We start from the raw sequence: 115,343 nt of genomic DNA on the forward strand, positions 1-115,343 counted from the left end.
CTCAATTTTCAGTAAAAGCCCAACGCTCCTGGTAGTAGCGGAAACCCCAAAAGGAGTTTTTCTAGTGTTGTACTGCTAGAGCGTTGCAACGGATAGCAGTTTTAGGCAACCTAATCCTTAGAAATTATAATTGAATCCTACGCCTAATACTTCTCTTACCTGGAAGCCTCTTACAGCATTATCGTCATAAATAGCCTGAAAGGTAAAATTAGCTGAAATGTATTCGTTTACACTCATCACTAAGTTAAGTGTGTAATCGATATCGACATTTTGTGGGTCTTCCAGATAATTGGAATAAAGTCCTAATACGTTTCCAACAGTAATGTTCTCCATTAATTTAAATTTGACAAAAGCATTGATAGATGCACCAAACTCAGTCCGTATAGTTTCCCCTTCATCTAGACCAAAGAAATCGCCATCTACGTATCCAGGAGTGGTCGTAAATTTCGAATTGGCAGTAATGATTCGACCTGTAACTGGAGAAATATTGACTCGTATATCATCACTTTGTTTCCATAAGGCACCAACACCCAGTTGTGTAAAGGCAGGTGACATGAATTGAGTCCTTAGGTCTCTGATTTGATTACCTTCTGCATCTTCACTAAAATCGTAACCTTTGTCAAACTGTGTCCTGAAATTCACAAAGCCTGAAGTGTACCATTTTGATTTATCAATTTGCCTACCTACCGTAGAATTAATTTCTAATCGATCACTGGTTTTCCTGTAGAATTTCTGGTCTTTGGTTTTGTTGATACCATAGTCCCCTAAAATTTTGGTGTCCCACGTCCACTTTTCTTTGTTGTAGTTGATGTCATAATTGATTACAACATTGGCAGAATAATTACTTGTCCCACCACCTTGCCAGTCATTATTGAAAGCCGCCTGGTTTATTAAGAATTGAAAGCTACCTTCTGTAGTCCAGGTAGAATCCTTTGGAGTTGAAGTATCGTCATCGGATTGAGCTTGGGTGAAATAGCTCACAAAACAGGTCATAACTAAACTTAAGAAATATTTCATTTTTAGCTTTTTGTAAGCTACAAATGTAAATAATTTAATAAGAAAACTTTCCTCAGATTTCTGGTGAAGTAAAACGCTATTTTTTGGGTTTCTTGTAAAGTGGAACTGCAGAGCAGGCTTCCCCATACATAATAGATTTGGCTACTGGCTGAAGTTTTTGCAAGGCCAGCAAATAAGCATTTTCTGGCACGGGCTTGTTTGAACAACCTTTGATGATCACAGGTTTATCTTCATATTGTGAAAAATCAACATTTTGAAGGGCTTCCTGATAAAGTAAAGAATTAAGAAATTCTAAATTTCCAAAAACTACTTTTTTAGAAAACTCATTCAAATAGGACGTAATAAGTAAATAAGCCCAGCCGGGAATTATTGCATCGCTAGAGCAATGTAAAGCCACATAAGCATCTTGGTATTGAGACCAGTCTTGATTTTTTAAAATTGTTCTGAAGTCTTTTTCTTTAAGGATTATGCCTTCGAACAACCAGTCTTTGATATCAATTTGCTTGCGTTCACCAGCAGGATAGTAATCTTCTAGGTTGAAAGTTTTAAGCGAACTTAAAGCTACTTTGTTGACGATTTCAGTCATAAACTACAACATTCCCAATTCCAACTTAGCTTCTTCGCTCATCAATTCTTGTGACCAGGCGGGGTCAAAGGTCAGTTCTACTTCACATTCATTCACCCAATCCAAAGACGCTGATTTTTCCTTAACCTCTTGTGGCAAAGATTCTGCTACTGGGCAATTTGGCGAGGTTAAGGTCATAAGTATTTTAACATCGTTGTCCTCGTTAACAAAGACGTCGTAGATAAGACCTAATTCGTAAATATCAACAGGTATTTCCGGATCGTAAATCGTTTTTAAAACTCTTACGATGTCTTCCCCTAATTCTTCTGTGTTTCTTTCTTCAGCCATTTGTTTAAGCTTTATTTTGTTGTTGGCTATTGTAAGCAATAGCGTACATTTTCATCTGTTTGATCATACTCACCAATCCATTTGCTCTGGTCGGTGATAAATGTTCTTTAAGTCCAATTTCATCGATAAAGCTGGTATCCGCATTCATCACATCTTCGGGTTTTTGACCTGAAAATACTCTTATAAGAATAGCAATAATTCCTTTGGTAATGATAGCGTCACTATCGGCAGTATAATTTACCTGATCGTCATCCATTTCAGCATAGACCCAAACTTTACTTTGGCAACCCTTGATAATGTTTTCTTCGATCTTATGCTTTTCATCGATAAGCGGTAGAGACTTACCAAGCTCTATCATGTATTCATATCTTTGCATCCAGTCTTCGAACATACTGAATTCTTCAATAATCTCTTCTTGTCTTTCCTGTATACTACTCACGTTAATCTTTCTTTTTTGCCTTGATGACGATTTCGCCATCTTTATTTTTAAAATTTAGTACCTGCTTTGAGTTTTCAAATTGGGTTACTGATGCTGCTTTTTGAAAAAATAAATTTTCAAACTCCATAGCATCCTCGCAGTACATCTTGGTAGCTGAAGCATAGCCTAAGTCAAGCTTTTCACCATCTAATTTGTAACTGAAATTATAATTATTACAACCAGAATATCCTGATATAGTTGAATTTTCTGGATTCACTTTTAAAGTAAGCTCTGCATCTGAAACCTCTTTATCTCCAAGTTGGGTAATTACATAACTTTGAGCTAGCAATTCATCTGATGTCATTTTACCTTGCGTTAATGCTTTACAGGAACCCAATAAAAAAACAGTTGATAATAAAATTATACTCACTTGGGACTTTAAAGTTTGTTTCATAATAACATTGATTTTGCTTTCTTTAAAGCAGTTATAAAAGAGTCTATTTCTTCTTTGCTGTTGTAAAATGAAAAAGAAGCACGAACAGTACCAGGAATTTTATAAAATTCCATAATAGGTTGAGCACAATGGTGACCTGTTCTTACAGCAATTCCCATTTTATCTAAAAGAGTTCCTATATCATAAGGGTGAAGTCCTTCAATATTAAAGGATAATACGGCTGTTTTGCGATCTGGAGTTGTTCCATAAATTTCTACACCTTCAATTTTTTCAATTTCTGAAGTTGCATATTTCAAGAGTTCCATTTCGTAAGCTGCAATCGCATCAAAACCAATTGCATTCATGTAATCTAAAGCAGCTCCAAAAGCAATACCCCCAGAAATGTTCGGAGTTCCAGCTTCAAATTTATGAGGTAAGCCTGCATAAGTAGTCTTATCGAAAGTGACTTCAGAAATCATTTCTCCACCACCTTGGTAAGGCGGTAACATGTTCAGAAGGTCTTCTTTACCATATAGCATCCCTACTCCTGTAGGACCACAAATCTTATGAGCAGAAACCGTATAGTAATCAACGTCCAGAGCTTGAACATCTGCTTTGATGTGAGGTGCAGATTGCGCTCCGTCAATTAATACTCTTGCATCGACTCCATGTGCCAAATCAATAATTTCCTTCACAGGGTTGATAGTTCCCAGAGCGTTAGACACATGATTGACAAAAACCAGCTTCGTATTTTCATTCAAAAGTTCCTTATAAGTGTCCATTTCCAATTCTCCTTTATGAGACATTGGAATGACTTTTAACTTTGAGCCAGTCTTTTGACATAACATTTGCCAAGGCACAATGTTGGAATGGTGCTCCATCGCAGAAACCAGAATTTCGTCTTCTGGCTTTAAAATTGAAGCATATCCATTGGCCACCAAATTGATGCTGTGTGTTGTTCCTGCCGTTAAGATAATTTCGTGAGCAAATTCAGCATTGAAATGCGCTCTCACTTTTTCTCTTGCACCTTCATAAGCATCCGTTGCGATTTGAGACAAGGAATGTACACCTCTATGGATGTTTGCATTTTTATTTTCGTAGTAATCAACAATACAATCGATTACTTGGGTGGGCGTTTGTGAAGTCGCCGCATTATCAAAATACACGAGAGGTTTTCCATTAATTTCTCTACTTAGAATAGGAAAATCTTTACGTATTTTTTTTATATCTAAAATTTGTTCAGAAGTATTCGTCATTTTCTTTTCGTTTATATCACTTCTAAACAAGTTGACTGAATTGAAATCTTAAAGATTGAACCCAAGTTCAACGCCTAGCTTCAATGCAATTTGTTTAGTTATTCTTTTTTTGATTTCTGGAATTTTTACGCTATCCAACACGTTGTTAGCAAAGGCGAACATCAATAATGCTCTGGCTTCCTTTTTAGGAATACCACGAGATCTCATATAGTACAAAGCTTCATTATCTAATTGTCCAATCGTACAACCATGACTACATTTCACATCGTCTGCAAAAATTTCAAGCTGTGGTTTTGAGTTACATGTCGCAGTATCATCAATGATGATATTGTTGTTACTTTGGAAAGCGTTGGTTTTTTGAGCTATTCTATCTACCAAGACATTCCCGTTGAAAACGCCTACAGATTTTTCAGAAAAAATTCCTTTATAATCTTGGTGACTTTCGCAATTGGGTTGTGTATGATGAACTAAAGTATTGTGATCCACATGCTGCTTACCTTCCAAAATGGTCACACCTTTTAAAATAGAATTACAATTCTCACCGTGCTGATAAAACTTTAGATTATTTCTTGTGATTTTACCACCTAAAGAAAATGTATGCATGGAGCAAACACTATCTCTTTCCTGTTTGATGAAAGTATTATCAATCAAGGAAGATGATGTTTTATCATTCTGAATTTTATAATAATCCACCTCAGCATTTTTACCCACATAGACCTCTGTTACAGAGTTAGTCAGCACAGGATTTTCAGTAAGGCTTTGATGTCTTTCTATAATTTGCACATGTGCACCTTCTTCAGCAATGATTAAATTTCTTGGCTGAATCATTAAAGCAGCTTCATTACTGGTGAAGAAATTCATCACCTGAATAGGTTTTTCAGCTACAACATTTTTGGGTATTCTGATGTAAGCCCCTTCTTTCGCAAAAGCGGTATTTAAAGAAGACATGCTTTCTTCGGGCACTATCTTATTAAAATACTTATCTATAACTGGCTTATACTTTTCTTTATCTAAAGCAGAAGACATCAGACAAGCATCAAGCTTATCGTGAGTCGTTCTCGACAAATGCGAAGAATAAATACCATCTACAAACACAATAGTGTAAGTGTCTATATCGTGAATCAGGTATTTTTTTATGTCTTTGTAATCTATGGCATCTTCCTTTTTAGGGAAAATGCTATAATCTTCTTTCAATATAGAATTGAGCGATGTATACTTCCATGCTTCTAGCTTTTTGGTAGGAAAACCAGTTTGCTCAAAGAATTTTATCGCTTTATTTCGTACTTGATGAATGTCGTTCTCCAGATCCACATGCTCTTCAAAAGCAAGATAGGAGGACATTAATTTTTCTTTAAGTTCCATAATTTAAAATCGTTTTGGTTCTTATGAAGTGTTATGAGGTCATTTCTGCACGTTCCTCTTTCAGCCAATCGTAACCTCTTTCTTCAAGCTCTTTGGCTAACTCTTTACCTCCAGATTTTACTATTTTACCATCCATCAATACATGTACAACATCAGGAACTACGTAATCCAGCAAACGCTGATAGTGAGTAATTACTAGTGTAGCGTTATCTTTAGTCTTAAGTCTGTTTACACCATCAGAAACAATACGTAAGGCATCAATATCAAGTCCAGAATCCGTCTCATCAAGAATTGCCAATTTTGGTTCTAACATGGCCATTTGGAAAATCTCATTTCTTTTCTTTTCACCACCAGAAAACCCTTCATTAAGAGATCTGGAAAGAAATTTTCTATCCATCTCCAGTAAAGCAGATTTTTCTCTGATTTTTTTCAGCATCTCATTTGCTGGCATGTCCTTTTGACCTCTGGATTTTCTAACTTGATTGATAGAAGTCTTAATGAAGTTTGTTACCGAAACCCCTGGAATTTCAACCGGATATTGAAAAGATAAAAAGATACCTTTATGTGCTCTTTCTTCTGGAGATAATTCGGAAATATTAGCTTTTTCAAAAAGAATATCCCCTTCTGTAACTTCAAAATCTTCATTTCCTGCGATAACAGAAGCTAATGTACTTTTACCAGATCCGTTTGGACCCATAATAGCATGCACCTCTCCAGGATTAATTTCAAGGTTGATTCCCTTAAGTATTTTTTCACCTTCTACGCTGGCGTGTAAATTTTTTATCTTTAACATATCTTATTCTTATTTATCTAATCTTAAACCATCATCATTCTGCGATGGCTTCACATTTATTATATTTTGAATATCTATAACTTGTGGCCAAGCATCTTTTACTGGATTTTCTCTGACATCAACTTTTAGTGTAACATCAAAAGAAGCAAATGGATCTGAATTGATTTCTTTTACCTGAGCAATTAAATCTTTGGCTCTCGAATTCATGACCACACCATAAATAATCTCTTTCTTTTTAAACACTGCCACAGAATCACTGTAAATAAATTCTCCTAAAACAGTATTCAATTCTGAAATAGATTTAGCTTCAACAAATTTTTGGTCTGAATCTGATGTTTTAGTATCAGATTTACAGGATCCTAAAATCAAAGAAAAAATTGAAATTATAAAAAGATACTTTTTCATAATCCTTTATCCAACTGAGCCTTCCAAGGAAATTTCAAGTAATTTTTGAGCTTCTACAGCAAACTCCATCGGTAACTTATTCAACACTTCTTTGCTAAATCCATTGACAATCAAAGCAATTGCTTTTTCAGTATCAATCCCTCGTTGGTTACAATAGAAAATCTGGTCTTCACCAATTTTACTTGTCGTTGCTTCGTGCTCAACTTGGGCGGTTTTATTTTTGGCTTCAATGTATGGGAATGTATGTGCACCACATTTATTACCCATTAACAATGAATCACACTGAGAGAAATTTCTTGCATTCTCAGCACGCTTGTTAATTTGCACTAAACCTCTGTAACTGTTTTGAGATTTTCCTGCAGAAATACCTTTTGATATAATTGTACTTTTGGTGTTTTTACCAAGGTGAATCATTTTAGTACCTGTATCTGCTTGCTGGAAATTGTTAGTAACTGCGATTGAGTAAAACTCTCCGGTTGAATTATCTCCTTTTAAAACACAGCTAGGATATTTCCAAGTTACTGCAGATCCAGTTTCAACTTGTGTCCAGCTTATCTTCGCATTTTTCTCACAAAGACCTCGCTTAGTTACAAAATTGTAGACTCCACCTTTACCTTCTTTATTTCCAGGATACCAGTTTTGAACTGTAGAATATTTAATTTCTGCGTTGTCTAAAGCGACAAGCTCTACAACAGCTGCATGTAATTGATTTTCATCACGAGATGGTGCTGTACAACCTTCAAGGTAACTCACATAACTTGAATCTTCTGCAATTACGAGCGTTCTTTCAAACTGACCTGTTCCTGCCTGATTAATTCTAAAGTATGTGGACAATTCCATAGGGCATCTTACACCTTTTGGAATGTAACAAAATGAACCATCACTAAATACTGCAGAATTCAACGCAGCAAAGTAATTGTCGGTATGTGGAATTATACTTCCGATGTATTTTTTTACTAATTCAGGATGCTCTTTAATTGCTTCAGAAATGGAACAAAAAATAATTCCCTTTTCTGCTAAGGTCTTTTTGAAAGTAGTAGTTACAGATACTGAATCCATAACGACATCCATAGCAACACCAGCTAATTTCTTTTGCTCGTCAATGGAAATTCCCAACTTTTTAAAAGTCTCTAGCATTTCCGGATCAACTTCATCTAAGCTATCATACTTAGGTTTTGAACTTGGAGCTGAATAGTAAGAAAGAGCTTGATAATCTGGTTTTTCATAACCGATATTTGCCCAATTTGGTTCTTTCATAGTCAACCAGTGTCTGTAAGCTTCCAGCCTCCATTGTGTCATCCAATCTGGCTCTCCTTTCTTTTTGGAAATACCAATAACCACGTCTTCATTCAGTCCTGGAGGAAACGTATCCGATTCCATTTCCGTATAAAAACCGTACTCGTATTCTTTATTTTGTAATTCCTTTTCTAATTCTTGTTCTGTATACGCCATAATCTTTTGTTTTAATCCCTCACCGAGGGTTTCATTCTTTCAACCTCATAGATTGAAATTCTAAACCTTTTCATGCTCATAAGCTTTAAGCTTGCTCAAGACAATCGATTTATAGTGAAAAACTTTCACCGCATCCACATGTTCTTTGTGCATTAGGATTATTAAATACAAATCCTTTCCCATTCAATCCTCCAGAGTATTCCAGAGTCGTACCTATTAAATATAAAAAACTACTTTTATTAATCACTATTTTAATGTCATTATCTTCAAATAGCTTGTCTTCCTCAAGCTGAGTCTGATCGAAATTTAATTCGTAAGACAAACCCGAACAACCACCACTTTTCACGCCAACTCTCACGAAGTGATCACTTGCATTAAAGCCGTCTTCACTCATCAGGTTAACGATCTTTCGTTTAGCTGTTTCACTTACTTTGATCATATTATATGAATTTAATCTAAATTACAAACAAATATAAGATTAATGAATTATTTTAGCCTCTCACTTAACATAATTATTTAGAATATTGACCATAAGTATATCTTATTCTAAGCGGGTTCTTCAACTTTTCATAAAATAAAAAAAGCCAGCAAGTGCCAGCTTTTTATATAAGAAAATCAAATCACTATTCAGACAAAAGTAATTGGGCATTCTCTATTGCAGTTGTGATAGCTTCTTGCATTTCTTCGGCAGAATTATACTGTGCTGATAACATTTCCTGCTTCGCTTTTATGCTGTCCTTATTTTTTGTGGCGAGTCCGCTATTGATTTCAGTTCTTGAAAATGAATTACTAAAGTTTTTCATCCAGGACATCATCAAATCATGTGCTTCTTTTAAGTCATTGATTGCTATTTCGTATTTTTCAACTTCTTCAGCCTCAAAATTATCTGAGGCTTCAATTTCCTCTTTTTCCTTTTCCAGTTTGGAAATCAAACTGTTGAGCTCCGTCATTTTCGGCATGACGTCATCATGAATCTGAACGGTCTCTTTCATCTGAGCATCAAAGGCTTTAGAATCTTCTGACTGTTCTTCTTTACATGAGAAAGAAAAGATCACTAGAGTAAGGAAAAGTACTTTAATTATTGTTTTCATCGGTATTGTTTTAGGTTTAAATTATTTCAAATTGTTTGCCTGGAAGTGGCCTTACGTGCCCTGATAATTCCAAATTCATCAGGATGGAAGCCAATTTATAGGTTGGTAATTTTGTTTCCAAAGATAAGGCATCAATTTCTGCTTTTCCAATTTCCTTAAGTTTTTCAAAAACTAGTTTTTCTTCACCCTCAAGGTTTATAAAAAGTTGTGTTTGCTTATTTTCTTTTTTGGCTTCTATATTCCAATTGAGAAAGTAAACTAGATCTGCTGCACTTGTAATCATTTGGGCTTTTTGCTGTTTGATGAGCATATTGCAGCCTTTACTGAATTTATCCTGCGGTCGGCCTGGAATTGCAAACACCTCTCTATCATAAGAATGAGCAATGTCTGCTGTTACAAGAGAACCCCCTTTCTCTGCGCTTTCAATAACTATGGTAGCTTCGCTAAGACCTGCAACAATTCTATTCCTGCTTAAAAAATTCTTCCTGTCAAATATAGCGGTGCTAAAAAAATCTGTAAAAAAACCACCGTTGTTTTCTATAGCTGCAGCATATTTCTGATGCACTTTGGGATAGATCTGATTTAACCCATGAGCAAGACAAGCTACAGTTTGCAAATTATGGTCAATTGCTGCTTTATGAGCGACTATATCTGCTCCATAAGCAAGGCCTGAGACGATTACTGGTTTAAGAGGTGCCAAATCACTTACAAGCTGCTCACAAAAAGCTACGCCGTGGCTTGTGATTTGGCGTGTACCTACAATGCTTAAAATCGGCTTATTTTTGAGGTTGATATTACCTCTCGAGAAAAGTAATATTGGACTATCTATACATTGCTTAAGACGCGAAGGATAATCTTCATCCTCATAGTAAAGGACATCAATTTTGTTGTCTATAATGAACTTCAACTCTTCTTCAGCTTCTTTAAGATTTGCAGAATCTTTAAGTGTTTGCAAACGCTTTTTACCAATTCCATCTATTTCTGACAATTGTTTTAAATCGGCCTGGAATAAATTGGTAGCGCTTCCAAAATATTGCAATAGTTTTTTGGCATTGATTTGACCAATACCTGAAAGATTCTGTAACATCAAAAGATTAAGAAGTTCCTGCTCTTTCATTCAAAATGGATTAGGACTCTCCAGTCTTTTTTGTTTTATCCTCTGTTTTGCTTTGAGCTTCACTCCTCCGTTTCTTTTCTTTTTCTGTCATCTTATCTTCTTCCTTGATGGAGGATTCTTCTACAACTTTTTCTGAAGGTTCTTTTTCAAAAGACTTACCTAGATAAACCAATTTAAATCCTTCCTCAACAGTAACGGATTTTGTATTATTTGGGAGGATTTCAAGTTTTCCTTCATTAGTTTTCGTGAATAGAGGAATAATCTCTGATTCTATCTTGCTTATTTCAATTAAACCTTCGAAGTGTTCTTTGGAGTTTAGCGATATTTCATGAATTTCAGGATACTTTCTCGTAAGATTTACAAGCTTAATGTAGTCGTCGGTTTGAGAAAATAAACCATCGTCCGGATTGTTCTCTGGATCTTCCATTTCTTCAGAAGAGATAACCCGATAAGTACCTTGCTCTCCAAATTGCTTTGCGAAATTCTCGATTGCTTTTTTATTTACGGCTGTATTTCCGGTTAAAGCCATCAGGTAACCAACATCACTTAATTCTACATTATCTATTAAGTTATCGGAATAGATATTCGCATTGATCGCATCCAATCCCATTTCTTTGGCCTTATCTATATTGCTTTTGTTATTATCAACAATTACCACATGCCTTTCGTTATCCATCAAATATTTAGCTATGAGTCTTGAAAAAGAGGATGAACCTACAATAAGGATTCCTTGAGAATCTCTCAAAAATACACCTACTAGTTTTGCGAAGGGTCTCGCAGTTGTTGCATTAAGTAAAACGGTTCCCAAAACAATGATAAAAACCAATGGTGTTATCAATTCAGCATTGGGAACTTCCTGCTCTACCAGTTTGAGTCCAAAAAGTGAAGCCACACCCGCAGCAACAATACCACGAGGTCCTACCCAACTTATAAACAGTTTTTCATTGGTCGTTAAAGTCGAATTATAACTGCTCAAAAATACACCGAGCGGCCTAACAACAAAAACTACAACAGCAAACAGAGTTAAAGTTTCCCAGTTGATCACCAACAACAAATTATCCAAATTGATATTGGCTGACAGCAAAATGAAAAGTATGGAAATAAGTAAAACACTTAAAGACTCTTTGAAATAAAGTAAATCCTTGAGGTTTGGTAAATTGGTATTTCCCATGATAATACCCATAATTACCACAGCAAGAAGTCCGCTTTCATGCGCAAAATGATCTGCTAAAACAAAAACGCCCAAAACTGCAGCTAGAGTGACTACGTTAAGTAAATAATGAGGAATAATTTTGGATTTGATTGAAAACGCCAAGGCTTTAGCAAATGTAAAACCAAACGTAAAACCGAATAGTACTATCTTACCAAACTCGATCAAAACAGTAGATGTAACAGCTTCTCCGCCGCCGGCAGAAATAAATTCAAACACCAATACCGCAACCAAAGCTCCGATAGGATCAATCAAAATTCCTTCCCATTTTAAAATCGTGGAAACATCTTTTTTAAGAGGAATATTTCTTAGAATCGGAGTAATAACTGTGGGTCCGGTAACTATAATCAAGCCAGAAAATAAAAGAGAAATTTGCCAGCTAAGCCCAAGAATCCAATGAGCAGCCATTCCAGCTCCTATGAAAGTAATAACTACAGCAACTGTGATCAATTTTACAATGACAGGGCCTACATGAAGGATTTCTCCACGCCTTAAAGTAAGACCACCTTCAAATAGGATAATGCCTATGGCGAGAGATACAAAGTAAAACAAACTCTCGCCCGGAAACAAACCAGATTCCCCATTCCAAATGGGTTCTATAAGTTTGGAACCATCTTCAGTATATAAGGAAGCTATAGGGCCGACTAATAAACCAATAAGAATAAGAGGTAAAATTGCTGGAATTTTAAATCTCCATGCAAACCACTGAGCCAAAATCCCAAGTATTATTATTCCTGCTAGTTCTATCATAAAAGCGTTAAATTTGAGTCGTTAAAAATAGTATAATCTAGAAGACTCGAAATTCAAAGTTAAGACTCTTTTAGTATTTTGCTTCAAAATATAACTTTTATGACTTTATACCCTATTGAAACTGGCCATTTCAAACTCGATGGTGGTGCTATGTTTGGTGTTGTTCCAAAAACACTTTGGCAACGCTCCAATCCTGCAGACCAAAATAATATGATAGACATTGCAGCCACAAGTTTATTGATAGAAAATGGAAAACAACTTATCCTTATAGATACAGGCTTAGGGAACAAACAAAGTGAGAAATTTTTCAGCCATTACCATAGGTGGGGAGACCATTCCATCGACAGTTCTCTCAAAAAATATGGCTTCCATAGAGACGATATTACAGATGTATTTATGACTCATCTTCATTTTGATCATTGCGGTGGAAGCATACAATGGAATAAAGATAAAACAGGATACGAACCCGCATTCAAAAATGCTAAGTTCTGGACCAATCAAGAACACTGGGACTGGGCAACAAATCCCAACGATAGAGAAAAGGCTTCCTTCTTAAAAGAAAATTTGATTCCCATGCAGGAATCAGGACAACTCAACTTTTTGGAAAGATCAAAAAACAGACACTTTTACAAGAATATGGGGTTTGAAGTTCTTTTTGTAGATGGACATACGGACAAACAAATGATTCCAATTATTGATTACAAAGGCAAAAAACTCGTTTTTGCTGCGGACTTACTCCCAACAGCTGGCCACATTCCGCTGCCTTATGTTATGGGTTTTGACACAAGACCTTTAAAAACTTTAGATGAGAAAAAACTTTTTCTTGATGAGGCCGTTGCAAACGACTACTATCTTTTCCTTGAGCATGATGCTCATAATGAAGTAATCAATTTGCAACATACTGAAAAAGGAGCTAGATTAAATTCAACATTTAAGTTTTCAGAACTGTTTACCAACTAAATTAAATACAACCATGAATAATAAATTTTTAAAAATTGGAGTCTTATGCTTTTTCGTATCTAGCTTTTTGCTCAGCTGTGCGAGTGGACCAAAAATAAATTCACAGCCTATTCCCAATTTACAAAACGTAAGTGAAAAGACTGAAGCCTTGACAGATGATGAACTTCAATATTGGGGAAGTCAAGACTTATTATATGACACCATACCAGGAATGAGCGTAGATAGGGCGTATAAAGAACTTATCAAAGATTACAACGGAAAAACTATTATCGTAGCTGTTCTAGATAGCGGAGTCGATATAGAGCATGAAGACCTGGAGGGAGTGGTGTGGACCAATATTGATGAAATCCCAGATAATGGAATTGATGATGACGACAATGGATTTGTAGATGACATCCATGGCTGGAATTTTCTTGGCGATGTTACAAATGAAAATTTAGAATACACGAGAATAGTAAGGGATTACAAAGGTCAATTTGAAGATAAACTTGCAAGTGATATAGATCCAGAAGATCTAGAAAAATTCAAAATGTATAGAGCTGCAAAAGCAAAATATGATGAAGAGCTGGCAAATACTGATAAGAGCATCAATAGATATGTAATGATGAATAATCAATTACAAGAAGCTGAAGAAAGCCTGAAAATTGAACTTGAAGTGGATAAACTCACCATTGAAAATGTAACGGCTTTCAAACCACAGGATGATACATCTTTAAATCAAAAAATGCTGTTGCTGAATGTAATGAATAACATTGATGAGGATATTCAGAATATTCAGGATCAACTCGCTGAAGCCATGGAGTATTTTGGAGATAAAACGAAATACCACCTAAATCTGGACCTGAATGCAAGGGCAAAAAATCTAGGTGATGATGCTGATGATTTTTCGACCAAAATTTATGGAAATAATAAAGTAAGCGGACCAAATGAAGACAAAAAGGAAGCAAAGCATGGAACACATGTCGCTGGAATCATAGCCGCCAGTAGAAAAAACGATAAAGGGATAAAAGGTGTTGCAGATAATGTTTTAATTATGCCTATCAGAGCGGTTCCTGACGGAGATGAGTACGACAAAGACATCGCACTTGGAATTCGCTATGCTGTTGACAATGGAGCAAGTATCATCAATACATCCTTCGGAAAATACTTTTCAACTCATCCTGAATGGGTGATGGATGCCATCAAATACGCTGAAAAAAATGATGTTCTCATTGTAAATGCTGCTGGAAACGAAGGAATTGATCTGGATGAAAAGCGCGTTTATCCTAATGATGAAACGCCTGAAAATCCAGCAAATTTTGTTGACAACTTCATAAATGTTGGTTCAATAACCTCTCAATACGGAGGGAACTTAGTCTCTGGATTTTCTAATTATGGCATAAACAGTGTAGATATATTTGCGCCTGGGTCGTCCATATATGCGACAACCCCTTTAAATACTTATGAATTTTTACAAGGAACTTCGATGGCAGCCCCAAATGTTGCTGGAGTAGCAGCCGTAATAAGATCTTTGTTCCCAAAACTTAGCGCTCCACAAGTCAAACAAATCTTGATGGAATCCGGATTGAGTACGAACCAGAAAGTGATTCTCGGCGGAGACCCTCAAAACACAGAAGTCTTCAGTAAAATTTCAGTTTCTGGAAACATGGTAAATATGTATAACGCTATTATATTAGCTTCTAAAACCAAATAAACATGATTAAAAACACTTTTACATTTATGATGTTGATTTCAATATCAACACTCTTTGCACAAAACAATACCGGCTATTGGCAACAACACGTTGACTATGAAATGCAGGTAGATTTTGATGATAAGAATTATCAATATGAAGGCGAGCAAAAACTGGTCTATACCAATAATTCACCGGACACCCTCAATAGAGTTTTTTATCACATGTATTTCAACGCATTCCAGCCAGGGAGCGAAATGGATGTAAGATCCAGAACTATACAAGATCCAGATGGTAGAGTAAGAGATCGTATTTCTAAACTAAGTGATGAAGAAATAGGGTTTATGAGAGCAAAATCTTTGAAGCAAGATGGAAAAGACTTAAACTACGAACTCGTAGGGACAGTTTTGGAAGTTGAACTCGCTGATCCTATTCTACCTGGAGATTCAACGACTTTTGAAATGGAATTTTTGGGCCAGGTTCCTGTGCAGATAAGAAGATCTGGAAGAAACAATGCTGAAGGTGTTGAATTGTCAATGACACAATGGTACCCTAAAATGGCTGAATATGACTTTGAAGGCTGGCATGCAGATCCTTACATAGCAAGAGAATTTCATGGAGTTTGGGGTGATTTTGATGTAAAAATCACCATAGACAAAGATTTTATTTTAGGTGGCTCTGGTTACATTCAAAATCCAAACGAAGTTGGCTATGGTTATGAAGATGAAGGTGTAAAAGTAAGACGCAGAGGAAAAAAATTAACCTGGCACTTCGTTGCTCCAAATGTTCATGATTTTACCTGGGCAGCAGACAAAAATTATATTCATGACCAAATCATTGGGAATGATGGCACAACTCTTCATTTCTTATATAAAGACAATGAAGACATCAAAGAGAACTGGAAGAATTTACAATCTAAAACAGCTGAACTTTTAGATTATTTCAATGAGCACATTGGTCAGTATCCATACGATCAATATTCTGTGATTCAAGGTGGCGACGGAGGTATGGAATACGCCATGTGTACGCTTATTACCGGTGAAAGAGAATTTGGAAGCCTTGTTGGCGTTACAGCTCACGAGATGGCGCATGCCTGGTTTCAGCATGTTTTAGCAACAGACGAAGCTCAGCACGAATGGATGGATGAAGGATTCACCTCATACATTTCTGGCCTAGCAATGAATGAAGTGATGGATCGGAATAGAGAAAATCCTACTGCTGGCAGTTACAGGGGTTATGTAAGTTTGGCAAATTCTGGATATGAGCAAGCTCAGACTACCCATGCAGACCGTTATGAATATAACCAAGCTTATGGAACTTCAGCTTATTCTAAAGGTGCTGTATTCTTAGGTCAACTTGGTTATTTGATTGGTAAAGAAAATTTACAGAAAGTCTTAAACAGATATTTTGATGAGTGGAAATTTAAGCATCCTACACCAAATGATTTTATTCGTGTAGCTGAAAAAGTGAGCGGTGCAGAGCTTAGCTGGTATCTCAATGACTGGACTAGAACTACCAACACCATTGATTATGGTATTAAAGATGTGAGTGTAGATGAACAAAACACAATTGTAACTTTAGAACGCATAGGGCTCACGCCAATGCCGTTGGAAGTAAAAGTAGATTACAAGGGAGGAAATTCCGAAACCTACTATATTCCTCTACGCATCATGAGATGGGAAAAACCTAATGCAGGTGAAATTGTGGACGACTGGGCCTGGGCTTATCCAACTTATGACCTAGAAATACCTACTAATCAGTATGGAATTGAAAAAATTGAAATTGATCCCTCACAATATATGGCAGATGTCAATCGCGATAATAACGTCGAGGTTCTGGAGGAAGAATAAAAGGTGAGTCCAAATTTCAAAAGCGCATTCAACTCCTTGAATGCGCTTTTTTATTTTAGTTTTCTTTGATCAATTTAAAACTTTGCTCCTCATGATCAGAAGATAATTTCACAATATAAACTCCGTCTTCAACATTAAAATCTTCAACGCTGAATGTCGACGCAGCACCTATTTTTTTAGAATAGATTTGTTGCCCAATCATGTTAAAAATAGTGATTTCAGCATTGGTGATATTACTTAATCCATTTATACTAAAAGATCCTTTAGTCGGGTTTGGATATATTTTGACTTCAGAAAAAAGCGATTCTGAAGTTGATAAGCTGACCGGCTTAAGCTTTAGAGAGAATCGATTTTCATCTACAGAACCTGCAACTGAAGAATTGACATCAAATGAGTACGTCGAATTTGATTTGGACAAAAGTGTTTCGGTTTCCAAATAAAGATCTATTATATAGACATCAGCATAAAACGAATCTGAAAACTCAAAGTTAAAAGTATAATTTTCCCTTCTGTATTGATTGATATAAAGCGGTAAAACCTCTTCAGCATTCGGCATATTTCTTCTTTCCAAAGCTACCAGATTTTGGTTTATAACTCTGGTAAGGTTTTCGTCCACATTTTTAAGCTTTGCGATATCATCATCAGCAGAATTCGAATATCTACTCCCAAAATTAATTCTAAGAGCATCTGAAGGAGTACTACCCGCATTATAAGAAACTTCATTGAAAAGCTGAATATTTAGAAATTGCTCATTAGAATCAGAAAGAATTTCTGGCTGAGGGTTTAAATTTACTGCTTTATCGCTCTCCGAAAAGTTGACTTGAGTGACGGAATTATTATATATGGTTTGAACAAATACAGCCTGCATGGGTTGGAGGTATTGATTCGCTTCAGAATTGGAAGAATTGTTGCCTGAGGGTAATTCCACTACTACAAAGGCGCCTCTACCTCCAGGCTGTTCCAAGTCTTGAATACCGCCCAATTTTGGATCCCAAACATAGTATACGTCTTTTCTGATATTTTTAGACTTTGCTAAGACAGAATTCATATCTACCTGAGCGTGGTAAGGATTTCCAATTAAACTAAATCCATCTTTAGTTTGAGATAAATCAGTGGTTGTATAATTCCCTGTCACTAGCTCACCTTTTGCTCTAAGTCGAGTTGCTGTCGGCTCTGCCGAATTTGAATAAATATTGATAGTTCTATCACCTCTTACAAGAATCATGTAAGGATTGCCTGCCATTAGTTGATTTACGTTAGTGTTATTTATGGGATTGAAATCACTCTGTTGATGATCATAGGTAAACAGGGATGCATTGCCGGAAGGGTTGAAGTCGAATCCATTTTCGCCATCCTGCTCCAGATAAGCTGGTCCATTTCCTGGGTTAAGTCCTGTAATATGTGTTCCATATTCTTCATCTACATCCTCATCAAAATAACTGTCTGCATCTTCCTGCCAGTTCTTATGAATGGAAGTTGATGTATTCACAGATGGACTTATAAGGCGATTCGCCCTCCTTGCAGGATAACACTGTTCAGTTTGAACTTTTCCTGAAATTTCTCCACGAACCTCTCCTATCTGAGCTGTTTTATTGGTCTCGAAATCACACCTTAGATATAGATTCCCTTTAGTTTTAAGCTCACCTGCGTCTACATATAAATTGCCGGAAACTTCTATCCCATCTTCTATGTGGACTGTTGAAGCATTCAAAATCCTCAAATTGCTGTAAACCCCTTTCTCTTTGATAAACTGAGCGGAATTTCCATTCAAAACTAAATCTCCTGCGCCAAAAATTCGGCCGCTATTTTCAATGTTTCTTGTGACAAACAACTGAAAAGACGGATTTATTGTAAGTGAAATATTTTCATCAATTTCAAGTGACTTTACCTGAACGGAAGCCTCCAAAACTGCATGGGCTTCAATAATTACTTTAGAAGTAGATGTTGGTAACTTATGATTTTTCCAGTTTTGCGAATTGCTCCAGCTCCCACTGGAAACAAAAACAGCCTGCTCTTCACTTTTAGATTCATTTAGACCTGACTGTGAGAGGCAAGGCAAGTTTACATTTGCTAGAATTGCAAAAAGAAGTATGGAAATTATTTTACTCAAAAAGCTTAGAATTTGAACAAAAGTATAGGCTAAGCTTGACGATTTATGTAGAATAAGTTCGAAATCAATGAGATAGAAATCTTTTTAAAACCATTGATAATTCTTACTATTTTAATTTTTGAAATTCAGTTTTTTAAAAAAACCCACTTGGTTGACCAAGTGGGTTTGTGATTATTTGAAATGAAAACAAATTAATTTACTTCCTTACTTTCTTTATTCCTAAATATCCACCAACAGCCAATCCTAAAGCGATAAGACCGTTGATTGGTGCTACTGGCTCATCCCTTACATCATCTTCAAAAATAGGAAGTTGAGCGTAACTCTGAGACGATATCAATAATAAAGCGATAATAATAACTAATGTTATATAATGTGAATTTTGAAGTTTCATAAGCTTATTGTTTTATCAATTTGAAAGTTCTTTCGCCTTGATTGGTTTTTAATTTAACTAGATACACGCCAGCGCTTCCGTTGAAATCTGTGATCTCAGTTGTAAGCTGGTTTTCAAGGTTTGTTTTATAAATCTGCTGACCTATCATGTTATAAATCTCAACTTCTGTTTCTTCTCCTAAATTCTCTCCACTTATGCTAAAGCTTCCTTTTGTCGGGTTTGGATATAAGCTGGCCTTCACCAGAGTCTCTTCCATTGTTGATAAACTGACTGGCTCAAACACTAATCTAAATCTATCTGAAGCTTTAGATTCTGGAATTGACTCATCTACAGTGAAAGAATAAGTGTCTTCCGTTTGTGTAACCTCTGTTACTTGATTTAAATACTTGTCTTCGATAAAAACTTGAGTATTTAAGTTATCGGTCAGGTCAAATTTCATCACATAAGCCTCTCTTCTGTATTGGTTGATGAACAATTCTAAACGCTCTTCAGTTTCAGGGAATGGTCGTCTTTCAATAGCTGAGTACTTATTACCTTCTATTCTTGCCAGGTTCTCATCCAGATTACCAAGTTTTGGTGAATCATCTTCAGAAGTAATACTGTATGATTTATCAAATTTGATTCGTAACCCATCTGATGGGGTATTCCCTTCAGCATAAGAAGTAGCGTTAAATAACTGAATGTTGATATATTCTGATTCTGATAAAGACTTAACATCAGTTTGCACTTGTTCTACAGCCTTCATTGATTCTTCAAAAGTTACAGAGGCCGGTCCGTCAGCTAGTGTCTCAACAAATGCTGCTTGCATCGGTTGCAAGAACTCATTAGCCGAAGAGCCAACTGAATTTGAACCAGGTGTATTTGTTAAATCTACAGTCACATAAGCTCCTCTCCCCCCTTCTTGGCCCACTGTTGGAGCTCCACCTAATGTAGGATCCCAAACATAATATTCCGTTGTAGATACATTTGTAGCACTTGCAAGCAGAGTACTAACATCCACTTGGGCATGGTATGGATTAGCTATAAAACTGAATTCATTGGCAATAGGTGATAAGCTTGAATTAGAAATATCTCCAATGGATAAAGCTCCCGTCGCTCTTAAGCGAGTGTCTGATATAGAGGCATTATTAATTGTTACATTTATATCTCTACCACCTCTAATAAATAAGCGATATGCCTGATTGACATCGAGTGTATTTACATCTGTATTAGCTACAGGACTCCATAGCTGGGTTGAATTATTAAAGGTGAATAAAGAAGGGTTTCCACTACCAGTCGCATCAAAACCATCATCCCCTATTGTTGAACCTGTGATATGTGTACCATAACCTGGGTTAGGGTTTTCGTTATCTGTTGAGAAATTAAGCCCCATATTATTGACTCCTTCCTGCCAGTTAGCATTGATAGAGCTAGAGGTGGTTACGGATGGAGAAACAAACCTAAACGCTCTTCTGCCTGGATAGCACTGTTCTACCGTGACATTGCCATTGATGCTTGATCCAGAAGCAACCTGACCTACCTGTGCAGTTTTTGGAGGGATTCCAAAAGCACAACGTAAGCTTAGATTTCCGTTTGTATTTAGAGTTCCCTGGTCTACATATAAGACACCAGATAAATCGGATGGATCATTCAGGTCTACTGAAGTCGCATTGTCAAGTCTTAAATTTTCAAAAGAACCACCACCTGATATAGTCTGTGCGGAAGTGCCGTTAAGAACTACTTCGCCTTCGCCGGTCAAGCTACCTGCATGATTTAAATCACCATTTACGCTTAAAGCGATACCATCTAAAATATCTATATCAACATATGATAATGATTCTAAATTACCAACACTTTTATTTGTAGAAATATTCGGATTTGCTATTATTATTACATCATCTCCGGCAGAAGGTGTATTACTATTTAACCAGTTGGCAGCAGTATCCCAATCCCCATTGCTATTAAAAACAAAATCAGTTGACTCAAAATTTCTATACCTTATCAAAACAATACCTGAGCCACCAGCAGCTCCTGCGTGTACAGAACTACCACCACCACCTCCTCCACCGGTGTTTGGCATACCAGAAGTAGGTGCTATTAAATCTCTTGCACTTGAACCATTTCCACCACCACCAGGACCTCCAAGACCTAAAGCACCATCTCTTCCACCGCCGCCGCCGCCACCAGCAAAGAAACCATTATCACCAACAGAAGTACCGAAAAAAGGACTATAATCTAATCCGTCTCCACCATTTCCACCATCTTGCCCTGTTATGTTAGCAGGTTGTGAACCAGCGCCGCCGCCGCCGCCGCCGCCATTATCTGTACTATTTCTTGCACCATCATTACCAAATCCTCCGTCAGCACTATCTGGTTGTAATCCAAGTCCTGCTGGATTTTGCCTTCCTCCACCACCAGAACCACCATTAGCAGCTGGTGAGTCAGTAGTTTCACCTCCTGGTGTAATATTACCACCTCCACCACCTAAGGCTACTAATCCGTCAAATACTGAATTTTCTCCATTATCTGCTGGCGTATTAACTCCATCTCGTCCATTACCTCCATTACCAACAGAAAGAGGTATTGCAGATCCAGATGTTACAGCAACCCCTTCTCGAAATATAAGTCCTCCGGCGCCACCAGCCCCGCCACCAGCATTATTATAAGAAGTATTACCTGCACCTCCACCTCCACCTCCAACAATCAAGATATCAACTCTTGTAACTCCAGATGGAGGAGTAAATTCTGCAGGACCTGTTGTCGTGTATTTATGTATGGTATACTCTATACCATCAATGACTTCAATTGAAGTTTGATCTCCATTTTGTGATTGAACTGCCCCAAATAGGAAAATGAAGCACGAAAATAAAAGGAAAGTAATTTTATTCATAACAAATTGTTTTGAACAAAATTGGCTTTGTTATTCTTAATTTTTTGTAGAATTAGTTCGAAATTTCTTTACAACGCACTTTATTTAAGCAACTTAAGATAACTAAGGAAAATATTAGTGAAGTGAGTGTTTAACGCTTTGAGAAGAAATATAGGAGGCCAAAAAACCTAAGCCTGAAATCGTTATGAAAACAATCAAAATATTAACGAATTCAAGTTTTACCGGATAGGCTAAACTTGGGGTAATCATAATCCATTCAAAATAGAGTTGAGAAATCACCATTATTATTCCAAGGACAAGTCCCATGATGCCTCCTGCAACACTCATCAGTCCACCTTGAAAGAAAAATATACGCTGGATTTCAGTTTTAGTCAGCCCCAAATTCAGAAGTGTTTTTGAATTTTGTTGCTTTTCCAATACAGCCATAATAATAGAACCTATCACATTGAACAAAGCAATAATAATCACCAAAGTAAAAATCAAATACACCGCAAGATTTTCAGTATTTAGCATTTTATAGAGACTGTTGTTAAGCTGGATTCTGTCTTTTACTTCAACTTGCTGATGAAATATATCTTTTAAGTCTTTTCGAACTATATTTAGATCTGCAGAAGAAGTCACTTTTACTTCCAGAGCAGAAACCTCATCTTCGTTGAGTTGCAACAAGCTTCTTGCAAAGCCAATATCTGTAAACGCAAACTTTTTATCCAATTCCTCATTGATGGAATAAATACCTACTACCGTGGCACTCCCAGTTCTAAAGGCATCTTTAACATCTAAAATCTGTCCTTTACCAGGCTTTGGAACATACAAACTCAGCAATCCCGAATAATCTCTAACTCCTGAAGAAAGTTTTCTGGAAAGATCATTACCAAGCACGACCTGACTTGCATTTTCTTCAAGCCATTGTCCAAGGAAGACCGCATTCTTAATATCACTTATAGCCTGAAAACTAGTATCTACGCCTTTAATAAAAGCCGGTGTATTTTTGGATTTAAAGCTTAACAACACCCGCTCTTCAATCACTTCAGAATAGGCTACAATGTCTTTGTGATTTTGAATTTGGGAATTTTGAAGAGAGTCCACTTCAAAAAACTTTCCTGTGGAAGGCAACACCTTAAGATCCGGGTCAAATTTATTGGTAAAGGAAAGGCTGAATTCTTTGAGTCCGGCAAATGCCGATAAAACCACAAAAAGGGATAAAGCGCCGGCTATTATGCCAATAGAAGCAATCCAGGTGATAATGTTGATCGCCGTATTGGAACTTTTGGAAAAGAAATAACGCCTGGCGATGTAAAAGGATACATTCAATTTTTCTTACGCTTGTCTAATAGGTCAGGGTTTTTGATTGGGTCATTTTTACCTTTGAAGGCTTGCTCCAAATCATTGATGTACTCAATAGAATCATCGTTAAAAAAAGCCAGCTCCGGCATGCGTCGCAATTGGTTTTTGGTGCGTTGCGCGACTTCATGTTTTATTTTTGACTTCTTCGTTCTTATTTCTTCTACGATTTCCTCAGATTTCTCTGAAGGAAAAATGCTTAAATGTGCCTTGGCCTGTAGCAGGTCTGGCGTCACTTTCACTTTGGTGACCGATATGATTAAGTTTTGAGTTCCTGCAGCTTTCAATTCCAGCTGAATGACTTCAGCTAAATCTTTCTGAAGGATTCCAGCAATTTTCTTTTGTCTATTTGATTCCATTTTGCAAAGTTAGGATAAATATATAAATGCTAGTTTTGTTATATAACTTTCTGAAAATATCTTATGATAAAAAAAATTGAACATTTAGGCATTGCGGTGAGTAATATAGAAGAGGCTACTAAAACTTATGAAGCTTTACTAAACACGCCTCCCTACAAAACTGAAATTGTTGAACGGGAAGGCGTGAAAACTGTTTTTTTTGAATGTGGCGAAAGTAAAATTGAATTGCTTGGTGCCACGCGTGAGGATAGTCCCGTTGGAAAATATTTGAGCAAACAAAAAGAAGGCATTCATCATATCGCTTTTTTTGTAGATGATCTCAAATCTGAAATGAAAAGACTACAAAGCGAAGGCTTCCAATTACTTAGCGAAGAACCTAAAGCAGGGGCCGATGGAAAATCCATAGTCTTTTTGCATCCTAAAAGCAATCACGGTGTGCTCGTAGAATTGTGTGAAGACCAAAGTTGATTTTAAATTAAAAAATGTTTTGGCTGATAATAAACTTATACTTATTTTTGCCGTCCTTAATAATCAGTATCGGTCCCATAGCTCAGCTGGTTAGAGCACCTGACTCATAATCAGGTGGCCCTTGGTTCGAGTCCAAGTGGGACCACTAGTAAAATCAAAGCCTTACAGAAATGTAGGGCTTTTTTATTTTTGTATTTATACGATTTCAGTTCAGTAGGTTTGTTTTAAAAAAAAGACTGCCTTATAAAGACAGTCTTTAAAAATTGAGATTAAAAATAATTACTTATTATTTAGAGGATACTTTTGAAATATATCTCTGATCGACTCTTGAACTGCTTCCGTTTCAGATTGATCCATTATTGGCTCTGAAGTAATTCCTTTCCAAACTGATTGTTTAGTCTCTCTATCAACCAAATCAACTACCACTGTACCTTTTTTATATGAATAGGTATCTGTTGTATAACCAATGACTCCACCTGGATAGTACCAGTCGTACCATCCTCTGTAATAAAAAGGCTGATAAAATGGACTTACTGGCATACCTGCAACAGAGTTATTATATGGGTAGCTAGCATACACAGGCTCTTCTTGTCGTTTAGTTTTTAAGTCTGTTGTAATACTTATAAGCACTAAAAGATCTGGATTATCTCTATCTAATGTATAACCTGTCGCTTTCATTTGTTCATTGATTGTTTCAATAATAAATGAATTTAAAAAATCGGTCTGAACTGCTGAATTTCGAATCTCTATAGATGCATTGGGCAAGTAAGCGAATGTCTCATATTTGCTTAAATCTGCTTTGTTAGGTCTAACTGTTTGAACGTCGGATGCCCCACACCCAAAAAGTAAGAAACCTAGTATAATTGGTAAAGTATTTTTTAAAAGCTTCATTATGTCTAGTTTTAAAGATTAATATTAATTAAATCATAATGGATTTTACGGCAATGAAATCCGATATTGTGATTTTAAAACTTATTTAACAGCAAAAATTATTTCTATCTACTGAAAACAGAGAACTATTTCAAATTAAATCATTTGTGAGAAAATACTACCTTTTATTTATATATAGCTTATTTATTTTTTCTGGAAACATCAGCATTTGTCAAGTCAAACTGAGTTCCTGGAATATCAGACACCTTGGAAATTCAAAATCCAATCAAGCCATAACTTTTATGGCGCGAACTTTACGAGACTACGATATCGTAGCCATTCAAGAGGTTGTTGCTGGCAATGGAGGGGCGCAATCTGTTGCAAAACTAGCCGATGAGTTAAATCGAACCGGAACAAAATGGAATTATACCGTAAGTAACCCAACTCAGGGTGGCAGATATAGTTCAGAACGATATGCTTACCTCTGGAAGCCTAACCATGTAGAACTGATCAAAAAAGCCTGGCTAGATGTAGATTTTGTTGAAGATATTGAACGCGAGCCCTATTTTATAAAGTTCAAGTATAAAAATGAATACTTTACCTTAGTTAATATTCATGCAGTGCCAAAGACAAAACAACCAGAGCGAGAACTCAAACATCTAAAATTTTATCAGGATCTATATCCTGAGGAAAATTTAATTTTCCTGGGAGATTTCAATTTACCCCAATCACACACCGTATTCAATCCCTTGAAAACAAGAGGCTATGTTTCAGCATTAGTAAGTCAAAAGACAAGCCTTAAAATGCAATGTATTTCGAATGAGTGTCTGGCTTCAGAATATGATAATATATTTCTGAACAGCAAACATTTCTCGATACTCAAAAGTGGAGTGAACTCATTCTATAAGTCATTTCCCGATTTAAAATCGGCAAGAACGATTTCTGACCACATTCCTATTTGGGTTGAATTTGACTTCAGGTAAAATTAATAATCCGTCACCGTACCCCAATTTTCTCCGCTTTTTATACGATAAAGTTGCATCTCAGAAATACCAAATTGCTTAGCAATCATTTTCATGCGCGTGCGTCGATTGGGATCGTGAATTTTTCGCTTTATCAGCCTGACTTTAGCTTCGGTCAATTTGGAATACGTCCGCTTTTTAGGCCTGTTGATATACTCAGGATTGCTAAATTGATGTGTTTCCTTTTCTTTTTTGGTAGCCCATTTCAAGTTTTCAACCTTGTTATTCAGTTTGTCATAGTTGAGATGGATCACATAGATTCCATCACCGCGTTCCAGAAAGTGTTCTGCAACTAACTTGTGAACATACCTACTTGTAGATTTTTTGTTGATTTCTTGCTTGAGAGGAAGGGTTTGATAGCCATTTATAAAGGATTCTTTCACCAAAACTTCTTTTGGGCCTTTACAGTTAATCATTCTGCCATAATTTGAAATTTTATATTTTTCAAATTTTGCAATTTTATCGTCAAAGACGACATCTTTCCACTCTTCGTTGTAATAATTACGAATCATCTGTTTTTGATTTTGAGACTTAGTTCAGTAGGATGAAGGTGTTCCGAATCAAAATAAATTGGTAATTAATAAACGCAATATAATTGATTTATTTAATTCTGAAAAGAATAAAAAATTGTCCTAAACTCAACAAGTATCATTCATTTGTTAAAAATATAAAATATATTCTAATTAATTAACAATTTGTTGACATTAATGTATAGATTCGTTAATCTATCTATAAAATTTAAATCATGAACAAAGCCAAAATCAGGCTTCTCAACCTTTTAATGTTGATGAGTTTATTAACTGGAGCACTACAGGCGCAGGAAACAATAACTGGTAAAACTGTAGAAAAATCAACTGGTAATATTATACCGTTCGTCAATGTCATTCAGAAGGGAACCTCCAATGGAACCACAAGTAATATGGATGGCCAATTTTCATTGACGGTTGAAAAACTACCAACGACATTATCCTTCTCGTATCTCGGGTATGAATCGCAGGAAATACGAGTGACAAATTTATCTCCACTTACAATTTCTTTTATAGAATCTGCAGCTGCATTGGAAGAAGTAGTCATCACAGGTCTAGCAACTTCTGTAAAACGATCTAATGCTGCAAACGCTGTTTCATCAATTACTTCTCAGGAACTCGTTGGTCGAGCTTCACAGCCTACATTGGACGGTGCTCTTGCAGGAAAATTTGCTGGAGCGTTAGTCACTCGTAATTCAGGAGCACCAGGTGGTGGAGTTTCTGTAAAGTTAAGAGGTACAACGTCTGTATTTGGAAATGCGCAACCACTCTATATTGTAGATGGGGTTTATGTAGATAATAGCAGTATATCTGGTGCCGGATTAAATTTTGTTTCACGAGCCGCTGCCGGAGGCAATACTTCAACTCAGGATAACCCTTCAAATAGAATTGCAGATTTAGAGGCAAATGACATAGAGCGTGTTGAAGTCTTGAAGGGAGCATCTGCAGGTGCTATTTATGGCGCTAGAGCTGCAGCTGGTGTTATAATTATTACAACTAAACGTGGTAGAAGTGGTGAAACTAAGGTATCGGTTCAACAAGAAGTAGGATTTAATGAAATTATTAATTTCAGAGGACAAAGAACATTTACCAGCGCTATAGCTGAGAACACATTTGGTGAAGGACAAGGTGCTTTATTCACTCAAGCCCAGCAAAATGGTAGATTGGTTGACTATGAGAGAGAGGTTTTTGGAGAAGAAGGTTTTATCAGTAATACGTATGCAAGTATTTCTGGTGGATCAGACAATACCACTTTTTACGGTTCCTTTTCAAATAGAGAGGAGGATGGAATAGTAAAAAATACGGGATACGCTAAAAAATCAGCAAGATTAAACCTTACTCACGATTTCTTCGACGACAAGATGAAATTGACAGTCAGTACTAATTACATAGATTCAGAATCTGACAGAGGTTTCTTTAATAATGATAATTCTGGAAGTACAATAGGTGTAACTCTAACATCACTTCCACCATGGGCACAATTATTCCCTAATGAAAATGGTGTTTATCCAGACAACCCTTATGGTGGTTCCAACCCACTACAAACCATACAATTGATCACCAATAAGGAGGAAGTCAATAGGTTTGTGTTAGGATCAACCTTAGATTATAATATTTTTGAAAGTGAAAGAGCTTCTTTGAAAGCACAATTTAGATTTGGTTTGGATTACTACCAATTACAAACACGTGCCTTTTTTCCAAAAGAACTTCAATTTATGGATCCAGATAATGGTGGTGTCAATGGTGTAAGTGCTCTGGGTACCACCAAAAATAGAAACAATAATTACTCCGCCTTTTTAGTACATACTTATTTTACAGAAAACAATACAATTTTTACTACCCAGGGAGGTGTTACGAGAGAAAGTTTTTTACAGAATACGGTCAACAATGTGGCTTCAGATCTTATTGGATCCGAAACTAACTTAGACCAGGCTGGTAATATAAATGTGAGTCAATTCCAGAGAGAACAGAATGATTCTGGATTCTTTGTTCAGGAAGAAGTGAACTTTCAGGATAAAATGATTGGAACGGTAGGATTGAGAGCAGATAAATCTTCAAATTTTGGAGATGCCAATGAACTGTTTTATTTCCCTAAAGCATCATTAGCAATCAATCTCCATAATTTTGATTTTTGGAAAGATGGTGTTGTTTCCGAATTAAAACCAAGAGTTGCTTACGGTGAATCTGGTAACTTCGCTCCTTTTGGCGCGCTATTCACAACACTTATAGGAAACTCCATAGGAGGCTTCCCAGGGATAGGAGTTCCAGCTACTTTGGGAGACTCAAACATAGATCCAGAACGCCAAAAAGAACTTGAATTTGGTTTTGATGCTTCATTTTTCAAGAAAAGAGTCAACCTTCAGGCGTCTTATTATATAAAAGATGTTGATGATTTGATCTTACAAGCTCAAAATGAACCCTCTTCTGGTTTTGCACAACGTTTTTCTAATGCTGGGAATTTAAGAAACCAAGGAATAGAGCTTACACTGGATGCAGATGTGGTAAGAAATGATGATTTTACCTGGAGTACAAACGTTATTTTCTTTAGAAACAGGTCTGAGATCACCCAACTAGATGTAGAACCATTTAACCTTGGTGGATTTGGAACAGGCTTAGGAACCTTCAGGATTGAAGAAGGACAAAGCGTAACTCAAATAGCAGGTAACGATGGCAATGGAAATATTGTTAAGCTAGGGGATGCAGAACCAGATTTCCAGATGACATTTACAAATAATTTTACTTATAAGAATTTTGACCTTTCCTTTTTATGGCATTGGAAAGAAGGTGGTGACAATATCAACCTAACTACGCTTCTAACAGACCTGGGTGGTGTCTCTCCCGATTATGATGCTTTTACTTTGGATCCATCAGGTCAGGTGAGAAATGGAGACTTTAGGATAAATGCTCTGCAGAACGGTCTACCAGAGCCTTTTATTGAAGATGCATCTTACTTAAGATTAAGAGAAATTGCATTGAAATATTCTGTACCAGAAAATGTAATTCAAAACCTGTTTAAAGGTTATGTTTCCAACATTGAATTGGGAATTACAGGATTGAACTTGATCAATATATTTGATTACAATAGTTATGATCCAGAGGTGTCAAATTTTGGCGGTAATGGTTTATCTACGGGAGTTGAAGTCACACCATTCCCTACTTCAAAACAATATCTCTTTAGAGTAAAAATGGACTTTTAAAAAATACAATATGAAAACTATATATAAACTTTTAATGTTACCACTCTTAGGCTTACTGGTCCTATCCTGTGACCTGGAAGATGGTGAAAATTTGAACGGACCAACCGCTGAATCTATTCAAAACGGTATTACCAGAGGCGAATTACAACAAACAGTAAACGGAGCACTGTCAGACATGCGCTTGAGACTAGATACACAGATAGATGGTCAAGCTTTACCTGGAAGGGAATACTATAGATTCCAAAGTTCGGATCCTAGATGGGCCTCAGACGTCATGACAGGTAATCTGGATGATAACACTTTTTACACTACAGGACCTTATGGTGCTAGATACACTGTAATTAAAAATGTGAATTTGATACTGGACGGAATACGCAACAGTTTAGGTGTTTTTGAACCCAATGAAGTAGAAGTTGCAGAAGGCTTTTTAAAAACCATTCAAGCGCATGAATTGCTCATGGTAGCTAACCAGCAATATGAAAATGGAATGCGTGTAGATGTATCCGATCCGGATAACTTAGGTCCATTTGTAAGTTATGATGAAGCATTGACTTTCATATCAAATTTACTAACTGAAGCATCTACTCAATTGAGTAACGGCAGTTCAGATTTTCCTTTCAACCTTCCTGAAGGTTTCGATATTGCAAGTACTCCTGCAGAATTTCAAAAATTCAATAAAGCTTTACATGCAAGAGTTGAAGTTTATAGAAGTAATTACGGTCCTGCTGCAACACTTCTGGAGGATTCCTTTATGGATTTGAGTGGTGATCTGCAAAATAGTGTGTATTTCACTTTCTCTCAATCTGGCCTTGATTTTCCTAATCCTTTATTTTTTAGCGTAAATCAAACAGTCGCTAATGCAAGGATTGCGCATCCTTCATTCATTGAGGATACATTGACTGGAGATAATAGAATAAATAAAGTGGTACGAAGAGAAGAGGCTCTTACTCAATCTGATTTGACGGGAATTTATAATGTATTTGTTTATGATAACATTACTGCGGATGTAGATATTATCAGAAATGAAGAATTGGTATTACTTTATGCTGAAGCGCTACACCTATCTAATCCTTCAGAAGCAGTGAATGCAATTAATGTTGTAAGAAATGCTGCCGGAGTTGGAGATTATACCGGAGGTAACTCTCCAAGCGAATTAGTAGACGAAATTTTATTACAAAAAAGATATTCTCTTTTTGCTGAAGGTGGACACAGATGGATTGACATGAGACGTTTTAACAGGTTGGATGAACTTCCAAATGATAGAGCTCAAGATAATGTCTTCCAACAATTCCCGACTCCTGCAGCTGAAAATAGATAATAAGTTTTAGCCACAATCATCTTTAAAAGCGCCTATACTTAAAAAAAATATAGGTGCTTTTTATTTTGAAATTGAATTCAATAGCTTAAAACCTAATTCATCTATCGTAGACGCTTTAGCATGGAAGGCAGATACATTGGTAAGAATAATAACTGCTTTTTGCGTCGCAGGTACCATGAATACGGATGACGAATAGCCGCCTGTACCACCATTGTGCCAGTACAAGTCGTTACCAATTTCATCTTGAAGGATATGCCAACCCAGACCCAAACGTAAATTTTGATTAACCATAAACGTCGGCATCAGGGTTAATGAAAATGCATTGTCTTCTTCCTTAAAATGAGCTTTTACAAAATTGGATAGATCTTTTGTAGAGGATAAGATGGCTCCAGCTCCTTCAAATACGCCCATTTCCCAAATCGGTGTGGGATTTCCATTTTGATCTATTCCCTGGACCATATTGTTTTTCACTTCCCCTTCATTTAAAGTTGACTGATTCATTTCTAATGGTGAAAAAATTTTTTCTGAAAGTAATTCAGCATATTTTTCTCCACTGACATTTTCTAATGCTTTAGCTAAAATTGAAGCGCCAATATTTGAATATTGATAAGCTTTCTCTTTAGGAACCTCCATTTCTGTTGTCAAATAATATTCAAAATCTGCTTCTGCATAAGATTTGTAGGGATTTTTGAGATCAAGAGCAGCCAGATTCAAATTGGTGGGTAATCTTGGTAATCCAGAAGTATGATTTGAAAGTTGTTCCAGAGAAAAGCCTTTTTCATTCAACGGAAAACTAAAGTATTGCTGAATTGAATCTGTGAGCTTCACCTCTTTTTCAATCACAAGCTGTGCTAATAATGTGGAAGTAAAGACTTTGGTGACTGAACCTATTTGAAATACAGAACTGCTATTATCAAACTCATTAATAGTATCTGAAAACTTAACCTGACCATAAAATTGAGTCTGGTCACCGTCAATAACTGCTACTGAAAACTGAGTTTGATTCGGGAATTCATTCACATAATTCTTTAAAGTTTGAGTGGTGTTTTCATCAAAGCCTTGAGCTTGTGTCGTTGAACCAAGCATCATCGTTAATACGACTAAAACATAAAATTTCATCCTTTATAAATTAAGTGAAAGGTATTAAATTCAAAAGAAAAAGAAAGCATCAATCTACTGCGCAAACTGATGATCTGCGAATTTCTCCTCCACTTCATCGAAGGTAGCAAATACATCTTCAGCATGATCTGAGGTAACCATTTTCATCCTATAGTCCTTGAAATGCGGAATACCTTTGAAGTAGTTGGTGTAATGTCTGCGGGTTTCAAAAACACCAAGCTTTTCGCCTTTCCAGTCAATCGACATTTGAAGGTGACGTCTGGCAATATCTACACGTTCAACTAGAGACGGTGACTCACAATGAGTACCTGTCTCGAAGTAATGTTTCACGGCTTTGAAAAACCAAGGTGAACCAATACTAGCCCTTCCTATCATAGCTCCATCCAGTCCATATTCATCTCTCATCAACACTGCTTTTTCTGGCGTATCAACATCACCATTACCAAATACAGGAATGTGCATTCTTGGATTGTTTTTTACCTCGGCTATTGGCTTCCAATCGGCTACACCCTTGTACATTTGAGCTCGTGTACGTCCATGGATAGAAATTGCTTTACAACCCACGTCTTGTAAACGTTCGGCAACCTCGTAAATTTTGATTGAATCATGATCCCAGCCCAATCGGGTCTTTACTGTTACGGGTAGGTTGGTATGCTTCACCATGGCCTCTGTCAATTTCACCATAAGATCAACATCCTTCAATATCCCAGCACCAGCACCTTTGGAAACTACTTTTTTAACAGGACAACCAAAATTAATGTCAATAACGTCAGGTTTGGTTTTCTCAACAATTTCCACAGACCTTAACATCGATTCCAAATTGGCTCCAAAAATCTGAATACCTACTGGACGTTCTTTCTCGTAAATGTCCAGCTTCATCATACTCTTGGCTGCATCACGAATAAGTCCCTCAGAAGAGATGAATTCTGTATACACCATATCGGCTCCGTATTCTTTACACAATGCCCTAAAAGGAGGATCACTTACATCTTCCATGGGAGCAAGTAAAAGAGGAAAGTCACCTAAATCTATGTTACCTATCTTAGCCACAACTTTTTATTGCGAAATTACAGAATTATAAACAATTCACATAAAGCTTTTAACAGTGCTTGAAATACATCTTTTAAGCCAAACAAATCCTGTATATTTGCTTCATTAAAATCTGGAGTGCTTTAGACTTCAAATTAGGAAAAACGGACTATGAAGAACATTCGAAATTTTTGCATAATTGCACATATTGATCACGGTAAAAGCACCCTTGCTGACCGTTTATTGGATTATACTAAATCTGTAACCGAACGCGAGCGCAAAGAACAGCTTTTGGATAATATGGATTTGGAACGCGAACGCGGCATCACCATAAAAAGCCACGCTATACAAATGGTCTATAACTATAAAGGTGAAGACTTTGTTTTTAATCTAATCGATACACCTGGTCACGTCGATTTTTCCTACGAAGTTTCAAGATCTATTGCTGCCTGTGAAGGCGCCCTTTTAATAGTAGATGCTGCTCAAAGCATACAAGCTCAAACTATTTCGAATTTATATCTGGCTCTGGAAAATGATTTAGAAATCATTCCTGTATTGAATAAAGTCGATCTTCTAAGTGCCAACCCAGACGAAGTTACCGATGATATTGTAGACCTTATTGGTTGCAAACGTGAGGATGTTATCCGTGCAAGTGCAAAAGAAGGTATTGGAATTGAAGAAATTTTGAATGCCATAGTAGAACGTGTTCCAGCACCAAAAGGAGATCCTGAAGCTCCACTAAGAGCATTGGTGTTTGATTCGGTTTATAATCCATTTCGTGGCATTGAAACTTACTTTAGAGTATTTGATGGCAGTATCAAAAAGGGTCAGAACATAAAATTTGTCGCCACAGATAAGAATTATTCCGCAGATGAGGTAGGAACTTTGAAGTTGGTGCAATTTCCTAAAAAAGAAATTCAAGCCGGTGATGTGGGCTACCTCATCACGGGTATTAAAAACGCAAAAGAAGTAAAGGTCGGAGACACCATTACAGATGCAAACAACCCGACTAAAAATGCTGTGGCTGGTTTTGAAGACGTAAAACCGATGGTTTTTGCGGGAATTTATCCAGTAGAAACCGATGAGTATGAAGAATTGAGAACGGCGATGGAAAAGCTTCAGCTCAATGATGCTTCGCTGGTGTTTTTACCAGAAAGTTCTGCAGCACTTGGATTCGGTTTTAGATGTGGATTCTTAGGCATGCTTCACCTTGAAATCATTCAAGAACGTCTGGAGCGTGAATTTGACATGACTGTGATTACTACGGTCCCTAACGTGTCCTACAACGCTTATACTTTGAAAGAAAAAGATAAGCCAATCATCGTCAGCAATCCTTCAGATTTACCTGAGCCTACTTATTTGGATCGTGTAGAAGAGCCTTTTATAAAAGCCAGTATAATTACTAAATCTGAATTTGTAGGTCCTGTCATGTCGCTTTGTATCGAAAAGCGAGGTCAAATCACCAATCAAACGTATTTGACACAAGATCGTGTTGAACTTAGTTTTGATATGCCTTTGGCTGAAATTGTTTTCGATTTCTACGACAGGTTAAAGACTGTTTCAAAAGGTTATGCTTCCTTTGATTACTCACCAATTGGTATGAGAAAATCAAAATTGGTGAAAGTTGATGTACTCTTAAACGGGAACACGGTAGATGCGCTTTCAGCTTTGCTACACGTTGATAATGCTTACGATATTGGTAAGAGAATCTGCGAAAAACTGAAGGAATTGATCCCAAGACAACAGTTTGATATTCCTATACAAGCTGCCATTGGAGCTAAAATTATTGCCCGTGAAACTGTAAAAGCTTTGAGAAAGGATGTAACAGCAAAATGTTACGGTGGTGATATTTCCAGAAAACGTAAACTTCTTGAAAAGCAGAAGAAAGGTAAAAAACGTATGCGTCAGGTTGGAAATGTAGAAATTCCACAGGAAGCTTTCATGGCTGTACTAAAGCTTAATGACTAAACCTTACTTCTTTACGTAGGTGTTTAAAGGTGGATTTATGTTCGGTAGCTTTAACGCTTTAAGATACATTTCTTAAAGCTACAAGTTATCATAAATACTCATTTTGATTTAGAACCTCAACTGAAATTGAGGAACCAAATTAATTGGGATAAATTCAATAATTAATGAACTTTATATTAGACCTCACAGGTTTCAAAAACCTGTGAGGTCTGTTCAAATAGAACTTGCATTTAAAAGGAGCTGACTTTTCTTTCAGGCTTATAATAAATATTAGCTTTTTACATCTAGTGCATCACGTAAAGCGTTTCCAATAAGCATAAATGCCATTACTAAACTCATGATTCCTAGTCCTGGGATGATGGCCAAATAAGCCTTTCCTAAAATGATATAACTGTAATGGTCTTTGATCATCGCCCCCCAACTTGGAGTTGGTGGCTGTGCTCCTATTCCCAGAAAACTAAGTCCGCTTTCAATGAGTATAGCTGCAGCAAAATTGGCTGCTGAAATAACGATTACTGGCGCAAGCACATTTGGTAAAATATGTTTAATGATAATCCTTTGGTTTTTAAAACCCAAAGCTCTGGCAGCTGTGACAAATTGAGAAGATTTCAAGCTCATAACTTGACCTCTCACCACTCTTGCTACTTCAACCCACATCGTAAGACCAACAGCAATAAAAACCTGCCAGAAACCTTTGCCAAGTGCTAAAGTAATTGCAATCACTAAAAGTAACGTTGGGATTGACCAAGTTACATTGATCAGCCACATCACAGCTGCATCGATCTTGCCTCCATAATACCCTGAAATAGACCCAAAAAAAATACCTAAAAGCAGCGAAATGAAAACTGAAATAAATCCTACTGAAAAGGATATCCGCAAGCCTATCAACATCCTGCTCAGTAAGTCCCGGCCATACTTGTCGGTCCCAAGCCAGAAGGTTTTTGTGTAAATATTTTTTGATATAAAATCGGGATTGTACTTATTTAAGTTTAACTCGTTTTCTAAAGATGGATCTTCCACTCCATAATCCTGATAAAAAAGTTTAGCACCTTCTACTCTGTAAGATGTAATAGGAATAATTTCATTCGGGTATTCATTGCCCAAAAAAGACCTTGATAACCATGACTGCTCTCCTTTATTCAGGTTTGGAAGTTCGATTACCTGTACAGAGAATCCTGGCGATTTCGAATGAATGCTCAGGGCCATAGAATTTGCATTTTCAGAAGCATCTGGAGCGAAAAAATAAGCGAATATTCCTACAAATAAGCAAAGTACGATAAACCAGAAACTTAAAACGCCCCAAAGGTTTTTTTTAAACTTTTGGAGCGCTAAGCTTTGTAAAGAAGAATTTTCTTTCAAGGGTGATGTATTGCTTATGTTTTAGTTCTTTCTAGCAGCAAGTTTGATAGAATTTTTATCTACTTGTAAATCCTGAAGCACCTGAATTGCTTCTTCCACATAAACATCTTTAGATAAACTCTCATGCCATCTTTTTCTCTTCTGAGTCAGAGATGAGTCCTTTGACATCAAAGCTGCTTCGTAAGGGAGAGATTCGTAGGTTAAATTTGTACTGTAATTATCTATTTTTTCAAACTTTTTAGACATCTCCTCTACTTTTGCTAAATCTTCACTGTAGTTTTTATAATTCAAACTAAAATTATTTTGATTTCTTTGAGACTGGATCCACTTAGCATTTTCATCTATCATTTGTATTTGTGAATTAGATGATAAACGCTTTTTACTTGTTTTAATCACTTCATTCAAATTAGAATATCCATTCCATGTGTTATAATTTGCCGGAGCAATTTTGTCCCATGGCATTGGATTCTCATAATCTCTTTCACCTATATCAATATAAGAGTAACGGTCTGGAACAGCAACATCACTTTCTACACCTTTAAGCTGTGTAGAACCTCCATTAATTCTATAGAATTTCTGAGTGGTAATTTTTAAAGCTCCCATATCTCCGAAGGAACTATTTCTCATCCATCTATTTAAATCAACAACATTTTGAACTGTTCCTTTACCGTAAGTTTGTTTACTACCTATCACAACAGCTCTCTCATAATCCTGCATTGCAGCAGCCAAAATTTCTGAAGCTGAAGCTGAAAGCTCATTGACAAGTATAACAAGTGGCTTGTCCCATATGACATTGGAATCTGTATCTTTTAAAACTTCAGTATTATTTTTTGCATCTCTTACTTGTACTACAGGCCCCTTTTCAATGAAGAAACCAGCAATATCAACAACCGTTGACAAAGAACCTCCTCCATTATTTCTTAGGTCAATCACAAGACCTTTCGCATCAATTTCATTTAATCTTTCAAGTTCTTTTTTAATATCGGAAGCTGCATTTCTTTCGTCATAGTTTTGCATATCGAAGTAGAATTTCGGAAGATTTATTATTCCGAAAAGCTCTCCATTTCTTTCTACAGTAGATGATTTAGCATAAGTTTCTTCAATCTCAACTACATCTCTTACAATATTTATAGACTGAGTACTTCCATCTACCTTCTTTACTGTAAGTACAACTCTAGTTCCTTTTGGACCTTTAATAAGATCAACTGCATCATCTAATCTCATACCCCGAATATCTACAGCCTCTTCTTCGTCTTCCTGCTTTACTTTCTGGATAAGATCTCCAACTTCCAATTCTCCATTAGTCCATGCCGGACCTCCGGAAATAACTTCAACAATTTTTACATTATCTCTTTGTTTTTGAAGTCTAGCACCAATTCCTTCTAGTTTACCGGACATTGAGATATCAAACCTATCTTTATCTTGAGGTGCGAGATAATTTGTATGTGGATCAAACTGACTAACGAAAGAATTGACATATAAACTAAACCAATCTTTACGCTCCAGATCTGACATGGTATCGAAATAATTTTCGATTGATTCTCTCGTGATTTCGCGAGCCTCCTCTTCTAAATCGGCATCAGATTTTAATTCAACATCTTCACCATTTTCAATTTTTTGATTTTGTTCTTGCTTTAAATCATGAAAGGTGGATAGAGTAGAGAATTTAAATTGTTGTCTCCATCTCTCTTTTAATTCTTTCATATTTTCAGCATAATCCGCATTTTCATAGTCAGTATTGATAGTTTCCTTATCTTCAAAACTGAAGGGATTCTTTAACAATTCTGAATAAAAGTCCTTTGTCTCTTCCATTCGCTTTTTATAGCGATTTACCGTTAAGTCAAAGAAAACCAGGTTTTTATTTTTGATTTGATCATCAATTTGGGTTTCAAAAGCCTTGAAATCTTCAAAATCACTTTTCAGAAAATGTCTTTTTATAGGGTCTAATCCTTTGATGTAATCCTTAAAGACCGCTTGAGAAAAGTCATCATCAAGTTCTTTCATATCAAAGTGCCCCTGCTCAATTACGTGAGTAATGAGTTCAATTAGGATTTGATCTTTATCTGAGTCTTCATCATAATTTTTGGCAGTAAAGCTACAGGAGGTTACGGCCAGCAGAGTCACCAAGAATAGAATAACCAGATTGTTTTTTAATTTGTATCGTTTCATTGTATCAAAGTTCATTAAATTAAAACTAATGTAATATTTTTCAATTTACAGTAAAAACTATACCACTTATTTTAAAGCTAGCTAATAATTTGTTAAACGTGTTTCAAGGCTATTTTGCTTGATGAAATGTTTATTTTAGCTATCAGAAAAATTGAACCATGCAAACAGAAAAAAAACCTTTAATTCTCGTCACCAATGACGACGGAATAACAGCTCCCGGCATAAGACATCTCATCAAAATAATGAAAACAATAGGAGAAGTTGTCGTTGTTGCTCCCGACAGACCTCAAAGCGGAATGGGACATGCCATTACAATAAGTGATAATTTATATTGTGATCCTGTCACTATCGATAAATATTCTCAAATCAAAGAATTTTCTTGCTCCGGAACTCCGGCAGATTGTGTAAAAATTGGTACTCAGGAAATCCTTAAACGCAAACCAGATTTATGCGTCAGTGGAATTAACCATGGGTCCAATTCATCTATCAATGTGATTTATTCTGGAACCATGAGTGCAGCGGTGGAAGCAGGCGTAGAAGGAATACCAGCTATTGGATTTTCACTATTGGATTATTCAATGGATGCAAATTTTGATCATACGACTAAATACGTAAAACGTATTACCCAAAGTGTAATCAAAAACGGCTTACCTAAGGGCACGGTTTTAAATGTAAACATCCCGAAGGCAAGTGAGGAAAAAATTAAAGGAATTCAAATTTGCAGACAAGCCAATGCGCGTTGGGAGGAAAAGTTTGATAAACGCCAGAATCCACAAGGACGAGATTACTACTGGCTATCTGGAGAATTCGTCAATCAAGACAAAGGAAATAATACAGACGTAGAAGCCCTCGATGCTAATTATGTTTCAGTAGTTCCCGTTAAATTTGATTTGACAGCGCATGATTTTATAAATGAGCTTAATTCTTGGGACATCAATGATTAAAAAAGAAATTGCTGTAGGTTTTTTAGTAGGAATTGTAGCAAACCTTGCAGGAATGTTCCTATATATAAGTCTTGTCATGCAAAAAGAGTTTGAAATAGTGATGAGTAAAGCTTCAGATGAAGGTGTTTTGGGGAGCATAATTGCTCTTGGCGCCATTTTAAATTTCCTACCCTTTTTTGTTTTTATCAAAAAAAAACAGGATTACAGAGCAAGAGGAGTACTCATAGCAACAATCTTGAGTGCAACAATTATTTTAATATCAAAATTTATATAAATACATGTATACAAAATCATTTGAAATACGCTGGAGCGACCTTGATGCCAACAGGCATCTCGCTAATTCATCGTATCAAAATTTTATGAGTCATACCAGAATGGCATTCCTAGTTGAAAAGGGGTTTTCACAACAAGAACTTGTGAAACACAACTTAGGACCCGTTGTTTTTTATGAGCACATTTTTTATTTCAAAGAGCTAAAACCCGAAGACCAAGTCAAAGTGAGCCTAGAATTGAAAGGATTGAGTAAGGATGGTATGTTTTTTCAGTTTGAACATAATATCTACAATCAAAGAGGCCAAAATAGTGCTCGCTGTGAAATGATGGGATCCTGGTTGGATTTGACCTCAAGACAACTTACGTCTCTGCCAAAACATTTACTGGAACCTTTGGAACATCTTACTAAAACTGAAGACTACAAAACTCTCACTAAAGAAGACACTAGAAAATTTGGGGTAAAACCAAAACATTTATAAATCATAGGTTATAAAATTGATCGTAAAATAATAAAGAATCAATATTTTAAGTTGAACCTTTATTACTCAAAATTTTTATGTGAAGCCCTTAAGAAACTAATATATCAGCATGTACTGGCTAAATATCAGTTCATACCGATTTTACTTTAGACTCTATATCGCCTCAAATTATTACATTTATATAATAAGAAACCACCCCTAGAAGAGGTGGTTTTAATTCTTAACATCAGCCATTGCTAAGTATTATTGTACAATAATGTCTCCGTTCATTGAGCCGTGAACAGTACAAATATAGTCAGCGATTTCGTCTGCTAACTCTTGAGTAAGAGTGAAGCTAAATTCTGCACCAGATGTCTGGAGGTCTACTCCAGCATCTCCTTCAAAAGACCCTTCAGCACTCATACTTAAAAGAGGATTTCCAGCATCGTCTCTGATCTCGAATGGATGTGGACCAAAACCTGTTACTGATAATTCATAACGAGTACCAACTGTCAAAGTCCATGTACTATTATTTTCATTTAAATTAGTCACATTAGCGCCTTCAGTAATAGCACTTACAAAATAAGCACTAGCACCGTCATTATCAACTGTCATTACGACAACATTAGAAGCTTCTGTTAATTCTGGAATAAGCACACCATCTATAACATGTACTACTCCGTTTTCAATTTCTACATCAGCTGTAATAACATTTCTTACAGTTCCTTCTGAATCTGTCACTGTTACTTCGCTACCAGATCTTGTCACTGTAATTTCTTGATCTCCTGCTAGAGTTGGAAAAGTTTGCTCACCTTCGGCTAAATCTTCAGCAAAAGCTACTGCAGGAACAACGTGAAACCCTAAAACAGTTTGAAGATTTTCAACACCTCCAATAGCAGCTATTAATTCTTCTAAGGTTTGAGCCTCAAATCTTTCCAAAGCAGCTCCGAAAGCTTCATCCGTTGGAGCAAATACAGTAATTGCATCTGCACCTAAAAGAGTTGCTCCAAGACCGTCGACAGCATTTACTGCATCTAGCAAAAGATTAAGATCTGCAGCTTCTGCAGCTTCAACTAAATTTGGTAAGTTTTCAGGTAATTCTGGAATAAGTACACCATCTATGACATGTACTACCCCATTTTCAATTTCTACATCAGCTGTAATAACATTTCTTACAGTTCCTTCTGAATCTGTCAATGTCACTTCGCTGCCAGATCTTGTCACTGTAATTTCTTGATCTCCTGCTAGAGTTGGAAAAGTTTGCTCACCTTCTGCTAGATCTCCAGCAAAAGCTACTGCAGGAACAACGTGAAACCCTAATACAGTTTGAAGATTTTCAACACCTCCAATAGCAGCTATTAATTCTTCTAAGGTTTGAGCCTCAAATCTTTCCAAAGCAGCTCCGAAAGCTTCATCCGTTGGAGCGAATACAGTAATTGCATCTGCACCTAAAAGAGTTTCTCCAAGCCCATCAACAGCACCTACTGCATCTAATAAAAGATTAAGGTCTGCAACTTCTGCAGCTTCAACTAAATTTGGCACGTCTCCTTGTGGTAGGACAACTGTAGCATCATCGTCACTTGAACAAGATACTGAAGCAGTTACTAAAACAGCTAAAAGCATAAATTTTGATAGTAATTTCATAGTTTTTTATTTTGATTACGTACATAAGACAAGTTGAAAACAGAAGTTACTACCACAGAATTTGAGTTTAGCATATCATTAACAATGGAGGCGTGTTTATACAATTAAGATTTATTCCCTCTTATAAAAGCTAATTAACTTTCAAATAAGGTTTTAAGTAAATCAATAGCCTGGACAACACCAACAAAAAGAGTCCAGCTTTTGCTGGACTCTTAAAATCTATTTGATTTTCAATAATTTCTACTCTTCTGGAAGCATTACAGTATCAATGGCATGTATCACACCATTAGTAGCTTGCACATCAACAGCGATAACACCGATTTCTGTATTTCCAGCACCATCTGTCAGATCGGCAATATTCTCACCAGTTCCAGGCAATGTTACAGTAATGTTAGAACCTTCTAATGACGGTACTGAAGCACCATCTGTCAAATCTCCAGATCTTATATTTGATTCTGCAATGACATGATGACTAAGCACAGCACTCAAGGTTGGTTCATCAGGAACTGTAATCGCATCAAAAGCTGAGTTGACTGGAGCGAAAACTGTGAATGGTGAATTTGCAGTTCCTGAAAGTACATTTACAAAATCTGTATCAGCAGCTTGAAGTGCTCCTGCCAGTGCTGAAAAATTTGGATCTGCTGTAGCGAAAGTTACTACGGTAGGTAATTCAATAACTTCGTCTACGATATGAACAACACCATTGGCTGCTTCATTGTTTGCACCAGTTACTTCTGAAATACCATTAAGAACGACCCCATTTTCTACATTGATGTAGAAGCTTAAATTATTTTCTGTATCTCCATAAGTCGCAAGGGAATTGGTGTAGCTTGTACTCAAATCAGTAGAAAGTGCTGTTCCTGATAAAACATGATTTAATAAAACTTGAGTAACAACTTCAACAGGAAGATCCTCAAGAGCATTATTACCTAGAAAAGTTGCAAACGCAGCGTTCGTCGGTGCAAATACTGTGTAATCGGCAGCTCTATCTGCCAAAACATCGTCTAAACCAGTATACTGCAAAGCAGCAACTAGACTAGAAAGGTCATCATTCATCATCGCAAGACCAGTAATAGTTGGATCAATCACATCAAGGATTTCATTTGGCAATAAAACTTTATCAACGGCATGAACCACACCATTGTTAGTCTGAACGTCTACAACATCAATATTTGCATTAATCGTTGAAGCATCGCTAATTTGTGGATTGTCAGATAAGTCAAATACTAAATCTTCCCCCTGTAATGTTGTTGCAGATAATCCAGTAGTGAGATCTCCTGATCTCACATTACTCCCGGCAATCACATGATACTCTAATACAGTGGCTAAAGTTTCAGGGGCAATATCATTAAGACTCTGTACACCAAGTGCTGCTAGTAAATCTTCAAAAGCGGAATTGGTTGGCGCAAATACTGTAAAAGGTGAACTTTCAGAACCTGAAAGTATGTCTACGTAATTTGTAGTTTCTGTACTTGCACGCTGTAAAGCAGCTACAAGCGTAGAAAATTCTGGGTTTGCAAGAGCCTGTGTAACAACACTCGGTAAACCAATAACTGCATCCACTTCGTGCACAACGCCATTGGTCGCCACAATATCTGGAGTAGTGACACTAGAAACACCATTAACTGTTACTCCGTTTTCTGTGTTAATAAATAAACTAAGATTAGCTTCAGAAGCACTACCTATCCCCAGAGAGTTCACATAACCTGTAGACAAATCTGCCGCCAAAACTCTTCCTGTAACAACATGGTTTAAAAGAACTTCTCTTAAAAGATCTTCTGGCACTTCATCAAGACTTGAAAATCCATTGTCTTGCAAAAAGGCACTAAATGCATCATTTGTAGGTGCAAATACGGTAAGATTTCCACTTCCTCCAACAAATGGTGTTACGAGGTCTGTGCGCTCAAGAGCCGCTAGTAATGAAGAAAATTGGTCATTTTCTGTTACCAAATCAGCAATTGTCGGATCTCCAGAAGGAGGAGTTACTGGAGCATCATCGTCGTCTGAACATGATACTGAAGCGGTTGCAATAATTGCTAGAAGCAATAATTTTGATAAAAATTTCATAGTATTTTAAGTTTAATTGTTCATAAATAAGACAATACAAAACAAAAAAGTACTACCTGAAAAATTTCATTTAGTATCAATTTAACAAAACAAGGGGAGCGTCTTAATAAGAATAGTATCTAGTTACAAGTTCTAACAACAGATTGGAAAGTCTCGATAAATTCTGAATTGGAGTTTACAGTTATGTTTTCAGAATTATTATCCTGGAGCGATAGAGGATATTGAATTTCATAAACATCATTATCATGAAGCTCCTCAAAATAAATGTAGGCGTCCTTATTATTTGTAAGGTTAATAGTTTTAAAAACGCCGTGGAGTTCATTAAATTGTTTTACAGTAAGTGAATAAACCAAATCAACACAAGAATTTGGCTCAATATCAAGACTGCTTTCACATGACAATTTATGAGAGTTTAATTCTGAAAACGAATTCACTTCAAAAATTTGATAGTTTTTTAGCGCAATCGAAACAGGATATAGAATTTCAATTTCATCAGAAACATTTAAGTAAGAAAGTTCTTCGGCAGACGTAAATGTTTTAATGTTTGAATTGACTTTTAATTGATAAGGGAATACCAGACTAAAACATGAGGTATTATCCACATGATCATCAAAGGAGGCGTCATGTGAAGTAATTGACTTTAAAATAGAAGTCAATTCAGAAGAGTTTTGGGATGTATCAAAGACTTCAACGATTTGATTATCGTCATTGTAACATCCTGAAAAAATAATTATTAAAAATAATAATATATACTTATAGAATCTGATCATCGTTCATTAATTCGTTTATTAGACAACTTAAATACTAAAAACCCTACTCAAAGAGTTTTTTTATATTTTTGGATCATATGAAAGAGTCTCACTCACTTGTCGAAAATTGCTGTGAAAAATCAGTATTTTCAAAACTTCATCAAAGATACGCCAAAGATTTACACGATTTTATTTATTACAAATTTGGCGAGGAGCATAATCCAAAAGATAAGGTCCAGGAAGCTTTTTTAAAATTGTGGGAAAATTGCAAAAAAATCGTTCCAGAGAAAGCTAAGAGTTATTTGTTTTCTGTAGCCAATAATACCACATTAAATGTAATCAAACACAAAAAAGTTGTTTTGAATTATGAATTGAATTATAAACAAAACAACTCTAACAATCAGGATCCGCAATTTGTTCTGGAAGAAAAAGAATATTTAGACAAATACCAAAAAGCTATATCCAATCTCACTGAAGAAAAAAGAGCTGCCTTTCTTTTGAATAGAGTTGAAGGCAAAAAGCACAGGGAAATAGCAGAAATTCTTGGTATATCAAAAAAAGCTGTAGAAAAGAGAATATATACAGCCCTTGAGCAATTACGTAAAGAAATTGAGGGAATTTAACAGACGATAGGTAGGAGAATTAATGGTTTAGTTGTCAAATTAATATGAATACAAGAAAAGGAGACTTAATTAATAAGTGGCTCAAAAATGAGTTATCGGAGGAAGAATTAAAGGCGTTTAAAAAGTTAGACGACTATGATTCTTACATGATGATATCAGAAAAAGCGAAATATTTTAAATCCCCTGATTTTAATACTGATGATTCTCTCAAAAACATCGAGTCAAAAATTAAAGACAAAAAATCGTCGTCATATAAAATCAGATATCAATACTTAGCAGCAGTTGCAGCGATTTTAATTGTGGCTTTTTCTATTTTCAAAATATTCAACATCAATTCTGACGTTAAAATCTTCAAGACAGAAATTGCCAAGACTCAAACTATTAATCTACCAGATAATTCGACCGTTAATCTAAGTGCTAATTCACTAATTTCTTTTGATAATTCTGCTTGGGATACAAAAAGAAATTTGACTTTGGAAGGTGAAGCTTTTTTTGATGTTGAAAAAGGAAAAAAATTCACTGTAGAAACATCCTATGGGAAAATTCAGGTTTTAGGCACTCAATTTAATGTAAAAGCAAGAAAGTATGGCTTTGAAGTTGTCTGCTACGAAGGCTCTGTACAAATAACCGTTGAAGATAGAATTTACGTCCTTGAAGAAAGAGATCATTTTACTTTGAGAAACAAAAAAATCTCAAAAAGTAAAACCGTTTTCACATCTCCAGATTGGAAAAGGAACTCTACAATTTTAAAAAGTGCGGCTTTGGATCTGGTTCTCAAAGAGTTTAAGAATTATTATGACGTCGATTTTGAAACTTCAAACGTGGATACCTCAAGACAGTACACAGGAAGTTTTGTTCATAATGACTTAGAAAATGCATTAAAATCTATTACTTTGCCATTAGACTTGACCTATGAAATAAATAAGCAGAAGGTCGTTTTAAAAGCTAAGTGAAATTTGTAAACCGATTTTTATTCTTTCTTTTTGCATTTGGTTTGTCTTTCATTTCAAATGCTCAAAAGATTGAAAAAGTAAATGAATTATCATATTTCATCAATACATTAGAAAAGGAACACAATGTCCTTTTTTCATATGCAGACGATGAAATAGAAAATATTATTGTGCCTGGTCAAAAGAAGTTTTCAACCTTAGAAGAAAATCTTCGGTTTTTGAGAGAGGTTACTCCTTTCGATTATTCATACCATTCGGAATCGAATATTTTAATCATTCCCAAATCTGGGTTTAAACTATTTTGTATTGCTGCAAATGATAGGCTTACAAAAAAAGGAATAGCTGATTCTTATCTTCAAGTAAACAAATATATATTCCATTCTGATAGCAATGGCCAATTCAAAATCCCCATAAATGCCTCTGTGGTCAATGCTTTCATAAGCGCAGAGGGCTATATTTCCGAACAAGTACAAATAGATACCAGAAAAAAGGAGGATTGTCCTGTTTTTGAACTTTCCCCATTTTATGAAGTTTTAGATGAAGTTCTCCTTAAAAATTTTTTAACCAATGGAATTAGTAAGTTCACATCTGGAATTTTAGAGATCAATTATGAAGATTTTGGACTTTTACCGGGTTTGGTGGAGCCTGATGTTTTGCTGAGTCTAAAATCTTTACCTGGAATAACAAGCCGAAATGAAAGCGTCTCTTATTTAAATGTGAGAGGTGGAACTCATGACCAAAATTTGATTCTATGGGATGGCATTAAAATGTATCATACTTCTCATTTTTTTGGTATGATTTCAGCCTTCAATCCTTATATGACTAAAAAGGTAAAGCTTATTAAAAATGGCACTTCATCAAAATTTGGGGACGGAGTATCGAGTCTTATAGATATGCAAACCAACGATTCTATTGTCAATGATTTTAAAGCAGAGGTTGGCTTGAATCTTATCAATACCGATGCTATCATTGAGTCGCCCCTAAGTCCAAACTCTTCTGTTGAATTTTCATTTAGGAAGTCCATCAATTCCCTTTGGGAAAGCCCTACTTATGACCGTTATTTTGATAAAACGTTTCAAAATACAGAAGTTACAAATCAGGACTCACGGGTCTCTCGACAAAACAATGAATTTTCATTTTATGATTCTAGTCTGAGTTATAAAAACAAACTTTCTAGTAAGGATTATTTAAAAGCTAATTTGTTTTTTAGCCATGATGAATTTTCATTAAATAGATTTGATATTGAAAGAAATAGTGTAAACATAAGATCTAGTGATCTAAACCAAACGAATGTTGCTGGAGGAATTTATTACAAAAGGAACTGGACAAAAACAACAAAAACTGAAATACAGCTTTATGGGTCCAAATACAACCAAAACTCGGTAAATGCTGACTTTTTGGATCAGCAAAGACTTGAGCAAATTAACGAAGTTCAAGAAATAGGATTAAGAGTAAATCTAAAGACAAACCTTTATAAAAACATTGCTTTTGAAGCAGGCTACCAATTGAATGAAACTGGAATTTTAAATTCTGAAGAAATTGATAATCCAAGCTTCTTTAGGAGAACTCAAAATTCAATTCTTACGAATAGTATTTACTCACAGATCAATTACCAATCTGAGGATTCCAGACTTAATCTGCAACTTGGAGGACGCTTGAATCACTTTTCAAAATTTAAAAAAGTAGTTTTAGAACCAAGATTTAATCTGAGTTATAAACTCTTTGATGATTTATTTCTTGAACTTCTTGCCGAAGAAAAAAGCCAGGTTACTTCCCAGGTTATTGATTTACAAACAGACTTCCTCGGAGTAGAAAATCGAAGATGGGTATTATCCAATCTGGAGAATCGCCCAATAATTCAAAGTCAACAGATTTCAACTGGATTCAATTATATCAAACCAAGCTGGTTTTTTAATGTAGATGTATTTTATAAAAAGGTAGAAGGGATCACGACACAAGGCCAGGGATTTCAGAATCAGTTTAGATTCGCACAGGATCACGGAAGCTACGAAGTAAAAGGAATTGACTTATTAATCAATAAAAATTTGAACCGTATATCCACCTGGGTAAGTTACAGTTTATCTGAAAACAATTATAATTTTGAATCGCTTCAACCTTCAAGATTTCACAGTAATCTGGACATAAGGCATATCATCTCAACCGGCTTAACTTATGAGCAAAGTGGATTAAAATTATCAGCTGGTTTCAACTGGCATTCTGGAGTTACAGTTACTTTTCCTTCGGATGATCAACCACTAAATCCAGAGGAAATTCTGTTTGAAGCTCCCAACTCTGGAAGACTTTCAGACTATTTCAGGCTAGACTTCTCCTCTACCTATACCTTCCCTGTTTTTAACAAAGTCCAGGCTTTAGCTGGATTTTCTATGTGGAATGTCTTAGGCAATTCCAATGTTTATAATCAATTTTATAGGCTGGATGAAGCTCAAAACATCCAAAGCTTCAAACAAAATGGATTAGACTTTACTCCTAATTTTGTTTTTAGATTAAGATTCTAAGTTTCGTTTTAAGAGGTAGATTCAACTTTCTTTCTTATTTTGTGTCCAACTTATAAGTTTACTATTAACTACTGAAAATATTACTCTATGAAATCTATTCTTTTTGCACTTACTCTTATTGTTTGCATGAGTTCCCAGGCTCAAAATGTAACATTAGATTATTATTTGCCTACAGATGTCACTTACAATCAGGATATTCCTAAACCAAGCGAAATTCTTGGATATGTTCCTGGAGAATGGCATGTAAGCCATGACAAACTAGTTCATTATATGACTACTATTGCAGAATCTTCAGATAGAATCAGCATAGAAAACAGAGGCTACACTTACGAACATAGACCTTTACTCTTGCTTACGGTCACCTCTCCAGAAAATCATAAAAACCTTTCTGAAATTAAAGAAAAGCATCTTCAAATCGTTTCCGGAGAAGTTTCTAAATCTGACTTAGGCTCTATGCCTATTGTGGTAAACCAGGGATTTTCCATTCATGGAAATGAACCTAGTGGTTCAAATGCTGCATTGGTTTTAGCCTATTATTTAGCTGCAGCTGAAGGACCGGCCATTGATCAAATGCTTCAAAATACAGTAATTCTCCTTGATCCAAGTTTTAATCCAGATGGCTTGCAACGTTTTGCTTACTGGACCAATACCAATAGAAGTACACATTTGAATCCTGATCCTCAGGATCGTGAATTTTCTGAGATTTTTCCAGGGGGAAGAACCAATCATTACTGGTTCGACATGAATAGAGACTGGCTTCCCGTACAACTTTTGGAAAGCCAGGCCAGAATAAAAACCTTTTACGATTGGAGACCCAATGTCCTAACAGACCATCACGAAATGGGATCTAATTCCTCTTTTTTCTTTCAGCCTGGAATTCCTGAAAGGACTAATCCATTGACTCCACAGCTTAATCAAGATTTAACTGAAAAGATAGGTAACTATCACGCCAGCGCTTTGGATAGTATTGGGTCGCTTTATTATTCTAAAGAGAGTTTTGACGATTTCTATTACGGAAAAGGCTCCACCTTCCCAGATATCAATGGCTCTATAGGTATTCTTTTTGAACAAGGAAGCTCCAGGGGTTCTGGACAAATGACAGATAATGGATTATTGAGCTTTAATTTCACCATAAGAAATCAGTTCACTGCTGCTCTTTCAACACTTAAAGGCTCTTTAGAATTGAAAGATGAAATTTTAGGCTTACAACATCAATTTTATAGAAATGCAGAAAAAAGTGCTGGGAAAGGCGCTTATATTTTTGGCAGAAAAGGTGACCCAGTATTAACTAATGAATTGGCTAAAATTTTAAAACAACATCAGGTTGAGCTTTACAAGTTAACTAAAGATGAAACTATAAATGGAAAAGAATTTGAAGCTAATTCTTCTTACATCATTCCAAAAAATCAATTGCAAAACAGATTGGTTGAAGCAATGTTTGAAGAACGAACAACCTTCCAGGACAGTATTTTCTACGATGTTTCAGCATGGAGCTTCAAACATGCTTTTGATGTTGATTTTACAGAAGTAAAGTCTGTAAACAGAGGAGAAAAAGTAGACTCACCAGAACTGAAAACTCCATCTGATATTAACAAATCAGATTATGCATATGCTATGAGGTGGAGCGATTTCAATTCAGCAAAAGTTCTTCATAAAATCATGGAGGCAGGCATTAGAGTGAAAGTGGCTCAAAAGCCTTTTCAATCTGCTACTGAAAAGTTTGATTATGGTACAATCATGATTCCAGTTCAGAATCAAAATAAAACTGGTAATGAAATCTATGCATTGCTAAATTCTCTTCAGAAGAAAAATCACATTAAAATTTCAGCGCTTGAGACCGGATTAACAAAAGGAATCAATCTTGGAAGTCCAAACATGAGTCATCTAGAAATGCCTAAAATCGCCATGTTGGTAGGTGATGGTGTAAGATCATACGATGCCGGTGAAATGTGGCATATGCTGGATTACAGGTTCGAGATTCCTGTCACTAAACTTGACACTAAAGACTTCGATAGAACAAGTCTCGATAAGTATACTCACTTCATCATCCCAAGTTCAAATTCTAGTAGCTTAAGCGATTCTGGTAAAGCTAAACTAAAAGACTGGGTAAGGGATGGTGGAACTATCATTGCTTACAAAAGCACAGCAAATTGGTTGAAAGCAGAGAAAATGATAGATTTCAAAACTAAAAATGATTCGGTTGTTGCAAAAAATATCAGTTTTGATGAGCGAAGCGAATTTTACGGAGCCAAACGCATTGGTGGAACCATTTTTAATACTAAAGTGGATTTATCTCATCCTTTACTTTACGGATACAATGACGATAAACTGGCCATTTTTAGAAATTCTAACCTCATGCTGGAAGCTGATGACCTGAGTTTCAACAATCCAATTCAGTATACAGAATCACCACTTTTAAGCGGTTATATCAACAAGGAAAATCTAGAATTAATCAAAGGAACTGTTCCTTTCAAACACAATAGATACGGTAGAGGTCATGTTATTATTTTTACAGATAACACCAACTTTAGAGCATTTTGGCTAGGAACTTTCAAGTTGTTTTTAAACTCGATTTTCTTTAGTGATCAAATGTAAATCGATTTTGATTTTGATTTTAAAAAGCCTGTTTCTAAAATGAAACGGGCTTTTTTGTTCATTAATTTATTGTAATTTAATTTCAAAATCAAGCATGAGGGCTTTAGTCATTTCCGGAGGAGGAAGCAAAGGTGCTTTTGCAGGAGGCATTGCAGAATATCTCATTGCTGAATGTGATAACCACTACGATTTATTTTTAGGAACTTCTACGGGAAGTTTACTCGTGCCCTTGTTATCTATTGGTGAAATTTCAAAGTTGAAAGAAATTTATACTTCCGTTAATCAAAAATCCATTTTCAGTCGCAACCCTTTTATTATCAAAAAGAAGGATGAGGAGTTTGAGATTAAAATCAATCATTTCAATATTCTTCTGGGATTTCTAAAAGGATCGAAAACCTTCGGCGAAAGCAAAGCCTTGCGAGAACTCATTCTGAATGCTATAACTCCAGAATTTTTTGAAAAAATGAAACTTCAATCGGTTGAAGTTGTTGTCACGGTTTCCAACATCACCCTGGGCAGTGTTGAGTATAAATCTTTAAAAGATTTTACTCGGCAAGAGTTTTGCGACTGGATTTGGGCTTCTGCCAATGTGATTCCTTTTATGAGTTTGGTCACCAAAAATTCTTATGACTACGGGGATGGCGGACTAGGAAATATTGTGCCGATATCTGAGGCTATCAATCGGGGAGCATCTGATGTAGATGTGATTGTTCTTAAAACCGAAAAACAATATCAAAAAAAGCCAGTAGCAAATGCACTTGATTTGACGACAAGGGTATTTGATTTTCTATTGGATCAAATCATCAGGAACGATCTCACTTATGGTAAATTAAGAAGTCAGCATGAACACATCAACCTGAATTTTTACCATCCGCCGGAAATGCTGACCAAAAACTCATTGATTTTTAATCCTGAACAAATGAAAAAATGGTGGGATTTGGGATTTGAATATGCCAAGGAAAACACACCTTATTGCCGCCGCATTGAAACGAGAATGTTTTAATGAAAAAACTCAGGTTTATTTCAAATTCAAAAATTGATATTCTTATTTGAAATTTACTTTAGCTCACATGAGATTTAATGCGGGTTATCTATAAAAGTATCGGGCTTTTAAAGAATTAAGAATTCTACCCTCGAGAGTTTGGAGACTTTTCATCAATCTCTTAAATCTTGACCAACATTTTACCTTTATTTTTACCTTCAAAAAGATCTAAAAAAGCCTGCGGGATGTTATCAAATCCTTCTACTATAGTTTCTTCATACTGAAGTTTCCCTTGCTGAAGCCATTCTGCCAATTGTTTTATGCCTTCCGGATGTCTGTCTTTATAATCGAAAATGACAAAGCCTTGCATCATGGAACTTTTCTTGATCAAAAAGGGTTGAACGCTGGTGCTTTTTGGTAATTCGGTTTTGTTATAAACCGAGATTGCGCCACAAACTACAGTTCTAGAGAATTTATTGATGTTGTAAAGCACTGCTTCAGAAATCTCGCCTCCAACATTATCATAATAAACATCAACACCATTGTGACAAGCTTCGGCGATGGCCTGAGTCATGTTTTCTGTAGTTTTATAATTGATGCCTTCATCATATCCATAATCAGATGTGATCATTTCTATTTTTTCATCAGAACCTGCGATACCCACCACCCGCATTCCAAGTAGTTTTCCTATTTGCCCAACAACACTACCGACGGCTCCTGCTGCTCCAGAGACCAAAAGGGTTTCGCCTTTTTTAGGTTTTCCTATATCGGTGAGTCCAAAATAAGCCGTAAGACCGGTCATACCTAAAATTCCGAGATATGTTGAAAGTGGTGCTTGATTAGGATTCACTTTTTTCAAATTTTCAGCATTGGAAACTTGTTTCTCCTTCCACTCCATCATTCCTGTCACAAAATCACCGGCGCTAAAGTCAGATGACTTAGACTCTATCACTTCTGCAACACAACCTGAAACGATAGGTTTATTAAGCTCAAAGGGCTCGATATACGATTCAGCATCCATCATTCTGCCTCTCAGATACGGGTCCACAGAAACGTAGGTCGTTTTGAGTAAAACTTCTCCCTCTTTAAGATCTTGAAGTTCTGTAGTTATGAACTCAAAGTCTGATAATTTTGGAGTTCCTACGGGCCTATTTTTTAAATTGATGGTTGTTGTAGTTGACATACTGTTGAATTTTTATTTAGGTAATGATTTGAATTCATCCAAACTTAAGCGATCGGCTTTGATTACATATTAAAATTAAACTAAAGTTAGTAACTCACTATCATTTCAAGATTTAGAAGTATTGAATCTTTGTGCCTTAAAGCATTACTCGAGTCAAGATTTAATTCAATGTTTTTAGTTCATACTATAAACATTTAGCTTATTAAAGTTAACATAAACTATAAGATAATTTTAAAACTATTTGTTATTTTAGTTATACTAATCCTACTCTATCCATTATGAAAAAGCTTTTATTTTTTATTGTTTCAATCTTATTTTTTATCGGTTCGAACGCACAGGTGGACCAGTCTACTTTAATGGAAAAAATTAAAGAGCATGACGAAATCCCCCGTGAGATGGCCTACCTGCATCTGAATAAATCCACTTATTTGGAAGGTGAACAAATAGCATTTACTGCCTATGTTTTAAATAAGCAAATTTTAAAACCATCCGAAGCAACTAACCTTTATATTTTAATCAAAGACGAAAACAATAAAGTGATTAAAGAAAAACTCGTCCTGGTTGAAGATGGTACTTCTTCGAACACCATCCGAGTAGATTCATTATTTACCGCAGGAAATTATAACATCAGTGCGTTCACCAATTGGATGAGAAACTTCAAAGAACAAAATTACTTTGTGGAAAACATTAAAATTATTGAAGCAGAAAGTAGTGATGAGAATACTGCCAGTGCAACTACTGAAAATATAGATCTTCAGTTTCTGCCAGAAAGCGGTCACTTATTGAATGGGGTTATAAATACAGTTGGTGTCATCGCTAAAAAGCACGATGGCAAAGGTATAGCTAATGCAGAAATTCGGATAACAAATGATAAGAATCAACAACTAGCTCAATGCAAGCTTAACCGGTTTGGTATAGGGAAATTTTCTTTTATCCCCGAGACAGGAACCGCTTACAAAGCAGAAATTTCCTACCCCGGGGTTCAGTCTATAATATATGAGCTAAATGTACCTGTAGAAAGGAATGGAATTATTCTATCGGCAATCACAACTCAGGAAGAACTCAGGCTGTTGGTGAAAACCAATCCAGAAAGTTCTAGATCATTGAAAAATGAAAACTATTCCCTGTTGCTTCATAATTTGACGGAAAGTAAGATGTATGATATAGATTTTAAGGATAAATTTTCTATTCCTTTTTTGTTTAATCTTAAGGATCTCCCTCCAGGCATCAATACGGTCACCTTATTTAATTCTAAGAATAATATAATTGCAGAACGTATATTCTTTAATTACAACAACCTTCCCAAAACAACATTCAAAAGGCCTAATATCAAAGCTTCTTCAGATTCTATAAAGATTCAATTGAAAACAAAGCAAGCTTTGGATAGTATGAAAGTGAGTGTTTCGGTCTTACCGAAATTTTCATTGTCCGATCAAAACAATCACTCTATTACTTCCTATCTTTTATTACAACCATATATTAAAGGTGCTGTCCAACAAGCGGATTGGTACTTCAATGAAATTGATAAGCGTAAAGTAAGAGAGCTTGACAATCTCCTTATCACTCAAGGATGGAGTACATACGACTGGAATTTTGTCTTTAATAAAGATTTGAAAATAGCTTACCAGTATGAAGATTTGTTAAAGATTGAAGGTGTTTTAAACAAACCTGATAAAAAAAATCAGGAGTTTTTGATTCATGCTACCAGCACAAGAGCACCTCAGAGGATCAGCTTGCCTGGTAATACAAAATCGTTTATTGTCAATGATTTCTTTCACACAACTGAGAGTGAACTTGAAATATCCAGAGTTGATGGCAATAGATTGTTACCTGCCAATTTGTTTGTCAGATTTTCACCAAGTGCTTTTCCAGATCTATACACAAATCCGCCTTACGTCCATCTAGATCTAAAGAAAAACGCTCCCAATATTAAGCTGGAGCAACCAGTTATTTTTTTTGATGAAAATAGAGAGACACTAGATGAGGTGGTGATAGAAAAGAGAATCGACAAGGTGAAACAACGTGAGAGAAAGCTAAACAATAAAGAAATTTATGGTAATGTAAAAGTAGTAGACTTGGATGATATAATGCTTTACAGAACCTTAAGCACTTATCTAAGCACTCAGCCTGGTCTTAATGTAAATGAGCCTCCAGGAAGCCTAATAGTTACTGCCGGCCCGGGAAATTCTTTTGGAACTCCTAGTGGACTAGAAGGAAGAAGTGAGGGGGGAAGTAGAACTGATAGTAGCATGCGGTTTTATCTTGATGATGTTCCTATGGAAAATGAATTTTTCTATCAATATCCATTGGAACTGGTTGACTATGTTAAAATAAACAGAAGAGGGCTCGGTGGCGGCTTTATGGAAGCTAATGGTAGTATAAGAGTATATTCAAGACCCGGTTCGATCTATGAAGATTCTAGAACTATTAAACCTCAGAAGTTTCAATTACCGGTAGCTTTTAGCCAACAGAAAAAATATTACATTCCTAAATTCAGTAATGAATACGGTGCTTTCTTTCAAAGTTACGGCGTCATAGATTGGAAACCTTTATTAAAATCAGATTCCAAAGGAGAAATCTCATTCAAAATCAAAAAACCTCAAGTCGACTATCAACTCATCATCCAAGGTATTTCTGATGATGGCGTATTGATACAAGATGTGCAACATATCAAATTAAATGATGCTGACTTGAATTAAAACTATTTGCATTCTATAGTAAGAAGAAGTCTGGATTCATTTCAGAAATCTAGAGTTTGCTCTAATTTGTAAGGATATGATCTGATCAAAAATTCGGAATGAGCTGAACATTGTTTATTAAAATAATATTTAAAATCCATAAAAACTGGCCCGTATGGCACCATTGGAACATTAAGTTCTGTCATAGACCAATCGAAAACATTTCTGTAGGTTTTATCTTTAAAATCCATTGATTTAAATGCATTCTTTTCAATTTCCAGGCAACTTGAATGTACATATAAATAATCTGAATCACCACTGTATAAACTAAAAGACAAAAGTGGAGAATGTTTACCAAAAAAACTTGAAATCGGTAGTATTACTAAAACAAGTATAAGAACTACTCCTGTTAAATTTTTAAAGTAGTTAAGACGGAAAGTCAATGACTCGTCTTTTAGATATAAAATAGCGAATACAATCATAAGTACATTCCAGGGCCAGATGATCGAGTTAAAATTGGTTCCCAGCGGGCCTAAAGTCAACAAAAGTAACAGATGCATGACTATCAAAAGTAACCAGCCGATTTTCCTATATCTGGTCCACAGAAACAGACCAGCTATAATTTCAATCAAAGGCAAAGCTAATCCTATTGCTTTTACTCCACGATGAAAAGCAATCTCAGGAGCAATTCCAAGGAAGTCGATAAGGATAAACTTGCCCCACAAAAAGTTGACAAATCCTAAATTCAATTTATGCAATCTACTAAAAATGTAAGTGACCGATAACAAGAATAAAAGGTAAAACTTGAAGTGTTTTGGCTGTGAAAAACCAATGGCTATAGTCGCCATAAATTGAAAAATGGTGGGCTGCCAGCGCATTTGGTCCAAACTCATCAGGAAAATCTCAAGTCCAAATATCAGAATGAGAATGATCCGTTTAGGATTGATGAGTGCTACTATTAATAAGGAGAGGCTCAAGATTGCCAGACCGTCTGAAGCCCTTGAAGGAATATTGCTTAAATATTCCTTCAAGGGCAACTCTGGAAAAGTTCGCTGCCAGGACCACCATAAATTGATGGACATCAGTTTGAAGGTGATCCAGAATAAAACCGTTAATCTAAGAACACTATTCCTAAAATTATGAGAGATGATTTGATTCACTTTACTTGGTAATACAGACTAAAGTTAAAAAACAGAATAAAGCTATAAAGCTTTTATTCCCACTCTGATAAAAATTCAGATACAAGAAAAGTGTTGATTGTACTGCCTTTAAATTTATGTTCATTGATAAGAAGACAATAAAGTAAAACATCTTGCCCAGGCTCTAGCTCGTTTTCAAAATGATTAATCAACTGATTCTGAACAGGCATCCAAACTTTAGATTTTCCAATATCAAATTCAAATTCACGAGACACCAAATCATTTAAAACTTCTGTACTACCCATTTTCATTTTAAAAACATTTCTCATCGAATTCAAAACTTTATCTTCAATTTCCCTCTCGTTCCCAGTATATTTTACCACGAATCTAAATCTCTGCATAGAAACATAATACTGAGCTTCAGCAGTATCTTTTTCTACTTTTCGAGCATAGTCCATTTCAGCTTTAATAACACTTTCAGCATCAGTCAGTCTGTAATTTTCATCCCAACCATTTATACCACCTTGAGCATAATTATAGCTCGAGATGAATACAAAAACTAATAAAATAATTTTATTCATAATTAGTATTTAAAATCCTTCCAAAACAATCTTGCCTTTAGACTTACCAGACTCCAGTAGTTGGTGCGCTCTTTTCAAATTCTCTGCATTTATACTTCCAAAATGTTCTCCCTTAGTTGTTTTGAGAGTTCCATCATCGATTAACTCTGAGACTTTATTGAGTATATGATGCTGTTCTAACATATCTGGTGTCTGGAACAACGATCTAGTAAACATCAACTCATAATGAATGGAAACTGACTTAGGTTTAAAAGAAGTTGCATTAACCACTTCCGGATCATCTATAAACCCAAATTTACCTTGTGGGTTGATGATCTTAACAATTTCATCAAAATGTTGTCCGGTAGCATTTATGCCGATGACATAATCGGCATCAGAAAGGCTTTCTTTTTTAAATTCATCACTTAATTTTTGGCTGTGATCGATTACCACATCAGCGCCCAAGTCTTTCAGCCAATTTCTCGTTTCGTCTCTGGAAGCAGTCCCCATGACTTTCAGTTGGGTGAGTTGTTTAGCTAGTTGCACCATGATGGAACCTACACCACCAGCAGCACCAACAATTAAAATGCTTTTGTCGGGATCGTCTTTATCCACCTGAACGCGGTCAAAAAGCATTTCCCAGGCGGTCAATGATGTTAATGGCATCGCGGCCGCCTCTGCAAAAGATAGACTGGACGGTTTTTTACCTACGATTCGTTCGTCGACCAATTGAAATTCGGCATTACTCCCCTGGCGTTTCAGTTCTCCAGCATACCAAACCTCATCCCCTACTTTGAAAAGAGAGACGTCTTTACCTACTTCTTTGACAATTCCTGCGGCATCCCAACCTATAATTTCATACTCACCCGCTTTTGGTTTTCTGCTTTTTCTGATTTTAAAATCAACAGGGTTAACGGATATGGCTTTGACCTCCACTAAAATATCTCGCCCATTTGCTTTAGGTGTTGATACTTCAATATCTTGAAGTGATTCTTTGTTTTTTATGTCTAAATTTTCTTTAAATCCTATGGCTTTCATGTGACTAATTTTATGTACCAAACTAAGATTATAAAACCAGAAAGCCTGTTAGAGGATGCATAAAAGTTATGATTTTCGGTCCTGAAGGAATCTTTTTTATTTCGGATATTTTTACTAAAATCCTTTAATTAGTATTATTTATTGGAGTTTGAAATGATTTCCACGTAATCGCCAAAATTGATATCGATAATTATGATTTTATCCCAATATGCTGATTTTAATTTCTCAGTATCCTTAATGTGTCTTATCGGTACATCACCTGAACTTGATAATCCAGTTGAAATTACAAGCCATTTTTGATCAAATGTTTCATTCCATATTTTTATTTTTTCTGTCTTAACTTTTATTATAGGTATAAACCATTCAACTTTAGGAGGAGTGTAATCTGAAGTTATAAAAGATGATATTTTAGTATTAAAATCTCCAATTTTTTTAATAAATATTCGTCTAATATTTACAGAAGGTTCGTCTATTTGTTCAGACTCAATATGTTCACTTAAATTTAAACTAACTGTATTCACTTCTGAATCAATTGAAGTTCTTTTGGAAACTATAGAATTATAATTAATTGTAAAGTCATAACCATAAGGTAATAGCTCAACTAATTTCACTCTTATTTTTTGATGTAATTCATTTAAAAAACTCTCCCGTTGTTTTAAACTTGATCCTTTTGAGGCGTAATCAGGATAGAATTTAGTTACTTCACATCCGATTTTATTCCCTTTTCCTTTTAAAATAAAATCAGGAGATTCAAATTCTTCAATTTCAAAGGATTGATTGGATGCATTTAGATATTTTTCAACTGCTAATTTTTCTAAATCTTTTGGACTACGCATAGTTCATTTTCTGCTTACATCGTTAAAAGTATAGTTTTTAAAATTAAAACTAAACCTAGATATGTATTCTCTTTTTCAGCTTAATCTTCAGGCTTAAAACATTCTCTTCAACTTCATTAGTACATATTCCTCACCAAGCTGGATAATGAAAGCTAATGAAAGGCCTTAAGCAATGTATCGCGAGGTATAAAAGTTAACGTGAGCAAAATCAAAAAAAAAGAAAAAGGAAAATCCTGAAAATTAAAAAGCCTCCCGAAAGGAAGGCTTTGTACCTAGGGCGGGAATCGAACCCGCACATCGTAAGATACTGGGTTTTGAATCCAGCGCGTCTACCAATTCCGCCACCTAGGTATTTTAGAATGGCAAAAATATAAAATTATTTGTTTCCTTGTAGAAAATAGTGAGCTTATTTACATCCAACTTCAATTATTTATCTAAATTTGCAATCCATAAATTTAATATCCCTCAAAAGGTCAAACAGTTATGGCAGACGTAGAAAAGGTCGCAAAAATTTTTGCTTGTTCACAAAGCACCGTATTAGCTCAATCTATCGCAGAATCTTACGGGATTCCGCTTGGAAATGTTAATACAATGCATTTTAGCGATGGCGAATTTCAACCTTCTTTCGAAGAAAGTGTTCGCGGGTCAAGAGTGTTTATTATTGGTTCTACGTTTCCTAATGCAGACAATTTGATGGAAATGCTATTGATGCTCGATGCTGCCAAGCGTTCATCGGCCAGACACATAACGGCAGTAATGCCTTATTTTGGCTGGGCCAGGCAGGACAGAAAAGATAAACCTAGAGTTCCTATCGCTGCTAAAATGGTAGCCAAAATGCTGGAAACGGCTGGTGCTACAAGAATCATCACTATGGATCTGCACGCAGACCAAATCCAGGGCTTTTTTGAAAAACCTGTGGACCATTTGTATGCGTCTACGGTGTTTTTACCATATTTAAGAAGCCTCAAGCTAGACGATCTTACGGTTGCTTCTCCAGATATGGGTGGCTCCAAGAGAGCTTATGCCTACTCTAAATTTCTGGAAAGCGATGTGGTGATTTGCTACAAGCAAAGAGCTAAAGCCAATAAAATTTCTCATATGGAATTGATTGGGGATGTAACTGGCAAAAATGTGGTTTTAGCAGATGATATGGTAGATACGGCTGGAACCTTGACGCACGCCGCCAACCTGATGATGGAAAGAGGCGCCAAAAGTGTGAGAGCGATTTGTTCGCACCCCGTTTTATCTGGTAATGCTTACGAAAAGCTAGAGGATTCCAAACTTGAAGAATTGATTGTCACGGATAGTATCCCGTTGAAAAAAGACAGTCCAAAAATAAAAGTACTAAGCTGTGCAGATTTGTTTGCAGATGTGATGAAAGCCGTCCATTACAACAAGTCTATAAGCAGTAAGTTTTTAATGTAGTTTAATTTAATTTAATTTTTTTTATGAAATCGATTACGATCAAAGGATCTAAAAGAGAAAGCGTAGGCAAGAAAGCTACGAAAGCCTTACGTAATGCTGGAGAGGTCCCTTGCGTTATTTACGGGGGGGATATTATCGTGCATTTTTCTGCGCCAGAAGTGTCTTTCAACAAGTTGATTTACACTCCCGATGTACACACGGTAATTGTTGACCTTGACGGCAACAAGACCAACGCTGTACTTCAAGACATCCAATTCCACCCTGTGACAGATGAAATTCTGCATATTGATTTCTACGAGTACCACGAAGGTCAAGAAATTACGATGGAAATTCCTGTTCACTCCGAAGGTGTACCTAAAGGTGTTAAAAACGGTGGTGTTTTGAGATTTAACTTAAGACGTATGACTGTGAGAGGTCTTGCAAAGAATCTCCCAGATTATATTGTTGCTAACGTAACTCCTTTGAAAATTGGACAAAAGTTATACGTTACAGCTGTAGCTAGTGAAGATTACAAAATCATGCACCCAGACAATACAGTGATTTGTCAAGTCAGAACGTCCAGAAACGTTTCACTCATCGGAGTTGATGAAGACGAAGAAGATGAAGACGAAGAAGGAACTGAAGAAGGAGCAGAAGGAGAAGAAACTGCTGCTGAAGGTGGAGATAACGCTGAAGAAAGCAAAGAATAAATCCACGATTTATAATTTACTTAAAGCATCCTGTTTTTCAGGATGCTTTTTTATTTTTACAAAAAATGTAGATGAGAGCTTTTTTTGCCAGACTTTTATCCAAAGAAAAAAAAGAAGAGATAGATCCTATGAAGAAATTTTTGATAGTTGGCTTAGGAAATCCAGGACCAAAATACGAGGATACAAGACACAATATTGGATTTAAAATCTTGGATAAGTTGGCAGAAAAAAAAGAACTCACTTTTGAAGCCGACCGCTACGGAGATAAAGCTGAATTTAACTTTAAAGGCAGAAAGTTTATTCTGATCAAGCCCAGCACATTCATGAACCTCAGCGGTAAAGCTGTACGCTATTGGTTGGATAAAGAGAAAATTTCTATCCAAAATCTAATGGTCATTACAGATGATTTGAATTTGTCTTTTGGGACTTTAAGATTAAAAGCTAAAGGGAGTCATGGCGGGCATAATGGTCTCAAACACATTCAGGAATTACTACAAACCACAGCATACCCTAGGTTTAGATTCGGAATAAGCGACGAGTTTTCCAAAGGCAATCAGATCGATTATGTCTTAAGCGAATGGACCTCAGAAGAACAGGACAAACTTAAAGAACGTCTTGATACGTCTTCAGAATTAATACTTTCATTTGGTACTGCTGGCATAAATAATACAATGAACAGCTTTAACGGAAAATAGAAACACGTGAAGATTTACAATAAGGTTTCAGAATTCGATTCTTCAATTCCAACAGTAGTCACTATTGGTACTTTTGACGGTATACATCTTGGACATAGAAAAATTATCCAGCGGTTGGTAGATACTGCCAAAAAAGAGAATTTACAAACCGCGCTGCTTACCTTCTACCCTCACCCAAGAATGGTGTTACAGCAAAGTTCGGATTTAAAACTGATAAACACCATAGACGAACGCAAACTGATTCTTGAAGAAACCGGTCTTGAGCACCTTATCGTTCATCCGTTTACTCTAGAATTTTCCAGGCTTACAGCTAGAGAATACGTTGAGGACATTTTGGTAAAAGGATTGAATGCCAAAAAAATTGTAATTGGTTACGATCATCATTTCGGAAGAAACAGAACTGCAGACATTGAGGATCTGAAAGCCTTCGGCAAAGAATTTGGTTTTGAAGTCGATGAAATTTCAAAACAGGATATCGAAGATGTCGCGGTGAGTTCCACTAAAATAAGAAGGTCTCTAGAAGAAGGGGATCTCGAAAAGGCAAACGAATATCTCACGCAGCCATTTTTCCTTTCTGGAGAAGTAATTCGAGGAAAGGGCTTAGGTCGAAATATGGGGTATCCTACGGCCAATCTTAAAGTTCCTGAATCTTACAAGCTCATCCCGAAAGAAGGCGTCTATGTGGTTGCCTCTTTGATCGACGGAGACAAACGTTTTGGCATGATGAATATTGGCACCAATCCAACTGTAGGCGGGCAAAAACAGAGTATTGAAACCTATTTCTTTGATCTGGACAAGGACTTGTATGGCAAACATCTTCACATACAACTTCTGAAACGTATAAGAAGCGAAGTTAAATTTGATGGCTTGGAAGCTCTTATCAAAGCCATGAAAGCCGACGAGATTTTTGCCAGGAACTACATCAAAATTATCAATAATGAATGAGCTTCTCTTTAAGCGAGTAGATAATTCTCCTCTTGTCGTCTTTAGGGTTTTATTCGGTTTGCTTATCGCTTTGGAAGCTTGGGGTGCTATTCTTACAGGTTGGGTCAGACGAACGCTTATAGAACCTCAGTTTACCTTCAATTTTATTGGATTTGACTTCCTTCAACCGCTACCTGGAAATGGAATGTACTTCTATTTTGGACTCATGGGTTTGTTTGGAATCTTTGTGATGCTGGGCTTCAAATACAGATTTAGTATCATCGCTTACACACTACTTTGGACAAGCGTTTACCTAATGCAAAAAACCTCTTACAACAACCACTATTACCTGCTCATCCTTCTACTCATATTTATGTGCATAGTGCCTGCACATCGCTATTTTTCTGTAGATGCCAAAAGAAGTCCAGGCCTGAAATCCATAAGCATGCCCAACTGGGTTGTACTTTTTCTGATCGCACAAATCTGGATTGTATACACGTATGCAAGTCTTGCAAAATTTTATCCAGACTGGATGGACGGGACTTTTCCAGAGCTTTTGATGAAAGGTAAAGCTCACTATTGGCTTATCGGTGACTTACTCCAGGAACCCTGGATACATATGAGTATCGCATATTTTGGGATTTTATTTGACTTACTTGTCGTTCCCCTACTTTTGTGGAAACGCACCAGAGTTGTCATATTTTGGATAAGCGTTTTTTTTCATTTATTCAACAGCATTGTATTCCAAATTGGAATATTCCCTTACATGTCATTAGCGTTTACAGTCTTTTTCTTTTCCAAGGAATACATCAATAGAACGTTTTTGAAATTCAAGCCTTTTTATAACAATGCTGAAACTAAAATTCCAAAGTTAGGACCGTACTTTAAAGTTTTTTTAGTATTGTGGTTTGCGATACAACTTTTGCTTCCTGTCAGACATCATTTTATCCAAAGCAATGTCTTCTGGACTGAAGAAGGTCATCGAATGAGCTGGAGAATGATGCTAAGATCTAAAAGTGGTTCTGCTAGTTTTAGAATCAAGAATCTGAACACTGGAAAAACTGAATATGTTAAACTGGATAACTATTTAACCACTAAGCAAAAAAGAAATCTCTTGAAGCCTGACGGAATCTATCAATTTACCCAAAAATTGAAAAAAGAGTATGCCGATAAAGATATTCCAATTGAGATTTATGCGCGAGTAAAAGTTAGTCTTAACGGAAGAAAACCTGAACTTTTCATAGATCCACAACTTGATCTGGCCACCATCGAGTGGAATTATTTCACTCACAATGACTGGATTCTACCTCAACCTGAGAGTATTTCCTGGGGTCGGTAGTTGAAGTCGTGAGTCGTGAGTCGTGAGTCGTGAGTCGTGAGTCGTGAGTCGTGAGTCGTGAGTCGTGAGTCGAAAATAAAATATTAATTTATTCTAAAGCCTTTTCTCCAGTTTTACCCCGAGTATTCTAGTAGTCCACGCCATACTTATCTCTTTACCTTCTGAAGTTGTTTCGTGATCAAATTCAGGAATTGGAAGGCTGAGTTCTTTTGCTTTTTTAGAATAGTAGTCTTCTTTAGAAAGTTTAATGTCTTCAACACCATGAAAAATCTCACCAAACTTATTCTGCTGAATGATCTCTGAAATCAGTAAAATGCAATTATCCAAATGAATTAAATTGACGGGAGCTTTAGGATTTTTTATCCCTGTTTTGCCTGCCAGGTATTTAACAGGATGTCGGTCATTACCAATCAAACCTCCAAAACGTATGACACTTGTCTGTATCTTTTTCAAATTCAGAAGTAGCTGTTCTGCCTGGACCAATTGACTATTCTCAACCTCTCTCTGTGTAAAATTATAATGTTCAGTAAACGAAGGATTGGATTCGTGGTCATCGAAAACTCCTGTAGAGCTCACATAGAGAATTTTGTTGATTTTTGATTCTGAAATGGCCTCCGTGAGCTTTTTGAGTTTGGCAATAAAATCAGAATTCGGGTCGCGTCTCAATCCAGGTGGAATGTCGATAATAAGAAGTTCAGAATTTTCGAGAAAGCTGCGAATATATCCAGCAACTTTGTCTTCTAAAAGCTCGATTATGAAAGAATTAATTCCCTCCGCTTCTAAAACTTGGATTTTATCTGAAGATGTTGTAGAGCCTTTTACTTTCCATCCGTTTTTTAATAAATGCCTTGCAAGAGGTAATCCTAACCAGCCACAACCTAAAATTGATACTTGTTTCTTCATTATAATTCTAGTGTCTGCTTAGTGATAATGGCATCGTTGACGATGAAAGGCTTTGGTATTTTATCTTTTGGTCGCTTTTTAACAGAGAACATAGGACGCGAAAATAAATCAAAGCTGATTTCATTAATAACAAACTCAACATCCTGATCTTTTTCGACTTCAAATTCAAAATATAAAGGCTCCTGATTCACTACATAGTAATCGATAAGATTATTCTTAAAACGGTTCTTATGTACGTGATAAGCCCCTGAATCCTGTCCGTAAGCATCAGCTGTTTTTCCATTGACTTGAAACGAGCTGAAGTTGATCTGGGAAGATTCTGAAACAATTATCCTATTAAGATTTCTATTATAGTTCAATTGAACTCTAAATTTTTTCAGGTAAGCTTTGGAGGCTACTAAAGTATCCACTTGAATACCTGAACTTTGAACTGGAATCAAGTTTGCTTTTGAAGTTTTTGTATAGGCTGTATTGTATTTACTTTGATAGTCGGCTGCTGTGGTTGAATCCTCTAGAGCTTCAAAATAGGGCGATGTCCAGGAATCCAGATTCTCATCATAGGTATTCCAGGTCGCAAAATTGGAATCAGTATCCAGAGTGTAAACCAAACTATTAGGTCTAGGAGCATTTTCTGTAAAACCTGAATGTAAATGAGCTTTGATGAAAAAGCCTATAGCTACAAGTAATGCCATCGTTGCTACTCCTTTTTTTACGGAAAAGTAACCAAAAACAGGCAGTAAATTTCCGAAGAGTAAAACCGTAAAAATAGCACTTACCACACTCATATTAAGACCAAGTCCTACAGGAAAAAACTGAATAAATGGAGCAATAATGCTTAAAGATGGTAGTATCAAAATCAGAAGAAAAAGATAGGATGGCACTTGAAACCTGATCATTAAAAAGAAAGCAAGTAAAGTAAATAAGAGAGGGATGATGAAGAAGGCCGCTCCTTTTAAAAAAATATTCAGTAGAAAAATGACAATGAACCAAGTCAATAGTGGAGCTACCATTGCATTTTTTGGGTTTAGTTTTTCATCAAATAATTGATAAATTGAAAATAAAATAAATAGAGTTAGCGCCACAAAAACTACAATATAGTCATGTCCATTGTAGGTAAATCCTTGCAGGATAGCTGAATAATCCGGATAAAGCTTTAGAATTAATGGCCAACCAAAATAGGTAACTAAACCAGCGATAATCAAACTTGAAAACCAGGGAATAAAGCCTTTAAAAACTTCTCTCCTAGACAGCGAATTGCTTTTGAAACCATAAAACAATAAAGACAAAAATACTAAAAACCCAATTCCATAAATCACCCATACCCAGGAAAATGGATAGTGAAAAAGACCGAGGCCAGTTACTGTAAAATATATATCGTCTTGTTCTGATTTTAAATCTGTTAAATCTAGATTTGAAAATTCTTCCATCGCATGAATTAAGTAATCTCCTTGATGGGCCAATGACCTCTTGTCAAGACGCTCAGGAACATCCAGAGCTGTATGATAATCGTAATGATCATCTATAAATGCGAAGAAAAAACTTGGAATATCCGCCAGTTCTCTGAATACTGTAGAATCTGTATCATTCGGTAATAATTTATAGACACTATACATCAGAGAATTTGCCAGTGGATGCTCTCCCTGTGCCTTTCCAAAAAGCTCAATTAGATTTGAATTCCCATGATTTGTTTCTACAATCATATTACTGGGACCGCCGCTGCCACGAGATTCAAAATTAAGTACCAATCCCACCTCATCTTTCCAGGGATGCTCCTTTACAAATAATTTTGCCCCCGTAAGTCCAACCTCTTCTCCATCTGAAAAAACAATAATGATGTCGTTTTGAAACGTTGGGTTTGAAGTCTTGAAGGCTCTAAGAGCTTCCAGGATTGTGGCTACTCCAGATGCTGCATCTGCAGCTCCAGAAGACGAGTGTACAGCAGAATCGTAATGCGTTAAGAGTAAGAGCGCTTTAGAATTTTCTTGAGAATCATTAGCCTCCAACTTTGTTATGATATTCTGCGGAGCAGTAAGAACGCCACTTTTAGATAAAACAAATCCTTGTTGAGTCTGAACCTGTAGATCTAGCTTTTCCAGTTCATTAACAATATAGTTTCGTTTATTATTGTGCGCTCTCGAACCAATGTAATGCGGCTCATCACCAATTTTTTTGACATGCTCGAATGCTCTAAGGGTAGAAAACTCTGTTGGCTGAGTTGATAAATCCGTGATTTCAGCAGGGTATAGATCGTAAAAAACATACCAAATGGAAGCTGCTATCACCAGCAGACTAATAATCGCTTTGTAGGAACTCTTTCTCATTAATCGCGTTTTACCAATGCATAGTAATCATCCTCCAAGGGTAAGTAACCTTGATCATAGACAAAATAATAAACGTTTCCGCTTTTAGTGGTGTAGAGGCTTGTAAAGTAGTTGAAGTTGAAACCCTTTTCCAGCAATTTATCACGAGTGGTTTTTGTTTTTTGGTCTTTGTTGATGCTTCTTAAAATTCTGTAATTTTTTTTCAACCTGTTATTGATGTTTCTCACAATCTTTGTTGCATCGCTGTTAAGCCGATTATTGTAAGTACTTCTACAGTAATCAGAACAAAACTTTTTATCGATTCGCCCGGTAATAGGTTCATCACAAGAAAGGCATTTTGTTTTTTCCATAACAGCTTATTTACAGCTTAGTAAATATAAAAAAATCCCTCAACTAAAGCGTTGAAGGATTTATGGGTTTAAATTTTGAAAAATCTAGTCGACAATTTCAAACTCAGATCTTCTATTTTCTTCATGTTCTTCTTCACTGCAGCCAGAATCACAGGAATTAACAGGCTCTAATTTTCCTTTTCCTTCTGAAGTTAATCGGGTTGAATCAATGCCATTTTCAACTAAATAATTGACAGTATTCTCAGCTCTTCGTTGGGAAAGCTCCATATTGTAAGCCTTTGATCCTCTTTCATCGGTATGGCTTATGACTTTAATATTCAACTCAGGATTTTCTTTCAGAATTGAAATCAGTTTGTCAAGTTCCAATGCAGCTTCAGGTCTTATACTTGCATCGTCATATTCAAAGAAAATGCGCTCCTGAAGAATCAACAGTTCTGCTTCCGCCGGGGAAAGCTTTGGCTCTAGAGCCACTCGTATTAGCATCTGAGTCTTAGGAATACGCAAGGATATCGACTGACTTTCATAATTACTCATATTCACCTGTAAATCGAATTTTTGACCAGTAGGCAAAAAGTTTTTGCTTACACCACTTGCATTAGTTCGGCTTCTCGTAAATTCATTTTGATCCTCATCATAAAAAATGACTTGCGCATTTTCTAAAAACCTATCTGTTTTAGCATCAACTACTTCTACCAGAAGAGAAGTTTGTTCCAGCGGATGAACCAAATTTGCTCTGTAAATATTATCTATTCGCTTTCCTTTTTTCTTTTCGGTTCGGTTTGAGGATACATAGCCTTTTTCTACGTTGCCATTGTAAGTAAAAGCAAAATCATCTGCATTACTGTTCAATGGTGATCCAAGATTTTGAGGAGGTAGGAAATCTCCAGAATCGCTTTTGGCATAATAAACATCCAGACCACCAAGGCCTAAATGTCCGTCGCTAGAGAAGTATAGTGTGTTTTCCCGATCGATGTACGGGAAATTTTCTCTGCGCTCTGTATTGACTGTTGGTCCAAGATTTCTTGGCTGACCAAAGCTACCGTCTTCTTTAATCTTAACAACATAAAGGTCTGAAGCTCCATAACCTCCCGGTCTATCACTGGAAAAATACAGTTCAGTTTCATCTGGACTTAAAGCCGGATTAGCATTGGAAAAAGATACATCGTTAAAGGGCAAATCTACAATATCCTGAAAACTACCATTTACCAGAGTGGCTTTGTAAATTTTTAAGTGATTGACTCCATCTTCATCTTTTCTGTAGTTTCCATTGAGGAAATCATTTCTGGTGAAGTAAATAGTTGATCCATCATTGGTAATAGCCAGAGTACCTTCATGAAATTTAGTATTAATCTCACCTACTATTTCTTTTGAGTTTTTGAAAGTTCCGCCTACATTGTCAGCGACAAAAATATCTAAAGCGGGCTGTTTGTTCCAGCCGTATGTTTTTCTGGTTTCATTCCTTGCCGATAAAAAGTAAAGTTTCCCATTATATTCGTATGCGCCAAAATCGGAGTATTCAGAATTTAAGCTTAGCTGATTCAGTTCAAATCTTGGTGTCATGGATTTCAACTCTTCAAAATAATTTGGGTTTTCTAAAAAGGCTTTAGCTCTGGAGTCTCGAGGGGCTTTTTCAGAAAAATCGAGCATCGCCTTCTTGTAATCTTCAATTTTTTCGTTGCTTAGAAGTGCCTGAGCATAAGTATAATAATCTTCAGCAGAGGCGTTTCTGTTATTTCTTAGATAACGCTTAAAGAATTGTTCGGAATCTTGAAAGTTGGAAGTTTTATAGTTTGCAATCGCTAGTTGTCTGTACACATAATTATTTGCTTTTCCTTTGCGGATAAGCTTTTCATAAGCATCAATAGCATCAACGTATTCAAATCGATCAAAATGCCTATCTGCTTTTTTGGTGTCGCTGTTTTGAGACCACAGACTTATGGTAAACAAGCAACAAAACAAAGAGAGTATATATAATTTTTTCATTGGAGATTTCATTTCAAATTAAAAATAACGAGGCGAGACATAAGTTTTCTTTTTGAAGAAGATGTCGAAAATGACAAAAGCTTCATAAGAAGGTTCCTTCAGGTTGGACTGAGTTGCATCGTAAGCGAAACCAATCTGCATCCAGTCTGTAGCTCTCACACTCGCCAGGCCACTGATGGCGTCTTCATATCTATAGGAAGCTCCAATTTCAAACTTATCATAAAATAGAACGTTTGCATTCACATCAAAAGATACGGCGGAACTAAATTCAGATTTGATTAAAGTGGAAGGTTTGAATTTTATGTAATCATTTATATCAAAAACATAGCCGGCAGTCAGAAAATAATGCTGTTGCTCCGAGCCAAATTCTCGGCCATCGACTTCAAGATGTGTAGAACCTAAGAAATTCGGAACGGAAAGTCCGACATAAAATCTATCGGAGTAATACATAAGACCCGCACCTAAACTTGGGTAAGTCTCATCAATGTCGCTTTGGAAGGCTGGATCCATATCATCCTGAAAAAACATGTTCTCAAAACCTATGCTTTGAAACCTTGCTCCTGCTTTAAGACCAACAGCCAGTTTGCTGTTTTTACCAATGTCCATCGTGTAAGATATATCTGCGAATACATTGGTTTGTTCAACTGGGCCGTTTTGATCATTGATGCCGGAAAGCCCCAAACCGATTCCTTTTCCTACTGGAGTATGCGCATTGAAAGCAAACGTTTTAGGAGAACCTTCAATACCGGACCATTGGTCTCTGTACAATGCTCCTACCGATAAGTTTTCTTTGGAACCAGCGTAAGCAGGGTTGATAACGTTCATATTATACATGTACTGCGTATATTGAGGGTCTTGCTGTGCAGAGATCTCTTGTGTGGCCAACAACAACAAAGCTCCTAAAACAGGGATATATCTAATTTTCATAGAGAAATTTTCTTTATAAATCATTACAGATTATTGTTCAACATTAATGTAAAGTGAGCCTTGATTGACCGTTCCGTAGTCTATGTCTTCAGCATCAAAAGTGATGGTATAGAAGTAAGTCCCTGTTACAAGGTCATCTCCGTCATCATTTTGACCAATAAATTCGTCTCTGTAATTTGACCTTTCATAGACTTTCAGGCCATTCCTATCGAAAACTTCTAAAGTTGTAATTCCTGTGCGGTCTGCCAGACATGACAAATCGAAATTATCATTCAATCCATCAGGAGTTGGATTAGGGGAAATCCCTTGAGCTATTTTACAATCACTTTGATCAACATTGAGATCATTGGTATCATCTGAACTACAAGAATAGAAAAGTAATAAACAAGTGAGAGCTAAAAAATATTTTTTTGGATGCATAAAAGTTTGATTTTAGTATGATAAACGAATTAAGGGAATTTTTAGTATTAAATCTAGAATTACTTAGAAAATATAAAGCTAGATTGTGATACGATTCCTTTTCAGAAATCTTAAATTCAGATCAAACTGAAGTATTTTTCATAATTTTACGTAATCAAAATTTTATATGTTAGAAGCAAAAACTACAACATACGAAACTGCTGTTCTCATTGGTATTGTGAATCAGTTTCAGGATGAAGAAAAATCCAAAGAATACTTAGATGAATTAGAATTTCTTACTTACACCGCTGGAGGTGAAGTCAAAAAGCGATTTCAACAAAAACTTGACGTTCCCAACCCAAAGACCTTTATAGGAAAGGGTAAATTGGAGCAGGTGAGAGATTATGTGGAAGAACATGAGATCGGAACTGCCATTTTTGATGATGAGTTATCTCCAGGTCAGCAAAGGAATATTGAAAAAATACTAAAATGTAAAGTTGTAGATAGAACCTATCTTATTCTGGATATTTTTGCTCAACGTGCTAAAACAAGCTACGCCAGCACTCAGGTAGAGCTTGCACAATATGAATATTTATTACCGAGACTTGCAGGTTTATGGACCCACCTTGAGCGTCAACGTGGTGGTATTGGAATGCGTGGTCCTGGTGAAACAGAGATTGAAACCGATAGACGTATCGTAAGAGACAAAATCACTTTGCTCAAGAAAAAACTAAAAACCATAGACAAGCAGATGGCTGTCCAACGAGGAAACAGAGGGAGTCTTGTGAGAGTTGCTCTGGTAGGCTACACCAATGTTGGTAAATCAACATTGATGAATGTGATAAGTAAAAGTGAAGCTTTTGTAGAAAATAAGCTATTCGCGACCCTGGACACAACAGTAAGAAAAGTAGTGATTAGAAATCTACCCTTTCTGTTGACGGACACTGTTGGGTTTATAAGAAAGCTGCCAACACAACTGGTAGAATCATTTAAATCTACTTTGGATGAAGTAAGGGAAGCTGACTTGCTTTTACATGTTGTCGACATTTCTCATGAAAACTTTGAAGACCATATTGAATCGGTCAACAGCATTTTAGATGACATCGAGGCCAGAGACAAACCCATCATCATGGTCTTTAATAAAATTGATAGTTACGAGCCAGAAATCATAGAGGAAGATGACTTGATGGTGGAAAGATCTTATCAGCACTATACACTTGAGGAGTGGAAAAAAACGTGGATGCAAAGACAAGGAGATAAAGTACTGTTTATTTCGGCTACCGAAAAAGAAAATATTGAAGAATTCAGAAAAAAGGTATATGAAACAGTAAGGGAGATTCACGTCACTCGTTTCCCTTATAATAACTTCCTATACCCAGAATATGACGCCTATACAGGCGATGATGAAGATGAGAATATAGAAGCTTAGTCGAAAAAAGGTAGCAACTCCTTAGTTTTCTTTAAATTTTTGAGACTTTCTATGCTCAAAGGTTTTTCCACAAATCCTATAGCAGCGGCATAAGTCGCTGCTTTTTCTTTGTCACTAGAGTCAATAGAAGAGGTCACTACAAAAATATAGCAATAACTGTCCAATTCACGTTTCTCCAACTCATCCATAAAGTCCCAGCCGTCGAGATCAGGCATATTAACATCTAGAAGAATGATAAACTTTTTATCATCAGATTTATGTTCAGAGATGTAAGTTAAAGTTTTGTAGCCGTCTTCAAATGATTTTGGGGAACTTGAAAATTCTGAATGAATCATCATTTTCTCATGAATAAAGAGTACCATTTTATCATCATCTACATTTAAGACTTCTAAGTTCATAGACCTTATTTATTTACTTGGTTGAATTTGTTTTGTATTCTTAGTAATAGCTCTTATAACGCTATCAAGTTCTTTCACCGTTTTGCCAATTTCTTTGATAAGAACGCCCTCTTCTTTTTTGGAACAAACGCCTGTGTTCAAGAGCTCTACAATGCCTAAAATTTTGGATGCTGGAGATCTCATTTCATGTGATTGTTGCCAGGCTATTTGCTTCAGCTTCTCATTTTGAGAAGCTAGTGCTTTGTAATGCTGCAAGCGTTCTGTGACATCTTTGGCTACAACAAGTTTAGCTTTTCTATTTTGAAAAATAATAGTTTTGATGGTGATTTCAGCATTTATTTCTTCTCCAGATTTTTTCTTGTACGAAAAATAATCATCGAAGCTGTGACTGTCTTTATGAACTGTTTGCTTTAGAGCTCCAAGAAAAGAATCCATATCTTTTGAAAAGAAAATTTGATGGAGAGACATCCCGAGAAACACTTCCTTTTTGTAACCAAAAAGCTCAATTGTAGCTGAATTAACATCCAGAAATTTTAAAGTTTCTACATCATAAACAAACATAGGTAGAGGCGAAAGGTGAAACAAGTCGCTATATTTTTTTTCTGACTCTAAAATCTTAAGTCTTTGTTTTTGCTTTTCAATGGTGTAATTAATGCTTTTGAAGAGCGCATTTGGATTTAATTCATCTTTAAACAAATAATCTGAAACACCCAGCTGAAGAGATTCAACACACAAATCGAGATTAAGTGAACCTGTTAAAATTATGACAGGGGTTTGGGTTTCAATGCTAAGTACCTTTTTTACGAGTAATTTTCCAGATAAATCTGGTAAGCTTAAGTCTAAAAAAATAACGTCAAATTTTGCTTCGCCTTTCAGCAAAGCTTCAGCTTCTTTATAATTTATAGCATGCTGATAGGTCATGTACTCAAAATGTTCTTCCAAATACTCTTTTACTAGCGTATAGTCGCCGAAATTATCTTCCACAATAAGAAGTTGAAGAGCTTTTTCGGTCTTGGTCATGGTCTAGTAGAACTTGGTGAATTGACATAATCTATCCAGAATTCTTCAATTTTTGCAATAGCATTTATGAAATCTGGACCATCTTGCGGTTTGGTAATGTAGCAGTTGACATGATTCTCATAACATTTGATCACATCAAATTTTGAAGAAGATGTCGTAAAAATGACAACAGGAATAGTCTTCAATACCTCATCATTTTTTATAATCTTCAAGACTTCAAGACCATTGTATTTTGGAATATTATAATCCAATAACACCAAATCTGGGGTCTCTGCAGTTATATAAGAATTTTGCTTTAACAGGAAGTCAAGAGCTTTTTTACCGTCACTCACCACCCATTGTTGAGTTACATATTTTGAATCTTCCAAAGCTTCAGTAATCATCAACACATCACCAATGTTGTCTTCTACTATTAATATTTTGAAAGCATCCATGACTATCATACTATTTTGGTATAGTGAAACTGAACTTACTGCCTTGACCAAATTCAGAATCTACCCAAATTTTTCCACCTAAATTTAATATTATTTTTTTACATGTAGCTAGCCCCATACCTACTCCATATGTATTTATTTTATTCTCCTTATAAAAGGGTCTGAAAATCTTCTCAAGATTTCGCTCTTCTACTCCTTTTCCATTATCACTTACTATAATGAGCCATTCGTCTAATTTATCTTTTGTAGAAATTTTCACCTTAAGTGAACGTTCTGTACTTCTATATTTAATGGCATTACCTATCAAATTTCTAAGGACTGAAGAAAAAGAAACTTTAGAAGTGTTGATTATTGGCAATTTTCCAAATTCAATTTCAATGTTTTCTGATCTTATAATAGGTAAATTGAGATCTATGATATTTTGAATGACAACTTCAACATCGACCTTTTCTTTTTTATCGCATTGCGATGTCACCTTAGCAAAAGCAAGAATTTCGTAGATAAGACTTGTCATTTTTTGAGTGCTCTGTTTGGCGTATTCGATATATTCTCTTGCTTCTTCACCTAGACTAGTGTGAGATTCATATTGTAACAGTTCTAGAAACCCTTGAATACTATCAAGAGGATTTTTAAGATCATGTGCTATGGTATAAGCAACCTCTTCAGTTTGATCTTTATGTAGTTTTAATTGTTCATAAACTTTTTCGAGATCTAAAGACTTTCTATGAGACTCAAACAAACGCTCTACCAATTTGGCAAGAGATTTTAAGGATTCAATTTGTGAAGCGTTAAGCACTTTGGGCTTAGAGTCGAGAACGCAAAGCGTTCCAAGCGCGAGACCGTCTTTTGTTGAAAGGGGCATACCTGCGTAAAATGCAATATTGGGATCATCTTTCACTAAAGGATTATTTTTGAAACGTTCATCTTGAGTAGCGTCATTAACAATAAGCATCCTGCTTGGCGTATTAATCGCGTGTGCACAAAACGCAATATCTCTTGAAGTTTGTTCTACATCAATGCCGAATTTTGATTTGAACACTTGCGTATCAGAGTCTATAAGAGTCACCAGCGAAATTTCGGTTCCACAAATATCTGAGGCCAGTTTAGTTATCAGGTCAAGATCTTCATCAGGCAGATTATCCAATAACTTCAGGCTATGTAACTCTTTCAACCGTTCTGCTTCATTGCTAGGAATCGGAGGGTTTTTCATTATCTATAGATTTTTTAGGAAGTTTAAGTATAAATTTTGAGCCTTTGCCAAGCTCTGATTCTACTCTAACTTCACCTTTAAAATTTGTAATTATCTTGTCAACAATAGCAAGACCTATTCCTGTTCCAGAATACTCACTTTGACCGTGCAATCTTTGGAAAATTCCAAAGATTTTCTTGAAATATTCTTCAGAAATACCCAGGCCATTGTCTTCTACACTGAACAAATGATGATTTTCAAGCTCTTCGTAATCAACCTTTATTTTAGGCGGATTAGCCGACCTAGAATATTTTAATGAGTTGTCAATTAAGTTTAAAAACACTTCTTTAAGTTCATATTCAACAGAATCAATTACAGGAAGTCTTCCAACTTCTATCTTTGCTCCTTTATCTTCAATGGCTTCGTGTAAGAAGATTACAACGTCTTTTATCACTGAATTTACATCAACTTTTGATAAAGGAAGATCATTTCTGCCTACTTTAGAAAAATTGAGCAATCCATGAATAATTTGACGCATCCGCTTAGCTCCTTCTACAGCAAAATTAATGTATTCTTGAGCTTTTTCATCAAGATTTCCCGCATACTTCTGTTCCAGACGTGTTAAAAATCCGGTAACCATCCGCAAGGGCTCCTGCAAATCATGAGATGCTACATAGGCGAATTCTTCCAGATCTTTATTGGACTTGATTAATGCCATTGTCTGTTTTTGGAGCTTCTGATTTAGTTTTTCTAAGTTCTTTTGGTAATTTATAAACTCTGATACATCTTGTATAGAGCCCACCATCCTTGTTGCCATGCCTTTGTCATTTCTTATAATTGTTCCTCGATCCAATACATTGACATAACTTCCATTTTTATTTTTTAGTAAATATTCCTCCCTCCAGGTATCAGCTTCCGAATCTTTCAACACTGCATCAAAAGATTTAATAATGCGATCTTTATCCTGAGGATGTATTTTCTCTAGCCAATTTTCTTCAGAGTCTCCAAAAGTATCGAGTTCATAACCAAATAATTTTTTGAGCCCACTTCCCCATTCAATACTATTATGTTCTAAATCATAGTCCCAAACCGCATCAGAAACAGTTTCAGACAAAATGTTGAATTTTTCAATCTCAGTTTTTAAATCCTCTAAAGCCTTCTTGTATGGCGTTACATCTTTTCCCGTACAAAAAACATCACTTCCATTAAGGCTAAACACAGTCCAGTCCACTAGAAGTACTTTAGAATCTTTTGTAATGATATGAATCTCTTTAGATTGATACTCTTTTGTTTCTCTCGCTTTTATAATTAGCTCCTTCGTCGATTCTCTATCTTCTTCAGCAATAAACTCCAGAAAAGGAGTATTTAAAGATTCCTCCTGAGTGTATCCTGTAATATCACTCGCCCTTTTGTTCATTTTGCTCAGGTATCCATTATCACCAGCAATACATAAAAAATCTGGGGAATTTTCAAAAAAGGCTTGCATTTCCTTTTCAGTCCGCTTTCGAGAAATTTCATTGGCGAGTTGAATTGAAAATTCTTCAAAAATAGAATGGAGTGTTTCCTCTCTGGAAAATGTATCCTTGAAACTAAGAATCACAACACCCAAACATTCGCCATGTGATTTAATCTCAAATCCAAAACTCTTTTTAATCTCATTTACTGAATCTGATTCGTTTCTGTGGATTTTGAAATTTAAATCCCCGCTATTTAAAATCTCCAAGGCGAAACCTTCAGAATCGAAGTTGCTCGTTTCTGATTTAAAATTAACTAATTCACCGTCCTTTAATTCTAAAAATTTTGACAGATCCTTTGAATAATGACCTAGAAGCCAAAATTGGCAGATATGACTTCGAACTAAGTCTTCAATTTTTAGTGAAATTTTACAGAGTATACTTTCTAGATATTCCTCACCCTGAAAGGCCTGATGGGTAAAGGTCAATAGTTCGCTTTTTTCAGCATTTGTTTTTAAGTCATTTACATTTCTATTGACAATCATCCAGTGTGTGTACCATCCCTGGTCGTCAACAATTGGAGTGATAGAAATATTATTCCAGAATTCCAGTTCGTTTTGAGTTAAGCTTAGCACATCTGCATTAACCGACTCCCATTGACTGAGTTTTTCCTCTAATCCCAAAAAGTCCTCTTCGTTTTTATTGGACACATAAAATTCCCTTGGAGTTGAGCCGATCACCTCTGATATCTTAAAACCAAAAAGATTTTGAAAACTAGAATTTGCATAAACTATCTCAGACTCAAGAAAACTATTGGATTTTACTTCTGTTACCAGAATTGCATCTTTAGTACCATCAATTAATTTTTCTAAAAGATTCAGATGATTTTCGCGTTTTAAAGGTTTAGTAATATCCTGTAAGGCCCCAACCAAGCGGATGGGATCACCACTTTCATTCCTTACAATTACAATATTTTCTCTTACGTTGGCATAGTTGCCTTCTCGATTTTGAAATCGATAATCAAACGTCCACTTAGATAAGGTTTTGTCATCTAAAGCTTCTTGTAAGCTTTCAAAAAATGGCTTTAAATCATTGGGATGAATCTTGGATTCCCAAAAATCCCTAGAGACTGTATTATTTTCAAAATTATAACCAAACAGTCTTTCATAACCGTCACCCCAGTATAGTTCATCTTCGCTTAAGTCCCACTCCCAAACTGCATCTGATGTTGCACGCGCTGCTAGATCAAACCTATTTTTAGCAAGCTCTATTTTTTTTTGGGTATTATAATTATCAGTTATATCTATAACTGTAGAGATCATGAGATTTTGATCATAAAGAGGAATATTTTTAGCATTAACTATCTTTATTTCACCAGTTTTAGTTGTGATCTTCAGGTTTTTCCAATTCATTCTTTGAGGGTCTCCAGAATGAATATCATCCATTATCATTTTTGAAACTTCATCTCTGTAAGCTTCATCTGGGTATACTTTTTTGAAAAATGTAGTAACGTTTTCAAGTTCCTTTTGATCCCAACCGTAAATTTGAGTGAATTTATTATTGACATAGACGGTCTTAGATTCATCAATTGTATTAACACCAATTCCAAGAGGAAGAGATTCAAAAATTCTTTTGAAAGACTCGATTTCTAGATTTTCATTTTCATCGGCCTTTGTTTGTTCATAATGGATACTGATAAAAAAGAAGTATTTATCTTCAAAATTAAGAAGTTTGCATTCAAACTTAAGGGTTTGATTATTTTGATAAATCTCAATAAAATGGGAAGATTTATTCAGTTTTAAATCTTTCAGTTTACTCAATTTTTTGATAAACTTTGAAGCCATTTGTCCTTTCAATCCAAAACTCTCATTCAAGAACCCCTCCAATTCTGCATTATTTTTAATTTTTCTTTTTCTATCAGACTTAACTTTAAGTTTATTATTCAATCCAATAACTTTAAATTTACCATTGGGATTTGACACTAAAAAGCTAGGTAATTCAAAAAAATCCAAAAGCTTTTTTAACTGTAAAAATTCTATTGGCATATATTAAAGTTTATTTTCGTTCAAAATTGATATGAACATAAAATTAAAATCTCACTATTATTATATAAATTTAAAAAAGTTAAGAAATGATTTATAAATACATAATTTTTTTCAGTTTTCTCTTTCAATTTGCTTCGTATGCTCAAAAACCTACAAATTCATCTGAATTTGCGCACACTTTTTCAATTATTGCTCAAGATCCTGAAACTGGAGATATGGCCGTAGGGGTTCAAAGCCATTGGTTCTCTGTGGGAACCGCTGTGCCCTGGGGAAAGTCTGGGGTTGGTGTTGTAGCTACTCAATCCTTTGTAAATCAGCAGTACGGCTATGAAGGTTTACAATTAATGGAAAGTGGGCTTACCGCAAGTGAAGCTTTGGAAAAAATAAAAGCAGAAGATGAGGGCGCAGCTTTTAGACAAGTTGCCATGCTTTCCAAAAACGGAACTGTAGCAGCATTTACTGGAGAGAAATGTGTAGAGGCGGCTTTACATCTTGTAGAAGATACTTATAGCATACAAGCCAATATGATGGAGGATGAAAATGTGGTTTACGCAATGAGAAAAGCCTATGAAGAAAATAGCAATCTTGAGCTTGCGGAGCGCGTAGTTGCAGCTATGAAAGCTGCACAAGCAAGTGGCGGGGACGTAAGAGGGAAACAATCTTCTGCGTTAATAGTCGTAAGTAAAAATGCACCAGAACATCCTTGGCTTGATAAAAAGATAGATTTGAGAGTTGAAGACCATAAAACTCCTGTTGAAGAACTTTCACGGCTTCTCAACAGCCAAAGGGCATACGAGTATATGGAAAAAGGGGATGTAGCCATGGAGAATGAAGATCCAAAAGCGGCACTGGAAGCTTATAATGCTGCCGAAAAGCTGTTACCTACCAATGATGAAATTAAATTTTGGAAAGCGGTTGCTTTGGTCAATTCCGATCAAGTGAAAATGTCTATCCCCATATTTGAACGTTTGTTTATGAATGATAAGCGTTGGCAGAGACTTTTGAAACGTCTCCCCTCTTCAGAATTAATTACCATAGATAAATCTGCTTTAGATTACTTACTAAATTTATAACTCATGAAATACTCAATTTTATTACTCGCTAGTTTACTTTTCATTGCTTGCCACGATTCGCCAAAAATCAGCAAAGAAAAAAATCCTCCACAAGTTCAAAAATTTGGAATTGTTATTCATGGTGGTGCAGGGGTCATCAAGAAGGAAAACATGACCGATTCTTTACAAAAAGCTTACGAAGAAAAGCTTGAAGAAGCTATCAGTGTTGGGCATAAGATTCTTTCTGAAGGAGGAACAGCTTTAGAAGCTGTCCAAAAAACCATCAATGTGATGGAAAACTCTCCTTTATTCAATTCAGGAAAAGGCGCTGTCTTGAATGCTGAAGGGATTGCAGAATTGGATGCCTCCATTATGGAAGGAAAAACCAGAAATGCAGGGGCTATATCTGGAGTCCAACATATCAAAAATCCTATCAACCTAGCCTTAAAGGTTATGGAGGAATCAGACCATGTTATGCTTAGCGCATCTGGTGCAGAAGAATTTGCAAAACTTCACGATTTAGAGTTTGTTGACAATTCTTATTTCATTATTGAAAGAAGAAGCAAAGCGCTAGAAGCCTCTAAGGCCAGAGAACATGGAGTTTCTTCCAACGAATTCTACCTAAGTAATGAAAAATATGGAACTGTAGGCTGTGTAGCTTTAGATAAAGATGGAAACCTTGCTGCAGGAACTTCTACGGGGGGCATGACCAATAAAAAATACGGCAGAATTGGTGACTCTCCAATTATAGGCGCTGGAACTTATGCAAATAATAAGACCTGCGCTATATCTGCTACTGGTCATGGCGAATATTTTATAAGAGGAGTAGTCGCTCACGATATCTCAGCCATGATGGAATATCAAGGCATTAGCCTGGAAAAAGCAGCCCAGCGAGTCATTCAGAAAAAATTGACAGATCTTGGCGGAACTGGTGGAATTGTGGGTATTGATAAAAAAGGTAAAGTCGTGATGGAATTTAATACACCCGGAATGTTCAGAGCCTCCAAAAACATGAAAGGCGAAACTGAAATTAAAATGTATAAAGACTAATCAATTTTTACTTCAATTGTTTCTTTGCTTTTTCAATTTCTGAAGTAGGTTGTTGACATGTTTTATTTTCACAGACGTAAATGATTGTTTCAGAAGGATCTTTAGGAAGCTTATTCTCCAAAAGCGATAAGTTCTCACTTTGACCTCCAAGAAAAACATAATTACTGTGATATTCCTTTTGAAGCTCAAGACTCCAGTCTTGAGCTTTTTTACCCATTATAGCAACTTCGTAAAAAGGGAAAGTTAACCACCCGTAGAGGATTTGCCAGTTTGCTAAATAAGGGCCAGACTTAAATAGTTTAGCCTCTACCTGATTCAACATTCGCTTGGAAGTTTCAAGATACTTATCCTCATCAAAAAATTTACCTAGTAAGAAAAGTGACTTTGCCAATGAAGAGTTTGATGCTGGAATGACATTATCGTTGATTTCGTAAGTTTTTGAAATCAGCTTTTCACTGGTCTTTGAAGCAAATTGAAACATCGGTGAAGATTCAGTTTTAAAATCTTTGAAACAGATTTCTGCTAAGTGTTTTGCTTTGTTTAAATAATCAATTTTGAAGGTGACCTGATATAAGTTGATAAGCGCTTCAATAGTAAACGCATAATCTTCCAAAAAGCCAGTGATCGATTTTTGGTTTTTATATGTACGCAGAAGCTGATTATCGTCGATTAGCCGTGTTCTAAGTAAAAAATCAGTTGCTGATTCTGCTAATTCAAGATAGTCATCTTTTCTCAAGGCTTTAAAAGCCTCTACAAGCCCAGTGATCATCATTGCATTCCAGGAAGTAATGATTTTATCATCTAGAGACGGACGAACTCTGTGTTGTCTTTGATTGAATAAGGTTTGTTTTAAACTTTCTATTTCCTTTTCAAAAGCTTCAGGATCTAAATTATTTGCTTTAGCATAATCCCGAGGCGATTGATTTGTAAACAATATATTATTCGAGGATTCCCAGTTTCCGCGTTTGGTGCAGTTAAAATAATTTTCAGCAATGGATAGTTCTTTTTCAGAAAGAAGTTCTGATAATTCCTTGTGACTCCACACGTAGTATTTTCCTTCTTCTCCTTCACTATCGGCATCCAAAGCAGAATAAAACCCAGCTTCGGGATCTTTCAACTCTCTGGTTATAAAATCAATGGTTTCAGAAATCACTTTCTTATAATGTGGTTTTGGAAATGTTTTATAAGCATTGGCGTATAAACTCACGAGCAAAGCATTATCGTAAAGCATTTTTTCAAAATGCGGAGCAAACCATTTATCGTCAACGGCATATCTGGAAAAACCACCACCGATCTGGTCGTAAATCCCACCAAAAGTCATTTCATCCAAAGTTTTTAGTAGAGCCTCAGCAGCAAAATGCTCCTGAGTATTTTGATAGTATTGAAGTAAAAACTGCCATGAATTGGACATGGGGAACTTCGGAGCTCCTTTGAAACCACCGTTTTCAAGATCGACACTCTTTTGCCAACTCAGAAGAAAATCACGGTAATTAGAAACTTTAAAATTCTCATCACTTTCTACCGGAGAGAATTCCTGCCCATTTTTGATTCCTTCCGTAAGCTTTTCTGCCGTTTCCAATAATTGATCGTAACTATTATCATAAGCCTTTGCCACATTTGCCAGTACTTTCTTCCAATTGTCCTTTGGGAAATAGGTAGCTGCATAAAAAGGCCTTCCATCTGGAAGTGCAAAAGCATTCAATGGCCAACCTCCTCTTCCCGTCAACATCTGAGCGGCCTCCATATAGATGTGATCAATATCTGGTCGCTCCTCGCGGTCTATTTTTATGCATATAAAATGTTTATTCATTAATTCAGCTACTTGTTCATCTTCAAAAGACTCATGAGCCATCACATGGCACCAATGACAGGCTGCATATCCTATGCTTATCAATAAAGGTTTATTTTCCTTCTTTGCACGATCGAGAATTTCTGGACTCCATTCCTCCCAATGTACTGGATTTTTTGCGTGCTGCAAAAGATAGGGGCTCGTTGCGTTTACTAAGTTATTCTCAATATTGGCCATGAAATTTTTTATTTGAAAATTACGATTTAAAACATCTTCTGAATTTAAACTCGTCTTAAAACTGCTACCTTTTGTGAAAATCTAAACTTCATCATAATTTAAATCTTCGTTATTTTTAAAATTGGAGAGCATCCTTAAATTCAGTATTTTCAACCTAAATAAAAAAATCAATGATTAATAAAACTGTAAATAATGTAACTGAAGCATTAGAAGGTGTCCAGGATGGTATGACTTTTATGCTCGGAGGCTTTGGTCTTAGTGGAATTCCAGAGAATTCCATAAAAGAACTCGTCAGACTCAACGTTCAAGATGTGACTTGTATTTCTAATAATGCGGGAGTCGATGATTTTGGTCTTGGTCTACTTCTAAAAAAGAAACAAATCAAAAAGATGATCTCCTCTTACGTTGGAGAAAATGCAGAATTTGAACGTCAAATGCTCAGCGGAGAACTGGATGTGGAATTAATTCCGCAAGGAACACTGGCAGAGCGATGCAGAGCAGCTCAAAATGGAATTCCAGCGTTTTATACTCCGGCAGGTTATGGAACAGAAGTAGCCGAAGGAAAAGAAGTTCGAGACTTTAATGGTAAGCCTCACATCATGGAAAAAGCTTTTGAAGCAGATTTTGCCTTCGTAAAAGCCTGGAAAGGTGATGAAGCCGGAAATTTGATCTTCAAAGGCACTGCCAGAAACTTCAATCCTTTAATGTGTGGAGCTGCAAAAGTGACTGTAGTCGAAGTTGAAGAACTGGTAAAACCTGGAGAACTCGACCCTAACTTTGTTCATATCCCGGGCATATTTGTTCAGCGCATCTTCCAGGGAGAAACCTTTGAAAAACGAATTGAACAACGAACTGTAAGACAAATGGATTAGTCCATTTGGAAATTTGAAAATGAGAGATGATAAAAATAATCTGATTGTCAACTTAACTTTTGACTTTGCTTTAAAAATTATTACTTTTTCTGAGAGACCAAGACAGTTAAAAAAATTTGAAATGGCTAGTCAGCTTCTTAAAAGTGGTACCTCAATAGGAGCAAACATATGAGAAGCTCAAAATGCTAAAAGCAAAGCTGATTTTATTCATAAATTTAAAATCGCTGCAAAAGAAGTTGATGAAACTGAATACTGGATTGAACTATGTAAGGGCTCGGACTATTATCCTAATCCTGAAAAGTAATTATTTGAGGATCTTAAAGTAATTAGTAAAGTCGTTAGTAAAATTATATCTTCTACAAAGAAATCATAATTTCCAAATTAAAAAAATTTTAAAACCATCAAATTAATTAAAATGTTAGATAAAAAAGGAATTGCAAAACGAATTGCACAAGAAGTACAAGATGGCTTTTATGTCAATCTTGGTATCGGTATTCCTACTTTAGTAGCCAATTACGTTCGCGACGATATAGAGTTGGAGTTCCAGAGTGAAAATGGAATTCTAGGAATGGGACCCTTCCCTAAAGAAGAAGAGGTAGACGCAGACCTTATTAATGCAGGTAAACAAACCATAACCGCTCTCCCTGGCGCTAGTTTCTTTGACTCGTCAATGAGTTTTGGAATGATACGAGGACAGCATGTGGATCTCACTATTTTAGGAGCAATGGAAGTTGCCCAAAATGGAAATATCGCTAACTGGAAGATTCCAGGCAAAATGGTGAAAGGTATGGGTGGAGCAATGGATCTTGTAGGTTCAGCTAAAAATATCATCGTGGCCATGATGCATACGAATAAAGCGGGTGAATCCAAGTTACTAAAAACCTGTTCGCTACCACTCACTGGAGTGGAATGTGTAACTAAAATCGTCACCAATATGGCGGTTCTGGATATTGTAGATAAAAAGTTCAGGCTATTAGAACGTGCTCCAGGAGTCAGTGTTGAGGAGATTCAAAAAGCAACAGAGGGAGATTTGATCGTAGAAGGTGACATTCCTGAAATTTCAATCTAGAAAATTTCTAAAATCAAAAAAAAAGGAGCTAATCTGTAGATTAGCTCCTTTTTAAATTTTTTACCGATACTGATTAATCGATAAGTATAACAACTTTATTGTCTTGTAATTCGATTACACCTCCAGAAATATCGAAGTTATATTTTGATTCTTTCTCATAAAACTTATCCTTAGATTTCTTTGGCAGGGTAACAGACGAATCTAATTTGATTGTGCCTTTTTGAAGCACTGAAACTACAGGGGCGTGATTATCCAAAATCTGGAATTCTCCGCTCATCCCTGGAACACTCACAGATTTGACTTCTTCACTAAGTATGATATCTTCCGGACTTACTATTTCTAGATGCATTGAGTATATTTTTTACTAGTCTTCTTTCAACATTTTTTCACCTGCTTCAATGGCTTCTTCTATAGAACCCTTTAAGTTGAAAGCAGATTCAGGGATGTGATCAAGCTCACCGTCCATGATCATATTAAAACCTTTAATGGTATCCTTAATATCAACAAGAACTCCCTTAAGACCTGTAAATTGTTCTGCAACATGGAAAGGTTGAGATAAGAATCTTTGCACTCGTCTTGCTCTGGATACAGATAGTTTGTCTTCTTCAGACAATTCTTCCATACCTAGAATAGCGATGATATCTTGTAATTCCTTATATTTTTGAAGCAGCTCTTTTACACGTTGCGCACAATCGTAATGATCATCTCCTAAAATGTCTCTAGTTAAAATTCTTGATGTAGAATCCAATGGATCTACCGCTGGGTAAATACCAAGTTCTGCAATTTTTCTTGAGAGTACTGTAGTAGCATCCAAGTGAGAGAAAGTTGTTGCAGGCGCCGGATCTGTCAAGTCATCCGCAGGAACGTATACCGCTTGTACAGAAGTAATAGAACCTTTTTTGGTAGACGTAATACGCTCTTGCATCGCTCCCATTTCGGTTGCTAATGTTGGTTGATAACCCACTGCAGAAGGCATACGACCAAGTAGTGCTGAAACTTCAGAACCCGCTTGTGTAAATCTAAAGATGTTGTCAACAAAGAAAAGAACATCTTTACCTTGAGCCTCTCCTGCTCCATCACGGAAGTATTCTGCGATAGTAAGACCAGATAATGCAACTCTTGCACGTGCCCCAGGAGGCTCGTTCATTTGTCCAAAAACGAAAGTCGCTTTTGATTCCTTCATACCAGCTTTGTCAACTTTTTTCAAGTCCCATCCACCTTCTTCCATAGAATCCATAAAATCATCTCCGTATTTTATAATGCCAGATTCTAGCATTTCACGAAGCAAGTCATTACCTTCTCTAGTACGCTCACCAACACCGGCAAATACAGAAAGACCACCGTGGCCTTTAGCGATATTATTAATTAATTCCTGGATAAGTACTGTCTTACCAACACCAGCTCCACCAAACAAACCAATCTTACCACCTTTAGAATAAGGCTCGATGAGGTCAATTACTTTAATTCCTGTAAATAGAACTTCGGTAGTAACAGCTAAATCCTCAAATTTTGGTGCATCTCTGTGAATCGACATCCCATCTTTTCCTGTCTTAGGAAGGTCACCAAGCCCATCAATAGCATCTCCTGTAACGTTGAATAAACGTCCGTAGATATCTTTACCAACCGGCATTTGTATTGGGTTTCCTGTACTAAGAACTTCCACACCTCGGCTTAAACCATCCGCAGAATCCATCGCAATGGTTCTAACAGAGTTTTCTCCAATGTGAGATTGAACTTCAAGAATGAGGTCTGATTTGTTATCACGCTTTACTTCCAAAGAATCGTAAATTCTTGGTAAGTCGTTTGTGTTTTCGAATTCTACATCGATAACTGGACCAATAATTTGAGTAATTTTACCTTTAACTTTAGACATTATCTAAGGATTTTATTTAGTGGACTTTCTGGGAAAACCCGTATTTAAAATTTTTTGCAAATATATAGTATTTAAATAAATCTTTTATTGCAATATGCTTTTTTGTAAATAATTCATTTATCTATTCTACCGTTACGGATTTTGCAAGGTTTCTAGGTTGATCAACATTCTTACCTAACATCACCGCGATGTGATAAGAGAAGAGCTGTAAAGGAATTGTTGTGAGAAGCGGTGTTAGTGCTTCAAAGGTTTCCGGAACTTCTATGACATGGTCTGCCATATTCTTTACAGAAGTATCTCCTTCAGTTACAATAGCGATTATTTTACCTTTTCTGGACTTTATTTCCTGAATATTACTGACGACTTTTTCGTAATGTCCTTTTTTGGTTGCGATTACAACGACAGGCATTTGTTCATCAATAAGGGCGATTGGACCATGCTTCATTTCTGCTGCAGGGTATCCTTCCGCATGTATGTATGAGATCTCTTTCAGTTTAAGTGCACCTTCCAAAGCAACAGGGAAGTTATATCCTCTACCTAGATAAAGACAATTTTTAGCGTTTTTATAAACTTTAGCGACTTCAATAATGTGCTTGTTAGATTCTAAAGCTTTTTCAATTTTGGATGGAATCAATTCCATCTCATTCAAATACATGTGGTAATCTGTATTTGAAATTGACCCTTTAGCTTTTCCAAGTTTGAGAGCTATTAAACTAAGAATTGTAATCTGTGTTGTAAAAGCTTTGGTAGATGCGACTCCAATTTCCGGACCAGCATGTGTATATGCACCCGCATGAGTTTCTCTCGAAATCGATGAGCCTACTACATTACATACTCCAAACACAAATGCCCCGTTTTCCTTGGCTAATTTTATGGCTGCCATAGTATCTGCAGTCTCCCCGCTTTGAGAGATCGCGATAACTACATCATCTTTATTGATGACCGGATTTCTATATCTAAATTCTGAAGCATATTCAACTTCTACAGGAATTCTGGCCAGGTCTTCAAAAATATATTCTGACACTAAACCAGCATGCCATGAAGTTCCACAAGCCACAACTATAATTCGTTTGGCATTTAGAAATCTCTCCAAGTTATCATCAACTCCAGCCATTCTAATAATTCCTTGGTCGGCTAGCATCCTACCTCTGTAAGTGTCCTTGATTGCACTTGGTTGCTCATAGATTTCTTTGAGCATAAAATGTTCGTAACCAGCCTTTTCAATTTGGTCAAGATTTAGCTGAAGTTTTTGCACGTAAGGATCCACAAGCTTGTCATCCTTTATTTTTCTGACTTTTACGTGCTTTCCTAATCTTACGACAGCCATTTCACCATCTTCAAGATAAATGGCTTTTTTGGTATATTCAATGAACGGTGAGGCATCTGAAGCAATAAAGTACTCATTGTCACCAACACCTATTGCTAAAGGGCTACCAAGTCTGGCTACTACTATTTCGTTAGGTTTAGTTTTATCAAACACAGCAATAGCGTAAGCACCTACGGTTTGGTTTAAAGCAATCTGAACTGCTTTACCTAATTTGACCTCTTCATTGGTCATGATATCCTCGATTAAATTTACTAGAACTTCAGTATCTGTATCGGAAGCAAACTTATAGCCTCTGTTCTGAAGCTCAGTTTTTAAAGATTCGTAGTTCTCTATGATTCCATTATGAATAATCGCTAAGTCGCCAGAATTGGAATAATGGGGATGAGAATTAACATCGTTAGGCTCTCCGTGAGTAGCCCATCGTGTATGGCCAATACCTACTGTACCTTTAAGAGCAATTTCAGATTCGCATTTTTTTTGCAGATCAGCAACTTTCCCTTTTGTTTTACAAATATTTAAATCTTTGCCATCGTAAATGGCTATACCAGCACTATCATAACCTCTATACTCAAGACGCTTTAGTCCTTTTAGTACAATAGGATAAGCTTGTTCTTTGCCTATATATCCAACAATTCCACACATAATATCTTATTAGTTAGTTTCAGTATAAATGATTCTCAACTTCATTTTTTTGGATTCAGTAGCAGATTGATTTCCGTGAATAACGATACCTCTGGGGGTTTCCATCATACTGCTAGGAACATTTTCTGAAATTCCAAGTTGAGAATTTTGAGTTTTTAAAAAATTTTGTTGATTCACATTTGGCGCAACATAAACGCCCAACTTCACATTGGTTGAGTCGCTATTGATCACGTTATTGATATGTGATGTGAGCCTGATTCTATAGAACAAGTCCCCATTATCATCTTCATCTAAAGGCGCTAAGTGAATAAATCGAGAAGTAGTAGGGTTTTCTGAAGCAGTAGGGTCTCGCAAATAATCTTCCAGGACTTCCTCATCATCCAGATTAAACAGAAAGATTCTGTTTAATCTATTTTTTGAATTTGGGGCTACTTCTTCATTGATGTAAAGATCTAGATTCGCTTCATTAATAAGCCAACCATTGGATCTTAATTCTTCCAATTCATCAGAAATTCCATCACCATCCGAGTCTGGTCCAGCAAAAAGTTTGATTATACCAGACGATCCTTCACCACCTTTAAGATATATATTTTCTTCACCCTGTATAGTATCTTGACTAGTCAAGTCTACGTTAAAATTATTGTTGTAAAGGTTAAGTTTTATTCCATTAAAATTCAAAACAAACTGATTGTACCGTGTTTCAACAGTAGTCGCGCCCTCATCATTTTCTACTTCCACCTCATTTCTGTAATAAATAGTGATGTTGGCATCTGCATTTTGAAAATCAAACATTGACATGCTCATTACAGGCTGCTGCTGCTCAGCTTCTATTAAAAATCCTCTTAAATAGTTTCTGAAGGCGGCATTACTTGCTAAGACTTCGGGATTGGGAGCATTAATGATTTTTTCATTGAAATACTCGTTTGGCATCTTAATCCGAATTCTTGGAGATAGGTTGAGAGTATCCAAACTTCCATTAAAAGTAGTTTCAACTAAGACAACTGGATCCGTAAGATCGGTGGGTTTTATGATATCTGAAGTGACCACCGGTTCTGTTTCAATGTTTGAATTGAATTGGTCAAGTTGATTTGTATAATATAGTTGTCTGTCCTGAAAATCTCCATTCTGTCCCGGATCAAGATCCCTTAAAAACTGATTGGACTGGTATACATTAAGCTTAAAGCTTCCATTTCCATAGACAGAATCCAACTCAAATTCATTCTCTTCGATCTGCCTGCTGTAGAAAGGAAGCGTCATAACAACTGAATCTATAACCGGGTTTGTACCAAAATTTGGATTGGTCTCGGCCAAACCTAATTGGGTAAGCAATTTGGTTTCAGACATACCATAAACTGGATCTGAATAGTGACCTATAAAATAATTTCTTAAACCATTGGCTTGTATTGCGTTATGCTTTTCGCTAAAAGCTACTATATTTTCACTTTCGTATGGAGGTTGTACTTGTATGCTATTGATATAATCTGTACCAACTTCTGAATACTCATTCTCACAGGAAAACAATAAAGTTAATACTAGAATTGAAGCTAAACTTCTAATTGCAATTTTCGACATAAAATTAATCTTCTTCTTCGTTTAATATATCTTTTAGGTAGTAAGTCTGGTAGGCATTTGCCATTTCTTCTCGCTTCACGTATGGCAAAATTGGTAATTCAGAATTTTCAATATAAGACCTAAGCTCCTCAGAAATATTTTCGCTCCCGATCACTAAACCGTCAGAGTTATCAATAGCAACTTTTAATAGATTGTCATGAGTTGGGCTGTCCAAATGAGCTACTGCATCGTCTTCTATACCATCAAACAAAACTTTCTTTTTCATCTCTTCATCTAACGTTCCCTTAAAGTTTTGATTGTATAGAGAAGTCACAATTTTAGCGTCAGAAAATAAAGGTTCATTCCCGTAATAATGTCTTAGATACATCGGCAACAAGGATGACATCCATCCATGAACGTGAATGATATCTGGAGACCAGTTCAATTTTTTTACAGTTTCAATAACTCCTTTTGCAAAAAAGATCGCACGTTCATCGTTATCATCAAATAATTCACCGTCTTCGTCAGAAAAAGTTGCTTTCCTTTTGAAATAATCTTCATTATCTATAAAGTAAACTTGCATCCTTTCTTTTGGAATTGAAGCTACCTTGATAATCAGTGGCATATCCAAATCGTTAATGACCAAATTCATTCCTGAAAGTCGAATAACCTCGTGTAATTGATGCCTACGCTCATTTATATTTCCAAACCTTGGCATAAAAATACGAGTTTGACCACCCGAGGCATTTATAAGTTTTGGAGCTTCAAAAGCTGTTGAAGAAATATCATTTTCGGGCAAATAAGGAACAACCTCAGATGAAACGTAAAGTATGCGTTTATCTTTCATAGAATTTTTACATTAAAGATTAATGACAAAAAGTTTGCAAATTTACAAAAATTTATGTGGATTCCCGTGAAAATATTAATATTGCAAACTCAATACATATACACAGCTTGTGGTTATTAACTCAAAAACGTCTCTCCAAGAAGTTTTAGAAATTATTAAAAAAGAAGGCAAAACGGTTGGGCTTGTTCCTACCATGGGTGCCTTACATGATGGGCATTTATCTTTAATAAATTTTGCTTACTCGCATTGCGATACGATTGTAGTAAGTATTTTTGTGAATCCTACTCAGTTTAACAACGCATCAGACCTAGAAAAATACCCTCGTAACGTAAGTAATGATACCGAATTTCTAAAACAACATAATCCTAAAACAATTGTTTTTACTCCAGATGTGAGCGATATATATAACGATAAAGTTGAGGCAGAATCTTTTGATTTTGGAAGTTATGTCGACTTTATGGAAGGTGAATTTAGAGTAGGCCATTTTGATGGAGTGGGAAGTGTTTTAAAGCGGCTTTTTGATATCGTCAAACCAGACAAGGCCTTTTTTGGTGAAAAGGACTTTCAGCAACTCATGGTTGTGAAAAAATTGGTCAAAATCACTGACCAGGATGTGGAAATTATAGGCTGTCCAACCAGCAGAAATGAATTTGGTCTAGCTCAAAGCTCTAGAAATTTTCGCCTTACTGATTCAGAATTGAAAGTGGCAGAACTTATTTATAGAGCTCTATCCAAAGCCAAAAAAATGTTTGACAACAATTCCATTAAAGAAATTGAAACCGAGGTAGAAAATATGTTTGAAGATGAGCCCGCTTTCCAACTCGAATATTTTTCTATTGTAAAAGAAGATGATCTTATTCCAACAAAAACTAAAGAACCTAAACAAAACTACAGAGCGTTTATAGCTGCCTTTCTTGGAGAAGTTAGGTTGATCGATAATATGGCGCTGAATTATTAAATTATGCAAATACATTTAGTCAAGTCAAAAATTCATCGCGTCACCGTTACTGGTGCCGATCTTAATTACATTGGTAGCATCACCATAGATGAAGATCTTATGGATGCCGCAAACATCTTTGAAGGTGAAAAAATACAAGTGGTCAACAACTCCAATGGGGAACGTTTAGAAACTTATGCCATTCCCGGTGCAAGAGGCAGTGGAGAAATCACGCTAAATGGCGCTGCAGCAAGAAAAGTCTCTCCTGGAGATATTCTTATTTTAATGGCTTACGCCATTATGACTCCGGAAGAAGCAAAAAATTTTAAACCTAAACTTGTCTTTCCAAACGAAAGAAATCTCCTGAATTAACCTGTATGAAAAAAGCCATTAAAAAATGGGGGAAGACTCTTGGTCCAATGGCTTTAGGTATTTTCTTTATTTGGTATTCTTTATCAAAGTTTACTTCAGAAGAACTTGACCAACTTTGGTTCAATATCAAAAACGTTGATATCATCTGGGTCATACTATCTTTTACGATGGGAATCTTATCTCATTTGTCTAGGTCTTACAGGTGGAAATATTTACTTGAACCCGTTCAAATTGTTCCAAAATTTTATAACTGCTTTCTATCGCTTATGCTTGGGTATCTGGCTAATCTTGGCATCCCAAGATCTGGAGAAGTATTAAGAGGTGCGACTTTAGCATCCTATGAAAATGTAAAATTTGAAAAGACTTTTGGCACTATCATTACTGAGCGTCTTGTAGACTTAGTTATGCTTCTTTCAATAGTTGGAATTACCTCTATTTCTCAGAGTGACAAAATATTTGAATTCTTTAAAAACCAAAACATCAATCCTTTTTTTGGAGGATTGCTAATTGTTACTATGATTTTACTACTGCTTATTGGTTTTAGAATAATAAAATACAGCAAACTTCCTTTGTTTCAAAAATTAAAAAATTTCATAGAAGAACTTTTCAATGGGATGAAAAGCGTATTTTCAATGAAAAATAAAGTCTATTTCTTATTTCACACTTTTGCGATTTGGGGGCTTTATGTAGGTATGTTTTATGTTTTGAAACATGCATTTCCAGAAACTCAGGATCTTGGCCTGCAAGCTACTCTTGTAGCATTTATATTTGGCGCATTCGCGATGACAGTCACCAATGGAGGGATTGGTCTTTACCCTATAGCCATAGGCATCGCCTTTAACGCCTTTGGAGTTCCAACAGAAACAGGAGAAGCATTTGGCTGGGTAATGTGGGGAACGCAAACAGGTCTTGTTATAGTTTTAGGCGGACTTTCCTTCCTGCTTTTACCACTTCTCAACAGAAGATAATTTTAGTACATTAGCAATCTAAACCAAAGCTTATGAAGCTAATCCTAATTTCATTTTTATGTTTTATCACTTTCTCCAAATCCTGTTTTTCTCAAACTGAATATATTGAAGTAACTTCTTCAATTTTGAAAGAAACCAGACAAATCAAACTTCAACTCCCAAGAAATTATTCCTCCAGCAACAAAGAATATCCTGTCATCATTGTCCTCGACGGCGATTATTTGTTTGAGCCCTTTGCCGGCAACGCAGATTACCTTAGCTATTGGGAGATCATACCAGAATCTATTGTGATAGGCATCAATCAGTCTGGACATAGGATGAAAGACGGGAACATAGATCCCGAAAGCGGATTACCAAGTACAACTGGGGCAGATTTCTTCGAGTTTATAGGGTTTGAAGTGCTGAAGTATGTTGATGAAAATTACAGAACAACTCCATTTACAATAGTTGCTGGCTTAGATTATATGGCTAATCTCTCTAATTTTTATCTTTTGAAAGAAAATCCACTTTTCAATGGCTATATCAATTTTAGTCCAGATACAGACCCAAAGCTTCCTGAACGCCTTAAAAAGAAACTCGACAAAATAGATTCTAAAATCTGGTATTACCTTGCCACGTCAGAATATGACATCCCTGAACTAAAAAATAAAGCCAAAGAGCTGGATTCTTATTTATCAATATGTAATAATCCGAATTTCAATTACCAGTATGAAATTATAGAAGATGCAGATCATTTTAGCTTTGTAGCCGATGCAATACCTAAATCTTTGATTTCAATATTTTCTACCTATGGCCCGATTTCAGATTTCGAGTACGAGACAAAATTTCTCGAAGCTAAATCTCCAGCCAACACACTCGAAGATAAATACCTTACAATTCAGGAACTTTATGCTATTGAAATTCCCATAAGAACTGTAGATTTCCTAAAAACAGCAGATGCTATAGAAGAAAAGAAATTATGGGAGGATTATCGCGAGCTTAGTAAACTCGCCAAAAAACAAAGTCCAAATACAGTTTTGTACAATTATTTTCAAGGACGGTATTATGAAAAAATAGGCGAACCCAACAGAGCCATAAAAGAGTACCAGGCAGCCTACGGACTAGAAAAGGCAGGCTATCTCAATAGCGAGGTTCTTCTTGCCAAAGCAGACGAACTCAAAAGAATTTATGGAAACTAAACTATGGCTAAAACCAAAACAACATTTTTCTGTCAGAATTGTGGCGCACAACACGCCAAATGGCAAGGCCAGTGCAATGCCTGCAAAGAATGGAACACTTTAGTAGAAGAAGTCGTTGATTCCAAACCCGAAAAAACCTGGAAACCAGCGACCTCAAATTCACCCAAACGGATTTCCAAACCACAGCGCATCAATGACATTAAGATTGGTAAAGAAATAAGAATCCCCACCTCCAATCAAGAATTCAATCGTGTGTTAGGAGGCGGCATTGTTCCTGGCAGCATTACTTTGCTTGGTGGTGAACCCGGCGTCGGCAAAAGCACACTCCTGCTTCAGTTGTCTTTAAGTTTTAAGCAGAAAGTATTATATGTTTCTGGGGAGGAAAGTCAGCAGCAAATCAAAATGAGAGCCGAGCGTATTCAGAAGGAAGAGTCTAATTGTTATGTCCTTTCAGAAACGAAAACCCAACTCATTTTCACACAAATTGAAGCCATGGAACCTGAAATCTTAATTATAGATTCCATCCAAACGCTTCATACCGATTACGTAGAAAGTTCACCTGGCAGTGTTTCTCAAATTAGAGAATGCACCTCAGAACTCATTAAATATGCTAAAGAAACCAACGTGCCCATCATTTTGATTGGTCACATTAATAAAGAAGGCAGCATCGCCGGACCCAAAGTATTGGAACACATGGTAGATACGGTACTTCAATTTGAAGGCGATAAAAATTACGCCTACAGAATCTTAAGAGCTCACAAAAACAGATTTGGTTCTACCCATGAGCTCGGCATTTATGAGATGCAGGCAGGCGGATTGGTAGAAGTCTCCAATCCCTCAGACATCCTTATTTCCAAAACGGACACCCACTTGAGTGGAACTGCCATTGCTGCCACTTTAGAAGGCATGCGGCCGATGATGATTGAAATTCAAGCTTTGGTAAGTTCTGCCGTTTACGGCACGCCACAGCGGTCTGCGACCGGCTACAACCTGAAGCGACTCAACATGATTCTGGCTGTTTTAGAAAAGCGGGCAGGCTTTCACCTAGGTGCCAAAGACGTGTTTCTCAACATCACAGGAGGCATCAGCATAGACGATCCAGCCATAGATTTGGCCGTGGTTGCCGCCATATTATCCTCCAGTGAAGACGTGTCCATCCCCAAAGATATTTGCTTTGCCGCCGAGGTTGGCTTGGCAGGAGAAATCAGACCCGTCACCCGTGTGGAGCAGCGAGTTATGGAAGCCGAAAAGCTTGGTTTTGCCAGCATTCTCATCTCCAAACAAAGTAAATTACCGAAAGAAACTTATAAAATTAATGTGACCCGCGTTGCCAAAATTGAAGATGTCGTGGATGCTCTATTTTGAGAATGATAATTTTTTTTTAAGCTGAATTTGCCTCTGTTAACTTTAAAACTCATCGATACATTGCTTGTTGCTGAAAGTTAACTTTATGCGAAGGGCTTGGTTTTCGTTGGAAAAACTGAAAGCTATGAAGAAGATTGATTTTTTATTTCAAATCTAAAGTTTCAAAATTGTATTTTAAAACTAAACACTCCTAATACCTAACTCCTTAAACCTACTAACTACTTCTCGAACTCTCCGCTCAAAGTCCTCATCACTTAGCAAATCAAAGGCTCACAAACTAATTAACCCACAATTCAAAATATCGAATACCAATCATCAAATTCTAAATACTTATGTGTCTTTTAATTTCTTATTCCTTTCTCCTGACTAAAACCTACCAATTACTAACTAAAACAACCCCTCTTAGATTTAACGATAACTTCATTCTCAGATTTTCAAAAGACTGAGGGTCAATTTGGAATAAATCCTTATTTTCGCAAATCATTAGAAAAATAGCAAAAATGAGCAAGAAATTTCCTGAGTATAAAGGACTTGACCTCCCAAAAGTAGCAGAAGACATCATGAGTTTTTGGGATGAAAATGCCATTTTCGACAAAAGTATGGATGAGCGCGAAGGCGCTGAGCCTTTCATCTTTTTCGAAGGGCCTCCGTCTGCCAATGGCATGCCGGGTATTCACCACGTCATGGCCCGAAGCATCAAGGATATTTTTTGCCGTTATAAAACTCAGAAGGGATTTCAAGTTAAACGTAAGGCTGGCTGGGACACTCACGGTTTACCTGTGGAGCTAAAGGTCGAAAAGGAACTTGGAATTTCTAAAGAAGACATAGGTACCAAAATTTCAGTAGAAGATTACAACAACGCCTGTAAGGAGGCTGTCATGCGCTACACCGATGTATGGAACGACCTCACCAAGAAAATTGGCTATTGGGTCGATATGGATGATCCTTATATCACCTACAAATCCAAATACATGGAAACTGTGTGGTGGTTGCTGTCAGAAATCTATAAAAAAGGATTGATTTATAAAGGATATACCATTCAGCCGTATTCTCCAAAAGCTGGTACGGGCTTGAGCTCTCACGAACTGAATCAGCCTGGAACCTATCAAGATGTGTCGGACACCACAGTGACAGCACAGTTTAAAGCTAAAAAAGATACTTTACCTCAACAGCTTCAAAAGGTTAATGGCGATGTGTTCTTACTAGCCTGGACGACAACTCCCTGGACTTTACCGAGTAACACAGCTTTAACGGTTGGTAAAAAGATTGACTATGCATTGGTCAAATCTTATAACCAGTATACTTTTGAACCTTCAAATGTGATTGCCGCCAAAGAGTTGATTCCAAAGCTTTTTAAAAAGAAGTTTGTAAAGGTCGAATCTGAAGAGGAGCTTAAAAACTACAAGGAAGGCGACAAAAAAATACCTTATTTCATTACCGAAGCATTTAAAGGTGAAAGCTTGATTGAAGCTCAATATGAGCAATTGATGCCTTTTGCTAAGCCTTACCACAATCCAGAAAATGCCTTCCGTGTGATTGCCGGAGATTTTGTAACCACAGAAGATGGAACAGGAATCGTGCACACTGCCCCTACGTTTGGTGCAGACGATGCCATGGTTTGTAAGCAAGCTCAACCCGAAGTTCCAGGACTTTTGGTAAAAGATGAAAATGATAATTTGGTTCCGCTTGTCGACTTGAAAGGCCGCTTCCGAAAAGAAGTTGGACCTTACGCAGGCAAATACGTCAAAAACGAATATTACGAAGACGGCGAAACTCCAGAGAAATCTGTAGATGTGGAAATCGCTATTCAGCTGAAAGAAGAAAACAGAGCCTTTTTGGTCGAAAAATATGTTCACTCCTATCCTAACTGCTGGAGAACTGATAAGCCTATCCTCTACTATCCGTTGGATTCCTGGTTCATTAAAGTAACTGATTTCAAAGACAGAATGCATGAACTCAACAAGACCATCAACTGGAAACCTGCGGCAACTGGTGAAGGTCGATTTGGCAACTGGTTGGCCAATGCTAACGACTGGAACTTATCCAGATCGCGGTATTGGGGAATTCCTCTGCCCATCTGGAGAACGGAAGATGGCAAACAAGAAAAAATAATAGGTTCTGTAAAAGAACTTAAAGAAGAAATTGCAAAAGCAGTAAAAGCTGGTGTCATGGACAAAGATCCATTTGAAGGCTTTGAAGTCGACAATTTCAGTGAAGAAAATTACGAGAAAGTTGATTTACATAAAAATACCGTTGATCAGATCACTTTAGTGTCTGATTCTGGCCAGGCCATGAAACGCGAAGCCGACTTGATCGATGTTTGGTTTGATTCAGGGTCCATGCCTTATTCCCAATGGCATTATCCTTTTGAAAATAAAGAGAAAGTAGAAAACACCTGGAGGTCTGCCGATTTCATCGCTGAAGGAGTTGACCAAACCAGAGGTTGGTTTTACACATTGCATGCTATCGCAACGATGATCTTTGACGATGTGGCCTACAAAAATGTGGTCTCAAACGGTTTAGTTTTAGACAAGAACGGACAGAAAATGTCCAAACGTTTGGGCAATGCTGCAGATCCTTTCGAGACTTTAAAAACCTATGGTCCCGATGCTACGCGTTGGTATATGATTTCAAACGCCAATCCATGGGATAATTTGAAATTCGATCTGGAAGGTATTGGAGAAATTCAACGTAAATTCTTTGGAACGCTTTACAACACCTACTCGTTCTTTTCTATGTACGCAAACCTGGACAACTTTCAGTATGAAGAAAAAGACATCGACAGAAAAGACAGACCTGAAATTGATCGCTGGATTTTATCAGAATTGAATACACTCATCCAAACTGTGGATGACTTTTATGCCAACTACGAGCCGACTAAGGCGACGCGAGCGATTTCAGAATTCGTTCAGGAAAATATGAGTAACTGGTACGTGCGATTGAGCAGGAGACGTTTCTGGAAAGGAGACTACAAAACTGATAAAGTTTCAGCTTATCAAACTCTGTTTACGTGTTTGAAAACTATCGCTCAACTTTCTGCTCCAGTGGCTCCATTTTTCTCGGATAGGCTCTACAAAGATTTAACATCAACGTGTATTGGAGATCACAAAGAGAGCGTACATTTGGCTAATTTCCCAAAGCAAAATCCAGAGTTGATTGATAAAAGTTTGGAACATAAAATGCAGATGGCACAAAGCATATCGTCTTTAGCTTTATCCTTGAGAAAAAAGGAAATGATCAAAGTAAGACAACCTTTGGAACGCATTATGATTCCGGCTTTGGATCCGACAATCAAAGAACAAATTGCAGAAGTTTCAGACTTGATAAAATCAGAAATTAATGTCAGAACTATTGAATTTATTGATGACACCTCTGGAATTTTGGTTAAAGATATCAAGCCCAACTTTAAAGTCCTAGGACCGCGATTTGGGAAAGACATGAAGCATGTAGCTCATGCCATACAGAAGATGGAAGCTAAAGACATTACTGATTTAGAAAAAAACAAGTCTATCGAACTAGAAGTGAATGGTAAAAAGACTTCAATAAGCATTGATGAAGTTGAAATACTTTCTCAAGACATTGAAGGCTGGCTGGTAGCTAGTGGAAATGGCTTGACGGTCGCGCTTGATGTGACGCTCAACGAAGAATTGGTAAATGAAGGCATCGCCAGAGAATTGGTAAACAGAATTCAAAATTTAAGAAAAGACTCCGGACTAGAAGTGACGGACAGAATAAATATTGAACTTCAAGAGGATGAAAAAATATCTAAAGCTGTTCACCAAAATCTTGACTATATTAAAACTGAAACACTAACTAACGCTATTAATTTAACTACAAACGTGAAAAATGGTCTAGAGATAGAATTTGACGATGTCAAGACCGTTTTAGCAATTGAAAAACAGAATTAAAATGAGTGAACAAAACAATAAAGAGCGCTATTCTGACGAAGAATTGGCAGAGTTTAAAAAGTTGATTTTAGAAAAAATTGAAAAAGCTAAAAATCAACTCAATCTTTACGAAGACGCATATAAAAACGGCAGCAGTAACGATACTGAAGATACTGCTCCTACTTTCAAATCTTTTGACGAAGGCAGCAACACTTTGAGCAAGGAAGCAAATTCTCAATTGGCCATAAGACAAGGAAAATTTATCCGTGATCTTCAAAATGCTTTGATTCGTATCGAAAATAAAACTTTTGGTATTTGTCGTGAAACAGGAAAATTGATTCGTAAAGAGCGTTTGATTTTAGTACCTCATGCAACACTTAGCATAGAAGCAAAAAATAAGCAGTAAAATAAACCGTACATTTTTTAAACGATCAAAGCACGGAATTCTCTGTGCTTTGATCGTTTAAACACTAATTGAATTTCAGTTATTAATTATACATCTAGTTCTAATAGCTTTGAGTTTACCTTTCAAAATGTAATTTAAAATTTAAACAACGATATTTGTATATTAAAATAAAATAATTGAATTTGTACTCAGTTTTTACTATTAATGAAAATAAAAATAGAAAAAAATAATGCCCTAGGTTTACATACCGCATTAAATCAAAACCTTCATACTATTGACTCTAAAAGAGGTTTTGAGCTTAAGACCCGAATTGCAAATGGAATAGGAGATCTCAATCTTATTAGCTATGAATTTGACAAAGGTTTTAATTTTAATATTTTAAAAGGAGATATCAGCTCTTTACTAGAACTTGATTTTGAAGAAGATAAAAATAATTATTTGAGATTTTTCTTTGTAAGGAAAGGAGAGCTAATTCATAATGTATCTCCAAATATTCGTTATAGGCTTACAGACAACTTTTCTTGTATGGTCGCAGCAAAAGGTGGCGAAAATCAACTATTTACATTCCCTGTCCAGAATGACATTGAGCTCTTGTTTCTGCAGGTTGAAACTCAAAGCTTTTCTATTGATTTGAAATCAGATTTTTTTAGCTTACCTAAACAAATAGGTAATGTATTGATGAATAAGAAAATGGATGATCATTTTATTTATCACAGCCTTTACACTTTAGACATCAGCGAAACTATTTCAGAAATAGTAAACACTGAAAAAGAAGGGATGGTGAAGCGATTCTTTTTGGAGTCCAAAGCTCTTGAATTACTTTGGCTTCAATCCGAACAGTTTGACAAAGAAACCTCTGAAGGTTACAGTAAAAAAGTCCTAAGAAAGCAAGACGTGCCTGTAATCAAAAAAGCAAAAGAATACATTCATAACAATCTTGAGAAAAAACTGACATTGTCTTTAATTTCTCGAGAAATAGGTACAAATGAAACAAAGCTTAAAACTGGATTTAGAAAATTATATGGCAAAACGTTCACTGACATTATAAGACTGGAGCGATTGAATAAAGCAAAAGCTCTCATAGATGATGGCGATCTAAGCATAAAAGAAATTGCTAATTTTTGTGGCTATAAAAGCACATCAATGTTCAGCACTAGGTTCAAACAACGCTTCGGAACTACCCCTGGCAAGTATAAAAACTCTTAAAAAGCTTTTTTTTTATCTCAATCGGGTGAACTTTTCAAAAAAGAAAGATTTAAATGTATTTCTATTATACATTTACTAGAAATTTAAGTGCATGCCAATCAAGAACTTGAGTTCTACCGTTCTACTCTTCTACCATTGATTAAATACTGAAACTTATATTTTAAAATAGAAATAAATTACCCCTAATAATCGACCCCTAATGCGCACTCTTAAATCCATTTTATTACTGATAATCATAATAGCAGCTACTATTTTCATGTTCCAAAATATGGAAACCGTTAGCTTAAAATTTATCAAATGGCAGCTAGAAATACCCCTATCTGCTGCAAGTATACTGTTGTATGTTTTAGGTGCGGTTTCCGGAGGTTTGATTTTTTCAATGCTAAAGAAACTTGCTATCGAAAATAAAAGCAGAAATTAGACATTCACAATTAAAAAAATAAATTAATTCTGAAGCTCATACTAAAGCTTTATAATTTACAAACCCTTTATATAAACTATTAAACATGAATAAAACATTACTTACGACTCTTTTACTTCTTTGTTCCCTAACTGTATCTTATTCACAAGAAAGAAGCGTTAAAATTGATTTTGAATCTGGAACATTTTATAACACTCCAAGAATACCATTTGATGAAACCCTCTCAATAGTAGGCGAAGCTGGAAAGGATATAGAGATGGTAAAAGTCAATATCTCTTACGAAGAGAAAGATTACACCCTGCATTCTTATCTATGGAATAGAATAGAAAGGAACTCTTCTGAAACCTTCAACATCATCGTTCCACCAGTTTTAAGATCGAATACAAAATATGATTTTGAAATCATCACCTACAAGCTGTTATCTAATTCGCAAAAGTCAAAATTGCTTGAAAATCTTGAAAGCAGAATACGTTTTCTCTTGATGAATAACATGTATTACGATGGAAAAAATGTAAATGTAAACAAGCCCAAAAACGTTTACGAAGAGCTAGAAAAACTAGTAAAAGAATCATTAAAATACCATGAATCTAAAAACATGATTTCTGTAGAATCTCCTTCGTCTTTGGTACTACAGGAATTAGAAAAACAAAATGATTTTAAATTCAGTAGATTTTTTAAGAAAACGACCAGAGATGAGAAAAGCGAAAAAGCGAACGAATTGATCCAAGAAAAAGTAGATCACCTTGTGAAATTAATAAGCACTGAACTTGCTCCTTTTATCAATAGTGATATTGTACAGCATTATAAGCTGGTAAATATAAAATCAGTAAAGACAGATAAAGAACGCTTCACTTTACCAGTAAATGTTGGCATGTACGCCTGGAGCAAATCTGTGGATATCAACAGTTCATCTGTTGAAAATATTGATTTCACCCCTGGAGTTGGCATTACCATTCCTTTCAACAACAAAAGTAAGCTAGCAATGAAATCTCGTATTTTCGATTCGTTTGGATTCTCTCTAGGAGTTTTACTCGAACCTATTGAAGACGCAGAGGGAACAGAGTATGTAACTCCTGGAGTAGATCTTCCAATCTACACTGGCTTAGGCTTTAGAATGTTTAAAGTGGTACGTTTTAACGCAGGCATCCTCATACTTGGAGAAAAAGGAACCGAAAATCTTGAAAAATTATCTATCATACCAACGGCTGGATTAGCCTTAGAACTTGACCTATGGATGGGAATAAGAAAATAAAAGCACTGGTTTATTCACTTGTTCTGGTCGTTTCAATCACTGCCTGCAGTATTCAGAGTACGAGCTACACAGGATTGTATATTGATAGTGACTCAGCACTTGAATTTCCTGTAGAAACTGAAGTAATAAAGCCAGAGAAAGTTGATTTAACTCAAGTGGATCCTACAGATTCAGTAGTAAGTCCTCATGAACAAAAAAGAGTTATGAACATCTCTTCTGATAGTGTCTATTCAAAAAAACTTATTTACGAAAATACCTCTTCGTTACTTAAGAATCATTCTCGTAAAAACAGTATGAGAGAGGATACAAAATCAACAGAAGGCAATAGCGTGTCAGGTTCTAAGACTAAAGATTCTGTAAACAAAATCAGTCTGGACGCACAGAATAAAGAGTTTAAAAAACTACAACAGAAGATCACTGAAGATAAAAATTCAATGTACCTTAGAGACAGTTCTTTCACTTTAACCAGGGCACAGAAACTTCAAATTGTATCTGGAGAAAAAAAGACTCAGGAAGAAGCAGAAAATTATAATAAAGCGAATACCGACCGAAATCAGACACAGAGAACGGATACAGTCTTTATTGTAAAAGAAATTTACAGGAATACAAACGCTAATTTTTCAGAAAAAACCGAATCTGAAAACGACGATTTAAAAAACCGGATAGAGCGCTTAGAGTCTCAAAAATCAGAGTCTCGTAAAAAAGTTCAGCAAGATAGGGAGCCTGTTTATATAGAAAAAGAAGTTCCGTCTAGAGAAGTAGAAAAAAGCAGTGATGAAAGTTTTGAGTCTGTTTACAAAGAAGTTGTAAGGCATGAACCTGCCAGACCACAAAATAATGCAATCCAGCCTCTGATAACTATTCCACAGCAACGAGATACTGTCTACATCGAAAAAGAGGTACCTGTAAAAGAAACAATAGTTTTAGAAAACAAGAGTGATAAAGCTGTTTACGAAAAGCTAAATTCTCAGAATGATACGATTAAACAACTTAAAGAACAGCTTACTCAGAAGGCGCTTTTACAACAAAAAACGGATACCATATATAAGGTAAATGAAGTCCCTGTTTATAAAACAAAGGAGGTTGATTCTCTAAGTATTACTGCATTTTATGATATAGGTAAAACAGCACCTTCCAACGATGTGATGAAGGAACTAAAGGAAGTACTAGAAAGTAAGCCTGTAGGAAAAATTATGCTTTCCGGCTATACCGATGCTTCGGGAAACCAAAGCATCAATAAGGCTTTGACGGATAGAAGGCTGGAATACATAAAGGAACTCATGGCCAAAGTTGTACCTGTCCATAAAATTTATGTGCAAAATTTTGGGGATACATTTGCGTCGAGTGAAGTTATTCCGACAGAGCGAAGAGTTGAGATTAAAGTGTACATCAAGCCAGAAAATGAACAAATTAAAATTGATAAATAAGATATGAAAGTAAAGATTTTAGAAGCCAAAACCCTAAACGAACTCGATTCTTATTGGTCAAATGAAGATTACTCAGCTTTACTAAAAGAGTTTGACTTCCCCGAAGCTGATGAGGTTAAGGATGAAAATTTGAGAGAAATGCTTTTCATGGCCATTTCAGATTTTGAGCCGAACGAAGCTGCCAATATTATTCTAACCTACAAATTGAGCGATCAACTGAATGAAGGCCAAATTCATTCTATATCTCATGAAATGACTAACGATAAAGTGGCTGAAGAATATCCCGAACCTAGTTTGCACTACGATTTATTCAACATCAATCAGCTTTTATACAAGGCTTATAACGGTACTTTTCCTAATACTGAAGCTACACTTCTAAAATTTGAAGTTGTGGAAGACGATGGAATTGACATTGGAGAAGACAGAGAAATCCTGGCAAAAGTAATTGCGGGAGCCCTCAACAATAGAAGCCTTGTAAAAAGACTTTTCGCGGATCAACTTGAAGCTAGTGTAAAATTTGAAGATGCTCACAAATTCATCTGGACCATAAAAAATCCTGAAAAGAATAAGTATCATGTGTTAACATCTAAGTACTGGATAAGCAAAGAAGATATTGTAGGCTCTGACTATGATATCGAAGTCAAAAATTTTGAAGAAGAGTAAAGAAATTAAGATTAGAATCTGAAAATTGACTATCTTAATATCTATAAATTTAAACTGAATAATTAAAATCTTACACAATGAATAAAGAAGAATATAAAGCAAAGGCAGCACAACTTATAGATGAGGCTTCTGCAAAAATCAATGAATTAAAGGCTAAAAAAGAATCTGCTAAAGAAGATTCTGAAACAAAGTACGACAAGGCAATAGCAGAATTTGAAGCTAAAAAAACTGATCTGGAATCGAAATTTGAAGAATTGAAAACTACTTCAGAAGACAAATGGGAAGAGTCTAAAGTAAAGTTTTCTTCTGCTTTTGATTCTTTTGAAGAAGGGTGGAGTAAATTAAAATCAATATTTACGATACTTATCGTTTTAACTTTATTAGTTGCCTGTAATTCATCAAATAAAGATGAAAAGACGACTTCTGAAGATGTACAGAAAGAAATGAATGATGTCATTGAGGTGTCTAAAGAGTATAGTGCAGAAAAGTGGGAGGACTTAAGCAATAAAGTCGAAGAATTAAAAAATGATGTTGAAGACAGAACCAAAGAAGCCGAAGAGCAGTACAACAATCTAAGTGATAACCTTCAAGATAAATACAAAGAACAAAAGCAAGAGATTTCCAATCAAAAAACTGAACTGGACAAAAAGCTTGAAGCCTTTCAAAATGCATCTGGCGAGAAAAAAGAAGAGTTAAAGTCCGAAATTATTCAGCTTAAATCTGCTTTAGACAAAAGTGTTTCAACTTTCAAAAAAGAAATGGAAGAAAACCAGCAGTGATGGATCTTGAGTCTACTTAATTTCTTTAAAAACCTATGAATAGATCTGAGGAGTTTTATGAAGATGTGATTTTTTACTTTGAGACAAATTACATCAATCTTGGCTTAACCCTGCTTTTCTTAATTGTAGGGTTTTTGATAGCCAATTTTGTAAAGCAAAGGATAAAATTACGTTTGGTTAAGAAGTCTCCAAACCGAATCACAGCTACGTTTATATCTCAAATCATCAGTTTCGTTATCAAAACTGCTGTGATATTGATTACGCTTTATTTGCTTGGACTCGATTCTTTCACAAATAAAATTCTGGCAGGTGCAGGATTGTTAACCTTCGTTATCGGTTTTGCTTTAAAAGACATTGGAGAAAACTTTTTAGCCGGTATTATTCTTGCCTTTAAAAGTCCTTTCAGGCTAGATGATCTGATAGAAGTAAATCAAATTGTCGGTTTTGTCAAGGATATCAGCATTCGCGAAACTCTCATAAAAACACCAGATGGGAAAGATGTTTTTTTACCGAATTCTATCATTCTGAAGAGCCCACTTTTCAATTACACTATTGATGGTTTTTTAAGATATGAATTTATAGTGGGTATTGCCTATGAAAACAGTCCTACCAGAGCAACTGAAATCATTGAAAAAACTCTCAACCAGACCGAAGACGTCCTAAAAGGAGATAAAAACCCTACCATAGCTATTGACGAGTTGGCAACTAATACCATCAATCTAAAAATAAGATTCTGGGTAGATACATTTAAATCAAAAAAGCGTTCTGTACATCAAAGTGTTCGTTCTGAGGTCATGAATAAAGTGGTTGCAGCCTTAACTTCTGAGGGCTTTAGCTTGCCAGCTTCTATCGTTGAGTTAAAAAATTATGAATCTTCAAACTCTTTAAAAATCAAATTAGACAAATAAACTTTATAAATTCAGCATTTTCAATACTAAGCATATGAAAAGCATAAAATTCACACTACTTGCAGCCTTAATATTCATTATAAATTCCTGTTCAGAAACCTACGAGTTCCCGGTATCAAAGGTAACACCTGCAGCAGATATTACTGCTGAGATAAAAGAGCAACAGGATCCTAACTATTTAGTAACTCTGGAAGCAAAAAACTTAGCTGCTCCTGAGAGATTAGAAAAGCCAAAGAAGAATTATGTCATATGGATGATGTCTAAAAAAGGAACACTTAGAAATGTAGGACATTTTAATCAGGAAAACGCAGTAAAATCCACTTATACAGCATCCTTTCCTTACCAGCCAATGGAGATATTAATTACTGCTGAAGACGAAGAAGGAGGGTGCTTTCCGGATGGCATAGAAATTTCAAGATTAAATCTTAGGAAAAATAAAAAATAGTAAATTATAGTAAATTTAGTATCAGACTAAAAAATTCAAACACTTTTATTAATACTTAAATTTTAATATCATGAACAAAGAAGAATTCAAAGCTAAAGCAAACCAAAAAATCGACGAAGTTTCTGCAAAAATCAATGAAGTAAAAGCAGAGAGAGAATCTGCAAAAGAAGATGCAAAGTCTGATTATGATGAAGCTCTTAAAGAGTTAGAGTCAAATAAATCTGACTTAGAAAATAAATACTCTGAACTAGAGAATGCTGCTGAAGACAAATGGGAGGAAGCAAAAGATGCATTTTCATCTGCGTCAGACTCATTTGAAGACGGTCTAGCTAAAATTAAATCTCTCTTTTCCTAACAAGATTTTTGTCGGCTATACTTTCGTGGTATAGCCGCTTTTTTTAAAAAAAAATGAATAAAACTCTTATCTCCGCCTCTGTTGTACTAACTCTTTTCCTGTCAAATATTAAAGCATTTACTCAGGTTCTGCATACAGAAAACTTCAACGTTGTAATTGACACATCTAAAACCGTAAAAGGTAATTTCACGCCAAGTTTTAGGTACCGTAATCTGAAAGATGACTTTTTAGAAATAAGCAATACTGCAGATGTATCTCTAAGAATAAATAAACATGCATTTACGATAGCCAACAGAGTTGAATACAGTTTTTTTGGTGATGAAGATATTCTAAGTGGTGGATTTTTATATTTAGAATATATGAATCTTCAAAATAAAAAAATTGCATTTGAACCTTTCTTCCAGATACATTGGAATGAAGTGAGAGGTCTCAAAGAGAAATATGCCTCAGGAATGAATTTTAGATGGAGAGCTCTTGAGAAAAAGAGTACAGGTTTATTCTTTGCTATTGGTAGCTTTTACGAGTTTGAACGGTGGGGTTATTCCGGAGTAAAGGAAGAATTATTACCTCCTAATACAGACCCGGTTGAGTCAAGTAAAATACGAGCTAATTCCTACATAAGTTTTAAGCAAAAATTTGGCTCTTTGTTCGATCTAGACATAAGTGGCTATTACCAACCGGCCTTTTCATCTTTTTTTTCAAATTACAGGCTTGCAAGTAGTTTTGAATTAACTTACAACATCACAAAATTCCTGGGCCTCAGATTGCTTTATCAAAATATATACGACCCAGATCCATTGGTGCCTATAGATAGGTTATACCATGATATAAACTTTGGAATTACTCTTACTTTCTAGGATCTGAATAATCTCTATTTAAGCCCTAAAATAACAAACTAGTCCTTTAAAAACTTTTTTTATGAGATGTATAACATTGAACATAAAAGTAAACATTCATAAGTAGAATTTACAAACTGTTTAAATCTATAAAGAATAGTATTAGATTAAGTTTGTGCACATGAGAAAAATTGAAAACTGTCCTGTTTGCAGTTCAGAAAAAGTACACCATTTTATATCTACTTCTGCGCAAATGCATTCCGACAAGGAAGTTTTTAAGTTTGACCAATGCACAGATTGCGAATTTGTCTTTTTGAACCCAAAAGTGTCGCCGGAGCAGCTTAAAAATTACTATACAAAATATTATTTGCCTTATCGTGGAGCAGAAGCATGGGGTAAATATGGAAAATTGGTAAATAACAGTCTCAGGAAGCTTGATTTAAGAAAATTGAAATTTGTAAATAGTGTCCAAAAACTCAACTCTTCATCTTTACTGCTGGATGTGGGCTGTGGTCAACCCAGTTTTTTGAAACTAAGTAAAGAGAAATCTAACTGTCAGACTTTAGGAATTGATTTCTCCAATGAAGGGTGGAGCAACCAAAACCATAAATACCAAAATATAGAATTACAGATCGGTGAAGTTCGGGATTTATCTGAAAAATTAAGACCGGATGTCATCACTATGTGGCACTATTTGGAACACGATTATTTTCCTTCGGAAAACCTGAGTTATCTAAAGTCCATCTCAAAATCTTCTACAAAGCTGATCATTGAAGTTCCCAATTTTGACTCGTCAAGTAGAAAAAAATTCGGAAAGCACTGGGCCGGCTGGCACACTCCCAGACATACGTCCTTATTTTCGCCAAATAATCTAGAGATAATGCTCAACAAAAGTGGATGGAAAGTGGAACAAAGTTTCAGCTATGGAACTATGGATCCTTACCTCATAGAGTGGATGAGTAAAATGGAAGAAAAAGGCATAGCCTGGGATAAAAGCATGGAAGATGAAATCGTACCCTTTGTCGCAGATATGATCGGTTTTATGCCAAAAAAACTTTTACAAAAAAAGCTGTCTTTAGGAATTATGACCGTTGTTGCAAGTCCGGAATAGTGAGTCGAAAATCAATTTACCAACTTAAATAAGGATGACTTGACAACATGGAGTTGTAATATTTTACCTCACCAGTCACTTCTTTACCCAGCCAATCTGGTTTTTCAAAAGCCTCATTTTCTTCAGATAATTCTATTTCTGCCACGACAAGACCCTGGTTATCTCCATAGAACTCATCTACTTCAAAAACGTGTTGATCGGCATTGATGTAGTATCTCGTCTTTTCTATTTGTCCAGGTTCACAAATCTTTAGAAGGGTTTTGGCTTCTTCGAAAGGAATTTCAGTTTCCCATTCGAATCTGGAAAGTCCAGATTCTGAACTTTTCCCTTTGATGGTTAGAAAACCTTTGTCATCGATAACTCGAACTCTAACAGTTCTTTCTTTATGTGAATTCAAAAACCCCTGAGAGATTCGTTTACTTTGAGATGCCTCACTTTTAAAAGCATTAGAATTTACTAAGAATTTACGTTCAATTTCCTGCATTTATAACTTCACGTTTTCACTGATGGATTTTGCAATTTCTTTAAATTCTTCTTCCGAAAAAGAATCTTTCTTTTCAAAACGCATGTCATCCATTGTATTAATAGGAATAAGGTGAACATGTACATGAGGCACTTCCAAGCCAACCACAGCCATTCCTACACGCTTACAATCGATGGTAGTATCGAGGGCCACCGCAACTTTTCTAGAAAAGGTCATTAAGTCTAAATACGTTTTATCATCCAAGTCATATATCTTATTGATTTCTTTCTTCGGAATACAAAGCGTGTGCCCTTTAGCATTGGGATTGATATCTAAAAAAGCGAGAAACTCATCGGTTTCTGCAACTTTATACGAAGGAATTTCGCCTGAAATTATTTTTGAAAATATAGTTGACATAATATTAAATTTTATTTTGTTGTTCCAATTCAGCCTGGAATTCTTCCATAACTGGTTTTACAGTACTTTCAGGTATATCTTCAATTCTGATGTACATCAAGCCATCTATTGCATTGTTGAATAAAGGATCGACATTGAAGGCTACCACTTTTGCATTTTGCTTAATATATTTTTTAATCAATACGGGCAACCTTAAGTTTCCGGGTTCTATTTCTTCGATAAATTTATCAAACTTATTCAAATTAGCCTGGGTAGAATCAAAAACAAAATCCTTATCGGCGTCCTTTAATTTAACTTTAAATTCCTTTTTTGGTCTGACGTATTGAGCTACGTAGGGATCATAATAATTGGATTTCATAAACTCAATCATCATGGATTTTGAAAAATTGGAAAACTTATTACTAATGCTTACTCCACCAATCAAGTATTTATGTTCTGGAAACCTCAGCGTACAATGCACAATGCCTTTCCAGAGTAAGAACAAAGGCATAGGTTTTTGTTGATATTCTGAAGTAATAAACGCACGTCCCATTTCAATAGACTGGCTCAGCATCTTATGTAATTCAGGCTCAAAGCGAAAAAGCTCATTCAAATAAAACCCATCAATACCGTGATTTTTATAGATGTCCCGACCCAAACCCATTCTGTAGGCTCCCGCTATTTTATTAGCCTGGTTGTCCCACAAGAACATATGCTGATAATAATTATCATACTTATCTAGATCCAAAGATTTATTGGTGCCCTCGCCCACTTGCCTAAAGGTGATTTCCCTCAACCGTCCCAGCTCCATAACAATCTTGGGAATGTGTTTGCGTTCAGAAATAAAAACCTCATAATTATTACTGACCAAAAGCCGTCTGGATTCGTCTCTACAAGTTTGCACCTCTTTCTCCAGGGCTTCTGTCGCCATTTCTTCAGCGATAGATTTCGGCGGACGCTTCAAAGGAAATTTGATTTGTTTAGGGAAGTTCCCCAATAAGTTTTTCTTTTCAAAAGAATTCGCCAGGAAGTAAGTTTTACGTCTCAAAAAATTGGAGTAATCTGTAAGATCTTCAAAAACACTTTGATCCTGAACTGAAATCGAATTTCCAATTCTTACACGAATGGGTCTATGGCTTTGCTTTAGCATTTCTCCGGGTAATTTGGCAGTTCTTAAGCTATCGTTGAGCTTGGCCAGGCGATAAAAAGAAGCTGAATTCCGGGCATGAAAATATACTGGAATTACAGGCACCTCCACTTTTTTAATCAATCTTATCGCCTCTGTAGACCAGGGTTTATCTACCACCCGACGATCTTCGAGATGCGTAGACACTTCACCCGCAGGAAAAACCCCAAAAGGACTCCCTGACTGAATATGAGACAAAGCTTGTTTTATACCCCCTACACTCGATTTGACTTCTTTTCTGGATTCAAAAGGATTCACGGGCATAACGTATGGCCTCAAAGGCTCTAAGCGATGCAGCAGAAAATTGGCTACCACTTTATAATCTGGGCGTTGTTCCAGAAGTAATTTGAGCAAAATAAGTCCATCTATGGCTCCTAAGGGATGGTTGGAAATGGTGACAAAGGGACCCGTTTTAGGGATGCGCTTCAGGTCTTTTTCAGGGATTTCAAAGTGAACATCCAGGTGAAGTAAAACCGCATTGATAAATTCCACCCCTTCCAAATGCGCATACTGATCGTAAATTTCATTTAATTCTGAAATCCGAGTGGTTTGCATGATAAAGCTGCCCATGACATTACCGAGTATTCCGAACTTTGATAAATTAAGTCCATTAGCAATTTCAGTAGCAGTGATAAATCCCATATCCTATCTATTTAAGGAGTAAATATACTAAAGTTTGGGATTTCGTTAAGGTATGTCTGGACTTCAAGATGATTATTAAACTGTGAAGATTTGGGAGATTTATGTAACTAAAATTGAAAAACTGGATTTTGAAGGGGGGTTGAGAAATAATTTTCTACATAAAAACACTCAACAAACGTTAAGTGCGGTTTTCCCGTAACATAATTACGGTTGAACCGTAACTATAGAAGAATTGTTCATCATAACTTTATAAAAATAAGAATATAAGATAGTAAAAACCAAAAAAAGATAATGCTTCTACAAGGTAGAAACACTCCCCAGTATTGACATTGAAAAACCATGTCTCTTAAGCATTTCAAAGATAAGTTTTTCATGAGGAACTCGAATTACTTTTCTAATTAAATACTCAATAGAAAGTAAGTTTCAACCTGCTTATGTTGTTAAACTGAGTATCAATTTATTAAATACAAAAAAATGAAAATTTATTTTTTGCATTAGCATTTTTATTCATTGGAGTAACTAGTTTCGCAGATGCAGATTTAAGCAAGAGTGATACTGAATTAGTAAGAAGCTGTATAGTTTCCGTAACAAGTAGTTCGTATGATGAATTTTGTAATTGCTATACTACTGATACTGAATATCATTATTTAGGTGAAGTAGATAATAATGGATTTGGAAATTTAGATTGTCTATCAAGAGCTAGAAGATTTATGAACTTAAATTATTAACCACTAATGAAGCCCATTTTATATTTTTTCCTTTATACTTGTTCATCTTTGCTATTTAGCCAAAATTCTGTTATTGTGGAGTATGCACAAATATCTGAAACCACATACATAAAAAGTAATACAAAATCTATACTACATGCAAATAATGATATCGCAAAGCAATCTCATTTTAAGCCTCAACTTAATCAAGAGTATGAACATGGAGCAAGTATAAACGAAAATGGAGAGATTTCAATCATCGAAAAGCCAGAAGAGTCAGATATAAATTGGTTCATTAATCAAAATAAGAATGAAATTTTAAAATCCGTTTCAAAAGGAAACGTTCAACAAATTATTTATGACTCAAATCTTAAATATGATTGGGAAATCACCAATGAAGTGGATAGCATTGGAAATTACCAAGTGGTAAAAGCGATTACTCATTTTAGAGGTAGAACTTTTATTGCTTGGTTTGCTCCAGAAATTCCTATTGGCTTTGGGCCTTGGAAATTATATGGTTTACCAGGTTTAATTTTAAGAATGTATGATGAAGATCAAAAATTTAATTGGATAGTTACCAAAATCAATCTTAATGTTGAACTCACAGAAAGCGATCTTAATCCTGTTATACAAGATGATGCTTCAAAAATGACTTATGAGGAAGCAATAGGACTCTCTAAAGAACTAAGAAATGAAAAAACTAAAATAAGGAATACCAAGTTAGGAGGAAGAGGTAATAGCTTTAAAACCGTTCACCATAGAGAAGAAGACCTAGAAAGAAAATATGAATGGGAGGAAAATTGAACTGCTATTGAAAAAGCAAAACCTATTGAATTATTTACTTACATTCCTATCTTTATTGGTAGGAATGTTTTGTTATTCCCAAACCCAAATTCAAGGTAAAGTTACCGATAGCCTAAACCAACCTATTGCTTACGCCAACGTGTTGCTTCAGGAAGCAGAAGGACATAAAATCTTTAAATTTACCTCTACCAACCAAGATGGAAACTACCAACTTTCTATTGACAAAATAGGAACTTTAAAATTGGCATATATTTCTATGGGCTATGCCAAAAAGGAAATCCAAGTCAACCTCAGCGGTGAGGAGTCGCTTGTGGTTAATGCTATGCTATTTGAAGAAGAATTTCAA

At 36.0% G+C, this 115,343-nt stretch carries 100 protein-coding genes, 2 tRNA genes and 1 pseudogene (1 of these 103 only partly in view); 49 read left to right on the top strand and 54 right to left on the bottom strand.

The window, feature by feature from the left end:
* Positions 1-117 precede the first annotated feature (117 nt).
* From LB452_RS01390 to LB452_RS01455, 14 genes are all read right to left on the bottom strand, one after another.
* Positions 118-1,017 (bottom strand): DUF3078 domain-containing protein, encoded by a 900-nt coding sequence (locus LB452_RS01390; RefSeq protein ID WP_224459930.1) that lies wholly within the window; start codon positions 1,015-1,017, stop codon positions 118-120.
* A 76-nt stretch (positions 1,018-1,093) separates the two neighbouring features.
* Positions 1,094-1,603 (bottom strand): DUF2480 family protein, encoded by a 510-nt coding sequence (locus tag LB452_RS01395; RefSeq protein ID WP_224459931.1) that lies wholly within the window; start codon positions 1,601-1,603, stop codon positions 1,094-1,096.
* A 3-nt stretch (positions 1,604-1,606) separates the two neighbouring features.
* Entirely contained in the window at positions 1,607-1,930 is a 324-nt protein-coding gene (locus tag LB452_RS01400; RefSeq protein ID WP_224453401.1) for a DUF59 domain-containing protein, read from the bottom strand.
* A gap of 4 nt (positions 1,931-1,934) precedes the next feature.
* Positions 1,935-2,369, bottom strand: a complete 435-nt coding sequence (locus LB452_RS01405) for a SufE family protein (RefSeq protein WP_224459932.1) — start codon at positions 2,367-2,369, stop codon at positions 1,935-1,937.
* A gap of 1 nt (position 2,370) precedes the next feature.
* Positions 2,371-2,802 (bottom strand): META domain-containing protein, encoded by a 432-nt coding sequence (locus LB452_RS01410; protein WP_224459933.1) that lies wholly within the window; start codon positions 2,800-2,802, stop codon positions 2,371-2,373.
* Positions 2,799-4,037: an aminotransferase class V-fold PLP-dependent enzyme gene (locus tag LB452_RS01415; protein ID WP_224459934.1), complete on the bottom strand. Its 1,239-nt coding sequence runs from the start codon at positions 4,035-4,037 to the stop codon at positions 2,799-2,801. Before LB452_RS01415 ends, LB452_RS01410 begins: the two co-directional genes overlap by 4 nt.
* A gap of 48 nt (positions 4,038-4,085) precedes the next feature.
* Complete coding sequence (gene sufD, locus LB452_RS01420; protein ID WP_224459935.1) at positions 4,086-5,399, bottom strand: Fe-S cluster assembly protein SufD; 1,314 nt, start codon at positions 5,397-5,399, stop codon at positions 4,086-4,088.
* A 31-nt stretch (positions 5,400-5,430) separates the two neighbouring features.
* The gene (gene sufC / locus LB452_RS01425) at positions 5,431-6,192 is read right to left on the bottom strand and encodes a Fe-S cluster assembly ATPase SufC (protein ID WP_224459936.1); all 762 of its coding nucleotides are present in this window, start codon (positions 6,190-6,192) and stop codon (positions 5,431-5,433) included.
* A gap of 9 nt (positions 6,193-6,201) precedes the next feature.
* Positions 6,202-6,597: a hypothetical protein gene (locus LB452_RS01430; RefSeq protein ID WP_224459937.1), complete on the bottom strand. Its 396-nt coding sequence runs from the start codon at positions 6,595-6,597 to the stop codon at positions 6,202-6,204.
* A 6-nt stretch (positions 6,598-6,603) separates the two neighbouring features.
* A complete protein-coding gene (gene sufB / locus LB452_RS01435; protein WP_224459938.1) occupies positions 6,604-8,049 on the bottom strand; it encodes a Fe-S cluster assembly protein SufB in 1,446 nt (481 codons plus the stop codon).
* A 109-nt stretch (positions 8,050-8,158) separates the two neighbouring features.
* Positions 8,159-8,488 carry a HesB/IscA family protein gene (locus LB452_RS01440; protein ID WP_224459939.1) on the bottom strand — a complete coding sequence of 110 codons (330 nt, stop codon included), beginning with the start codon at positions 8,486-8,488 and terminating at the stop codon, positions 8,159-8,161.
* Between the two features lie 184 nt (positions 8,489-8,672).
* Positions 8,673-9,140, bottom strand: a complete 468-nt coding sequence (locus LB452_RS01445; protein ID WP_224459940.1) for a hypothetical protein — start codon at positions 9,138-9,140, stop codon at positions 8,673-8,675.
* A gap of 16 nt (positions 9,141-9,156) precedes the next feature.
* Positions 9,157-10,257: a DNA-processing protein DprA gene (gene dprA, locus LB452_RS01450; protein ID WP_224459941.1), complete on the bottom strand. Its 1,101-nt coding sequence runs from the start codon at positions 10,255-10,257 to the stop codon at positions 9,157-9,159.
* A 10-nt stretch (positions 10,258-10,267) separates the two neighbouring features.
* A complete protein-coding gene (locus LB452_RS01455) occupies positions 10,268-12,217 on the bottom strand; it encodes a cation:proton antiporter (RefSeq protein ID WP_224459942.1) in 1,950 nt (649 codons plus the stop codon).
* A gap of 99 nt (positions 12,218-12,316) precedes the next feature.
* On the opposite strand from LB452_RS01455, the gene LB452_RS01460 reads away from it, so the two are divergent.
* From LB452_RS01460 to LB452_RS01470, 3 genes are read left to right on the top strand one after another with little or no spacing between them, the layout of a single operon-like run.
* A complete protein-coding gene (locus LB452_RS01460; protein ID WP_224459943.1) occupies positions 12,317-13,177 on the top strand; it encodes an MBL fold metallo-hydrolase in 861 nt (286 codons plus the stop codon).
* 13 nt (positions 13,178-13,190) lie between these two features.
* Positions 13,191-14,870 (top strand): S8 family serine peptidase, encoded by a 1,680-nt coding sequence (locus LB452_RS01465; RefSeq protein ID WP_224459944.1) that lies wholly within the window; start codon positions 13,191-13,193, stop codon positions 14,868-14,870.
* Between the two features lie 2 nt (positions 14,871-14,872).
* Positions 14,873-16,699 (top strand): M1 family metallopeptidase, encoded by a 1,827-nt coding sequence (locus tag LB452_RS01470; RefSeq protein ID WP_224459945.1) that lies wholly within the window; start codon positions 14,873-14,875, stop codon positions 16,697-16,699.
* Between the two features lie 55 nt (positions 16,700-16,754).
* Here the strand turns inward: LB452_RS01470 and LB452_RS01475 are convergent, their stop codons facing one another.
* The 5 genes from LB452_RS01475 to rbfA form a co-directional block, all read right to left on the bottom strand.
* Positions 16,755-18,809 (bottom strand): T9SS type A sorting domain-containing protein, encoded by a 2,055-nt coding sequence (locus tag LB452_RS01475; protein ID WP_224459946.1) that lies wholly within the window; start codon positions 18,807-18,809, stop codon positions 16,755-16,757.
* Between the two features lie 196 nt (positions 18,810-19,005).
* Entirely contained in the window at positions 19,006-19,200 is a 195-nt protein-coding gene (locus LB452_RS01480) for a hypothetical protein (protein ID WP_224459947.1), read from the bottom strand.
* 4 nt (positions 19,201-19,204) lie between these two features.
* Positions 19,205-22,069, bottom strand: a complete 2,865-nt coding sequence (locus tag LB452_RS01485) for a T9SS type A sorting domain-containing protein (RefSeq protein ID WP_224459948.1) — start codon at positions 22,067-22,069, stop codon at positions 19,205-19,207.
* A gap of 114 nt (positions 22,070-22,183) precedes the next feature.
* Positions 22,184-23,380 (bottom strand): ABC transporter permease, encoded by a 1,197-nt coding sequence (locus LB452_RS01490; protein ID WP_224459949.1) that lies wholly within the window; start codon positions 23,378-23,380, stop codon positions 22,184-22,186.
* The gene (gene rbfA, locus LB452_RS01495; protein WP_224459950.1) at positions 23,377-23,769 is read right to left on the bottom strand and encodes a 30S ribosome-binding factor RbfA; all 393 of its coding nucleotides are present in this window, start codon (positions 23,767-23,769) and stop codon (positions 23,377-23,379) included. The genes LB452_RS01490 and rbfA overlap by 4 nt, the downstream gene beginning before the upstream one ends.
* A 63-nt stretch (positions 23,770-23,832) precedes the next feature.
* Between rbfA and mce the strand changes: the two genes are divergently transcribed.
* Positions 23,833-24,237, top strand: a complete 405-nt coding sequence (mce, locus tag LB452_RS01500) for a methylmalonyl-CoA epimerase (protein ID WP_224459951.1) — start codon at positions 23,833-23,835, stop codon at positions 24,235-24,237.
* A 71-nt stretch (positions 24,238-24,308) separates the two neighbouring features.
* Positions 24,309-24,382: transfer RNA gene (locus tag LB452_RS01505), tRNA-Ile, on the top strand.
* Positions 24,383-24,516: 134 nt separating this feature from the next.
* Here the strand turns inward: LB452_RS01505 and LB452_RS01510 are convergent.
* A complete protein-coding gene (locus LB452_RS01510; RefSeq protein ID WP_224459952.1) occupies positions 24,517-25,128 on the bottom strand; it encodes a DUF4136 domain-containing protein in 612 nt (203 codons plus the stop codon).
* Positions 25,129-25,274: 146 nt separating this feature from the next.
* Between LB452_RS01510 and LB452_RS01515 the strand changes: the two genes are divergently transcribed.
* Positions 25,275-26,090 carry an endonuclease/exonuclease/phosphatase family protein gene (locus LB452_RS01515; RefSeq protein ID WP_224459953.1) on the top strand — a complete coding sequence of 272 codons (816 nt, stop codon included), beginning with the start codon at positions 25,275-25,277 and terminating at the stop codon, positions 26,088-26,090.
* A 2-nt stretch (positions 26,091-26,092) separates the two neighbouring features.
* Here the strand turns inward: LB452_RS01515 and LB452_RS01520 are convergent, their stop codons facing one another.
* Positions 26,093-26,641, bottom strand: coding sequence for an HNH endonuclease (locus LB452_RS01520; RefSeq protein WP_224459954.1), 549 nt, complete (start codon positions 26,639-26,641; stop codon positions 26,093-26,095).
* Between the two features lie 233 nt (positions 26,642-26,874).
* On the opposite strand from LB452_RS01520, the gene LB452_RS01525 reads away from it, so the two are divergent.
* Together LB452_RS01525 and LB452_RS01530 are read left to right on the top strand one after the other, a co-directional pair.
* Entirely contained in the window at positions 26,875-29,853 is a 2,979-nt protein-coding gene (locus tag LB452_RS01525) for a SusC/RagA family TonB-linked outer membrane protein (RefSeq protein WP_224459955.1), read from the top strand.
* 10 nt (positions 29,854-29,863) lie between these two features.
* Complete coding sequence (locus tag LB452_RS01530; RefSeq protein WP_224459956.1) at positions 29,864-31,171, top strand: RagB/SusD family nutrient uptake outer membrane protein; 1,308 nt, start codon at positions 29,864-29,866, stop codon at positions 31,169-31,171.
* 60 nt (positions 31,172-31,231) lie between these two features.
* On the opposite strand, the gene LB452_RS01535 is transcribed toward LB452_RS01530, so the two are convergent.
* Both LB452_RS01535 and dusB read right to left on the bottom strand, forming a co-directional pair.
* Positions 31,232-32,290, bottom strand: a complete 1,059-nt coding sequence (locus LB452_RS01535) for a serine hydrolase domain-containing protein (RefSeq protein WP_224459957.1) — start codon at positions 32,288-32,290, stop codon at positions 31,232-31,234.
* A 54-nt stretch (positions 32,291-32,344) separates the two neighbouring features.
* On the bottom strand, positions 32,345-33,340 hold the full coding sequence (gene dusB, locus LB452_RS01540; protein WP_224459958.1) for a tRNA dihydrouridine synthase DusB: 996 nt from the start codon (positions 33,338-33,340) through the stop codon (positions 32,345-32,347).
* Between the two features lie 150 nt (positions 33,341-33,490).
* Between dusB and lepA the strand changes: the two genes are divergently transcribed.
* Positions 33,491-35,287, top strand: a complete 1,797-nt coding sequence (gene lepA / locus LB452_RS01545; protein WP_224459959.1) for a translation elongation factor 4 — start codon at positions 33,491-33,493, stop codon at positions 35,285-35,287.
* 270 nt (positions 35,288-35,557) lie between these two features.
* Here lepA and LB452_RS01550 read toward each other — a convergent pair whose 3' ends face one another.
* Together LB452_RS01550 and LB452_RS01555 are read right to left on the bottom strand one after the other, a co-directional pair.
* On the bottom strand, positions 35,558-36,646 hold the full coding sequence (locus tag LB452_RS01550; RefSeq protein ID WP_224459960.1) for an ABC transporter permease: 1,089 nt from the start codon (positions 36,644-36,646) through the stop codon (positions 35,558-35,560).
* Between the two features lie 21 nt (positions 36,647-36,667).
* A complete protein-coding gene (locus LB452_RS01555; protein ID WP_224459961.1) occupies positions 36,668-38,815 on the bottom strand; it encodes a carboxy terminal-processing peptidase in 2,148 nt (715 codons plus the stop codon).
* A 158-nt stretch (positions 38,816-38,973) separates the two neighbouring features.
* Between LB452_RS01555 and surE the strand changes: the two genes are divergently transcribed.
* From surE to LB452_RS01570, 3 genes are read left to right on the top strand one after another with little or no spacing between them, the layout of a single operon-like run.
* Positions 38,974-39,759, top strand: coding sequence for a 5'/3'-nucleotidase SurE (gene surE, locus LB452_RS01560; protein ID WP_224459962.1), 786 nt, complete (start codon positions 38,974-38,976; stop codon positions 39,757-39,759).
* Positions 39,752-40,033 carry a hypothetical protein gene (locus LB452_RS01565; RefSeq protein ID WP_224453370.1) on the top strand — a complete coding sequence of 94 codons (282 nt, stop codon included), beginning with the start codon at positions 39,752-39,754 and terminating at the stop codon, positions 40,031-40,033. The genes surE and LB452_RS01565 overlap by 8 nt, the downstream gene beginning before the upstream one ends.
* A 4-nt stretch (positions 40,034-40,037) precedes the next feature.
* On the top strand, positions 40,038-40,511 hold the full coding sequence (locus tag LB452_RS01570) for an acyl-CoA thioesterase (RefSeq protein WP_224459963.1): 474 nt from the start codon (positions 40,038-40,040) through the stop codon (positions 40,509-40,511).
* A gap of 243 nt (positions 40,512-40,754) precedes the next feature.
* On the opposite strand, the gene LB452_RS01575 is transcribed toward LB452_RS01570, so the two are convergent.
* The 3 genes from LB452_RS01575 to LB452_RS01585 form a co-directional block, all read right to left on the bottom strand.
* Positions 40,755-42,134: a fasciclin domain-containing protein gene (locus tag LB452_RS01575; protein WP_224459964.1), complete on the bottom strand. Its 1,380-nt coding sequence runs from the start codon at positions 42,132-42,134 to the stop codon at positions 40,755-40,757.
* 240 nt (positions 42,135-42,374) lie between these two features.
* Complete coding sequence (locus LB452_RS01580) at positions 42,375-44,201, bottom strand: fasciclin domain-containing protein (RefSeq protein WP_224459965.1); 1,827 nt, start codon at positions 44,199-44,201, stop codon at positions 42,375-42,377.
* A 119-nt stretch (positions 44,202-44,320) separates the two neighbouring features.
* The gene (locus tag LB452_RS01585) at positions 44,321-44,971 is read right to left on the bottom strand and encodes a hypothetical protein (protein ID WP_224459966.1); all 651 of its coding nucleotides are present in this window, start codon (positions 44,969-44,971) and stop codon (positions 44,321-44,323) included.
* A 77-nt stretch (positions 44,972-45,048) separates the two neighbouring features.
* Here LB452_RS01585 and LB452_RS01590 point away from each other — a divergent pair, with 77 nt between their 5' ends.
* The 5 genes from LB452_RS01590 (at position 45,049) to LB452_RS01610 (ending at position 52,637) form a co-directional block, all read left to right on the top strand.
* A complete protein-coding gene (locus tag LB452_RS01590; protein WP_224459967.1) occupies positions 45,049-45,573 on the top strand; it encodes an RNA polymerase sigma factor in 525 nt (174 codons plus the stop codon).
* A 44-nt stretch (positions 45,574-45,617) separates the two neighbouring features.
* A complete protein-coding gene (locus LB452_RS01595; protein ID WP_224459968.1) occupies positions 45,618-46,526 on the top strand; it encodes a FecR family protein in 909 nt (302 codons plus the stop codon).
* The gene (locus tag LB452_RS01600; protein WP_224459969.1) at positions 46,523-49,039 is read left to right on the top strand and encodes a TonB-dependent receptor plug domain-containing protein; all 2,517 of its coding nucleotides are present in this window, start codon (positions 46,523-46,525) and stop codon (positions 49,037-49,039) included. Before LB452_RS01595 ends, LB452_RS01600 begins: the two co-directional genes overlap by 4 nt.
* Positions 49,040-49,126: 87 nt before the next feature.
* Complete coding sequence (locus LB452_RS01605) at positions 49,127-51,634, top strand: M14 family metallopeptidase (RefSeq protein WP_224459970.1); 2,508 nt, start codon at positions 49,127-49,129, stop codon at positions 51,632-51,634.
* Positions 51,635-51,728: 94 nt separating this feature from the next.
* Positions 51,729-52,637, top strand: coding sequence for a patatin-like phospholipase family protein (locus LB452_RS01610; protein WP_224459971.1), 909 nt, complete (start codon positions 51,729-51,731; stop codon positions 52,635-52,637).
* A gap of 160 nt (positions 52,638-52,797) precedes the next feature.
* Here the strand turns inward: LB452_RS01610 and LB452_RS01615 are convergent, their stop codons facing one another.
* Positions 52,798-53,799 carry an NADP-dependent oxidoreductase gene (locus LB452_RS01615; RefSeq protein ID WP_224459972.1) on the bottom strand — a complete coding sequence of 334 codons (1,002 nt, stop codon included), beginning with the start codon at positions 53,797-53,799 and terminating at the stop codon, positions 52,798-52,800.
* 278 nt (positions 53,800-54,077) lie between these two features.
* Between LB452_RS01615 and LB452_RS01620 the strand changes: the two genes are divergently transcribed.
* The gene (locus tag LB452_RS01620) at positions 54,078-56,498 is read left to right on the top strand and encodes a hypothetical protein (protein WP_224459973.1); all 2,421 of its coding nucleotides are present in this window, start codon (positions 54,078-54,080) and stop codon (positions 56,496-56,498) included.
* Positions 56,499-56,539: 41 nt separating this feature from the next.
* On the opposite strand, the gene LB452_RS01625 is transcribed toward LB452_RS01620, so the two are convergent.
* The 5 genes from LB452_RS01625 to LB452_RS01645 all read right to left on the bottom strand — a co-directional run bounded on the left by LB452_RS01625 (position 56,540) and on the right by LB452_RS01645 (position 60,401).
* Positions 56,540-57,637, bottom strand: a complete 1,098-nt coding sequence (locus tag LB452_RS01625; RefSeq protein ID WP_224459974.1) for a hypothetical protein — start codon at positions 57,635-57,637, stop codon at positions 56,540-56,542.
* Between the two features lie 53 nt (positions 57,638-57,690).
* The gene (locus tag LB452_RS01630) at positions 57,691-58,197 is read right to left on the bottom strand and encodes a hypothetical protein (protein ID WP_224459975.1); all 507 of its coding nucleotides are present in this window, start codon (positions 58,195-58,197) and stop codon (positions 57,691-57,693) included.
* A gap of 9 nt (positions 58,198-58,206) precedes the next feature.
* Positions 58,207-59,214 carry a zinc-binding alcohol dehydrogenase family protein gene (locus LB452_RS01635; RefSeq protein WP_224459976.1) on the bottom strand — a complete coding sequence of 336 codons (1,008 nt, stop codon included), beginning with the start codon at positions 59,212-59,214 and terminating at the stop codon, positions 58,207-58,209.
* A gap of 134 nt (positions 59,215-59,348) precedes the next feature.
* Positions 59,349-60,050, bottom strand: a complete 702-nt coding sequence (locus LB452_RS01640; RefSeq protein ID WP_224459977.1) for a hypothetical protein — start codon at positions 60,048-60,050, stop codon at positions 59,349-59,351.
* 269 nt (positions 60,051-60,319) lie between these two features.
* Positions 60,320-60,401: transfer RNA gene (locus LB452_RS01645), tRNA-Leu, on the bottom strand.
* A 132-nt stretch (positions 60,402-60,533) separates the two neighbouring features.
* Here LB452_RS01645 and LB452_RS01650 point away from each other — a divergent pair.
* The 5 genes from LB452_RS01650 (at position 60,534) to LB452_RS01670 (ending at position 65,122) form a co-directional block, all read left to right on the top strand.
* Positions 60,534-61,475 (top strand): ribose-phosphate pyrophosphokinase, encoded by a 942-nt coding sequence (locus LB452_RS01650; protein WP_224459978.1) that lies wholly within the window; start codon positions 60,534-60,536, stop codon positions 61,473-61,475.
* A gap of 23 nt (positions 61,476-61,498) precedes the next feature.
* Positions 61,499-62,164 carry a 50S ribosomal protein L25/general stress protein Ctc gene (locus LB452_RS01655; protein ID WP_224459979.1) on the top strand — a complete coding sequence of 222 codons (666 nt, stop codon included), beginning with the start codon at positions 61,499-61,501 and terminating at the stop codon, positions 62,162-62,164.
* Positions 62,165-62,235: 71 nt separating this feature from the next.
* Positions 62,236-62,859, top strand: coding sequence for an aminoacyl-tRNA hydrolase (pth, locus tag LB452_RS01660; protein WP_224459980.1), 624 nt, complete (start codon positions 62,236-62,238; stop codon positions 62,857-62,859).
* Positions 62,860-62,865: 6 nt separating this feature from the next.
* The gene (locus tag LB452_RS01665) at positions 62,866-63,804 is read left to right on the top strand and encodes a bifunctional riboflavin kinase/FAD synthetase (protein ID WP_224459981.1); all 939 of its coding nucleotides are present in this window, start codon (positions 62,866-62,868) and stop codon (positions 63,802-63,804) included.
* A complete protein-coding gene (locus LB452_RS01670; RefSeq protein WP_224459982.1) occupies positions 63,797-65,122 on the top strand; it encodes an HTTM domain-containing protein in 1,326 nt (441 codons plus the stop codon). Before LB452_RS01665 ends, LB452_RS01670 begins: the two co-directional genes overlap by 8 nt.
* 93 nt (positions 65,123-65,215) lie before the next feature.
* Here LB452_RS01670 and LB452_RS01675 read toward each other — a convergent pair whose 3' ends face one another.
* The 6 genes from LB452_RS01675 to LB452_RS01700 all read right to left on the bottom strand — a co-directional run bounded on the left by LB452_RS01675 (position 65,216) and on the right by LB452_RS01700 (position 72,026).
* Positions 65,216-66,025, bottom strand: coding sequence for a Rossmann-fold NAD(P)-binding domain-containing protein (locus LB452_RS01675; RefSeq protein ID WP_224459983.1), 810 nt, complete (start codon positions 66,023-66,025; stop codon positions 65,216-65,218).
* Positions 66,025-68,346 (bottom strand): M20/M25/M40 family metallo-hydrolase, encoded by a 2,322-nt coding sequence (locus tag LB452_RS01680; RefSeq protein WP_224459984.1) that lies wholly within the window; start codon positions 68,344-68,346, stop codon positions 66,025-66,027. Before LB452_RS01680 ends, LB452_RS01675 begins: the two co-directional genes overlap by 1 nt.
* Entirely contained in the window at positions 68,346-68,696 is a 351-nt protein-coding gene (locus tag LB452_RS01685; RefSeq protein ID WP_224459985.1) for a hypothetical protein, read from the bottom strand. Before LB452_RS01685 ends, LB452_RS01680 begins: the two co-directional genes overlap by 1 nt.
* An 84-nt stretch (positions 68,697-68,780) precedes the next feature.
* Positions 68,781-70,679, bottom strand: a complete 1,899-nt coding sequence (locus tag LB452_RS01690; protein WP_224459986.1) for an OmpA family protein — start codon at positions 70,677-70,679, stop codon at positions 68,781-68,783.
* Between the two features lie 18 nt (positions 70,680-70,697).
* Positions 70,698-71,606 carry a PorP/SprF family type IX secretion system membrane protein gene (locus LB452_RS01695; RefSeq protein ID WP_224459987.1) on the bottom strand — a complete coding sequence of 303 codons (909 nt, stop codon included), beginning with the start codon at positions 71,604-71,606 and terminating at the stop codon, positions 70,698-70,700.
* Positions 71,607-71,636: 30 nt separating this feature from the next.
* Complete coding sequence (locus tag LB452_RS01700; RefSeq protein ID WP_224459988.1) at positions 71,637-72,026, bottom strand: T9SS type B sorting domain-containing protein; 390 nt, start codon at positions 72,024-72,026, stop codon at positions 71,637-71,639.
* Positions 72,027-72,192: 166 nt separating this feature from the next.
* Here LB452_RS01700 and hflX point away from each other — a divergent pair, with 166 nt between their 5' ends.
* Positions 72,193-73,434 (top strand): GTPase HflX, encoded by a 1,242-nt coding sequence (hflX, locus tag LB452_RS01705; protein ID WP_224459989.1) that lies wholly within the window; start codon positions 72,193-72,195, stop codon positions 73,432-73,434.
* On the opposite strand, the gene LB452_RS01710 is transcribed toward hflX, so the two are convergent.
* The 5 genes from LB452_RS01710 to LB452_RS01730 are packed head-to-tail and all read right to left on the bottom strand — an operon-like array spanning position 73,431 to position 79,974.
* Positions 73,431-73,832: a response regulator gene (locus tag LB452_RS01710; protein WP_224459990.1), complete on the bottom strand. Its 402-nt coding sequence runs from the start codon at positions 73,830-73,832 to the stop codon at positions 73,431-73,433. The two genes, hflX and LB452_RS01710, sit on opposite strands and share 4 nt — an antisense overlap.
* Before the next feature lie 9 nt (positions 73,833-73,841).
* Complete coding sequence (locus tag LB452_RS01715; RefSeq protein ID WP_224459991.1) at positions 73,842-74,852, bottom strand: response regulator; 1,011 nt, start codon at positions 74,850-74,852, stop codon at positions 73,842-73,844.
* Complete coding sequence (locus tag LB452_RS01720) at positions 74,849-75,286, bottom strand: response regulator (protein WP_224459992.1); 438 nt, start codon at positions 75,284-75,286, stop codon at positions 74,849-74,851. The genes LB452_RS01715 and LB452_RS01720 overlap by 4 nt, the downstream gene beginning before the upstream one ends.
* A 10-nt stretch (positions 75,287-75,296) precedes the next feature.
* Complete coding sequence (locus LB452_RS01725) at positions 75,297-76,496, bottom strand: sensor histidine kinase (protein WP_224459993.1); 1,200 nt, start codon at positions 76,494-76,496, stop codon at positions 75,297-75,299.
* Positions 76,474-79,974, bottom strand: a complete 3,501-nt coding sequence (locus LB452_RS01730; protein ID WP_224459994.1) for a PAS domain S-box protein — start codon at positions 79,972-79,974, stop codon at positions 76,474-76,476. Before LB452_RS01730 ends, LB452_RS01725 begins: the two co-directional genes overlap by 23 nt.
* Before the next feature lie 86 nt (positions 79,975-80,060).
* Here LB452_RS01730 and LB452_RS01735 point away from each other — a divergent pair, with 86 nt between their 5' ends.
* Both LB452_RS01735 and LB452_RS01740 read left to right on the top strand, forming a co-directional pair.
* A complete protein-coding gene (locus tag LB452_RS01735; RefSeq protein ID WP_224459995.1) occupies positions 80,061-81,047 on the top strand; it encodes a DUF1028 domain-containing protein in 987 nt (328 codons plus the stop codon).
* Positions 81,048-81,050: 3 nt separating this feature from the next.
* The gene (locus LB452_RS01740; protein ID WP_224459996.1) at positions 81,051-82,076 is read left to right on the top strand and encodes an isoaspartyl peptidase/L-asparaginase family protein; all 1,026 of its coding nucleotides are present in this window, start codon (positions 81,051-81,053) and stop codon (positions 82,074-82,076) included.
* 7 nt (positions 82,077-82,083) lie between these two features.
* On the opposite strand, the gene LB452_RS01745 is transcribed toward LB452_RS01740, so the two are convergent.
* The gene (locus LB452_RS01745) at positions 82,084-84,102 is read right to left on the bottom strand and encodes a thioredoxin domain-containing protein (RefSeq protein WP_224459997.1); all 2,019 of its coding nucleotides are present in this window, start codon (positions 84,100-84,102) and stop codon (positions 82,084-82,086) included.
* A gap of 170 nt (positions 84,103-84,272) precedes the next feature.
* On the opposite strand from LB452_RS01745, the gene LB452_RS01750 reads away from it, so the two are divergent.
* From LB452_RS01750 to LB452_RS01760, 3 genes and pseudogenes are all read left to right on the top strand, one after another.
* Positions 84,273-84,974 carry a CoA transferase subunit A gene (locus LB452_RS01750; protein ID WP_224459998.1) on the top strand — a complete coding sequence of 234 codons (702 nt, stop codon included), beginning with the start codon at positions 84,273-84,275 and terminating at the stop codon, positions 84,972-84,974.
* A gap of 19 nt (positions 84,975-84,993) precedes the next feature.
* Positions 84,994-85,278 (top strand): annotated as a pseudogene (locus tag LB452_RS13615) (four helix bundle protein).
* A gap of 111 nt (positions 85,279-85,389) precedes the next feature.
* Positions 85,390-86,043, top strand: coding sequence for a 3-oxoacid CoA-transferase subunit B (locus LB452_RS01760; RefSeq protein WP_224459999.1), 654 nt, complete (start codon positions 85,390-85,392; stop codon positions 86,041-86,043).
* 73 nt (positions 86,044-86,116) lie between these two features.
* Here LB452_RS01760 and LB452_RS01765 read toward each other — a convergent pair whose 3' ends face one another.
* The 5 genes from LB452_RS01765 to LB452_RS01785 all read right to left on the bottom strand — a co-directional run bounded on the left by LB452_RS01765 (position 86,117) and on the right by LB452_RS01785 (position 92,283).
* A complete protein-coding gene (locus LB452_RS01765) occupies positions 86,117-86,392 on the bottom strand; it encodes a F0F1 ATP synthase subunit epsilon (protein ID WP_224460000.1) in 276 nt (91 codons plus the stop codon).
* 15 nt (positions 86,393-86,407) lie between these two features.
* Positions 86,408-87,916 carry a F0F1 ATP synthase subunit beta gene (atpD, locus tag LB452_RS01770; protein ID WP_224460001.1) on the bottom strand — a complete coding sequence of 503 codons (1,509 nt, stop codon included), beginning with the start codon at positions 87,914-87,916 and terminating at the stop codon, positions 86,408-86,410.
* A 121-nt stretch (positions 87,917-88,037) separates the two neighbouring features.
* Positions 88,038-89,885 carry a glutamine--fructose-6-phosphate transaminase (isomerizing) gene (gene glmS / locus LB452_RS01775; protein ID WP_224460002.1) on the bottom strand — a complete coding sequence of 616 codons (1,848 nt, stop codon included), beginning with the start codon at positions 89,883-89,885 and terminating at the stop codon, positions 88,038-88,040.
* Between the two features lie 9 nt (positions 89,886-89,894).
* Positions 89,895-91,457, bottom strand: coding sequence for a DUF4270 domain-containing protein (locus LB452_RS01780; protein WP_224460003.1), 1,563 nt, complete (start codon positions 91,455-91,457; stop codon positions 89,895-89,897).
* A 4-nt stretch (positions 91,458-91,461) separates the two neighbouring features.
* Positions 91,462-92,283, bottom strand: a complete 822-nt coding sequence (locus LB452_RS01785; protein ID WP_224460004.1) for a glycogen/starch synthase — start codon at positions 92,281-92,283, stop codon at positions 91,462-91,464.
* 109 nt (positions 92,284-92,392) lie between these two features.
* Here LB452_RS01785 and panC point away from each other — a divergent pair, with 109 nt between their 5' ends.
* From panC to LB452_RS01875, 18 genes are all read left to right on the top strand, one after another.
* A complete protein-coding gene (panC, locus tag LB452_RS01790; protein WP_224460005.1) occupies positions 92,393-93,241 on the top strand; it encodes a pantoate--beta-alanine ligase in 849 nt (282 codons plus the stop codon).
* 3 nt (positions 93,242-93,244) lie between these two features.
* On the top strand, positions 93,245-93,592 hold the full coding sequence (panD, locus tag LB452_RS01795) for an aspartate 1-decarboxylase (RefSeq protein WP_224460006.1): 348 nt from the start codon (positions 93,245-93,247) through the stop codon (positions 93,590-93,592).
* Between the two features lie 5 nt (positions 93,593-93,597).
* Positions 93,598-94,560: a lysylphosphatidylglycerol synthase transmembrane domain-containing protein gene (locus LB452_RS01800; RefSeq protein WP_224460007.1), complete on the top strand. Its 963-nt coding sequence runs from the start codon at positions 93,598-93,600 to the stop codon at positions 94,558-94,560.
* A 32-nt stretch (positions 94,561-94,592) separates the two neighbouring features.
* The gene (locus LB452_RS01805; RefSeq protein ID WP_224460008.1) at positions 94,593-95,738 is read left to right on the top strand and encodes an alpha/beta hydrolase; all 1,146 of its coding nucleotides are present in this window, start codon (positions 94,593-94,595) and stop codon (positions 95,736-95,738) included.
* A 3-nt stretch (positions 95,739-95,741) separates the two neighbouring features.
* Positions 95,742-97,103, top strand: coding sequence for a DNA repair protein RadA (gene radA / locus LB452_RS01810; protein WP_224460009.1), 1,362 nt, complete (start codon positions 95,742-95,744; stop codon positions 97,101-97,103).
* Positions 97,104-97,603: 500 nt separating this feature from the next.
* Entirely contained in the window at positions 97,604-101,011 is a 3,408-nt protein-coding gene (gene ileS / locus LB452_RS01815; protein ID WP_224460010.1) for an isoleucine--tRNA ligase, read from the top strand.
* A 1-nt stretch (position 101,012) separates the two neighbouring features.
* Complete coding sequence (locus LB452_RS01820; protein WP_224460011.1) at positions 101,013-101,396, top strand: TraR/DksA family transcriptional regulator; 384 nt, start codon at positions 101,013-101,015, stop codon at positions 101,394-101,396.
* Between the two features lie 204 nt (positions 101,397-101,600).
* On the top strand, positions 101,601-102,602 hold the full coding sequence (locus LB452_RS01825; RefSeq protein WP_224460012.1) for a helix-turn-helix transcriptional regulator: 1,002 nt from the start codon (positions 101,601-101,603) through the stop codon (positions 102,600-102,602).
* 268 nt (positions 102,603-102,870) lie between these two features.
* Positions 102,871-103,023, top strand: a complete 153-nt coding sequence (locus LB452_RS01830; RefSeq protein ID WP_224460013.1) for a hypothetical protein — start codon at positions 102,871-102,873, stop codon at positions 103,021-103,023.
* An 85-nt stretch (positions 103,024-103,108) separates the two neighbouring features.
* A complete protein-coding gene (locus tag LB452_RS01835; protein ID WP_224460014.1) occupies positions 103,109-104,275 on the top strand; it encodes a hypothetical protein in 1,167 nt (388 codons plus the stop codon).
* The gene (locus LB452_RS01840) at positions 104,254-105,702 is read left to right on the top strand and encodes an OmpA family protein (protein ID WP_224460015.1); all 1,449 of its coding nucleotides are present in this window, start codon (positions 104,254-104,256) and stop codon (positions 105,700-105,702) included. Before LB452_RS01835 ends, LB452_RS01840 begins: the two co-directional genes overlap by 22 nt.
* A 3-nt stretch (positions 105,703-105,705) precedes the next feature.
* Entirely contained in the window at positions 105,706-106,365 is a 660-nt protein-coding gene (locus LB452_RS01845; protein ID WP_224460016.1) for a hypothetical protein, read from the top strand.
* Between the two features lie 77 nt (positions 106,366-106,442).
* Positions 106,443-107,144, top strand: a complete 702-nt coding sequence (locus tag LB452_RS01850) for a sll1863 family stress response protein (protein ID WP_224460017.1) — start codon at positions 106,443-106,445, stop codon at positions 107,142-107,144.
* 35 nt (positions 107,145-107,179) lie between these two features.
* Positions 107,180-108,052 (top strand): mechanosensitive ion channel family protein, encoded by an 873-nt coding sequence (locus LB452_RS01855; protein ID WP_224460018.1) that lies wholly within the window; start codon positions 107,180-107,182, stop codon positions 108,050-108,052.
* A 34-nt stretch (positions 108,053-108,086) separates the two neighbouring features.
* Positions 108,087-108,497: a hypothetical protein gene (locus LB452_RS01860; protein WP_224460019.1), complete on the top strand. Its 411-nt coding sequence runs from the start codon at positions 108,087-108,089 to the stop codon at positions 108,495-108,497.
* Between the two features lie 70 nt (positions 108,498-108,567).
* Positions 108,568-108,852: a sll1863 family stress response protein gene (locus LB452_RS01865; RefSeq protein WP_224460020.1), complete on the top strand. Its 285-nt coding sequence runs from the start codon at positions 108,568-108,570 to the stop codon at positions 108,850-108,852.
* A gap of 53 nt (positions 108,853-108,905) precedes the next feature.
* Positions 108,906-109,709, top strand: a complete 804-nt coding sequence (locus tag LB452_RS01870) for a DUF481 domain-containing protein (protein ID WP_224460021.1) — start codon at positions 108,906-108,908, stop codon at positions 109,707-109,709.
* Positions 109,710-109,869: 160 nt separating this feature from the next.
* Positions 109,870-110,799 (top strand): class I SAM-dependent methyltransferase, encoded by a 930-nt coding sequence (locus tag LB452_RS01875; RefSeq protein ID WP_224460022.1) that lies wholly within the window; start codon positions 109,870-109,872, stop codon positions 110,797-110,799.
* 16 nt (positions 110,800-110,815) lie between these two features.
* Here LB452_RS01875 and LB452_RS01880 read toward each other — a convergent pair whose 3' ends face one another.
* Genes LB452_RS01880 through LB452_RS01890 form a run of 3 tightly spaced genes read right to left on the bottom strand, consistent with a single transcriptional unit; the run spans position 110,816 to position 113,486 of the window.
* Positions 110,816-111,283: a CYTH domain-containing protein gene (locus LB452_RS01880; protein WP_224460023.1), complete on the bottom strand. Its 468-nt coding sequence runs from the start codon at positions 111,281-111,283 to the stop codon at positions 110,816-110,818.
* Positions 111,284-111,679: an HIT family protein gene (locus LB452_RS01885; protein WP_224460024.1), complete on the bottom strand. Its 396-nt coding sequence runs from the start codon at positions 111,677-111,679 to the stop codon at positions 111,284-111,286.
* 4 nt (positions 111,680-111,683) lie between these two features.
* Positions 111,684-113,486, bottom strand: a complete 1,803-nt coding sequence (locus LB452_RS01890) for a GNAT family N-acyltransferase (RefSeq protein WP_224460025.1) — start codon at positions 113,484-113,486, stop codon at positions 111,684-111,686.
* A 734-nt stretch (positions 113,487-114,220) separates the two neighbouring features.
* Between LB452_RS01890 and LB452_RS01895 the strand changes: the two genes are divergently transcribed.
* Together LB452_RS01895 and LB452_RS01900 are read left to right on the top strand one after the other, a co-directional pair.
* Positions 114,221-114,997: a GLPGLI family protein gene (locus tag LB452_RS01895; RefSeq protein WP_224460026.1), complete on the top strand. Its 777-nt coding sequence runs from the start codon at positions 114,221-114,223 to the stop codon at positions 114,995-114,997.
* Positions 114,978-115,343 carry the 5' end (the start) of a carboxypeptidase-like regulatory domain-containing protein gene (locus LB452_RS01900; RefSeq protein WP_224460027.1) on the top strand. It continues 2,367 nt past the right edge of the window, so 366 of the gene's 2,733 nt are visible here — the first part of the coding sequence; it begins with the start codon at positions 114,978-114,980; the stop codon falls past the right edge of the window. The genes LB452_RS01895 and LB452_RS01900 overlap by 20 nt, the downstream gene beginning before the upstream one ends.

The sequence above is a fragment of the Psychroflexus longus genome, assembly GCF_020164595.1.
Taxonomy (GTDB): domain Bacteria; phylum Bacteroidota; class Bacteroidia; order Flavobacteriales; family Flavobacteriaceae; genus Psychroflexus; species Psychroflexus longus.

Bases quoted from the DNA above. Each gene is read 5' to 3' on its own strand.
- LB452_RS01390 (WP_224459930.1), bottom strand. From the start codon at position 1,017: ATGAAATATTTCTTAAGTTTAGTTATGACCTGTTTTGTGAGCTATTTC.
- LB452_RS01395 (WP_224459931.1), bottom strand. From the start codon at position 1,603: ATGACTGAAATCGTCAACAAAGTAGCTTTAAGTTCGCTTAAAACTTTC.
- LB452_RS01400 (WP_224453401.1), bottom strand. From the start codon at position 1,930: ATGGCTGAAGAAAGAAACACAGAAGAATTAGGGGAAGACATCGTAAGA.
- LB452_RS01410 (WP_224459933.1), bottom strand. From the start codon at position 2,802: ATGAAACAAACTTTAAAGTCCCAAGTGAGTATAATTTTATTATCAACT.
- LB452_RS01415 (WP_224459934.1), bottom strand. From the start codon at position 4,037: ATGACGAATACTTCTGAACAAATTTTAGATATAAAAAAAATACGTAAA.
- sufD (WP_224459935.1), bottom strand. From the start codon at position 5,399: ATGGAACTTAAAGAAAAATTAATGTCCTCCTATCTTGCTTTTGAAGAG.
- sufC (WP_224459936.1), bottom strand. From the start codon at position 6,192: ATGTTAAAGATAAAAAATTTACACGCCAGCGTAGAAGGTGAAAAAATA.
- LB452_RS01430 (WP_224459937.1), bottom strand. From the start codon at position 6,597: ATGAAAAAGTATCTTTTTATAATTTCAATTTTTTCTTTGATTTTAGGA.
- sufB (WP_224459938.1), bottom strand. From the start codon at position 8,049: ATGGCGTATACAGAACAAGAATTAGAAAAGGAATTACAAAATAAAGAA.
- LB452_RS01440 (WP_224459939.1), bottom strand. From the start codon at position 8,488: ATGATCAAAGTAAGTGAAACAGCTAAACGAAAGATCGTTAACCTGATG.
- LB452_RS01445 (WP_224459940.1), bottom strand. From the start codon at position 9,140: ATGAAAACAATAATTAAAGTACTTTTCCTTACTCTAGTGATCTTTTCT.
- dprA (WP_224459941.1), bottom strand. From the start codon at position 10,257: ATGAAAGAGCAGGAACTTCTTAATCTTTTGATGTTACAGAATCTTTCA.
- LB452_RS01455 (WP_224459942.1), bottom strand. From the start codon at position 12,217: ATGATAGAACTAGCAGGAATAATAATACTTGGGATTTTGGCTCAGTGG.
- LB452_RS01460 (WP_224459943.1), top strand. From the start codon at position 12,317: ATGACTTTATACCCTATTGAAACTGGCCATTTCAAACTCGATGGTGGT.
- LB452_RS01465 (WP_224459944.1), top strand. From the start codon at position 13,191: ATGAATAATAAATTTTTAAAAATTGGAGTCTTATGCTTTTTCGTATCT.
- LB452_RS01470 (WP_224459945.1), top strand. From the start codon at position 14,873: ATGATTAAAAACACTTTTACATTTATGATGTTGATTTCAATATCAACA.
- LB452_RS01480 (WP_224459947.1), bottom strand. From the start codon at position 19,200: ATGAAACTTCAAAATTCACATTATATAACATTAGTTATTATTATCGCT.
- LB452_RS01485 (WP_224459948.1), bottom strand. From the start codon at position 22,069: ATGAATAAAATTACTTTCCTTTTATTTTCGTGCTTCATTTTCCTATTT.
- rbfA (WP_224459950.1), bottom strand. From the start codon at position 23,769: ATGGAATCAAATAGACAAAAGAAAATTGCTGGAATCCTTCAGAAAGAT.
- mce (WP_224459951.1), top strand. From the start codon at position 23,833: ATGATAAAAAAAATTGAACATTTAGGCATTGCGGTGAGTAATATAGAA.
- LB452_RS01510 (WP_224459952.1), bottom strand. From the start codon at position 25,128: ATGAAGCTTTTAAAAAATACTTTACCAATTATACTAGGTTTCTTACTT.
- LB452_RS01520 (WP_224459954.1), bottom strand. From the start codon at position 26,641: ATGATTCGTAATTATTACAACGAAGAGTGGAAAGATGTCGTCTTTGAC.
- LB452_RS01525 (WP_224459955.1), top strand. From the start codon at position 26,875: ATGAACAAAGCCAAAATCAGGCTTCTCAACCTTTTAATGTTGATGAGT.
- LB452_RS01530 (WP_224459956.1), top strand. From the start codon at position 29,864: ATGAAAACTATATATAAACTTTTAATGTTACCACTCTTAGGCTTACTG.
- LB452_RS01535 (WP_224459957.1), bottom strand. From the start codon at position 32,290: ATGAAATTTTATGTTTTAGTCGTATTAACGATGATGCTTGGTTCAACG.
- lepA (WP_224459959.1), top strand. From the start codon at position 33,491: ATGAAGAACATTCGAAATTTTTGCATAATTGCACATATTGATCACGGT.
- LB452_RS01555 (WP_224459961.1), bottom strand. From the start codon at position 38,815: ATGAAACGATACAAATTAAAAAACAATCTGGTTATTCTATTCTTGGTG.
- surE (WP_224459962.1), top strand. From the start codon at position 38,974: ATGCAAACAGAAAAAAAACCTTTAATTCTCGTCACCAATGACGACGGA.
- LB452_RS01565 (WP_224453370.1), top strand. From the start codon at position 39,752: ATGATTAAAAAAGAAATTGCTGTAGGTTTTTTAGTAGGAATTGTAGCA.
- LB452_RS01570 (WP_224459963.1), top strand. From the start codon at position 40,038: ATGTATACAAAATCATTTGAAATACGCTGGAGCGACCTTGATGCCAAC.
- LB452_RS01575 (WP_224459964.1), bottom strand. From the start codon at position 42,134: ATGAAATTACTATCAAAATTTATGCTTTTAGCTGTTTTAGTAACTGCT.
- LB452_RS01580 (WP_224459965.1), bottom strand. From the start codon at position 44,201: ATGAAATTTTTATCAAAATTATTGCTTCTAGCAATTATTGCAACCGCT.
- LB452_RS01585 (WP_224459966.1), bottom strand. From the start codon at position 44,971: ATGATCAGATTCTATAAGTATATATTATTATTTTTAATAATTATTTTT.
- LB452_RS01590 (WP_224459967.1), top strand. From the start codon at position 45,049: ATGAAAGAGTCTCACTCACTTGTCGAAAATTGCTGTGAAAAATCAGTA.
- LB452_RS01595 (WP_224459968.1), top strand. From the start codon at position 45,618: ATGAATACAAGAAAAGGAGACTTAATTAATAAGTGGCTCAAAAATGAG.
- LB452_RS01605 (WP_224459970.1), top strand. From the start codon at position 49,127: ATGAAATCTATTCTTTTTGCACTTACTCTTATTGTTTGCATGAGTTCC.
- LB452_RS01610 (WP_224459971.1), top strand. From the start codon at position 51,729: ATGAGGGCTTTAGTCATTTCCGGAGGAGGAAGCAAAGGTGCTTTTGCA.
- LB452_RS01615 (WP_224459972.1), bottom strand. From the start codon at position 53,799: ATGTCAACTACAACAACCATCAATTTAAAAAATAGGCCCGTAGGAACT.
- LB452_RS01620 (WP_224459973.1), top strand. From the start codon at position 54,078: ATGAAAAAGCTTTTATTTTTTATTGTTTCAATCTTATTTTTTATCGGT.
- LB452_RS01630 (WP_224459975.1), bottom strand. From the start codon at position 58,197: ATGAATAAAATTATTTTATTAGTTTTTGTATTCATCTCGAGCTATAAT.
- LB452_RS01635 (WP_224459976.1), bottom strand. From the start codon at position 59,214: ATGAAAGCCATAGGATTTAAAGAAAATTTAGACATAAAAAACAAAGAA.
- LB452_RS01640 (WP_224459977.1), bottom strand. From the start codon at position 60,050: ATGCGTAGTCCAAAAGATTTAGAAAAATTAGCAGTTGAAAAATATCTA.
- LB452_RS01650 (WP_224459978.1), top strand. From the start codon at position 60,534: ATGGCAGACGTAGAAAAGGTCGCAAAAATTTTTGCTTGTTCACAAAGC.
- LB452_RS01655 (WP_224459979.1), top strand. From the start codon at position 61,499: ATGAAATCGATTACGATCAAAGGATCTAAAAGAGAAAGCGTAGGCAAG.
- pth (WP_224459980.1), top strand. From the start codon at position 62,236: ATGAGAGCTTTTTTTGCCAGACTTTTATCCAAAGAAAAAAAAGAAGAG.
- LB452_RS01670 (WP_224459982.1), top strand. From the start codon at position 63,797: ATGAATGAGCTTCTCTTTAAGCGAGTAGATAATTCTCCTCTTGTCGTC.
- LB452_RS01675 (WP_224459983.1), bottom strand. From the start codon at position 66,025: ATGAAGAAACAAGTATCAATTTTAGGTTGTGGCTGGTTAGGATTACCT.
- LB452_RS01680 (WP_224459984.1), bottom strand. From the start codon at position 68,346: ATGAGAAAGAGTTCCTACAAAGCGATTATTAGTCTGCTGGTGATAGCA.
- LB452_RS01685 (WP_224459985.1), bottom strand. From the start codon at position 68,696: ATGGAAAAAACAAAATGCCTTTCTTGTGATGAACCTATTACCGGGCGA.
- LB452_RS01690 (WP_224459986.1), bottom strand. From the start codon at position 70,679: ATGAAAAAATTATATATACTCTCTTTGTTTTGTTGCTTGTTTACCATA.
- LB452_RS01695 (WP_224459987.1), bottom strand. From the start codon at position 71,606: ATGAAAATTAGATATATCCCTGTTTTAGGAGCTTTGTTGTTGTTGGCC.
- LB452_RS01700 (WP_224459988.1), bottom strand. From the start codon at position 72,026: ATGCATCCAAAAAAATATTTTTTAGCTCTCACTTGTTTATTACTTTTC.
- hflX (WP_224459989.1), top strand. From the start codon at position 72,193: ATGTTAGAAGCAAAAACTACAACATACGAAACTGCTGTTCTCATTGGT.
- LB452_RS01710 (WP_224459990.1), bottom strand. From the start codon at position 73,832: ATGAACTTAGAAGTCTTAAATGTAGATGATGATAAAATGGTACTCTTT.
- LB452_RS01715 (WP_224459991.1), bottom strand. From the start codon at position 74,852: ATGACCAAGACCGAAAAAGCTCTTCAACTTCTTATTGTGGAAGATAAT.
- LB452_RS01720 (WP_224459992.1), bottom strand. From the start codon at position 75,286: ATGGATGCTTTCAAAATATTAATAGTAGAAGACAACATTGGTGATGTG.
- LB452_RS01725 (WP_224459993.1), bottom strand. From the start codon at position 76,496: ATGAAAAACCCTCCGATTCCTAGCAATGAAGCAGAACGGTTGAAAGAG.
- LB452_RS01730 (WP_224459994.1), bottom strand. From the start codon at position 79,974: ATGCCAATAGAATTTTTACAGTTAAAAAAGCTTTTGGATTTTTTTGAA.
- LB452_RS01735 (WP_224459995.1), top strand. From the start codon at position 80,061: ATGATTTATAAATACATAATTTTTTTCAGTTTTCTCTTTCAATTTGCT.
- LB452_RS01740 (WP_224459996.1), top strand. From the start codon at position 81,051: ATGAAATACTCAATTTTATTACTCGCTAGTTTACTTTTCATTGCTTGC.
- LB452_RS01745 (WP_224459997.1), bottom strand. From the start codon at position 84,102: ATGGCCAATATTGAGAATAACTTAGTAAACGCAACGAGCCCCTATCTT.
- LB452_RS01750 (WP_224459998.1), top strand. From the start codon at position 84,273: ATGATTAATAAAACTGTAAATAATGTAACTGAAGCATTAGAAGGTGTC.
- LB452_RS01760 (WP_224459999.1), top strand. From the start codon at position 85,390: ATGTTAGATAAAAAAGGAATTGCAAAACGAATTGCACAAGAAGTACAA.
- LB452_RS01765 (WP_224460000.1), bottom strand. From the start codon at position 86,392: ATGCATCTAGAAATAGTAAGTCCGGAAGATATCATACTTAGTGAAGAA.
- atpD (WP_224460001.1), bottom strand. From the start codon at position 87,916: ATGTCTAAAGTTAAAGGTAAAATTACTCAAATTATTGGTCCAGTTATC.
- glmS (WP_224460002.1), bottom strand. From the start codon at position 89,885: ATGTGTGGAATTGTTGGATATATAGGCAAAGAACAAGCTTATCCTATT.
- LB452_RS01780 (WP_224460003.1), bottom strand. From the start codon at position 91,457: ATGTCGAAAATTGCAATTAGAAGTTTAGCTTCAATTCTAGTATTAACT.
- LB452_RS01785 (WP_224460004.1), bottom strand. From the start codon at position 92,283: ATGAAAGATAAACGCATACTTTACGTTTCATCTGAGGTTGTTCCTTAT.
- panD (WP_224460006.1), top strand. From the start codon at position 93,245: ATGCAAATACATTTAGTCAAGTCAAAAATTCATCGCGTCACCGTTACT.
- LB452_RS01800 (WP_224460007.1), top strand. From the start codon at position 93,598: ATGAAAAAAGCCATTAAAAAATGGGGGAAGACTCTTGGTCCAATGGCT.
- LB452_RS01805 (WP_224460008.1), top strand. From the start codon at position 94,593: ATGAAGCTAATCCTAATTTCATTTTTATGTTTTATCACTTTCTCCAAA.
- radA (WP_224460009.1), top strand. From the start codon at position 95,742: ATGGCTAAAACCAAAACAACATTTTTCTGTCAGAATTGTGGCGCACAA.
- ileS (WP_224460010.1), top strand. From the start codon at position 97,604: ATGAGCAAGAAATTTCCTGAGTATAAAGGACTTGACCTCCCAAAAGTA.
- LB452_RS01820 (WP_224460011.1), top strand. From the start codon at position 101,013: ATGAGTGAACAAAACAATAAAGAGCGCTATTCTGACGAAGAATTGGCA.
- LB452_RS01825 (WP_224460012.1), top strand. From the start codon at position 101,601: ATGAAAATAAAAATAGAAAAAAATAATGCCCTAGGTTTACATACCGCA.
- LB452_RS01830 (WP_224460013.1), top strand. From the start codon at position 102,871: ATGGAAACCGTTAGCTTAAAATTTATCAAATGGCAGCTAGAAATACCC.
- LB452_RS01835 (WP_224460014.1), top strand. From the start codon at position 103,109: ATGAATAAAACATTACTTACGACTCTTTTACTTCTTTGTTCCCTAACT.
- LB452_RS01840 (WP_224460015.1), top strand. From the start codon at position 104,254: ATGGATGGGAATAAGAAAATAAAAGCACTGGTTTATTCACTTGTTCTG.
- LB452_RS01845 (WP_224460016.1), top strand. From the start codon at position 105,706: ATGAAAGTAAAGATTTTAGAAGCCAAAACCCTAAACGAACTCGATTCT.
- LB452_RS01850 (WP_224460017.1), top strand. From the start codon at position 106,443: ATGAATAAAGAAGAATATAAAGCAAAGGCAGCACAACTTATAGATGAG.
- LB452_RS01855 (WP_224460018.1), top strand. From the start codon at position 107,180: ATGAATAGATCTGAGGAGTTTTATGAAGATGTGATTTTTTACTTTGAG.
- LB452_RS01860 (WP_224460019.1), top strand. From the start codon at position 108,087: ATGAAAAGCATAAAATTCACACTACTTGCAGCCTTAATATTCATTATA.
- LB452_RS01865 (WP_224460020.1), top strand. From the start codon at position 108,568: ATGAACAAAGAAGAATTCAAAGCTAAAGCAAACCAAAAAATCGACGAA.
- LB452_RS01870 (WP_224460021.1), top strand. From the start codon at position 108,906: ATGAATAAAACTCTTATCTCCGCCTCTGTTGTACTAACTCTTTTCCTG.
- LB452_RS01875 (WP_224460022.1), top strand. From the start codon at position 109,870: ATGAGAAAAATTGAAAACTGTCCTGTTTGCAGTTCAGAAAAAGTACAC.
- LB452_RS01880 (WP_224460023.1), bottom strand. From the start codon at position 111,283: ATGCAGGAAATTGAACGTAAATTCTTAGTAAATTCTAATGCTTTTAAA.
- LB452_RS01885 (WP_224460024.1), bottom strand. From the start codon at position 111,679: ATGTCAACTATATTTTCAAAAATAATTTCAGGCGAAATTCCTTCGTAT.
- LB452_RS01890 (WP_224460025.1), bottom strand. From the start codon at position 113,486: ATGGGATTTATCACTGCTACTGAAATTGCTAATGGACTTAATTTATCA.
- LB452_RS01895 (WP_224460026.1), top strand. From the start codon at position 114,221: ATGAAGCCCATTTTATATTTTTTCCTTTATACTTGTTCATCTTTGCTA.